This window comes from Burkholderia sp. WAC0059 (assembly GCF_002870125.1).
Taxonomy (GTDB): Bacteria; Pseudomonadota; Gammaproteobacteria; order Burkholderiales; family Burkholderiaceae; genus Paraburkholderia.
This window is the reverse complement of sequence record NZ_PNEO01000015.1, coordinates 1-110,010: the sequence shown is the minus strand read 5'-3', so window position 1 is coordinate 110,010 and position 110,010 is coordinate 1. Positions and strand designations below refer to the sequence as shown.

Annotated in this window: 118 protein-coding genes, 1 pseudogene and 1 riboswitch (1 of these 120 only partly in view); of the genes and pseudogenes, 24 read left to right on the top strand and 95 right to left on the bottom strand. The window is 66.4% G+C overall.

The window, feature by feature from the left end; translation table 11 throughout:
• The 7 genes from acpA to CY652_RS16365 all read left to right on the top strand — a co-directional run.
• Nucleotides 1–915, top strand: partial view of an acid phosphatase gene (acpA, locus tag CY652_RS16395; RefSeq protein WP_102131762.1) — the 3' portion only. 840 nt of this gene lie to the left of the window's left edge; 915 of the gene's 1,755 nt are visible here — the last part of the coding sequence; its start codon lies beyond the left edge, outside the window; it ends in the stop codon at nt 913–915.
• A 122-nt stretch (nt 916–1,037) separates the two neighbouring features.
• A complete protein-coding gene (locus tag CY652_RS16390) occupies nt 1,038–2,396 on the top strand; it encodes a metallophosphoesterase family protein (RefSeq protein WP_102131761.1) in 1,359 nt (452 codons plus the stop codon).
• A 302-nt stretch (nt 2,397–2,698) separates the two neighbouring features.
• On the top strand, nt 2,699–3,688 hold the full coding sequence (locus CY652_RS16385) for a LysR family transcriptional regulator (RefSeq protein WP_102131760.1): 990 nt from the start codon (nt 2,699–2,701) through the stop codon (nt 3,686–3,688).
• 328 nt (nt 3,689–4,016) lie between these two features.
• Nucleotides 4,017–4,616: a hypothetical protein gene (locus tag CY652_RS24535; RefSeq protein WP_102131759.1), complete on the top strand. Its 600-nt coding sequence runs from the start codon at nt 4,017–4,019 to the stop codon at nt 4,614–4,616.
• A gap of 223 nt (nt 4,617–4,839) precedes the next feature.
• Nucleotides 4,840–5,307: an HrpB1 family type III secretion system apparatus protein gene (locus tag CY652_RS16375; RefSeq protein WP_102131758.1), complete on the top strand. Its 468-nt coding sequence runs from the start codon at nt 4,840–4,842 to the stop codon at nt 5,305–5,307.
• 1,111 nt (nt 5,308–6,418) lie between these two features.
• Nucleotides 6,419–6,835: a CidA/LrgA family protein gene (locus tag CY652_RS16370; RefSeq protein ID WP_102131805.1), complete on the top strand. Its 417-nt coding sequence runs from the start codon at nt 6,419–6,421 to the stop codon at nt 6,833–6,835.
• The gene (locus tag CY652_RS16365; protein WP_102131757.1) at nt 6,832–7,551 is read left to right on the top strand and encodes an LrgB family protein; all 720 of its coding nucleotides are present in this window, start codon (nt 6,832–6,834) and stop codon (nt 7,549–7,551) included. Before CY652_RS16370 ends, CY652_RS16365 begins: the two co-directional genes overlap by 4 nt.
• Before the next feature lie 48 nt (nt 7,552–7,599).
• Here the strand turns inward: CY652_RS16365 and CY652_RS16360 are convergent, their stop codons facing one another.
• Nucleotides 7,600–8,655 carry an alpha/beta hydrolase gene (locus CY652_RS16360; protein WP_102131756.1) on the bottom strand — a complete coding sequence of 352 codons (1,056 nt, stop codon included), beginning with the start codon at nt 8,653–8,655 and terminating at the stop codon, nt 7,600–7,602.
• Between the two features lie 163 nt (nt 8,656–8,818).
• Here CY652_RS16360 and CY652_RS16355 point away from each other — a divergent pair, with 163 nt between their 5' ends.
• Nucleotides 8,819–9,394, top strand: a complete 576-nt coding sequence (locus tag CY652_RS16355) for a flavin reductase family protein (RefSeq protein WP_102131755.1) — start codon at nt 8,819–8,821, stop codon at nt 9,392–9,394.
• A 55-nt stretch (nt 9,395–9,449) separates the two neighbouring features.
• Here the strand turns inward: CY652_RS16355 and serC are convergent, their stop codons facing one another.
• The 3 genes from serC to CY652_RS16340 all read right to left on the bottom strand — a co-directional run bounded on the left by serC (nt 9,450) and on the right by CY652_RS16340 (nt 13,308).
• On the bottom strand, nt 9,450–10,544 hold the full coding sequence (gene serC / locus CY652_RS16350; protein WP_102131754.1) for a 3-phosphoserine/phosphohydroxythreonine transaminase: 1,095 nt from the start codon (nt 10,542–10,544) through the stop codon (nt 9,450–9,452).
• A gap of 10 nt (nt 10,545–10,554) precedes the next feature.
• Nucleotides 10,555–11,805, bottom strand: a complete 1,251-nt coding sequence (locus CY652_RS16345; protein WP_102131753.1) for an ATP-grasp domain-containing protein — start codon at nt 11,803–11,805, stop codon at nt 10,555–10,557.
• 576 nt (nt 11,806–12,381) lie between these two features.
• Nucleotides 12,382–13,308 carry a LysR substrate-binding domain-containing protein gene (locus tag CY652_RS16340; RefSeq protein WP_102131752.1) on the bottom strand — a complete coding sequence of 309 codons (927 nt, stop codon included), beginning with the start codon at nt 13,306–13,308 and terminating at the stop codon, nt 12,382–12,384.
• A 102-nt stretch (nt 13,309–13,410) separates the two neighbouring features.
• Here CY652_RS16340 and CY652_RS16335 point away from each other — a divergent pair, with 102 nt between their 5' ends.
• The 5 genes from CY652_RS16335 (at nt 13,411) to CY652_RS16315 (ending at nt 19,305) form a co-directional block, all read left to right on the top strand.
• Entirely contained in the window at nt 13,411–14,319 is a 909-nt protein-coding gene (locus tag CY652_RS16335; RefSeq protein WP_102131751.1) for an HpcH/HpaI aldolase/citrate lyase family protein, read from the top strand.
• Nucleotides 14,320–14,364: 45 nt separating this feature from the next.
• Nucleotides 14,365–15,570 carry a CaiB/BaiF CoA transferase family protein gene (locus CY652_RS16330; protein ID WP_102131750.1) on the top strand — a complete coding sequence of 402 codons (1,206 nt, stop codon included), beginning with the start codon at nt 14,365–14,367 and terminating at the stop codon, nt 15,568–15,570.
• Nucleotides 15,571–15,600: 30 nt separating this feature from the next.
• Nucleotides 15,601–16,440, top strand: a complete 840-nt coding sequence (locus CY652_RS16325) for an amidohydrolase family protein (RefSeq protein WP_102131749.1) — start codon at nt 15,601–15,603, stop codon at nt 16,438–16,440.
• 81 nt (nt 16,441–16,521) lie between these two features.
• Nucleotides 16,522–17,886 carry a short-chain fatty acid transporter gene (locus CY652_RS16320; RefSeq protein WP_102131748.1) on the top strand — a complete coding sequence of 455 codons (1,365 nt, stop codon included), beginning with the start codon at nt 16,522–16,524 and terminating at the stop codon, nt 17,884–17,886.
• 42 nt (nt 17,887–17,928) lie between these two features.
• Nucleotides 17,929–19,305 (top strand): 2-hydroxycarboxylate transporter family protein, encoded by a 1,377-nt coding sequence (locus tag CY652_RS16315; RefSeq protein ID WP_102131747.1) that lies wholly within the window; start codon nt 17,929–17,931, stop codon nt 19,303–19,305.
• Between the two features lie 110 nt (nt 19,306–19,415).
• Here the strand turns inward: CY652_RS16315 and dctA are convergent, their stop codons facing one another.
• Together dctA and CY652_RS16305 are read right to left on the bottom strand one after the other, a co-directional pair.
• Nucleotides 19,416–20,735 carry a C4-dicarboxylate transporter DctA gene (gene dctA, locus CY652_RS16310; RefSeq protein ID WP_258002337.1) on the bottom strand — a complete coding sequence of 440 codons (1,320 nt, stop codon included), beginning with the start codon at nt 20,733–20,735 and terminating at the stop codon, nt 19,416–19,418.
• Between the two features lie 122 nt (nt 20,736–20,857).
• The gene (locus tag CY652_RS16305) at nt 20,858–21,961 is read right to left on the bottom strand and encodes an Ldh family oxidoreductase (RefSeq protein WP_180970643.1); all 1,104 of its coding nucleotides are present in this window, start codon (nt 21,959–21,961) and stop codon (nt 20,858–20,860) included.
• A gap of 288 nt (nt 21,962–22,249) precedes the next feature.
• On the opposite strand from CY652_RS16305, the gene CY652_RS16300 reads away from it, so the two are divergent.
• Nucleotides 22,250–24,103 carry a sigma 54-interacting transcriptional regulator gene (locus CY652_RS16300; RefSeq protein WP_102131745.1) on the top strand — a complete coding sequence of 618 codons (1,854 nt, stop codon included), beginning with the start codon at nt 22,250–22,252 and terminating at the stop codon, nt 24,101–24,103.
• Nucleotides 24,104–24,321: 218 nt separating this feature from the next.
• Here the strand turns inward: CY652_RS16300 and CY652_RS16295 are convergent, their stop codons facing one another.
• The 5 genes from CY652_RS16295 to CY652_RS16275 all read right to left on the bottom strand — a co-directional run bounded on the left by CY652_RS16295 (nt 24,322) and on the right by CY652_RS16275 (nt 30,795).
• Complete coding sequence (locus CY652_RS16295) at nt 24,322–25,635, bottom strand: MFS transporter (protein ID WP_102131744.1); 1,314 nt, start codon at nt 25,633–25,635, stop codon at nt 24,322–24,324.
• A 248-nt stretch (nt 25,636–25,883) separates the two neighbouring features.
• On the bottom strand, nt 25,884–26,975 hold the full coding sequence (locus CY652_RS16290) for an isocitrate/isopropylmalate dehydrogenase family protein (protein ID WP_102131743.1): 1,092 nt from the start codon (nt 26,973–26,975) through the stop codon (nt 25,884–25,886).
• Between the two features lie 91 nt (nt 26,976–27,066).
• On the bottom strand, nt 27,067–28,515 hold the full coding sequence (locus tag CY652_RS16285) for an NAD-dependent succinate-semialdehyde dehydrogenase (RefSeq protein WP_102131742.1): 1,449 nt from the start codon (nt 28,513–28,515) through the stop codon (nt 27,067–27,069).
• A gap of 17 nt (nt 28,516–28,532) precedes the next feature.
• Nucleotides 28,533–29,756 carry an iron-containing alcohol dehydrogenase gene (locus CY652_RS16280; protein WP_102131741.1) on the bottom strand — a complete coding sequence of 408 codons (1,224 nt, stop codon included), beginning with the start codon at nt 29,754–29,756 and terminating at the stop codon, nt 28,533–28,535.
• Between the two features lies 1 nt (nt 29,757).
• Complete coding sequence (locus CY652_RS16275; protein ID WP_102131740.1) at nt 29,758–30,795, bottom strand: Ldh family oxidoreductase; 1,038 nt, start codon at nt 30,793–30,795, stop codon at nt 29,758–29,760.
• A gap of 84 nt (nt 30,796–30,879) precedes the next feature.
• On the opposite strand from CY652_RS16275, the gene CY652_RS16270 reads away from it, so the two are divergent.
• Both CY652_RS16270 and CY652_RS16265 read left to right on the top strand, forming a co-directional pair.
• Nucleotides 30,880–31,602 (top strand): GntR family transcriptional regulator, encoded by a 723-nt coding sequence (locus tag CY652_RS16270; RefSeq protein ID WP_102131739.1) that lies wholly within the window; start codon nt 30,880–30,882, stop codon nt 31,600–31,602.
• A gap of 781 nt (nt 31,603–32,383) precedes the next feature.
• Nucleotides 32,384–33,373 carry a zinc-dependent alcohol dehydrogenase family protein gene (locus CY652_RS16265; RefSeq protein WP_102131738.1) on the top strand — a complete coding sequence of 330 codons (990 nt, stop codon included), beginning with the start codon at nt 32,384–32,386 and terminating at the stop codon, nt 33,371–33,373.
• A gap of 262 nt (nt 33,374–33,635) precedes the next feature.
• On the opposite strand, the gene CY652_RS16255 is transcribed toward CY652_RS16265, so the two are convergent.
• From CY652_RS16255 to CY652_RS16230, 6 genes are all read right to left on the bottom strand, one after another.
• Nucleotides 33,636–34,127 carry a ClpXP protease specificity-enhancing factor gene (locus tag CY652_RS16255; protein ID WP_102131737.1) on the bottom strand — a complete coding sequence of 164 codons (492 nt, stop codon included), beginning with the start codon at nt 34,125–34,127 and terminating at the stop codon, nt 33,636–33,638.
• A gap of 76 nt (nt 34,128–34,203) precedes the next feature.
• Nucleotides 34,204–34,815, bottom strand: a complete 612-nt coding sequence (locus CY652_RS16250; RefSeq protein ID WP_006052302.1) for a glutathione S-transferase N-terminal domain-containing protein — start codon at nt 34,813–34,815, stop codon at nt 34,204–34,206.
• Between the two features lie 96 nt (nt 34,816–34,911).
• On the bottom strand, nt 34,912–35,682 hold the full coding sequence (locus CY652_RS16245) for a cytochrome c1 (protein WP_374703666.1): 771 nt from the start codon (nt 35,680–35,682) through the stop codon (nt 34,912–34,914).
• Nucleotides 35,679–37,097, bottom strand: a complete 1,419-nt coding sequence (locus tag CY652_RS16240; RefSeq protein WP_102131736.1) for a cytochrome b — start codon at nt 37,095–37,097, stop codon at nt 35,679–35,681. Before CY652_RS16240 ends, CY652_RS16245 begins: the two co-directional genes overlap by 4 nt.
• The gene (gene petA / locus CY652_RS16235; RefSeq protein ID WP_102131735.1) at nt 37,097–37,717 is read right to left on the bottom strand and encodes a ubiquinol-cytochrome c reductase iron-sulfur subunit; all 621 of its coding nucleotides are present in this window, start codon (nt 37,715–37,717) and stop codon (nt 37,097–37,099) included. The genes CY652_RS16240 and petA overlap by 1 nt, the downstream gene beginning before the upstream one ends.
• Before the next feature lie 228 nt (nt 37,718–37,945).
• Nucleotides 37,946–38,692 (bottom strand): Nif3-like dinuclear metal center hexameric protein, encoded by a 747-nt coding sequence (locus CY652_RS16230; RefSeq protein ID WP_102131734.1) that lies wholly within the window; start codon nt 38,690–38,692, stop codon nt 37,946–37,948.
• 19 nt (nt 38,693–38,711) lie between these two features.
• Here CY652_RS16230 and CY652_RS16225 point away from each other — a divergent pair, with 19 nt between their 5' ends.
• Nucleotides 38,712–39,932 (top strand): Do family serine endopeptidase, encoded by a 1,221-nt coding sequence (locus tag CY652_RS16225; RefSeq protein WP_102131733.1) that lies wholly within the window; start codon nt 38,712–38,714, stop codon nt 39,930–39,932.
• A gap of 103 nt (nt 39,933–40,035) precedes the next feature.
• On the opposite strand, the gene tatC is transcribed toward CY652_RS16225, so the two are convergent.
• From tatC to CY652_RS16085, 28 genes are all read right to left on the bottom strand, one after another.
• Nucleotides 40,036–40,821 carry a twin-arginine translocase subunit TatC gene (gene tatC / locus CY652_RS16220; RefSeq protein WP_102131732.1) on the bottom strand — a complete coding sequence of 262 codons (786 nt, stop codon included), beginning with the start codon at nt 40,819–40,821 and terminating at the stop codon, nt 40,036–40,038.
• 34 nt (nt 40,822–40,855) lie between these two features.
• A complete protein-coding gene (tatB, locus tag CY652_RS16215; protein WP_102131731.1) occupies nt 40,856–41,446 on the bottom strand; it encodes a Sec-independent protein translocase protein TatB in 591 nt (196 codons plus the stop codon).
• 44 nt (nt 41,447–41,490) lie between these two features.
• Nucleotides 41,491–41,733, bottom strand: coding sequence for a Sec-independent protein translocase subunit TatA (gene tatA, locus CY652_RS16210; RefSeq protein ID WP_102131730.1), 243 nt, complete (start codon nt 41,731–41,733; stop codon nt 41,491–41,493).
• A 156-nt stretch (nt 41,734–41,889) separates the two neighbouring features.
• Complete coding sequence (locus CY652_RS16205; protein WP_102131802.1) at nt 41,890–42,258, bottom strand: histidine triad nucleotide-binding protein; 369 nt, start codon at nt 42,256–42,258, stop codon at nt 41,890–41,892.
• Nucleotides 42,259–42,354: 96 nt separating this feature from the next.
• Nucleotides 42,355–42,741 carry a DUF4870 family protein gene (locus CY652_RS16200; protein WP_258002336.1) on the bottom strand — a complete coding sequence of 129 codons (387 nt, stop codon included), beginning with the start codon at nt 42,739–42,741 and terminating at the stop codon, nt 42,355–42,357.
• 67 nt (nt 42,742–42,808) lie between these two features.
• Entirely contained in the window at nt 42,809–43,183 is a 375-nt protein-coding gene (locus tag CY652_RS16195) for a phosphoribosyl-ATP diphosphatase (RefSeq protein WP_102131728.1), read from the bottom strand.
• Nucleotides 43,180–43,587 carry a phosphoribosyl-AMP cyclohydrolase gene (hisI, locus tag CY652_RS16190; protein WP_102131727.1) on the bottom strand — a complete coding sequence of 136 codons (408 nt, stop codon included), beginning with the start codon at nt 43,585–43,587 and terminating at the stop codon, nt 43,180–43,182. Before hisI ends, CY652_RS16195 begins: the two co-directional genes overlap by 4 nt.
• Before the next feature lies 1 nt (nt 43,588).
• A complete protein-coding gene (gene hisF / locus CY652_RS16185) occupies nt 43,589–44,368 on the bottom strand; it encodes an imidazole glycerol phosphate synthase subunit HisF (protein WP_102131801.1) in 780 nt (259 codons plus the stop codon).
• 140 nt (nt 44,369–44,508) lie between these two features.
• Nucleotides 44,509–45,261, bottom strand: a complete 753-nt coding sequence (gene hisA, locus CY652_RS16180; protein WP_102131726.1) for a 1-(5-phosphoribosyl)-5-[(5-phosphoribosylamino)methylideneamino]imidazole-4-carboxamide isomerase — start codon at nt 45,259–45,261, stop codon at nt 44,509–44,511.
• Nucleotides 45,262–45,453: 192 nt separating this feature from the next.
• Nucleotides 45,454–46,095, bottom strand: a complete 642-nt coding sequence (gene hisH, locus CY652_RS16175) for an imidazole glycerol phosphate synthase subunit HisH (protein ID WP_102131725.1) — start codon at nt 46,093–46,095, stop codon at nt 45,454–45,456.
• 282 nt (nt 46,096–46,377) lie between these two features.
• Nucleotides 46,378–46,965 carry an imidazoleglycerol-phosphate dehydratase HisB gene (gene hisB / locus CY652_RS16170; RefSeq protein WP_102131800.1) on the bottom strand — a complete coding sequence of 196 codons (588 nt, stop codon included), beginning with the start codon at nt 46,963–46,965 and terminating at the stop codon, nt 46,378–46,380.
• Between the two features lie 121 nt (nt 46,966–47,086).
• Nucleotides 47,087–48,157 carry a histidinol-phosphate transaminase gene (hisC, locus tag CY652_RS16165; RefSeq protein WP_102131724.1) on the bottom strand — a complete coding sequence of 357 codons (1,071 nt, stop codon included), beginning with the start codon at nt 48,155–48,157 and terminating at the stop codon, nt 47,087–47,089.
• A gap of 119 nt (nt 48,158–48,276) precedes the next feature.
• On the bottom strand, nt 48,277–49,596 hold the full coding sequence (gene hisD / locus CY652_RS16160) for a histidinol dehydrogenase (protein WP_102131799.1): 1,320 nt from the start codon (nt 49,594–49,596) through the stop codon (nt 48,277–48,279).
• A 105-nt stretch (nt 49,597–49,701) separates the two neighbouring features.
• Nucleotides 49,702–50,391, bottom strand: a complete 690-nt coding sequence (gene hisG, locus CY652_RS16155) for an ATP phosphoribosyltransferase (RefSeq protein WP_102131723.1) — start codon at nt 50,389–50,391, stop codon at nt 49,702–49,704.
• Nucleotides 50,388–51,650 carry a UDP-N-acetylglucosamine 1-carboxyvinyltransferase gene (murA, locus tag CY652_RS16150; protein ID WP_102131798.1) on the bottom strand — a complete coding sequence of 421 codons (1,263 nt, stop codon included), beginning with the start codon at nt 51,648–51,650 and terminating at the stop codon, nt 50,388–50,390. Before murA ends, hisG begins: the two co-directional genes overlap by 4 nt.
• 111 nt (nt 51,651–51,761) lie before the next feature.
• Nucleotides 51,762–52,001, bottom strand: coding sequence for a BolA family protein (locus CY652_RS16145; protein ID WP_102131722.1), 240 nt, complete (start codon nt 51,999–52,001; stop codon nt 51,762–51,764).
• Nucleotides 52,002–52,013: 12 nt separating this feature from the next.
• Nucleotides 52,014–52,769, bottom strand: coding sequence for an ABC transporter permease (locus CY652_RS16140; protein ID WP_102131721.1), 756 nt, complete (start codon nt 52,767–52,769; stop codon nt 52,014–52,016).
• Nucleotides 52,766–53,692, bottom strand: a complete 927-nt coding sequence (locus tag CY652_RS16135) for an ABC transporter ATP-binding protein (RefSeq protein WP_102131720.1) — start codon at nt 53,690–53,692, stop codon at nt 52,766–52,768. Before CY652_RS16135 ends, CY652_RS16140 begins: the two co-directional genes overlap by 4 nt.
• Before the next feature lie 211 nt (nt 53,693–53,903).
• Entirely contained in the window at nt 53,904–54,173 is a 270-nt protein-coding gene (locus CY652_RS16130; RefSeq protein WP_102131719.1) for an STAS domain-containing protein, read from the bottom strand.
• The gene (locus CY652_RS16125; protein ID WP_102131718.1) at nt 54,170–54,799 is read right to left on the bottom strand and encodes an MlaC/ttg2D family ABC transporter substrate-binding protein; all 630 of its coding nucleotides are present in this window, start codon (nt 54,797–54,799) and stop codon (nt 54,170–54,172) included. Before CY652_RS16125 ends, CY652_RS16130 begins: the two co-directional genes overlap by 4 nt.
• A gap of 148 nt (nt 54,800–54,947) precedes the next feature.
• Nucleotides 54,948–55,817 (bottom strand): MlaA family lipoprotein, encoded by an 870-nt coding sequence (locus CY652_RS16120; protein WP_102131717.1) that lies wholly within the window; start codon nt 55,815–55,817, stop codon nt 54,948–54,950.
• An 11-nt stretch (nt 55,818–55,828) separates the two neighbouring features.
• Nucleotides 55,829–56,341, bottom strand: coding sequence for an outer membrane lipid asymmetry maintenance protein MlaD (gene mlaD / locus CY652_RS16115; RefSeq protein ID WP_102131716.1), 513 nt, complete (start codon nt 56,339–56,341; stop codon nt 55,829–55,831).
• A 41-nt stretch (nt 56,342–56,382) separates the two neighbouring features.
• Nucleotides 56,383–57,150, bottom strand: coding sequence for a lipid asymmetry maintenance ABC transporter permease subunit MlaE (gene mlaE / locus CY652_RS16110; protein WP_102131797.1), 768 nt, complete (start codon nt 57,148–57,150; stop codon nt 56,383–56,385).
• Complete coding sequence (locus tag CY652_RS16105; RefSeq protein ID WP_102131715.1) at nt 57,150–57,971, bottom strand: ABC transporter ATP-binding protein; 822 nt, start codon at nt 57,969–57,971, stop codon at nt 57,150–57,152. The genes mlaE and CY652_RS16105 overlap by 1 nt, the downstream gene beginning before the upstream one ends.
• Nucleotides 57,972–58,166: 195 nt before the next feature.
• The gene (thiE, locus tag CY652_RS16100; protein WP_102131714.1) at nt 58,167–59,267 is read right to left on the bottom strand and encodes a thiamine phosphate synthase; all 1,101 of its coding nucleotides are present in this window, start codon (nt 59,265–59,267) and stop codon (nt 58,167–58,169) included.
• Nucleotides 59,264–60,079, bottom strand: a complete 816-nt coding sequence (locus CY652_RS16095) for a thiazole synthase (protein ID WP_102131713.1) — start codon at nt 60,077–60,079, stop codon at nt 59,264–59,266. The genes thiE and CY652_RS16095 overlap by 4 nt, the downstream gene beginning before the upstream one ends.
• A gap of 52 nt (nt 60,080–60,131) precedes the next feature.
• Entirely contained in the window at nt 60,132–60,329 is a 198-nt protein-coding gene (gene thiS, locus CY652_RS16090; protein WP_102131712.1) for a sulfur carrier protein ThiS, read from the bottom strand.
• 132 nt (nt 60,330–60,461) lie between these two features.
• A complete protein-coding gene (locus tag CY652_RS16085; protein WP_102131711.1) occupies nt 60,462–61,601 on the bottom strand; it encodes an FAD-dependent oxidoreductase in 1,140 nt (379 codons plus the stop codon).
• 218 nt (nt 61,602–61,819) lie between these two features.
• Nucleotides 61,820–61,929, bottom strand: a riboswitch (TPP riboswitch).
• Nucleotides 61,930–62,122: 193 nt separating this feature from the next.
• On the opposite strand from CY652_RS16085, the gene CY652_RS16080 reads away from it, so the two are divergent.
• Nucleotides 62,123–63,919: an ABC transporter ATP-binding protein/permease gene (locus CY652_RS16080; protein WP_102131710.1), complete on the top strand. Its 1,797-nt coding sequence runs from the start codon at nt 62,123–62,125 to the stop codon at nt 63,917–63,919.
• 37 nt (nt 63,920–63,956) lie between these two features.
• Here CY652_RS16080 and thpR read toward each other — a convergent pair whose 3' ends face one another.
• The 4 genes from thpR to CY652_RS16060 form a co-directional block, all read right to left on the bottom strand.
• Nucleotides 63,957–64,508, bottom strand: a complete 552-nt coding sequence (gene thpR, locus CY652_RS16075; protein ID WP_102131709.1) for an RNA 2',3'-cyclic phosphodiesterase — start codon at nt 64,506–64,508, stop codon at nt 63,957–63,959.
• Nucleotides 64,509–64,682: 174 nt separating this feature from the next.
• On the bottom strand, nt 64,683–66,149 hold the full coding sequence (locus tag CY652_RS16070) for a glutamate synthase subunit beta (protein WP_102131708.1): 1,467 nt from the start codon (nt 66,147–66,149) through the stop codon (nt 64,683–64,685).
• A gap of 100 nt (nt 66,150–66,249) precedes the next feature.
• Nucleotides 66,250–70,953: a glutamate synthase-related protein gene (locus CY652_RS16065; protein WP_102131707.1), complete on the bottom strand. Its 4,704-nt coding sequence runs from the start codon at nt 70,951–70,953 to the stop codon at nt 66,250–66,252.
• A gap of 314 nt (nt 70,954–71,267) precedes the next feature.
• A complete protein-coding gene (locus CY652_RS16060) occupies nt 71,268–72,008 on the bottom strand; it encodes a transposase (RefSeq protein ID WP_102131706.1) in 741 nt (246 codons plus the stop codon).
• 188 nt (nt 72,009–72,196) lie between these two features.
• On the opposite strand from CY652_RS16060, the gene CY652_RS16055 reads away from it, so the two are divergent.
• Together CY652_RS16055 and CY652_RS16050 are read left to right on the top strand one after the other, a co-directional pair.
• Complete coding sequence (locus tag CY652_RS16055; RefSeq protein ID WP_102131705.1) at nt 72,197–72,907, top strand: OmpW/AlkL family protein; 711 nt, start codon at nt 72,197–72,199, stop codon at nt 72,905–72,907.
• Between the two features lie 325 nt (nt 72,908–73,232).
• The gene (locus CY652_RS16050) at nt 73,233–73,610 is read left to right on the top strand and encodes a DUF883 family protein (protein ID WP_102131704.1); all 378 of its coding nucleotides are present in this window, start codon (nt 73,233–73,235) and stop codon (nt 73,608–73,610) included.
• Nucleotides 73,611–73,686: 76 nt separating this feature from the next.
• Here the strand turns inward: CY652_RS16050 and ugpQ are convergent, their stop codons facing one another.
• The 9 genes from ugpQ to cyaY form a co-directional block, all read right to left on the bottom strand.
• Nucleotides 73,687–74,433 carry a glycerophosphodiester phosphodiesterase gene (gene ugpQ, locus CY652_RS16045; RefSeq protein WP_102131703.1) on the bottom strand — a complete coding sequence of 249 codons (747 nt, stop codon included), beginning with the start codon at nt 74,431–74,433 and terminating at the stop codon, nt 73,687–73,689.
• A 64-nt stretch (nt 74,434–74,497) separates the two neighbouring features.
• Complete coding sequence (locus CY652_RS16040) at nt 74,498–75,706, bottom strand: deoxyguanosinetriphosphate triphosphohydrolase (RefSeq protein WP_102131702.1); 1,209 nt, start codon at nt 75,704–75,706, stop codon at nt 74,498–74,500.
• A gap of 78 nt (nt 75,707–75,784) precedes the next feature.
• Nucleotides 75,785–76,864 (bottom strand): 3-dehydroquinate synthase, encoded by a 1,080-nt coding sequence (aroB, locus tag CY652_RS16035; protein WP_102131701.1) that lies wholly within the window; start codon nt 76,862–76,864, stop codon nt 75,785–75,787.
• A gap of 25 nt (nt 76,865–76,889) precedes the next feature.
• Nucleotides 76,890–77,441: a shikimate kinase AroK gene (gene aroK, locus CY652_RS16030; RefSeq protein WP_102131700.1), complete on the bottom strand. Its 552-nt coding sequence runs from the start codon at nt 77,439–77,441 to the stop codon at nt 76,890–76,892.
• A gap of 126 nt (nt 77,442–77,567) precedes the next feature.
• Complete coding sequence (gene pilQ / locus CY652_RS16025) at nt 77,568–79,265, bottom strand: type IV pilus secretin PilQ (protein ID WP_102131699.1); 1,698 nt, start codon at nt 79,263–79,265, stop codon at nt 77,568–77,570.
• The gene (locus CY652_RS16020; protein WP_146010121.1) at nt 79,262–80,032 is read right to left on the bottom strand and encodes a hypothetical protein; all 771 of its coding nucleotides are present in this window, start codon (nt 80,030–80,032) and stop codon (nt 79,262–79,264) included. The genes pilQ and CY652_RS16020 overlap by 4 nt, the downstream gene beginning before the upstream one ends.
• A gap of 68 nt (nt 80,033–80,100) precedes the next feature.
• Entirely contained in the window at nt 80,101–80,700 is a 600-nt protein-coding gene (locus CY652_RS16015) for a type II secretion system protein M (RefSeq protein ID WP_146010120.1), read from the bottom strand.
• 56 nt (nt 80,701–80,756) lie between these two features.
• Complete coding sequence (gene pilM, locus CY652_RS16010; RefSeq protein ID WP_102131696.1) at nt 80,757–81,773, bottom strand: type IV pilus biogenesis protein PilM; 1,017 nt, start codon at nt 81,771–81,773, stop codon at nt 80,757–80,759.
• A gap of 282 nt (nt 81,774–82,055) precedes the next feature.
• The gene (gene cyaY, locus CY652_RS16005) at nt 82,056–82,373 is read right to left on the bottom strand and encodes an iron donor protein CyaY (RefSeq protein ID WP_102131796.1); all 318 of its coding nucleotides are present in this window, start codon (nt 82,371–82,373) and stop codon (nt 82,056–82,058) included.
• A gap of 35 nt (nt 82,374–82,408) precedes the next feature.
• Between cyaY and lptM the strand changes: the two genes are divergently transcribed.
• Nucleotides 82,409–82,762: an LPS translocon maturation chaperone LptM gene (gene lptM, locus CY652_RS16000; protein ID WP_102131695.1), complete on the top strand. Its 354-nt coding sequence runs from the start codon at nt 82,409–82,411 to the stop codon at nt 82,760–82,762.
• A gap of 9 nt (nt 82,763–82,771) precedes the next feature.
• On the top strand, nt 82,772–84,052 hold the full coding sequence (gene lysA, locus CY652_RS15995; protein ID WP_102131694.1) for a diaminopimelate decarboxylase: 1,281 nt from the start codon (nt 82,772–82,774) through the stop codon (nt 84,050–84,052).
• 10 nt (nt 84,053–84,062) lie between these two features.
• Here lysA and CY652_RS15990 read toward each other — a convergent pair whose 3' ends face one another.
• The 5 genes from CY652_RS15990 to CY652_RS15970 all read right to left on the bottom strand — a co-directional run bounded on the left by CY652_RS15990 (nt 84,063) and on the right by CY652_RS15970 (nt 90,284).
• Nucleotides 84,063–84,794 carry a protein-methionine-sulfoxide reductase heme-binding subunit MsrQ gene (locus CY652_RS15990; RefSeq protein ID WP_102131693.1) on the bottom strand — a complete coding sequence of 244 codons (732 nt, stop codon included), beginning with the start codon at nt 84,792–84,794 and terminating at the stop codon, nt 84,063–84,065.
• A 40-nt stretch (nt 84,795–84,834) separates the two neighbouring features.
• The gene (gene msrP / locus CY652_RS15985; protein ID WP_102131692.1) at nt 84,835–85,839 is read right to left on the bottom strand and encodes a protein-methionine-sulfoxide reductase catalytic subunit MsrP; all 1,005 of its coding nucleotides are present in this window, start codon (nt 85,837–85,839) and stop codon (nt 84,835–84,837) included.
• Nucleotides 85,840–86,038: 199 nt separating this feature from the next.
• On the bottom strand, nt 86,039–87,253 hold the full coding sequence (ccsB, locus tag CY652_RS15980) for a c-type cytochrome biogenesis protein CcsB (protein ID WP_102131691.1): 1,215 nt from the start codon (nt 87,251–87,253) through the stop codon (nt 86,039–86,041).
• Between the two features lie 4 nt (nt 87,254–87,257).
• Nucleotides 87,258–89,465 (bottom strand): cytochrome c biogenesis protein ResB, encoded by a 2,208-nt coding sequence (locus CY652_RS15975; RefSeq protein ID WP_102131690.1) that lies wholly within the window; start codon nt 89,463–89,465, stop codon nt 87,258–87,260.
• Nucleotides 89,466–89,597: 132 nt separating this feature from the next.
• Nucleotides 89,598–90,284 carry a c-type cytochrome gene (locus CY652_RS15970; RefSeq protein WP_102131689.1) on the bottom strand — a complete coding sequence of 229 codons (687 nt, stop codon included), beginning with the start codon at nt 90,282–90,284 and terminating at the stop codon, nt 89,598–89,600.
• Between the two features lie 297 nt (nt 90,285–90,581).
• Here CY652_RS15970 and yihA point away from each other — a divergent pair, with 297 nt between their 5' ends.
• Together yihA and hemB are read left to right on the top strand one after the other, a co-directional pair.
• Entirely contained in the window at nt 90,582–91,241 is a 660-nt protein-coding gene (gene yihA, locus CY652_RS15965) for a ribosome biogenesis GTP-binding protein YihA/YsxC (RefSeq protein WP_102131688.1), read from the top strand.
• 246 nt (nt 91,242–91,487) lie between these two features.
• Nucleotides 91,488–92,486 (top strand): porphobilinogen synthase, encoded by a 999-nt coding sequence (hemB, locus tag CY652_RS15960; protein ID WP_180970639.1) that lies wholly within the window; start codon nt 91,488–91,490, stop codon nt 92,484–92,486.
• Between the two features lie 82 nt (nt 92,487–92,568).
• On the opposite strand, the gene dsbD is transcribed toward hemB, so the two are convergent.
• From dsbD to CY652_RS15800, 32 genes and pseudogenes are all read right to left on the bottom strand, one after another.
• Nucleotides 92,569–94,485, bottom strand: coding sequence for a protein-disulfide reductase DsbD (gene dsbD / locus CY652_RS15955; RefSeq protein ID WP_102131795.1), 1,917 nt, complete (start codon nt 94,483–94,485; stop codon nt 92,569–92,571).
• The gene (gene cutA / locus CY652_RS15950; protein WP_374703668.1) at nt 94,478–94,789 is read right to left on the bottom strand and encodes a divalent-cation tolerance protein CutA; all 312 of its coding nucleotides are present in this window, start codon (nt 94,787–94,789) and stop codon (nt 94,478–94,480) included. Before cutA ends, dsbD begins: the two co-directional genes overlap by 8 nt.
• A 177-nt stretch (nt 94,790–94,966) precedes the next feature.
• Nucleotides 94,967–95,362, bottom strand: coding sequence for a 50S ribosomal protein L17 (gene rplQ / locus CY652_RS15945; RefSeq protein ID WP_102131685.1), 396 nt, complete (start codon nt 95,360–95,362; stop codon nt 94,967–94,969).
• Between the two features lie 149 nt (nt 95,363–95,511).
• Complete coding sequence (locus CY652_RS15940; RefSeq protein WP_102131684.1) at nt 95,512–96,489, bottom strand: DNA-directed RNA polymerase subunit alpha; 978 nt, start codon at nt 96,487–96,489, stop codon at nt 95,512–95,514.
• Nucleotides 96,490–96,613: 124 nt separating this feature from the next.
• On the bottom strand, nt 96,614–97,237 hold the full coding sequence (gene rpsD, locus CY652_RS15935; RefSeq protein WP_102131683.1) for a 30S ribosomal protein S4: 624 nt from the start codon (nt 97,235–97,237) through the stop codon (nt 96,614–96,616).
• Nucleotides 97,238–97,388: 151 nt separating this feature from the next.
• A complete protein-coding gene (gene rpsK / locus CY652_RS15930; RefSeq protein WP_006052224.1) occupies nt 97,389–97,793 on the bottom strand; it encodes a 30S ribosomal protein S11 in 405 nt (134 codons plus the stop codon).
• 28 nt (nt 97,794–97,821) lie between these two features.
• Complete coding sequence (gene rpsM, locus CY652_RS15925) at nt 97,822–98,187, bottom strand: 30S ribosomal protein S13 (protein WP_102131682.1); 366 nt, start codon at nt 98,185–98,187, stop codon at nt 97,822–97,824.
• 40 nt (nt 98,188–98,227) lie between these two features.
• Nucleotides 98,228–98,344 carry a 50S ribosomal protein L36 gene (rpmJ, locus tag CY652_RS15920; RefSeq protein ID WP_026121918.1) on the bottom strand — a complete coding sequence of 39 codons (117 nt, stop codon included), beginning with the start codon at nt 98,342–98,344 and terminating at the stop codon, nt 98,228–98,230.
• A 20-nt stretch (nt 98,345–98,364) separates the two neighbouring features.
• Nucleotides 98,365–98,583 carry a translation initiation factor IF-1 gene (gene infA, locus CY652_RS15915; RefSeq protein WP_004521905.1) on the bottom strand — a complete coding sequence of 73 codons (219 nt, stop codon included), beginning with the start codon at nt 98,581–98,583 and terminating at the stop codon, nt 98,365–98,367.
• 8 nt (nt 98,584–98,591) lie between these two features.
• Nucleotides 98,592–99,938, bottom strand: coding sequence for a preprotein translocase subunit SecY (gene secY, locus CY652_RS15910; RefSeq protein ID WP_102131681.1), 1,347 nt, complete (start codon nt 99,936–99,938; stop codon nt 98,592–98,594).
• 60 nt (nt 99,939–99,998) lie between these two features.
• Nucleotides 99,999–100,433, bottom strand: coding sequence for a 50S ribosomal protein L15 (rplO, locus tag CY652_RS15905; protein WP_102131680.1), 435 nt, complete (start codon nt 100,431–100,433; stop codon nt 99,999–100,001).
• Between the two features lie 31 nt (nt 100,434–100,464).
• On the bottom strand, nt 100,465–100,647 hold the full coding sequence (rpmD, locus tag CY652_RS15900) for a 50S ribosomal protein L30 (protein ID WP_006400644.1): 183 nt from the start codon (nt 100,645–100,647) through the stop codon (nt 100,465–100,467).
• An 11-nt stretch (nt 100,648–100,658) separates the two neighbouring features.
• The gene (gene rpsE, locus CY652_RS15895) at nt 100,659–101,177 is read right to left on the bottom strand and encodes a 30S ribosomal protein S5 (RefSeq protein WP_102131679.1); all 519 of its coding nucleotides are present in this window, start codon (nt 101,175–101,177) and stop codon (nt 100,659–100,661) included.
• Between the two features lie 14 nt (nt 101,178–101,191).
• The gene (gene rplR / locus CY652_RS15890; RefSeq protein ID WP_102131678.1) at nt 101,192–101,557 is read right to left on the bottom strand and encodes a 50S ribosomal protein L18; all 366 of its coding nucleotides are present in this window, start codon (nt 101,555–101,557) and stop codon (nt 101,192–101,194) included.
• A gap of 12 nt (nt 101,558–101,569) precedes the next feature.
• Nucleotides 101,570–102,100: a 50S ribosomal protein L6 gene (gene rplF / locus CY652_RS15885; RefSeq protein ID WP_102131677.1), complete on the bottom strand. Its 531-nt coding sequence runs from the start codon at nt 102,098–102,100 to the stop codon at nt 101,570–101,572.
• Nucleotides 102,101–102,118: 18 nt separating this feature from the next.
• Nucleotides 102,119–102,514, bottom strand: a complete 396-nt coding sequence (rpsH, locus tag CY652_RS15880; protein WP_102131676.1) for a 30S ribosomal protein S8 — start codon at nt 102,512–102,514, stop codon at nt 102,119–102,121.
• Between the two features lie 14 nt (nt 102,515–102,528).
• Nucleotides 102,529–102,834, bottom strand: coding sequence for a 30S ribosomal protein S14 (gene rpsN / locus CY652_RS15875; protein ID WP_102131675.1), 306 nt, complete (start codon nt 102,832–102,834; stop codon nt 102,529–102,531).
• Nucleotides 102,835–102,841: 7 nt separating this feature from the next.
• Nucleotides 102,842–103,381 carry a 50S ribosomal protein L5 gene (gene rplE / locus CY652_RS15870; RefSeq protein ID WP_102131674.1) on the bottom strand — a complete coding sequence of 180 codons (540 nt, stop codon included), beginning with the start codon at nt 103,379–103,381 and terminating at the stop codon, nt 102,842–102,844.
• Between the two features lie 16 nt (nt 103,382–103,397).
• Nucleotides 103,398–103,706, bottom strand: a complete 309-nt coding sequence (rplX, locus tag CY652_RS15865; protein WP_102131673.1) for a 50S ribosomal protein L24 — start codon at nt 103,704–103,706, stop codon at nt 103,398–103,400.
• Between the two features lie 9 nt (nt 103,707–103,715).
• Entirely contained in the window at nt 103,716–104,084 is a 369-nt protein-coding gene (gene rplN / locus CY652_RS15860) for a 50S ribosomal protein L14 (RefSeq protein ID WP_038714987.1), read from the bottom strand.
• 327 nt (nt 104,085–104,411) lie between these two features.
• A complete protein-coding gene (gene rpsQ / locus CY652_RS15855) occupies nt 104,412–104,684 on the bottom strand; it encodes a 30S ribosomal protein S17 (protein ID WP_102131672.1) in 273 nt (90 codons plus the stop codon).
• The gene (gene rpmC / locus CY652_RS15850) at nt 104,681–104,875 is read right to left on the bottom strand and encodes a 50S ribosomal protein L29 (protein WP_075159014.1); all 195 of its coding nucleotides are present in this window, start codon (nt 104,873–104,875) and stop codon (nt 104,681–104,683) included. The genes rpsQ and rpmC overlap by 4 nt, the downstream gene beginning before the upstream one ends.
• A gap of 10 nt (nt 104,876–104,885) precedes the next feature.
• Nucleotides 104,886–105,302, bottom strand: coding sequence for a 50S ribosomal protein L16 (gene rplP, locus CY652_RS15845; RefSeq protein ID WP_102131671.1), 417 nt, complete (start codon nt 105,300–105,302; stop codon nt 104,886–104,888).
• 2 nt (nt 105,303–105,304) lie between these two features.
• Nucleotides 105,305–106,090 carry a 30S ribosomal protein S3 gene (gene rpsC, locus CY652_RS15840; protein ID WP_102131670.1) on the bottom strand — a complete coding sequence of 262 codons (786 nt, stop codon included), beginning with the start codon at nt 106,088–106,090 and terminating at the stop codon, nt 105,305–105,307.
• A gap of 11 nt (nt 106,091–106,101) precedes the next feature.
• Nucleotides 106,102–106,431, bottom strand: a complete 330-nt coding sequence (gene rplV / locus CY652_RS15835) for a 50S ribosomal protein L22 (protein WP_102131669.1) — start codon at nt 106,429–106,431, stop codon at nt 106,102–106,104.
• Between the two features lie 12 nt (nt 106,432–106,443).
• Nucleotides 106,444–106,719 carry a 30S ribosomal protein S19 gene (rpsS, locus tag CY652_RS15830; protein ID WP_004199273.1) on the bottom strand — a complete coding sequence of 92 codons (276 nt, stop codon included), beginning with the start codon at nt 106,717–106,719 and terminating at the stop codon, nt 106,444–106,446.
• Between the two features lie 9 nt (nt 106,720–106,728).
• The gene (gene rplB / locus CY652_RS15825; protein WP_102131668.1) at nt 106,729–107,556 is read right to left on the bottom strand and encodes a 50S ribosomal protein L2; all 828 of its coding nucleotides are present in this window, start codon (nt 107,554–107,556) and stop codon (nt 106,729–106,731) included.
• Nucleotides 107,557–107,558: 2 nt separating this feature from the next.
• Nucleotides 107,559–107,873 (bottom strand): 50S ribosomal protein L23, encoded by a 315-nt coding sequence (gene rplW, locus CY652_RS15820; protein WP_102131667.1) that lies wholly within the window; start codon nt 107,871–107,873, stop codon nt 107,559–107,561.
• A complete protein-coding gene (gene rplD / locus CY652_RS15815) occupies nt 107,870–108,490 on the bottom strand; it encodes a 50S ribosomal protein L4 (protein ID WP_102131666.1) in 621 nt (206 codons plus the stop codon). The genes rplW and rplD overlap by 4 nt, the downstream gene beginning before the upstream one ends.
• Nucleotides 108,490–109,149 (bottom strand): 50S ribosomal protein L3, encoded by a 660-nt coding sequence (rplC, locus tag CY652_RS15810; RefSeq protein WP_102131794.1) that lies wholly within the window; start codon nt 109,147–109,149, stop codon nt 108,490–108,492. The genes rplD and rplC overlap by 1 nt, the downstream gene beginning before the upstream one ends.
• Before the next feature lie 234 nt (nt 109,150–109,383).
• Nucleotides 109,384–109,695, bottom strand: a complete 312-nt coding sequence (rpsJ, locus tag CY652_RS15805; protein ID WP_102131665.1) for a 30S ribosomal protein S10 — start codon at nt 109,693–109,695, stop codon at nt 109,384–109,386.
• Between the two features lie 172 nt (nt 109,696–109,867).
• Nucleotides 109,868–110,010, bottom strand: a pseudogene (locus CY652_RS15800) (elongation factor Tu); the annotation flags it as partial.

Here is a 110,010-nt window from a genome sequence, read left to right as displayed (position 1 = left end):
CTGAAGCCGCTCGAAACCTCGCCCGCGAGCGCGATGGACGGCATCCCCAGGTTCGGCCCGAGCGCGCTCACGCCGCCGGAAACGCTCGCCGACGGCACCGTGCTCAGCTACGGCGTGAACACGATGATGCCGCCCTACGCGCCCACCCCGCTCAAACTCGGCGCCAACGGCGAAGTCGACTTCAGCCTGTCGGAAAACGCCATGGCGCTGGTGCCGCAAACGCACGAGCACATCGGCGACAAGCTCGACCGGCGCGGCATCGACTGGGCCTGGTACGCGGGCGCGTTCCAGGAGACGCTCGACAAGCACGGCGCGAACCTTTCGAACGGCACGCCGGTCATCCCGAACTTCCAGTATCACCACCAGCCGTTCAACTACTTCCGCAACCTCGGCCCCGGCACCGAGGCGCGCGCGAAGCGGCTGCGCGACGGCGGCCTCGGCGACGACGAGAGCACCAACCGCTTTCTCGCCGACGCGCGTGCGGGCAAGCTGCCCGCCGTCACGTTCTACAAGCCGCAGGGCAACCTGAACATGCACGCCGGCTACGCCGACGTCGCCTCGGGCGACCGCCACATCGTGCACGCGGTCAAGGCGCTGCGCGCGAGCCCGCAATGGGAAAACATGGTCGTGATCGTCACCGTCGACGAGAACGGCGGCTGGTGGGATCACGTCGCGCCGCCCAGGGGCGACCGCTGGGGTCCGGGCACGCGCATCCCGACGATGGTCGTCTCGCCGTTCGCGAAGCGGGGCTACGTCGATCACACCGTCTACGACACCGGCTCGATCCTGCGGCTCATCACGCGCGTCTTCCAGCTCGACACGCTCGACGGCCTCAGGCACCGCGACGCGGCCATGGCCTCCCGCGGCCAGACGCCGATGGGCGACCTGACCCACACGCTGAACTTCGGGGCCTGACGTCCCGAGCCGGCCCCAACTGGCCAGCAACCGCAACGAACCGCCCCGAACCGCCCGGCCCGTCCGCGCCGGGCGGCGCGCTGCCGCCTTTCCTTCCCCACCTTGATTGACAAGGAGCCGCCATGGTCACGAAGCGCAAGCGCCCCGAACACGTCCCCGAAGGCCCGTCCGACGGACGCGTGCTCGCCCGCCCCGTGTTCTCGCAACCCCAGCCGACGCCGGACCCTCAGACGTTCGTGATAAAACACGCGTCCGACGCGGCGGCCTACCGGAAAATCGACGAGCTGAACCGCGAGCACAAGATCAAGCCGCTGCCGTTCCCGGCGCCGCGCGGCGGCGCCGAGCCGCGCCTCACGCTGACCGAAGTGATCGGCAACAACGCCGGCCTGATCCAGCAGATCGAGCGCAACGGCCAGATGGTGTTCCACTCCACCGGCGACTGCGGCAGTACGAAGGGGCCGAAGACGCAGAACGAAGTCTCCGACAAGATGGAGAGCGACTTCGACGAACAGGACAGCCGCGAGATCCCGCAGTTCAACTTCCTGCTCGGCGACATCGTCTACAGCTTCGGCGAAAGCCAGTACTACTACGACCAGTTCTACGAGCCCTACCGCGACTACCACGCGCCCATTCTGGCCGTGGCCGGCAACCACGACGGCATGGTCTCGCCGCTGCACCACGAGAAGAGCCTGCAGGCGTTCCTGCGCAACTTCTGCGCCGACTGCTTCGAGGTGTCGCCCGACGCAGGCAACCTCTCGCGCACCGCGCAAATCCAGCCGGGCGTGTTCTTCACGTTCGAGGCGCCGTTCGTGCGCATCATCGCGCTCTACAGCAATACGCTCGAAGACCCGGGCGTGATCGCCGACAAGCAGATCGGCACGAGCCAGCTCGACTTCCTGCGCGCGGCGCTCAAGCGCGTAAAGAAAGAGCGCTACGCCGGCGCGCTGCTGTTCGCGCATCATCACCCGCCCTACGTCGCGCGCGGCCGGCACGGCTGGAGCGTCGAGATGCAGCGGCAGATCGACGAGATCTGCGCGGAGGTCGGCGTGTGGCCGCACGCGGACCTCGCCGGGCACGCGCACAACTACCAGCGCTTCACGCGCGCGCGGCCCGACGGCTCGCAGATTCCGTACATCGTCTGCGGCAACGGCGGACACGCCGTGCAACGCCTGACGCACGGCGGCGAGCCGCCGCTGCGCGCGCCGCAGGTCATCCAGGCCGCCTCGGGCAACGCCGACGAAATCACGCTGGAAAACTACGACGACCAGAACTTCGGATACCTGCGCATCATCGTCAACGACCGGCAACTGCGGATCGAATATCACCCGGCGATCGACGGTTCGCAGACCAAGGCGCCCGACGACTCCGTGACGGTGGACCTGAAGAGCCGCAAGCTCGCGCAGTTCGTCGCGCGCGACACGGGCATGGCCGCGCGCGTCGCCGAGGTCCGCAAGCTCGCGCGCAAGCAGCGCAAGGGCTAGGCGCCGGGGTTGTCGCCGGGGTGTCGCCGGGGTGTCGCCGGGGTGTCGCCGGGGTGTCGCCGGGATCGTCGTCCGGTTCGCATGGTTCGTACGGTTCGCCGCGCCGCGAGCCCCGCGGGTCGGCGGCAAGCCGCAACGCCCGGTCTTCGCCGGGCCGGGCCCGGCGACCCGTCGCCGGATATTCGTTGCCTTATCATAGCCATCGCGTGCGGAACGACCGTCGTTGCGCACGCGATGCCCCGCCTCGTCCTGCCGCCGGCCCGGCCGGCGACGACGTGGGAACGCGACCGATCCGACGACTCATGGACTACTTTGCAGCAGTACGCGCCTTCCTGAGCGCGGCGGAGCTCCAGAGCTTCAGCAAGACCGCCCATCAGATGGCCGTCAAGACGTCGACCGTCTCGCGCTACGTGAGCGAGCTCGAGCGCGATCTCGGCATCGCGCTCTTCAACCGCTCCACGCGCGGCCTCGTGCTGACCGAAGGCGGCCGGGTGTTCCGCGAACACGCGCTGCTCGCGCTGGAGGCGCTCGAAGACGCGCGCCAGGTCACGTCCTCGCTGAACCGCACGCCGCAGGGGCTCCTGCGCGTCACGACGCCGTCCGCGTTCGGCCGCCTCCACGTCGTGCCGCATCTGCCGTGCTTCATGGAACGGTATCCGGACATCGACATCGAGCTCGTGGCGACCGACGAAACGCTCAACCTCATCGACGCGCGCATCGACCTCGCCATCCGCATCGGCGTGCTGCCCGACTCGTCGCTGATGGCGAGGCGGCTCGCGCCGCACCGGCGCATCGTCTGCGGCAGCCCCGACTATTTCCGCCGCCACGGCACGCCGTCGGTGCCGGCCGACCTGGCCGGGCACGCGTCGCTGCGCCTCGCCCTGCTGCCCGACGACCGCTGGCTCCTCGCCCCCGTCGCCCCCGCGGCGGACGGCGCGGCGAACCGCGCGAGCGACGACAACGCGGCCGCCGGGCCGACGCTCGTCGAACTGAAGGGCCGCTTTCGCGGCAACGATTCCGAGGCCGTGCTCGAACTCGCGCTGGCCGGCTGCGGCATCGCGCTCCTGCCGACCTGGCTCGTGGACCCGATGCTGCGCGACGGCCGGCTGGTCCACGTCCTGCCCGGCTGGGAGGCTCGCACGGGCCAGGCCGAACCGGCCATCTGGGCCGTCTATCCGCCCAAGAAGATCGTGTCGTCGAAGGTGCGGGCATTCGTCGATTTCTACGCGGAACGCATCGGTGAGCCGCCGCGCCAGGACGGCGGCCCGACCGCGGACGCGACGACGCCCTGATCGATCCCGCGCGTCGGATCGGCGCAATCCCATCAATACGGACCACGCGCCCGGAGCGCCGGCCCCCGCAACGCGCCTGACCGGCGTGCCCGGAGGTCGACCTGCGCGAGGCGCGCGCCACGCGGCGCTACCCCTAACGGAACGGCGCGAGCCTTCTTCCTCCGCGTTCCCAAGCCTCTCCCGCGCCTCATGAACAGGCCGCTTCGCAATTCGACTTATCGCTTCGGTTTTGCGTCCAGGTCAAGCAAGCCAGCAACTAAAGTAATCATCGTTGTGCCCCGCTTACTCAACCTGTTACTCAACCATCGTCTTTCACGGAGATTTCATCATGGGCGGCATCACGATCAACATCGACAACGGCGGCGCTTCCACGCTGGGCGGTTCGGACTCGATCGGCTCGAGCGATTCGTCGTCGAACAACAACGTCAACGAGGAGATCCAGGAAATCGAGGAGCTCCTGCAGCAACTGATGGCCAGCGAGGGCTCCCCCTCGAGCAGCGCGGGTTCGAGCCCGACGAGCAGCCTCGGTTCGACGCCTGCCTCCTCCCTCGGTTCGACGCCAACCTCCTCGCTCGGTTCGACGCCGGCCGCCTCGTCGGTTCCGGGTTCGACCGATCTCGCGGCGGACGGCCAGTCGCTGTCGTCGAGCAACATCTCGAGCGCCATGTCGCAATTCGCGCAACAGGATCCCTCGGGCTTCCAGGCGTTCCAGAACGCCATGTCGAGCGGCAACGGCAACGAAGCGGCCGGCATCCTCTCCGACGCAGTCCAAAGCGGCAAACTCAGCCAGTCGGTTGCCGGGACGCTCGCGCCGGAAATCCAGACCACGGCGAAGGAAAACGGCGGCGGCACGCTCAATGCCCAGGCTCAACTGCAAGTGGACCAGTTGAGCGGACAGCCGCCGCAGGGCTTGCTCATCTCCGCGTAATAGAACGCCCATTTCTTCGCTGTCTTCATGCACCGTCACGTTCTGCTCGCGTCGACCGCGTGGTTACCGGTCGACGGCGGGCGAACCGGACGGGCTTGGGCTTGCCGGCGGGAATATCGGCCTGGCGGACATACGCCCCGCATGAATGCATGCACGTACGCCCGCTGGGCGGAAAGGGTAGAAGCTGGACATTCCAGACGCGGTACATCACGGACAATCCGCCATGTGGTACACCCAATGCGACGAGGGCATCGTCAAGGCGTTGACCCGGATCCTCTCCCGCTCGCTGTCGAAAGCCGGGCAGTCGGAGGTGGAGGACCTGCTGGAGGCGTTGCATGTATTGCGCCCCGATAGAGTCGAACTCGATTTCTTCGACGTGCAACTGCAGATCCGTCGCGCGGACTGGACGAGCGCACTGCATCTGCTGAGACAAATACAGGCGAAAAGGGGCGATCTCGCGCTCTGCCTGGCCTTTCAGGGCTGGTGCCTGTACCGGCTGCGCGACCCGGAGTGGCGCCTTCACGTGTCGTCGTTGCTCAGCAGCAAAGCGGACCTGGCAGCCGTCTCGGTCGTCGGCCGTTTTCTGAAATTGCCGCAACTGTCGGCGAACGCCGAGTCGAAAGAGGAGAAGCTCAACGCGCTGCGCGCCGGCATCTCCGAGGTGCTCAGTCAGGACACCGTCTTCGAATAGCCGGCGCGGAGCGATGACGATAACGATGCCGCGGTTTCGGCATCGCTTTTTGTCGTGCACGCCCACGTCCCGCGACTAGCACGCGAACCGGATGTCGAGCGTGCGTCGCCACGTCCGCGGCCCGACGTCCTGGACGGGGATCACCGGGGTGTTCCCGTCCATCTCGTTGAAGTTGAAGGGCGCATGCCGGCGGCGGGCAGCATCACGAACGCCATGCCTGCGGTTCCCTAATCGACGCGAAATCGACGCGAGCCCGGATTCACGATCTCGCCGTCGTCGCCCCATTCCGTACCGACCGGCGTATGGCGGCCCAGCCGGGCGGCCCGGCTTGTCGCCCGCGATGAAGCCGGGCGCGATGGGCAGGCGGCGACGCGCCCCCCACGGATAGCGGACCGGCACGCCTCCGGACGCGTTCCCAACGGCGGGAATCCGCGACGATCCGCAGAAGCGCCCGACGACGACATCACGCTGGCTCCACGTGGCGCGGTCCCGAGGCATGACCCGGCGCGCAAAACTGACTTCCCGGCCGGGCACTTCTGCTTGCCGGTCCCAACCCCTATCGTGTGATCACGCGCTACCGCGGTCGTCCTCTTCGGGACGGCACGCGGCAGGCGCGGCCCCTCGTCCGCCGGAGCGCAACGTGTCTTCCGCCCTGCCCAGTATCCCGCCGTCCTCCCCGCTATCGCCGCGCATCGGCAGCGTCGGGCGGCGGCTCGCGGCAAGCGCATGGGCGCAACACCGGCCCGATCGCGCGGCGACGCCGTTCGTCACGAGGCGCCCCGCGTACGCGATTCATCGCCGCGCCGCATTTGCAAATCCCCTTGCCGCAAAAGTCATTTGCCGCGAAGGGCATTCTGAAAAAAACGGGCGGCGCTTAGAGTGTGCGCCGCCTCGCGCGCGCGGGATGGCGAAAAACGGCGTTCGCACTCCGAGGGCGCCCGACACGCCGTGCGCCCTCGACCGCGTGTCCCCGGGTCCGGGCCGACGTCCTTACTACCGCCCCGCGAGCACCGGAGCCGACGGAAGTCGGCTGTCCGCGCGCCCTGTCTTCGCGCCCGACGAACGCCTGTCCGTCAGATTCGCCGGGCCTATCCAACCCTGAGTGTCGATCATGCCATTCGCGTTTGCCGTTCTCGTCGTTGCCGAACTCGTCGGCGAAGTGCTGCGCCGCCTGCTGCACCTGCCGCTGCCCGGTCCCGTCATCGGGATGTTCCTGCTCGCGCTCCTGCTCGTGACGCGGGCCGGCCGCTGGATTCATGCCGCCGAGGGCGCCGAACCGCCGCCGCTCGCGAAGACGTCCAGCGCGCTGATCTCGAACATGGGGCTGCTCTTCGTGCCCGCCGGCGTCGGCATCATCGCGGAGCTGGGCGTGCTGCGCGAGGAATGGCTGCCGATCCTCGCGGGCCTGCTGGTCTCGACGGTGCTGGGCCTCATCGTCACGGGCGTCATCATGCACCGCGTGACGCGGTTGGCCGAACGCGCGGGCAAGACCGCCGGCGAAGCGGCCATCACGGAGCGACTGCAATGATCCTGCGTACGCTCTGGACCCCGCTCGCGCTCACGCCGCTGCTCTGGCTCGCCGTCACGCTGGTCGCCTTCGCGATCGGCCAGCGTATCCACCGCCTCTGCCGCAACTCGCCGGTGGCCAATCCCGTGCTGATCGCGATCGTCCTCATGGTCGTCGTGCTAAAGCTGACGAACACGCCCTACGCCACCTACTTCGCCGGCGCGCAGTTCATCAATTTCCTGCTCGGCCCGGCCACGGTGGCGCTCGCGGTTCCGCTCGCGCTGAACCTCTCGCACATCCGCCGCAGCCTCAACGGGCTCGGCATCGCGCTGCTGGCGGGCTCGATCACCTCGATGGTCAGCGGCATCGCCGTGGTCTGGCTGCTCGGCGGCGGACGCACCGTGGCGTTCTCGATGGCGCCGAAGGCCGTCACAACGCCGATCGCCATCGCGGTCTCGCAGGAAGTGGGCGGCGTGCCGGCGCTGACGGCCGCGCTCGCCATCGGCGGCGGCATCGTGGCCGCGGTGATCGGCCAGACCGTGCTGCGCTGGTTCCGCGTCGACGACTGGCGCGCGCACGGCCTCGCGGCGGGCGTCGCGGGCAGCGGCGTCGCCGCCGCCCAGATCGCGCCGCTAAGCGGCCTCGCCGCCGCCTTCGCGGCCATCGGCATCGGGCTCAACGGGCTCGTCACGGCGCTGATCGTACCGGCCATCGCGTTGCTGTGGCATGTGAAATGAGGAGGACGGAGCGCGGAACGAGCCCCGCCGCCCCAAGCCTCAAAGGCCTCAACGCGGTCCCGGTTCCTCGAGGAAGTTCTGCACGGCATTGAACAGTTGCAACCGGTTCTTCTCCATCAGGACCGTGTGCGTCCCCTCGCCGATCAGGTCGTACTGCTTCCACGGCGCGCCGGTCAGCAACGGAAACAGGGCCTGCGACATGTAAGGCGGCGTGTCCTGATCCCATTGCGCCTGAATCATCAGCGTCGGCGCGGCGATCCTGCCGGGATCGTAAGTCGCGTTGCCGGACATGTAGTAGCCGCGAATGTCCTCGGTCACGCCGTTGGGCGCGCGCAGAACCGGCGGATTCGCGGACGCGGCTTTCGGATCGGTCGCCCACGTCGCCTGCTGCCACCTGTCGAACCAGCCCGGCGGAATCAGGTCGGCCTGCTTGTCCTCGGGCACGCCCTTGTACCAGCGCGCCCTCGCCGACTCGATCGTCACCGTGCGGTACGCGCCGAGCTTCGCGGCATCGCCCGTCGGCGGCGTCTCGTGCGAGAGCCAGACCGGCGCGTAGAGCACGAGACGATTCACCTTCTCGGGGTAAGCCGCCGCGAATCCGCCGGCGATCGTCGTCCCCCACGACCATCCCATGACGTCGAGCTTCTTCAGGTGCCGGCGCGCCAGCACCCAGTCGACGACGGCCGCATAGTCCTGTACCGCCTGCGCCGTCGTTTCGACGGGCTGCCCCGCGTCGGCGGGACCGTCCATCGCGGCGGGACGCGTCGAACGTCCGTAGCCGGGCAGATCGAGCAAATAGACGTCGAAGCCGCGTCTCGCGATGTAATCCATCCACGACAGGCCGCCCAGTTCGAGATCGAACGACGTGCTCGCGGGATAGGTCGCGCCGTGGACGAACACCAGCGTATGAGCGGCGTCGAAATGCGTCTGGTTGGCCGGACGCTTGTTGCGAACGTAGATCTGGATGCCGGGTTGCGACGAGGCCACCATCGTCTCCTCGGTGACCAGTTTGACGGGCGTGGCGGCGTGAGCGGACGTCGGCCCGACGACGCAGGCAACAAACGCGGGAAGGGTTAATGACGCAAGCAATCGGGGGATGTTCATCGCATGTCTCCGTATGCCGTTTATCGGCGTTTTTTTAGATGGAGACACCACTCTAGCAAGAGCCGCAAGCCGGCGTCGGCATCCTGGCCCGATCCGCCGGCACCCGGGGCGGGTGCGGTGGTAACCTGTCCCTTCCGTCGCTCACTGCCCTGGAGGCCCCCGCATGTCCCGCCTCGAACCCGTCGCGCTCGAACACGCGAGCCGCCTCGTCAATCATGGCCCGACCGTGCTCGTGACGAGCGCGTCGGGCAGTCGCCGCGACGTGATGGCGGCGGCGTGGTCGATGCCCGTCGAATTCACGCCGCCGCGCATCGCCGTCGTCATCGACAAGCGCACCTTCACGCGCGAACTCATCGCCGAAAGCGGCGTGTTCGGCATCTGCATTCCGGGGGCGGAGCTGATCGACCTCACCTACACGGTCGGCACAACGAGCGGGCGCGATCTCGACAAGTTCGCACGGTACGGCATCGAAACCGTGCGCGGGCCGGCACTCGGCCTTCCGCTCATCGAGAACGGCTGCGCGGCGTGGCTGGAATGCCGGCTGATCAGCGAGCCCCACGCCGAGGACGCCTACGACACCTGCTTCGGCGAGGTGCTGTCGGCCGCCGCCGATCGGCGCGTGTTCGAGAACGGACACTGGAAGTTCGACGCGACGAATGCGCCGCTGCACACCCTTCACCATCTGGGCGCGGGGCACTTCGTGGTGGCGTCGAACACGCGGTCGGCAAAGCCGCTGTGATGCCGCCCGTCCGGCCTTCGGACCCGGAAGGCCGGACGCGGTGGTTTTCAGCAGGTCAAACCCGCGCCTGGCTGAATTCGCGGATGGACTCGCACAACGCCGCGACGGCCTCTTCCGTGACCGCGTTGTACAGCGAGGCGCGCAGACCGCCGATCGAGCGGTGCCCCTCGAGGCCCATCATGCCGCGCTCCTTCGTCTCGGCCAGGAACCCGGCGTCGAGCCTCGGATCGCCGAACGTGAACGCGACGTTCATCTTCGAGCGCCACGGCTTTTCCGCATGGATCTTCACCGCATCGCCGAGCTCGTCCAGCGTCTCGTAGAGGCGGCTCGCCTTGCGCTCGTTGATCTCCTGCATCTGCGCGAGTCCGCCGATGCAATACCGGAGCCAGCGCGAGACGAGCGTGAGGACGTAGATCGCGAAAACGGGCGGCGTGTTGTAGTTCGAGCCGTGCTCGACGTGGGTGCGAAAGTCGAGAATGGCCGGCAATCCGGCCGGGATGCGTTCGAGCAGGGCCCGGTTCACGATCGCGACGGTCACGCCGGACGGCCCGAGATTTTTCTGCGCGTGCGCGTAGATCATCGAATATCGGCCGGCCTGAATCGGCATCGACAGGAAGTCGGACGACATGTCCGCGATCAGCGGAGCCGGCGTCGACTGGTCCAGCACCGGGAACTGCAGTCCTTCCACGGTCTCGTTGGACACGTAGTGGAGATAGGCGGCCGACGGGTCGACGTCGAGGCCGTTCAGGTCCGGCAGCCGCCGATAGCCCGTGGCGGCGCCGTCCCACGCAATCCGGTGTCCGTGTATTTTCGCGGCCTCGGCCGTCGCCTTGGCGCTCCAGTAGCCCGACGTGACGTACTCGGGCGGCGCAAAACCCTTGCCGGTGAAATTCATCGGGATCATCGCGAACTGCAGGCTGCTGCCGCCCTGCAGGAAGGTGATCGCGTATTCGTCCGACAGCCCGAGCAACTGGCGCAGATTCTGCTCGGCCTCGTCGAGCAGGTCGCGAAACCAGGCGGAGCGATGGCTCATGCCGAGAACGGAAACGCCGGTTTCCGGCAGCGCCTCGATGGCCTGCCGCGCCTGTTCGAGCGCGATTTCGGGAAGCGCGCCGGGGCCGCCGGAAAAGTTCAACGTGTTCGGGTTCATGTCTTTTCGCCTATTGGGATGGATTCGCTGCTGGGCGCGCCGCGCGCTGGAGCATGTCGCAAAACGCACTGAATACGCGCTTCATCTGCGCAAGCTTGTACGGAAACGGGCCCGGGTCGTCCATGTCGTGAACGATCATGGCCGTGGCGACCTCGAAAATCAGCAGCCGGCCGTCGTTCGTCTCGGCGCAGTCGAAGCCGATGTAGTCGAGGCCCGTGAGATCCGCGATGCTTCGCAGCGCATCGCGATGGCGCACGGCGAATTTGGTGTCGAAGCTCGCCATGAAGCGCGCTTCCTCCTCGCGCCGCTCCGGATGCTCCAGCATCTCCGGATACGGGTAATGAACCATCCAGTGGCGCGAAATGCCCATGTGGCACACGTACGGCTTGCCGTCGATGAGCACGATCCGGTACTTGCGGAACAGGCCGTCCGCGCCGCTGTAGTCGATGAACGGCGCCACGTAGAATTCGGCGGCCTCCGCCTGATCCACGTACGCCTTCAGCGCTTCCCGGTCGGCCAGCCGCTCGAGGCCGCGGCCCGCGTGCGAGCCCACCGGCCGGACGATGAACGGAAAATCGCTGCCGACGGCGTCCGCGAGACTCCACTCGCCCGCCGCCGCGGCAAGCAGGCGCGCGCGCCCGACGCGCACCGTATGGGCCATGCAGATGCCGGGCACGTGTCCGAGGAGTGCCCAGGCCGCCTCCCGCGTCGTCTTCGCAATGCCCCGCGGATGGTTCAGCACGCGGCGCGACGTGCCTTCGAGGAGCCGGTCGATCCGCGCCAGCGCCTCGACGTTGGCGTCCAGCGCGCACGGCGTGACGAGCACGACGTCGTGGTCCGGCAAGGCGGTGGGTTCGGGCAGGCGGCCGTCGACGTAAAGCGCTTCCACCTGGAAATCGGACTGCTCGACGAGGCACTCGAACGGCGTGTTCGTCATGAGATCCCCGGGCGCCTTCAGCGCCAGCACCCGGACCGGAGGCGTCGAGGTCTGGGCGGCTTTCAGCCGATAGTGCCGGCAGGTGCGGATCGCCAGCTCCTGGACCGCGAGGGCCGAGGCCTTTTCGTACTTGAGTTCCAGCACGAGGGCGAGGTCGAGCAACACCTGGGGATTGCCATGCGTTTTGCTGTAATCGAGCAGTTGCTCGCCGACAGGCGTGAGATCGGAGCCGGCTGCGGCCTGCCGCAACAGCGTGGCCAGCCCGAGCGGCCGATAGGCGATCGGCTCCTGGCCGCGGGCGACGTCGGCGTGGGGTGTGTTCATCGATGATCCGTTGCTTCGGGTAATGCGCCGTGCTCGAAGAAGCCGGGGGAAAACGCCGACGCGACCGGGATGCTCGCGCGCGGCGTCGGGTCCGGCCCCGCGCCGCCGGCCACGGACCTGAGCGTGGCGGGCGAACGGTTTCGCGTCGGTTTTCGCATACAGATTCCTTACTTTTCCATTCCCCGCCGAAAGACAGCGCGAGCCATGCAAGAAACGCCGGCTCCGGCGGCAGGAGCGGCAAGATACCCAAAGGTAACCGCGAACCCCGGGGCGCAATTTCGCAAACAGAACGGGGAATTGGCACAAGATTGACCTTATCGGACCGGGCGTACGGCCGGCGGACGGCGCGGGGCGGCGGTCCCGTTTCCGCGCGCCGGGTCGGCGCCAGGCCAGTGCCGACCGGCCCGCCCGATTCCGGCCGATTTGCGCGAGTCGTGCCGGGTCGGCGCGTGAGGACGCGACCGTCTCGCCGTCGCGCGCGGTGAAACGACCCGGCCTCGCTAAAGTCCATTGCAACGATGACTTCGCCTGGCGGCGCCCGGCCTCTCCGAAATCCGCTCGCGCCGCACCGCCGGCCTACCGGCGTCCTTTCGATCGCCTCCCGCTCTTTCTCCCGTCGACCTCGACATTCGCATTGCCGAGCACGAGATCGGCGCATTGCTGAAATCCCCGGATCAAGCGCCCGCGCGGCGACGTCTTGTGCCAGAGCAGGCCGAAGCGTCGCGGCTCGGTCGGCCTCGGCAGCGCGAGCTTCGCCACCTCGAGCCGCTCCGTCAACGGCGAGACGATGTTCGGAACCAGCGACACGCCCAGCCCCCGGTCGACCATCATCGCAATGGCCATCAGCGAGTTCAGCTCGAACAGTTCGTGCGGAACGATGCGCTCGGCCCGCAGGTACCGGTCCGCCTGCTTCCCGCCGCCGAGCGAGCGGTCGTAGCGGATGAACGGTTCGCGACGCAGCAGTTCGTGCGGGTCCTCGCCCGCCAGCCGCGCCGGCGCGAGCACGACGATCGGCTCTTCCCGGAGCAGGTGCCAGTCGTACGCCTTGGACAACGCGAACGCGGGATGCAGGCAGACGGCCAGGTCCAGTTCCCCGCGCTGCAGACTCTCGTACAGCTCCATCGACGTGCCCGCGCGTATCAGCACCTTGGCCTGCGGAAAGGCGCGCGAGAATGCCGCCATCACGTCGGGCAGCAGACTGAGCAGGGCCGTCGTGATGGTGCCGATATGCAGCTCGCCCGCCACTTCTTCCTCAAGCGCGAATGCCTTCAGGTCGGTGAATTCGCGCACGAGGCTTCGCGCGCGGGCAATCACGCGATGCCCGGCTTCCGTCGGAATCACGGTGCGTCCGGCCCGGACGAGCAGGGAAACCCCCAATTCGCGCTCGAGCGCCTGCACCTGCTGCGCGATCGCCGCCGGAGTCACGCCGACGCGCCGCGCGGCCTCGGCCATCGAGCCGGTATCGACGACCAGCAGCAGATTGCCCAGGAATGCGATGTCCATAACGATAGATTTACTACTCTCTAAATATAGTTATAGATAGTTTATCTAAAACCTATCTCTGCGTAGACTGGTCATCGACAAATACGACACGGAAATGGAGACATGAGAAGCAAGCTGTTCGTGCCGGCATCGCGCCCGGAGCTGTTCGCCAAGGCGCTGGCCAGCGCCGCCGACGCCCTCTCGTTCGATCTCGAAGACGCCGTTGCGCCCGAGCGCAAGCCCGAGGCCCGTGCGGCGCTGCGCGACCTGCTGCGCGACGAGACCATCCGGAGTCGCGGGAAGGTGATCATCGTGCGCGTGAACGCGCTCGAAACGCCCTTTTTCGCGGACGACGTCGACGCCGTCGTGCAACCCGGACTCGACTTCATCAATCTCCCGAAGCCCGCAAGCGCGGATGACGTGCGCGCCGCCGCGACCGCCATAGAGAAGGCCGAGCGGGCAAACGGCGTAGCCGTACCCGTGAAGCTGCTGCTCAATATCGAGTCGCCGGGCGCCTTGCGGCATGCGGCGGAACTCGCCGCCGCGCATCCGCGCGTCGCCGGGCTGCAACTCGGGCTCGGCGATCTGTTCGAGCCGCTCGGCATCGCGCGTCGCGAGCCGGCGGCGGTCCAGCAGGCGATGTTCGCGCTGCGCATCGCGGCCGGCGAAGCCGGCGTCTTCGCCTACGACGCGGCGTTCGCCAACATCAAGGACGAAGCCGGCTTCCGGGCCGAAGCGCAGCTTGCCCACGCATTGGGCTTTCTCGGCAAGAGCTGCATCCATCCGAGCCAGGTCGCACTGGCCAACGACGTGTTCCGCCCTTCCGACGCGGACATCGCCCATGCGGTCCGCGTCGTCGAAGCGGCCCGCGACGCGGAGCGCAAGGGGCTCGGCGCTTATGTCGTCGACGGCAGGATGATCGATCCGCCCTTCGTCGAACGCGCCCGCGTGCTCGTGCGCGAGGCGACGCGCCTCGACCTGCTGACCGGCGAACAGCGCGCAGCGCTCGACGACACGGCCTCCGCAGGCTGAAACACGCGATCGGCACGCGCACATCGAATACAGCCGGAGACCATGATGGAATCTTCTTCCCCTTCGTCGCGGGCGGTCCGGCAGGGACCGCTCGCGGACCTGCGGGTGCTCGACCTGAGCGCCTATATCGCCGGACCTTACGGCTGCACGCTGCTGGCGGACCAGGGCGCCGAGGTCATCAAGATCGAACCGCCGTCGGGCGACAACCTGCGCAAATATCCTTCGACGCTCGAAGCCGAGAGCCGCGCGTTTCTCGGCGTGAATCGCGGCAAGCGCGGCCTCGCGCTGGACCTGAAGCAGCCCGAGGCGCTCGACGTCCTGATGCGGCTCGTCAAGACCGCCGACGTCCTCGTGCACAACTTCCGGCCGAGCGTACCGGCGCGGCTGGGCATCGCCTACGAGCAACTGCGCGAAGTGAATCCGCGGCTCATCTATTGCGCCGTGACGGGATACGGCGAAACCGGGCCGTACCGGGACAAGGCCGGCTACGACCAGGTTCTCCAGACCATGACCGGCATGTGCAAGACGCAGGGGCCGCCGGACGGCCCGCCCGAAATTCTCTACGGCTCGGTGGTCGACTACTATGCGGCCGCGCTGGTCGCGGCGGGCGTGTCGTCGGCCCTGTTCGAGCGCGAGCGCAGCGGCGTCGGACAGTACGTCGGCGTGTCGCTGCTGCGCAGCGCGCTGACGATGCAGTCGGCCCGCATGATCTGGGCCGACGGCGAGCCGAGAGAGATCGGGCGCGACATGCGTTCGGGCGGCATCACCGGCATCCATCCGACCCGCGAAGGCTATCTGTACATTTCCGCGAACACGCCGCATTTCTGGCAGGCGCTATGCGAGAAAACCGGCCTGCACGCGCTCGCGAACGACGACCGCTACGACAGCGTGCGCAAGCGCGCCGCGCGCCGCGACGAGATCGTGCCGCAATTGCACGCTGCATTGCAGGCGCGCACGGCGCTCGAATGGGAGGCGCTGTTCGGCGATGCCGTGCCCTGCGCGGCCGCGCGCGGCATCGAAGACATGTTCGACGATCCGCAGGTACAGGCCGAGGGCATGGTGTCGGATTTCGAGTACCCGGGCGTCGGCCGGTATCGCGGCTTCCGGCATCCGGTCCGGTTCGGCTCGACGCCGCTGCCGGATCCGTCCGCGGCACCGACGTTCGGCGAGCACTCCGACGCGGTGCTGCGCGAGGCCGGATGGTCCGACGAGGAAATCAGACATCTTCGCGAGAAGCGGGCCGTGCTGTAGCGGCCGGCGCCAGCGCGGAAGGAGACACGCATGGGCACGCAACGACACGCAGGAGACGCTGTCCCGGCCGGGGCATGCGACTCGCACATCCATATTTTTAGCCGGGATTTCATGCCGCGCGACGGTTTCGTGGAAGACGCGGACGTCGCCGCGTACCGCCGCGTGCAGGCAAGTATCGGCACGCAGCGCGCGGTCGTCGTCACGCCCCGCGTCCACGGCACGGACAACGCGGTGACGCTCGATGCCATTCGCCGGTTCGGCATCGCGAACGCGCGCGGCATCGCCGTCGTGCGCCCCGACGTCACCGATGCCGAACTCGCGACGCTGCACGAGGGCGGCATTCGCGGCATCCGCTTCACGCTCTATACGCCGAAGAACGCCGTCGTCGGCTTCGACATGGTCGAACCGCTTGCGCGGCGCGTGGCCGAACTCGGCTGGCACGTCCAGTTGCACTGGACCGCCGCGCAGATCGTCGAGCATGCGGCCCTGCTCGAACGCCTGCCGTCGACCATCGTCTTCGATCACCGCGCGCGCCTTCCGCTCCCCGACGGCGCGACGCACGCGGCGTTCGCGACGGTGCGCCGGCTCGCCGAAAGCGGGCGCGCATGGATCAAGCTGTCGGGCCCGTACCTCGATTCGGCGCAGGGGCCCGGCGCGCGCTATGCCGACGTTGCGCCGACCGCCCGCGCCTGGGTTGCGGCGGTGCCCGACCGGCTGGTGTGGGGCAGCGACTGGCCGCACGTGACCGAGACGCACAAGCCCGAGGACCCGATGCTGATGGATCTGCTCGACGAATGGACGCAGGACGCGGCCGTGCGCCGTCGCATCCTGGTCGAAAACGCGGCAAGGCTGTACGGATTCGACGGCTAGGCCGGAAACGCCATCGCACCGGCTCGACGCAGGGCCCCGACGCGCACAGGACGCGTGGAAAAACTCAATCGGAGACAGGTCATGAAATCCACGGTCGCGTCCGCTTCCGGGCGCCGGACACGTTTCACGGAGGCGACAATCAGCCTCTTCGAGCGGACCATTCCCGACCCGTTCGTTCTGGCGATACTGATTACGGCGGTCGTCGCGGCGCTGTCGGCGATGTTCGCGCCGCACGCCACGCTCGGCGGACTGGTCGGCGGCTGGTACAAGGGCTTCTTCGACATTCTCACGTTCGCCGTCCAGATCACGCTCGTGCTCGTGACGGGCCATGCGTTCGCGCACGCGCCCGTCGTGCAGCGCGCGTTCAAGGCGCTGGTGTCGATCGCCCGCACGCCGGTGCAGGCCGCCACGCTGACGTTCGTGCTGGTCGCCGTGGCCTCGTTCTGCAACTGGGGGCTGGGGCTCGTCGTCAGCGCGCTGCTCGCGCGCGAGGTCGCGAAGCACATGCGCGTCGATTTCGCGTGGATCGTCGCCGCCGGCTTCTCGGGATGGGTCGTGTGGGCGGGCGGCATCTCCGGTTCGATCGCGCTCGCCCAGGCAACGCCCGGCAGCGCCATGAACGTGGTGCAGAAGATCACGGGCCAGGTGCTGCCGCTCAGCGCGACCGTGTTCACCCGTTTCAACCTGGTGCCGACGCTCGCGATGCTGCTCGTCATGCCGTTCGTCCTCGCCTGGCTCAAGCCGCGCGACGAGGATGCCGTCGTCCTCGACACGCAGAAGCACCCCGATGCGCCGCCCCGCGACAAGCCGACGGGCAAGCCGGGCTTCGCGCGCTGGATCGAGCATTCGTGGCTGGGCACGGCCTTCATCGGCGCCGCCGGCGTTGCGTTCCTGATCCTCGCGAAGCGGCAGCACGTCGAATTTTCGGGCGTCGATGCCGTGATCTTCGTGATGTTCGTCGCGGGCCTCGTCCTGCACGGCTACCCGCTCGCCTATGCCGACGCCGTGAAGAACGCCTCGAGACAAACGGGCTCGATGCTGCTGCAGTATCCGCTGTACGGCGGGATCATGGGCATGATGGACGCCGTGGGCCTGCCCCGCGTCATCGCCCACTTCTTCATCGCCATTTCCAATGCGCACACGCTGCCGTTCTGGAGTTACGTCTGCTCGCTCGTCGTGACGTTCTTCATTCCGAGCGGCGGCGGCCACTGGGCCGTGCAGGGCCCGTTCGTCGTGCCCGCGGCGGTCGCGCTGCAGGCCTCGGTGCCGGCCACGACGATGGCCGTCGCGATGGGCGAGCAGGTGTCGAACATGATGCAGCCGTTCTGGGCCGCGCCCGTCGTCGCGATGGCGGGCATCGGCGTGCAGCGCGTGCTCGGCTTCACCATGACAACTTTCGTCGTGGGCGCGCTCGTCTACGGCGCGGCCTTGCTGTTTCTCGTCTGAAGACCCGGTCAGTCAAAAGTCAGCCCAAAGTCAGTCAAAACAATGAACAGAGACAATCCCCTGAATTCGCCGGCGCAAGCCGCATTGCACACGCGGCCGGACCCGGCCGCGCAGACGTCCCGCGCGCTCCGCGAGCGCTGGTGGCGCATCTTCGACATACGCATCGGCGCGCTGCCGCTGCCGGTCTACGTGCTGCTGGTGGGGGTGCTCGCCGCGATGGCGGCACGAGGCAAGCTCGCGGCGGACCTTCCGACGGGCATCGCGCTCGTCGCCGTGGGCGGCTTTACCTGCGCCGAACTCGCCCGGCGCATTCCGTGGATTCGCCACATCGGCGCGACCTCGATATTCGCCGCCTTCCTGCCGTCGATGCTGATCTACTACGGGTGGATGCCCGCGCCCATCGTCAAGGCGGTGACGCTTTACACGAACACGTCGAATTTCCTTTACCTGTTCATCGCCGCCATCATCGTCGGCAGCGTGCTCAGCATGGACCGCCAGACGCTGGTCAAGGGATTCGTGCGCATCTTCATTCCGCTCGCGAGCGGTTCCGTCGCGGCGGCGATCGTCGGGACGACGGTCGGCATGGCGCTGGGGCTCGACGCCCGGCACGCGCTCTTCATGGTCGTCGTGCCGATCATGGCCGGCGGCGTCGGAGAAGGCGCGCTGCCGTTGTCGGCGGGCTACGCGCAGATTCTCGGCGCCGCGCAGGGGCCGATCTTCGCGCAACTGCTCTCCGCGGTGATGCTCGGGAACATCGCGGCCATCTGCTGCGCCGGCCTGCTGAGCTATCTGGGAACGCGTCGTCCTGCGTGGACGGGCCACGGCCGCCTGACGCGAACCGCGGACAACGACGAGGCCGTCGTGGCCGGAGAGGCTCCGTCGCCCGAACCGGACGTCGGCTCGGTCGCGGCCGCCGGCGCTACGGCGATCGCGCTCTATCTGCTGGGCGTGCTGAGCCAGCAGCTATTCGGCTGGCCCGCGCCCGTCGTGATGCTCGTGCTGGTCGTCGCCGCGCAGTTGTTCCACCTCGTGTCGCCGCGCGTGCGAGGCGGCGCGCGCTTCATGTACGGCTTTTTCTCGACGGCCGTGACCTATCCGCTGATGTTCGCCATCAGCGTGGCGATGACCCCGTGGGGCCAAATCGTGGCGGCCTTCCATTGGGTCAACATCGTCACCGTCGTCTCGACCGTGCTGGCCATGACCGCCACGGGCTTCTTCGTGGGCCGGCTCGTGGGGATGTACCCGGTCGAAACCGCCATCGTCAACGCGACCCACAGCGGGCTCGGCGGAACCGGCGACGTGGCCATCCTGACCGCGGCGAACCGCATGGAATTGATGCCCTTCGCGCAGATCGCCACGCGCATCGGCGGGGCCTGCACCGTGCTGGTGGCGCTGACGGTGCTGGCGTACTGGAAGTAACGTCCGGCGCGGGCCCGGCATGCCGGGCAGGGCCCACGAACCCCACTCCGCTCGCCGCCGAATGAAGCAGGTAAAAGGATCGCCCGAGCCGCCGCATGGCGCCCGCGCGTTCAAACCTCCTTCAAACTCGGCGCCGGCGCCTCCTTGATCCTCGCCGCCCCATCGAGTTTCTTTCTGAACTGGTTCATGTCGAGCACGTGCTCCCAGCGCGCGACGACCACCGCCGCCACGCCGTTACCCACGGCGTTGACCACCGCGCCGCCCACCGAGACGAACTGGTAGATGCCGAGAATCGTCGCGACGCCGGCAACCGGTATGTAGTTCGTGCTCGCCAGCGTGGCCGTCAGGACCACGAGCGAGCCGCCCGTCACGGCCGCCGTCCCCTTCGAGGTCAGCAGCAATACGGCCAGCAACGCCAGTTGTCCGCCCAGCGACAGGTGCGTGTTCGTGGCCTGCGCGACGAAGATGGCGAGGACGGTCAGGTTGAGGCAGGTGCCGTCCTGGTTGAAGGTATAGCCCGTCGGCACCACGAGCCCGACCACGCTCTCGGGAACACCGAGCTTTTCGAGCTTGGCCATCAGCCCCGGCAGGGCCGCCTCCGACGACGACGTGCCGACGATGACCAGGATTTCGTCCTTGAGGAAGCGGACGAGCTTGAAGAGGTTGAAGCCGGCAAGCCACGCCACGCCGCCGAGGCAGACGACCAGGAAAAAGATCGCGATGATGTAATAAACGGCGACGAGCCAGGCGAGCGAGCCCAGCGAGGCCGCGCCGTACCGGCCCACCGTGAAGGCCATGGCGCCGAAGGCGCCGATGGGCGCGACTTTCATCACGTAGTTGATGGCGCCGAAAAAGCACTGCGCGGCCAGATCGATGACGTGCAGCAGCGGCTTGCCCTTCTCGCCGAGCGCGTGAAGCGCGAACGCGAAAAGCAGCGCGAGAAAGAGGACCTGCAGGACCTGCCCCTCGGCGAACGCGCCCACGAACGTATCCGGGATGATGTGCAGAAAGTAGTCGGCCGCGCCGCCGGCGTGACTGACGCTGCCCGAGATCGACTTCAACGACGCCGTATCGATGGTCGAAACGTCGACGTTCATGCCGACGCCGGGCCGGAAAACGGCCATCCCGACCATGCCGAGGACGAGCGCTATCGTCGTGAGAACCTCGAAGTAGACGAGCGCCTTGACGCCCACGCGGCCGACCTGGCGGATGCTGCCGATGCTCGCGATGCCGTGCACGACAAGGCAGAAGACGATCGGCGCGATCAGCATCTTGACGAGCTTGATGAAGCCGAAGCCGAGCGGCCGCATGGCCTCGCCCCATGCCGGCTGCAGATGCCCGAGCAACGCGCCGATCAAGATCGCCGCAAATAGCTGGAAACCCAGACTGCGGTAAAGCGGACGCCGTTTTCTCGCGGCGACGACATCCATGGACGAGCGTGTTCCCGTCTCCATATCTCCTCCCATCTCTCTATTAGTCATTCGGTCTTGTGTGATCGCGCCGGCGTCGCGCGGCTATTGCGCCGTCGCGACCCGCGGCTCGCCCGCGCGTCTCACGCGTCGGCCAGCGCCGGCAGCGTGCCGTCGCGCGGAAGCGGAATATCGACGCCCAGGTTCTCGCTGGCCTTCACGAGTTCGTTCACGACTTCGGCGGGCAGAGCGATGCCCTGCGCCATCTGGCGGCGGTAATTTCTTGCCTCGATCTCGCCGGGAACGAATATCTCGTCGACGCCCGCGGCCTTTTTCGCCTGCTTGATGTAATCGATCTGCACGTCCATGTCCGATTTGAACCGGGTCGCGTCGATCAGGTAATCGAGGCGGATGGCAAAGAACGAGTGGCCGATGTTCAACGGCTCGAAGTCCTCGTACACGTCCTTGAGCGTCGGGCCGATGGCGGCGCCGGCCACCATCGACGAGATCATGCCGATGACGATGGACAGGGCCGAGCCCTTGTAGTCGCCCATGGTCCTCAGGAAGCCGAGCGTGGCGGCGGCCGGGTCGGTCGTCGGCGTGCCGGTCGAATCGAGCGCCCATTCCTGCGGAATCTTCGAATGGGTCTTCGCCGCCATCACGATCTTGCCCTTCGCGACGACGCTCTGGGCCATGTCGAGCACGACCGCGTCGCGCTTCAGCGCGGGCAATGCCACGCTGAACGGATTGTTGCCGATCCGCCGTTGCGCGCCGCCGTACGGCGCCATGAGGTTGCCGCCGCCGATCGACGTGCACAGGCCGATCATGTCCTTTTGCAGCGCCATCATCGAGTAATACGCGAGCGCGCCGTTGTGATTGCTGTTGCGGGCGGTGACGAACGAAATGCCGTGGCTGTCGGCCAGTTCGATCGCCTTGTCCATCGCGTAGCGCGAGACGACCTGCCCGGAGCCGTTGTGACCGTCCACGAGCGCCAGCGCGCCTTTCCCGGTCACGATCGACGGTTGCGCGACCGGGTCGACGCTGTGCTTTTCGATCCGCTTCAGGTAGAGCGGCACCCGAAGGCAGCCGTGCGAATAGACGCCCCGCGCGTCGGCGACGACGAGCGTATCGGCGATCAGTGCCGCGTCGCCGCGCGCGACGCCCGCCGCCTGAAAGATGTCGCCCACCCAGTTGCGCAGCACGTCGGCGCCGACGACGACCGTGTCGTTGAAAAAATAGTGTTTCAAGAGTCCTCTCCAGTTTCTCCGCGGCCGCTTTTTCCCGGGCCGCTGGCCTCCTTTATCGCAAGGGCTATGCCAGCACGCGGACGCCCGTGCGGCCGCGCTCCCGCAGGCATCCGTTGCATCGAGGCGGCGGCAGACGTTGCACATCGTTGTATGATGTTGCAAATCGTTGCGACGCCGGACTCGGTGCACGAGCCACGCGACGTCGCACGGACACAATAAACAGAAACTCCGTTGCCCTGACCATCCGTCGCCGGACGAAACACGGGCACCGGAATCCGGAGACAAGGCATGAAAGGCACGATAGGGTTCATCGTCCCGACCGACGAGATGCGATCGTTCGTGCGGCAAACGCTCGTCGATCACGAAGACGTCACGGTCCGCGTGGGCATCATCACGGACGCGCATCGCCTGGCCCAGGAACTGGTCGCCGACGGCGCCCAGGTCATCATCGCCCGGGCGGAAACCGCGCGGGCCCTCAAGGATCTTCGCCAGCTCGTGCCGGTCGTCGAAGTGCCGATCACGCTCTCGGACCTCGTGCAGGCCGTCACCGCGGTCAAGCCGTACGGCGCGAAAATCGCCGTCGTGTGCTTTCCCGACATGGCCTACGACCTCGACTGGCTCGGACAGATACTGGACGTCTCGTTCCGGAAATACCTCATCACGACGGTGGCCGACGTGGAAAGCGCCATGGATTCGGCCCGCCTCGCCGGCTGCGACAGCGTCATAGGCGGCGGCGTGACGGTCCGCTGCGCGACGGCCCGGCATTTCCGGGCAAGCGTCATTCCGATGGGCAAGGATGCCGTTCTGCTCGCCGCCCGGCAGGCGCTCCAGATCAAGACCGCGATCGACGCCGCGACGGAGCGAAATACCGTCATCACGACGCTGCTCGAACAGGCCTATGAGGGAATCCTGACCATCGACGCCGCCGGCATCGTGCAGACGTTCAATCCCACCGCCGAAAAACTGACGAAAATTCCGCGTTCGCGTGCGCTGGGCGCGAGAATAGCCGACCTCTGGCCCGAACTCGAACTCGAGGCAGCCCTGACGAACGGCCCGCAACGCGTGGATCAGCTCGTCGTGCTGCCGGACGCGCAACTGGTCTGCAACAAGGCGCCGATCGTGGTCGACCGGCGCGTGCTCGGGGCCGTCGCGACGTTCCAGGAGGCGCGCCGCATCGAAAAGATGGAAGCCGCGATCCGGCAGAAGGTGCACGCGCGCGGGCATGTGGCGAAGTTCCGCTTCGCGGACATCGTCGGCCAAAGCCCGGCGATTCGCGAGGCGATCGGAACCGCGAAGGATTACGCCGACTCGCGGTTCAGCGTGCTGATCCAGGGAGAAACCGGCACCGGCAAGGAAGTGTTCGCGCAAAGCATCCACAATCACGCGTCCCGTTCGGACGGCCCGTTCGTGGCCATCAATTGCGCGGCGCTGCCCGGGCAGATTCTCGAAAGCGAGCTGTTCGGATACGTAGGCGGCGCGTTCACGGGCGCCAGCCGCGAAGGCAAGCCCGGGCTTTTCGAGGTCGCCCACAACGGCACGGTGTTCCTCGACGAAATCGGCGAGATGGACTACGCGAACCAGGGCCGGCTGCTGCGCTTCCTGCAGGAACGCACCGTCAGACGGCTCGGCAGCGACAGGAACATTCCCGTGGACGTCCGGATCATCGCGGCCACGAACAAGGATCTGCAAGCGCTCGTCGAACAGAAAGCGTTCCGCGAAGACCTGTTTTTCCGGCTGAACGTCCTGTCGTTGACGCTGCCGCCGCTGCGCGACCGAGCCGACGACATCGAGCGCTTCGTCGAACAGTTCCTGCTTCGATACTCAGCCGAAAACGGCAAGTCGGTCGTCTTCGAGCGCAAGGCGTTGTCCCGGCTGAAGGACGCTCCGTGGCGAGGCAACGTCCGCGAACTCGAGCACTTCGTCGCGCGCATCGTCATCACGGCGAAGACGCAGCGCATCGGCGTCGGACAGGTGGCGGCCGCGCTCGCCCCCGGGCGCCCCGACCTCGCCGCCCAGGAACGGATCAACGCCGTCAGGCGCGCCCTCGCCGAAGCGCGGGGCAAGCATGCCGAGGCGGCCGCCATCCTGGGCGTCGACCGGTCGACGCTCTGGCGCTGGCTGAAAAGACATCCGGTTGTCTGAGCTGACGGTCGTCCGACGCCGATTGCCGCCGACCGCCGGAGCGCAGCGCCCGCTGCCCGCGCCGCCCGCCCGTCGATGAACGGAATGGTCTGCGCTCGCTGCCGCCGTCGCTACGCGCGTGTGCCCGATGCTCGCGGCGAACTCGCGGTTTCGTCGTCCGCTTCCCGACGCCGGACGGCCTGGCAGGGGCGCGGGCGCGGCGGAGCGTCGGCGACCCGTTATTTATTCACGAGCTCGCGCGGAAAGCAGAGCGTCAGCGCCGCGCCGACGACGAGAACGCCGGCCAGCACGAACATGCCGCTGTCGGTGCTCGACGTGAGGTCGGTCAGCCAGCCGACGAGATAGGGGCTGATGAATCCCGCGATGTTGCCGACGGCGTTGATCAGCGCGATGCCCGCGGCGGCCGCGACGCCGCCCAGAAACGCCGTCGGCAAGCTCCAGAAGAGCGGCTGCGCGGCGATGATGCCGAGCGTCGCGACGGACAGCGCGGCCAGCGCAATCGGTATATCGCGGCCGAACAGCGTGCTCACGACGAGACCGCCGGCCCCGAGCAATAGCGGAATCGCGACGTGCCAGCGCCGCTCGCGCCGACGGTCCGCGCTGTACGCGAACAGCACCATGCCGACGATCGTCACCGCGTAAGGAATCACGCTCAGCAGCCCGATGTCGAGCGGACTGCGAATACCGGCCTCCCTGATGAGGGTCGGCAGCCAGAAGCTGATGCCGTACAGGCCCATCACGAGCGTCAGATACACGGCCGCTGCCAGCCATACGAGCGCGTTCGCGAACATGCTGCCGAGCGACGCCGTTGCCGCGGGCGGCGCATCGGCGTCGAGCTCGGCCTGCAGCAGCGCCTTCTCGTCGCCGCTGAGCCACGGCGCGTCCTGGATGCCGTCGCGCAGGAAAAGAATCACGATCACGCCGAGCACGATGGACGGCAGCCCTTCGAGCAGGAACATCCACTGCCATCCCGCGAGCCCGTGAACGCCCGCGAGATTCTGCAGGATCCAGCCGGACAGCGGCCCGCCGATGATCCCGGAAACCGGGATGCCGGCCATGAAAATCGTCGTCATCCTGCCGCGGCGAACGGACGGATACCAGTACGTCAGGTAGAGGATGACGCCGGGAAAGAAGCCGGCCTCCGCGACGCCGAGCAGAAATCGCAGCGCGTAGAACGTCGGCTCGGTGTGCACGAGAACCATGCCCGCGGAAATGAAGCCCCAGACGACGAGAATGCAGCCGATCCACAGGCGCGCGCCCAGGCGGTACAGGATGATGTTGCTCGGCATCTGGAAGAGCGCGTAGCCGACAAAGAACACGCCCGCGCCGAAACCGTAGGCGGTCTCGCTGAACCGCAGGTCGCCGAGCATCTGCAGCTTCGCGAAGCCGACGTTGACGCGGTCGAAATACGCGCTGAAATAGCACAGCAACAGCAGCGGCAGGATGCGCCAGGTGACCTTCGAGTAGGTCTCCCGCGCGCCGGGCGGCGCCGGCAAGGCGGAAACGCTCCGCAGGTTGGCATCGTAATTCATCGTGCTCCTCCAGTTCCTTGCGCGTCGCCGCGAAAGCGGATGTCGTATTGGTATGAATGTCGGGCAGACCGCGCCGCCGGATCGCGGCACATTCCGCGGTCCGTGAATGCGCCGCGATCCGGCGTGCCGGCCGTGGGGTCGCCGGACCGGCAGTCGCCCAGATTCGCCCGCGAGCGCCGGCGACAACCGGCGTGCGGGACGACGCAGCGCGCGCCGGCTTCCGCCCCCCGGGCGGGCTCTTCAGCGCCCTAGCGGCCCAGCGCGCGGCGCACGGCCTCGGTCACGGCCGTACAGGACGCGTTGCCGCCCAGATCGCGAGGCACCACTTCGCGTTCGGCCAGCACGCGGCTGACCGCCGCGTCGATACGGCCGCCCGCCTCGCGCAACGACGCGTCGTCGTGCCGCTCGCCGAGCCAGTCGAGCATCAGGGCCGCGGAGAGAATGGTCGCGAGCGGGCTCGCCGCGTTTTGTCCCGCGATGTCCGGCGCCGAACCGTGCGCCCCCTGGAAGAGACCGTGCGTATCGCCGAGCTCCGCCGAAGGCGACAGCCCCATCCCGCCGATCGTCGCGGCGCCGAGGTCCGAGATGACGTCGCCGAACATGTTCTCGGCGACGATCACGTCGTAGAAATCGGGACGCTTCACGAGATGAACCGTCATCGCGTCGGCATAGGAGAAGTCGAGCTCGACGTCCGGAAAAGCGCTCGCCGTCTCCGTGCAGACCGCGCGAAAGAACGCATAGCTGCGCAGGATGTTCGCCTTGTCGCAAACGGTCAGGCGGCGTTTACCGTCGCGCGGTGCGCCGTTGCGCCGGCGCGAGAGCTCGAGCGCGAACTTCGCGACGCGCGCGGTCCCTTCTCGCGTGATGACGATCGTGTCCGTCGCGACGCTGTCGCGCAACACGATGCCGCCACCGCGACTCGCGTACAGCCCCTCGGTGTTCTCGCGCACGATCACGTAGTCGATTTCGCCGCCCTTGCGTCCGGCAAGCGGCGAGACGACGCCCGGATGCAGCTTCACGGGCCGCATGTTCGCGAACAGGTCCAGCCGGAAGCGCAGCCGCAGATGCAGATCGTTGCCGACTTCGGTGCCGTCCGGATAGGTGACGCCGGGCAGGCCCGCCGCGCCATGCAGCATCGCGTCCGCGCGCCGGCACGCGTCGAACGTGTCTTCGGGCAGCACTTCGCCGGACTTCTGATAATGCGCGGCGCCGCCGTCGAGCGCGATCAGGTTCAGACGGCTGTCGCCGCACGCCTCCTTCAGCACGGCGACCGCCGCCTGGCAGACTTCGGGACCGATGCCATCCCCGTCGATCACTGCAATGTCGTATTTTTTACTCATTGATCCGTGCCTCCTCCGATGAAATCCGTCCGTCGCCTGGGCACCGGGCTCATACCACGACAGCGCCCCGTGCCCGAACGCGGACTACCCGCTACCAGTTGGTCGAGATGTACTTCGCCTCCGAAAATTCGAGCACGCCGTGATGGCCGCCCTCGCGCCCGAGACCGCTTTGCTTGACGCCGCCGAACGGCGCGGCCGGATCGGACACGATGCCCCGATTCAGCGCGACCATGCCCGCCTCGATGCGCTCGGACACGCGCAGCCCGCGCGCGAGGTCGCGCGTGTAGACATAGGCGACCAGCCCGTACTCGGTGGCATTCGCGAGCGAGATCGCGCCCGCTTCGTCGTCGAACGCGACAATCGGCGCGACCGGGCCGAAGATTTCCTCGTTGAGCAGATCGGCGTTCGCGGGGACGTTCGCGAGCACGGTCGGCAAATAGAAATGCCCCGGTCGCGCGGGCGTGCTGCCGCCGGCGAGCAGTTCCGCCCCCTTGGCGCGCGCGTCGTCGACGAGCGCCGCGACCTTCTGCACGGCCGCGCGATTGACGAGCGGGCCGCATTGCGTGTGCGGCTTCGCTCCGTCGTCGACGACGAGTTCGCGCATCCTGTCCGCGAGCCGCCGGCTGAACGCCGGCAGAATGCCGCGCTGCACGTAGAAACGGTTCGCGGCCGTGCAGGCCTCGCCGCCGTTGCGCATCTTGGCGAGCATCGCGCCTTCCACGGCCGCGTCGAGGTCGGCATCGTCGAACACGACGAAAGGCGCATTGCCGCCCAGCTCCATCGAACAGTTCACGATGGCGTCGGCGGCCTTGCGCAGCAGGACGCGCCCGACTTCCGTCGAGCCCGTGAACGAGAGCTTGCGCACGCGCGGGTCGTCGAGCATCGCGTTCACGAGCTTGCCCGACGTCGAGGTGGTCAGCACGTTGACGACGCCGCCCGGCACGCCCGCCTCGGCCAGCAGCTTCGCCACGGCATAGGCGGTAAGCGGCGTTTCGGTGGCCGGCTTCAGAATGCACGTGCAGCCGGCCGCGAGCGCCGGCGCGATCTTGCGCGTCGCCATCGCCGCCGGAAAATTCCAGGGCGTGACGAGCACCGAAACGCCGATCGGCTGGTACTGCACGATCGTGCGCGCCGCGCCGTTCGGCGCGATGCTGATCTCGCCGTTCAGACGCACCGCCTCCTCGGCGAACCAGCGGAAGAACTCGGCCGCATACGCGACTTCGCCGCGCGCGTCGGCAAGCGCCTTGCCGTTTTCGAGCGAGATGAGTTCGGCCAGGAAATCGGCGTGACGCGTCATCAGCTCGAACGTGCGCAGCAGAATCTCGCTTCGTCTGCGGGGCGGCGTCGCGGCCCACGCGGGCGCGGCGGCGCTCGCCGCATCGACGGCGGCCCGCGCATCCTCCAGCGACGCGTCCGCGACGCTCGCGATGACCGTTTCCGTCGACGGGTCGGCCACGTCGATGCGCGTGCGCGTCGACGAGGGCCGCCATTGGCCGCCGATGAAGAGATCGGTCTGCAGTTCGTTCGTGTTGATAGTCATGATTTCCTCACATCCGGTTACGCTGCGCTGAACGACAGGCTGCCGCGATACGCGCCGTCGACGATCTCGCGAATGGCCGCCACGCTCAGCTTGCGGGGGTTGTTGTTGACGAGCCGCGACGCCAGCATCGACTGCTCCGCGACCCAGTCGAGCCGGTCGGCGGCCAGCCCGAGATCGGCCAGCGTGCGCGGAATGCCGATGGCCGCGCACAGGCCGCGAATCCGCTCGATCGCGCCGGCCGCGGCCGCCTCGGGCGTGGTCGCGTCGATACCGATCGCCTGCGCGATCTGCGCGAGTTCGTCGCCGCACGCGCTCGCGTTGTAGGCCATCACGTAGGGCAGCAGCGTCGCCACGCCGAGCCCGTGCGCGGTGTGCGTCAGCGCGCCGACCGGGTACTGGATCGCATGCGCAGCCGCCGTGCCTGCTACGCCGAACGCCAGGCCCGCCGACACCGCGCCGTACATCAGCATGCTGCGCGCGTGCAGGTCCGCGCCGTTTTCGACCGCGCGCGGCAGGTGCCCGACGATCGCGCGGATCGCCGCGAGCGCGTGCTGGTCGCTGAACAGATTCTTGCCGACGAATACGCGCTGCTGCGCGAGCTCGGGCGTCGCCGGATGGCGGACAGCGGTGAACGCCTCGACCGCGTGCGTCAGTGCGTCGGCGCCGGACAGCGCGGTGAGCCCGGGCGGGCACGTGAGCGTCAGCTCGGCATCGCAGATGGCGGTGTGGGGAATCAGGTAGGGGCTCGAAATCCCGACCTTCAGGTCGCGTGCCTGGTCGGCAAGCACGGCGACCGGCGTCACTTCCGATCCGGTGCCGGCCGTCGTCGTGACGGCGACGACGGGCGTGACCGGCCCGGGCACCTTGAACTCGCCGTAATAGCGGTCGAGCGGGCCGCCGTGCGCGAGCAGCAGCGCCGTCAGCTTCGCGAGGTCCATGCAACTGCCGCCGCCGATGCCGATCACGAGATCGGGCCTGAAGTCGCCGCAGAACGCGACGCATGCGTGAACGTTGTCGGCGGGCAATTCCGCCTGCGTCCCGTCGAACACCTTCGCGGTCACACCGCTCGCGCGCAGATGCCCTAGCGCGTCGTTCATGTCCCGCGATGCCGCGAAGCGCGGGTCGGTGCAGACGAGCGCCCGCGAACCGATGGCCGCCGCCACCTGCCCGAGCGCGTGGCGCTGACCGTTGCCGAACAGCACGGCGCGCGGCGCGCGCAGGATGCCGAAGAAGTCGCTCATGTCAAATCCCTTCCTGATCGTGAGATAGCCCGGCGAGCGAGCGAATCCGGTCCCACACCTGGGCGGCAATCAACATGCCTTCGTCGATGCTGCGCGCGCGGCAGCGCAGCGCCCGGTCGCCGGGCACCGCGACCGGAACGTCGGGGTCGGCGCTCGCGCACGAGCGGATCGCGTCGAGATAGGCGGAGATTGCGTCGCCGACACCGCCCGGCGCGGGCTCCATCACGATGAACACGTCGCCCTTGTTGCAGGCCAGCGTGGAATCGAGCGTGCCCTGAACCTGCGTGCCGAGCGCCGATGCCGTGAGGCTCGCGATCATCACTTCGAACGCAAGCCCGAGCGCATAGCCCTTCGCGCCGCCGAACGGCGCGATCGCGCCGTGTTTCGCGCGCGCGGCGTCGGTCGTCGGGTCGCCGAGCTCATCGAGCGCCCAGCCCGGCGGCAGCGGACGCTGCCGGTGCGCGTGATCGTGAATCTGGCCCATCGACACGAGGCTCGTTGCCATATCGAGTACGAAGGGCACAGGCGATGCCGGCACGCCGATCGCGACCGGATTCGTGCCGAGCATCGCCCGGCGGCCGCCCCACGGGTGCACGAGCGCCTCGCTCGTCGTCATCGCGAGCAGCACCTGGCCTTGTTCCGCGATCCGCTCGGCGTACAGCGCGAGCATTCCCAGATGGTTGTTGTGATGAATGGCCGCGGCCGCCACGCCGGTGCGGCGAGCGCGTTCCGCAATCTGGTCGAGCGCGGCGAACGCGACGACGGGGCCAAGGCCGCGCTCGCCGTCGACGCAGAGAAGCGCGTCGCCACGCCAGGTTGCCGCGCCGCGCGTCCGCGGGTCGGCCACACCGTTGCGAATGCGCTCGACCACCCTCGGCAGGCGCAACAGTCCATGCGACGACCGTCCGCGCGCTTCGGCCTCGACGAGCAGATCCGCCTGAATGCGGGCGTGCGCGGGCGGCGCGCCGGCACGCTCGAGCACGCGCGTCGCCGTCTCCATGGCTTCGCGCCATCCAATCCGGTATTCCGGAGTCTCCATTATTAAATCCGATCGGATATACGATTTTCGGAGATCATACGCACCGGGTATGATTGCGTCAAGCTATGAGGAACCTGTCCGTCCATGAACGCGAGAACCCGCCCCACGTCCGCCGCAACGCCAAACGAGGCGCCCGAGCCGCTGCCCGACCTGACGCCGCGCCCGTCGCTCGGCGACCGTGTCTACGAGACGCTGCTGGCGCGGCTCATTTCGGTGAAGATCGCGCCGGGCAGCCGCATTCCGGTGGACGCGCTGGTGAGAGAGCTAAACGTGTCGCAAACGCCGATCCGCGCGGCGCTGATCCGGCTGGAAACGGAAGGGCTGGTCGTGAAGACGCACAACGTCGGCTACAGCGCCGCGCCCATGCCGACGCGAAGCCGGTTCGAGCAGATCTACGACATGCGGCGATTGCTCGAGCCGTATCTCGCGGCGCGCGCGACGCAGAACCTGTCGGACGCCGCGCGCGACGAACTCGCCACGCTGGCGACGTCGATGGCGCGACCGACCAGCGACGACGAGAAACTCGCGTACGGCAAGTTCGCGCTTCAAGACGCGGATTTCCATCTGTGGATCGCACAACATAGCGGCAACGATCTGGCGGCCGAGGCGCTCACGCGCCTGCATGCCCATACGCATCTATTCAGGCTGCGGTTTCATTCGCACGTGACGACCGAGGCCATCAAGGAACACGCAGAGATCGTGTCCGCGATGCTGGACGGCAACCACGAGGCCGCCTATACGGCGATGGAAGAGCACGTCATGCGCTCGCGGGCCCGGATGGCGCCGTTTTTTGAGGTGCTGGATTGAGGGGGATTCGCGAGTGTGACAACAAAAAACCCCGCAGAATCAGGGACTCTAGCGGGGTTTTCGGGCGGCTGCAGGACTCGAACCTGCCACCTGACGATGACAAATATGTACCAGAACGATGTTGCGTTTCCGGCCTCCGTCTGGCCGTCCCGTCCGTGGCGTTGCTTACCTTTGGCAACGGCGTTGCGATTGCTGTATAGCCTGGTGCCGAGTGTCTGACTCGAACAGACGACCTACCGCTTACCTTACCACTACGACTTTCGCCGCCTGACGTTTGTGGTCTGGACTATCCCTTAGCCATAGCGAACGACGCCTTAGGCTCCCCCCGTCTAGTCTCTACACCTTCTTGCCTCGGCAAGCTTGGCTCGGGATTGGCATAGCCCATGAAGGCCTTAGCTTTCCCCGAATTTGAGGGGTTCTACTCCCATCGTTTCCGACAGGGCACTCGTATATCTTCAAGGCGGTTGCTCTACCAACTGAGCTAACCCGGCAAAGCAGAAAATTATACCTCATAGATTAGCGAGAGATTCCTCGCGGAAGATCCCGCATATCCGGGTCCAGGCGAGATCGAGGCCGCATCGAGAGGCCCCGGGTAACACGAGGATCGAGCGAGGATTTAACGGGCACCGGGACTCGAGCGGAGACGCTTTAGCGACGGTGAGGCGACAATCCGGACTTTGAGCGGGCTTTCCTGCCGAAGAACGCGCCTGCATGCTTCCGGCAACTCCGGCACAATGGCGCCATCGACGGTCCCCATGACATCTTCAGCGAGGCCTTTTCCATGGCACGAGTCGTTCGCTTTCATCAGACCGGTGGCCCCGAGGTTCTGCAAGTCGAGCAAATCGAAGTCCCGCCGCCCGGCAAGGGCGAGGTTCAGATCGCGGTCAAGGCGGTCGGGCTCAACCGGGCCGAATCCATGTTCCGCAGCGGACAGTACCTCGAAGATCCCAAACTCCCCGCGCGTCTGGGGTACGAGGCGGCGGGTACCGTAGCCGCAGTCGGGCCGGATGTCTCCGGCATCGCGGTCGGCGACGCCGTCAGCGTCGTTCCGGCATTCAGCCTGAACGCTTACGGCATGTACGCGGACACGGTCAACGCCCCGGCCCATGCCGTGGTCCACCATCCCGTTTCGCTCACCTGGGAGGAAGCGGCAGCGGTGTGGATGCAATACGTGACCGCCTATGGCGCATTGATCGACATCGCCAGGCTTGGCCGGGGCGATGCGCTTGTCGTCCCGGCGGCGTCCAGCAGTGTCGGCCTTGCCGCCATCCAGATCGCGAACCGGGTCGGCGCCGTTCCCATTGCGCTCACAAGGGGACGCTCAAAGCGCCAGGCGTTGCTCGATGCGGGCGCGGCTCACGTCATTGCCTCCGACGAACAGGATCTCGTGAAGGAAATCCTCGATATCACGGCCGGAAAAGGGGCACGCGTCGTGTTCGACCCCGTCGGCGGCCCGACGTTGGCGAAGCTGACCCAGGCGACCGCGGTGCGCGGCATGATCTTCCTGTACGGGGCACTCAGTACGGAGGCCACGCCGCTCCCGTTGTTCGACGTGCTGGGCAAGTGGATGACGATTCGCGGCTACGTGATGATGGAAATCACTCAAGATCCGCAGCGCCTGGAACAGGCCACATCGTTCATCAACGGCGGGCTGGCCGACGGCAGTCTCAAGCCGGTCATTGCCAGGACGTTCCCGCTGGAGCAGATTGTCGACGCACATAGATACCTGGAATCGAACCAGCAGATCGGCAAGGTTGTCGTCACAACTTGACGAAGCCGGAAGCAGTCAGAAGCGAATAGCCACTTCGAATAGTTTCGCTTGATGGCCGATCCGGGCAGGAGAAGTCCGAACTCGTGGCTGCCCGGCCCGGCATACCATCGACTGAAAAAAGGAGATTTAACCGCGACGTCCGTTACGTCGCGGTTTGCGTGATCAGCGAGTGCCATGAGCACATCGACCGCGGGAGGCTCCCGCCACCGCTAATGCAGCGATACCGCCGGACGAGCCAAGCCGGCGCGCCCGCGGTTCTACTTCATTTCACGATCTTGAGGTGCCCGCGGCCGCCCTTCGCGCCGTCGTCTCCCGAAGCGGGGCCGGCCTCGCCGGCGGCGTCGGAAGCGCCGTCCGGGCCGGCGACCGTCCCGTCGTCCAGCCGCCCATGCTCGTCCGGCTCCGGCGGAAGCGCCTCAGTCTCTTCGCCCGCGCCCGCCTCGGCCTCGACCGGGAATGCCATGCCCTGGCCGTTCTCGCGCGCGTAAATCGCCAGCACGTTCGCTATCGGCACCTCGATCTTGTGCGACTTGCCGGAAAAGCGCGCGTGAAACTCGATCAGCTCGTTGCCCATCTGGAGCTGGCTCGTCGCCTCGAAGCTGATGTTGAGCACGATCTCGCCGTTGCGCACGAACTGGTGAGGCACCCGCGTGCGGTTGTCGACCCGCACGGCGATGTGCGGCGTGTAGCCGTTGTCCGTGCACCACTCGTAGAGCGCGCGCAACAGATACGGCTTGGTGGAAGTCTCTTGCATCGACGGTCCTTTGCCGGAGCGGCCCGCGACGCGAAACACGTCGCGGGCCGTCCCAACGCCCGCAGGCTTGTTGCATTTAACGGCGCATGACCTTTTCCGAAGGCGTCAGCGCTTCGATATAGGCCGGCCGGCTGAAGATTCGTTCCGCGTATTTCATCAGCGGCGCGGCGTTCTTCGACAGCTCGATGCCGTAATGATCCAGACGCCACAAAAGCGGCGCGATGGCGACGTCGAGCATCGAGAACTCTTCGCCGAGCATGTACTTGTTTTTCAGGAAGATCGGCGCGAGCTGCGTGAGGCGATCGCGAATCGCAAGGCGCGCCTTTTCGTGGTTCTTCTCGGCGGCCTTGCCCTTTTCGTTTTCGAGCGTGCCGACGTGCACGAACAGCTCCTTCTCGAAGTTGAGCAGGAACAGGCGCGCGCGGGCGCGCTGCACCGGATCGGCCGGCATCAGTTGCGGATGCGGAAAGCGCTCGTCGATGTACTCGTTGATGATGTTCGATTCGTAGAGGATCAGATCGCGTTCGACCAGAATCGGCACCTGGCCGTAGGGATTCATCACGGCGATGTCTTCCGGTTTGTTGAACAGGTCGACGTCGCGAATTTCGAAGTCCATGCCTTTTTCGAACAACACCAGCCGGCAACGCTGGGAGAACGGGCAGGTAGTGCCGGAGTACAAAACCATCATGATTTACGTTTCCTCAAAAAACCCAAAGGCCAGCGCGCGCAGCAAACCGCTTGTCCGGTTTCCCGTTGCGCCGGCCCCACGTCGGTCAGGACGTGCCTATTTGATATCTTTCCAGTAAGCGGCGTTGAGCCGCCATGCAAAAAAACTCAGGATGCCAAGGAACAGCAACACCCATACGCCGATCTGTCGCCGGGTATTTCTCTCCGGCTCGGCCATCCACGACATGTACGCCACCAGGTCGGCCACGGCAGCATCATAATCCACCGGCGACATCGTCCCTGCGCTCACCTGCCGGAACCCCACGAATCGGCGCACCGTTTTCCCGGTGCGCCCGTCGACGACGTCCTCGAACTTCGCCGTGCGCACGCCCTGCAACTGCCACAGCACGTGAGGCATGCTCACGTTCTCGAACACGAGGTTGTTCCAGCCGGTCGGGCGCGTATCGTCCCGATAGAAGCTGCGCAGATACGTATACAGCCAGTCGCGGCCGCGCACGCGCGCCTCGAGGGAAAGGTCCGGCGGCACCACGCCGAACCACGCTTTCGCGTCGTCGGGGCGCATCGCAACGGACATCGTGCCGTCCACCCTGTCGGCCGGGATCAGCAGATTCGTCTCGAGGGACTGCCGCGAAATGCCGAGATCCTCCAGCCGGCTATAGCGCATCAGATTCGCGCTATGGCAACTCAGGCAATAGTTTACAAACAATTGTGCCCCGTGTTGCAGAGAGGCAAGATTTTCGCTGTTATCGGGGGCGTGGTCGAGCGGAATATTGCCGTCGGCAGAGGCGGGCCCGACCGCCAGCGCGCAGGCGAGAGCCAGCAGACACGCCGCACCGCGCCGGACGAAGACCGAAAACCGCCTTTTCACGGTTGATTTCTCCTCGCCCGCCGCGAATGGGACCGGTAATCAATGCGTTCGGGCGGCTGCCGGAATGTGCCGAGGCCCGTCCAGAACGGCATGCCGAGGAAGAACGCCAGATAGATAAGGGCACAGCACTGGGCAATCGACGTGGCCGCCGGCGAAGGCGGCCGCGTACCGAGGAAACCCAGGGTCAGGAAAGCGGCGGCGAAGATGCCGAGAAAGACCTTATGGAAAAAGGGCCGATACCGAATCGACTTGACGGGCGAGCGGTCGAGCCACGGCAGAAAAAACAGGACCAGAACGGCCGTCCCCATCACGACGATGCCCCATAACTTCGCGTCGGTGAAAAACATGGCGACGACGGCCAGCGCCGCGAGCGCGGGCAGCGCGACGCGCCGGCGCCCGCGCGCGCGGACGAGCGCGAGCAGGCCGAGCAACGCGACGACGATCATCAGCACGATCTTGAAGGAATCGGTGACCGCGCGCAGCATCGCGTAAAACGCGGTGAAGTACCAGACGGGCGAGATTTCGGACGGCGTCTGCAGCGGGTTGGCCGGTGCGAAATTGTTGGCTTCGAGGAAATAGCCGCCCATCTCCGGCGCGAAAAACACGATCGCGGCGAATATCGCGAGGAAAATGCAGGCGCCGAAAAAATCGCGCACCGAGTAGTACGGATGGAACGGCACGCCGTCGAGCGGGATGCCGTTTTCGTCCGTCCGGTCCTTGATCTCGACGCCGTCCGGATTGTTCGAGCCGACCTCGCGCAGCGCGACGACGTGTGCGACCACGAGCCCGACCAGCACGAGCGGAATCGCGATCACGTGGAAGGCGAAGAAGCGGTTCAGCGTGACGTCGGAGACGACGTAGTCGCCCCGTATCCACAGCGCGAGATCGGAGCCTACGAACGGAATGGCCGAAAAGAGATTCACGATCACCTGCGCGCCCCAGTACGACACCTGCCCCCACGGCAGCAGGTAGCCGAAGAACGCCTCGGCCATGAGGCACAGGAAGATCAGGCAGCCGGAAATCCACACGAGTTCGCGCGGCTCGCGATACGAACCGTACAGCAGCCCGCGGAACATGTGCAGATAGATGACGACGAAGAACAGCGAGGCGCCCGTCGAGTGCAGATAGCGGATCAGCCAGCCCCACGGCACGTCGCGCATGATGTGCTCGACCGACGCGAACGCAAGCGTCGCGTCGGGCTTGTAGCTCATCGTGAGAAAGATGCCGGTGACGATCTGGTTCACGAGCACGAGCAGCGAGAGCGAACCGAAGAAGTACCAGAAGTTCAGGTTCTTCGGTACGTAGTACTCCGACATGTAGGCGCGCCAAAGCGCCGCCAACGGAAAGCGGCGATCGATCCAGCCGGCGAGGCCGGCCGGCCGGACCTCGTTTCCCGATTCGGGGCCCGTGGCCATCACGCTTCCCCTTTCTCGTCCTGGCCGATCAGAAGCCGCGTCGGCGAGGCGAACATGTAGCGCGGGACGTCGAGATTCTGCGGCGCGGGCTGGTTCTTGAACACGCGGCCGGCCAGGTCGTAGGTTGAGCCGTGGCAGGGGCAAAGGAAGCCGCCGGGCCAGTCGTCGGGCAGATTGGGCTGCGGACCCTCCTGGAAACGCGGCGTCGGCATGCAGCCCAGATGCGTGCAGATGGCGACGACCACAAGGATGTTCCGGTGCTCGACCCGCGAACGGTATTCGTTCAGGCAATAGTCCGGCATCGGCATCGAGTACGGATTCAGGGAGTGCGGGTCGACGAGGTCCGGATCGGCCTTCCTGACGTCGGCCAGCATGCGCCCGGTCCGGTTCAGCACCCAGACGGGCTTGCCGCGCCAGGCCACGGTGACCATGCTGCCGGGCGCGAGGCCTCCGATGTCGACTTCGACCGGCGCGCCGGCCGCCCGGGCCTCTTCGGACGGAGCGAACGAGGCGACGAACGGCACGACGGAGGCCACGCCCCCCACACTACCCGCCACCGACGTCGCGATCAGCCAGGTGCGACGGCTGTTGTCGACGCCGTCGTTGTCCTTGTCTCGCATTACCCCGCCCCAATTCCGAACTGAATTTTTCCGCTCCGCCGCGCCGAGCGAGGTCGCCAGTTTGCGCGATCAGGGTTGCCAATTACAAGGGGCGCGTCTCCCAAAACGCCATAAGCCATTGATATATCGTAATTTTCACGCGCCACCAGGAAACAGGAAATGAAACCGTTTCGTAAGATTTTTGCGGCTTCCCCGTTTCCCTTCCCGATTTTCGCCATTCCCGACGATTTAAATCGGGTTATGAATGTCGATGAAGAGATGCTCGACGTCGAACGACTCCGACAGGTGCGCGCCCAGCGCCTGCACACCGAAGCGTTCGGTCGCGTGATGCCCGGCCGCGAGGAACGCCACGCCGCTTTCGGCCGACGTGTGCATGGTCTGCTCGGACACCTCGCCCGTCAGGAACACGTCGGCGCCGGCCTCGATGGCCGCGTCGAAATAGCCCTGCGCCGCGCCCGTGCACCACGCGACCCGGCGCAGTTCCCAGTCGGGATCGCCGAACACGAGCGGCGCGCGGCCGAGCGTCTGCTCGACTTCGGCCGTGAAGTGCGCGAGCGTGATCGACATCGGCAGCGTCGCCAGCCAGCCGAGGTCCTGGTCGCCGAAACGCGCGTCGCCGATCCAGCCGAACTTCGCACCGATCTGCGCGTTATTGCCGAACTCGGGGTGATCGTCGAGCGGCAGGTGATAGGCGAACAGGTTCAGGTCGTTGGCGAGCAGCAACCTGAGCCGCCGGTACTTGCGGCCCGTGACCTGCGGCGCCTCGTTGCGCCAGAAGTAGCCGTGATGGACGAGCACGGCGTCCGCACCCCATTCCAGCGCAGCCTCGAGAAACGCCAGCGAGGCCGTGACGCCGGTCGCGATCTTCTCGACGCGGCGGCGCCCCTCGACTTGCAGACCGTTGGGGCAATAGTCCCTGAAGCGCGAGATTCCGAGAAGATTGTTCAGATACAATTCCAGTTCGATCCGATCCATATAAACCCCTTGTCTTCAGATGCTTAGACGCTTTTGGCTGTTCTTCGCCCAGGCGGTGACGGTCCTGCTGGCACTGATGTTCATCGTCGTGACGCTCAAGCCGCAGTGGCTGCAGCATCAGGGGGAGCTCGGACAGCAGTTGGCCGAGCCGATCGTCGCGCTGCGGGAAGTGGCGCCCGGCCTCGCAGGCGGCCGTGCGGCGGACTCCTACGCCGACGCGGCGCAAAAGGCCATGCCCGCGGTCGTCAACATTTTCTCCAGCAAGGACGGGTCGCTGCCGCCCGACCCGCGCCGGAACGATCCGCTCTTCCGCTACTTCTTCGGCAATCGCAACCACGGCCGCCAGCAGCAGGAACAACCCGCGACCAACCTCGGTTCGGGTGTCATCGTAAGCCCGGAAGGCTACATTCTAACGAACCAGCATGTCATCGACGGCGCGGACGAAATCGAAATCGCCCTGTCCGATGGCCGCACGACCACCGCGAAAGTCATCGGCGCCGATCCGGAAACCGATCTCGCCGTGCTGAAGATCAACCTGCCGAACCTGCCCGCCATCACGCTGGGCCGGATGGACCGGGTGCGCGTCGGTGACGTCGTGCTCGCCATCGGCAACCCGTTCGGCGTCGGCCAGACGGTGACGATGGGCATCGTCAGCGCGCTCGGCCGCAACCACCTCGGCATCAACACGTTCGAGAACTTCATCCAGACCGACGCGCCGATCAACCCCGGCAATTCGGGCGGCGCGCTCGTCGATGTCTACGGCAACCTGCTCGGCATCAATACCGCGATCTACTCGCGCTCGGGCGGCTCGCTCGGCATCGGCTTCGCCATTCCCGTGTCGACCGCGCGCAGCGTGCTCGAGAGCATCATCACGACGGGCACCGTCACGCGCGGCTGGATCGGCGTCGAGCCGCAGGACGTCACGCCCGAAATCGCCGAATCGTTCGGCCTGAACCAGAATTCGGGCGCCATCGTCGCGGGCGTGCTGCAGGGCGGGCCGGCCGACAAGGCGGGCATCAAGCCGGGCGACGTCCTCTTGAGCGTCAACGGCGCGGACATCACCGACACGACGCGTCTTCTGAACGTCATCGCTCAGATCAAGCCGGGAACCGACGCGAAGGTCCATCTCGTGCGCCGGAAACAGGATCTCGACATCGACGTGATCATCGGCAAGCGCCCGCCGCCGCCGAAACAGACCGACGAGGACGAAGGCGACGAGGATGACGGCGGCGGAGGTTAGCCGTCGATGCACGGGGAAGAATGAAAAAAGCCGCGCATTGCGCGGCCTTTTCCTTGGACCCCGGCTCCGAACCCGGTCCTGAACCCGCCGCCCGGCCCGCGGCTCAGCCGGCCGCCTCGCTGTGATCGGCGGCGTCCACTTTCTCGCCCTTGCCGACGAAAATCCGCGCCGCGATGATCCCGGCCTCGTAGAGCACGATGAGCGGCAACGCGAGGATCAGTTGGGAAAACACGTCGGGCGGCGTAACGACGGCCGCGACGATGAACGCGCCGACAACCACGTAGGGCCGGATCTGCCTGAGCTTCTTCACGCTCAGAATGCCCATGCGGACGAGCAGCACGACGACGATCGGCACCTCGAACGTCACGCCGAACGCCATGAACATCGTCAGCACGAAGCTCAGGTAGTTGTTGATGTCGGTCGTCATCTGCGCGCCGAGCGGCGCGTTGTAGTGCGCCATCACGCGAAAGATGGTCGGAAACACGACGAAGTACGCGAACGCCATCCCGCACAGGAACAGCGCGTAGCTGCTGCCGACGAGCGGCGCGACGAGCCGCTTCTCGTGCTGGTAAAGGCCCGGCGCGACGAATGCCCAGATCTGGTAGAGCACGACCGGCAGCGCGATCACGAACGCGACGAGCATCGTCACTTTCATCGGCACGAAGAACGAGCCGGTCACGTCGGTGACGATCATCTTGCCGCCTTGCGGCAAGTTCTGCATCAGCGGCCGCGCGAGCAGCCGGAAGATGTCCGGCGCCCAGTAGACGAGCGCGACGAACACGACGATCACCGACGCGCCGGCCCGGATAATCCGTTCACGCAACTCGACGAGGTGGGAAATGAAGGTCTCTTCGGTGCCTTCGTTCTGGTTTTGCTGGGGGTCGCTCACACCGGCCCTCGGTTGAATGTGATCGTGCGCGGCATCAGAAGAAACGCACCGGACGACGCAGGCTCGCCGGCGTATGCTGCGCGACGCGCGCGGCGCCCGACTGCACGCGCGTACGGCGCAGCGTCGCGCGCTTGTACCAGGTCGGCGTGGCCGTCTGCTTCACGCGCCAGTTCCGGCGCGTGGCCCGAGTCGTCGCGGCCGCGCCGCTGCCGCTCCCGTTGACGTTCCCGCCCGCGCGCCACGACGCCACCGGTTCCGCGACGCCCGGGCCGGCGAGCGCATCGGGATACGCCGGCATCAGGTTGCCCGGCGTCCCCGGCATGCCCGGCGAAATCGACGTGCCCGCGTTCCACGCTTCGTTCAGTTCCGTCTCCTGCTTGCGCAGGTTGTCGTGGACCGTGTTCTCGACGTTGTGCGCCGCCTGCTCGAATTCGGTCTTCATGCGACGCAGCTCGTCCATTTCGATTTCGCGCGTCACTTCCGCCTTGACGTCGTTGATGTAGCGCTGCGCGCGGCCAAACAGTGCGCCGGCCGTGCGCGCCACGCGCGGCAGCCGCTCCGGCCCGAGTACGACCAGCGCGACCACGCCGATCAACGCCATCTTGGTGAGACCCAGATCCAGCATGAATGGGAGTTTCCGTCAGCTCGCGATAGGGGGAGAAAACCGGCTCAGTGCGCGTCGTTGGTATGCGCGTCCTTTTCCTTCGCGTCGACGTCCACCGCGTCGGCATTCGCCGCCAGTTCGCGCTTTTGCGCCGACGTATCGGCCGCCTCGCTGTCGCGCATGCCTTCCTTGAAACCCTTGACCGCACCGCCCAGATCGCTGCCGATGTTGCGCAGCTTCCTCGTGCCGAACACGAGCGCCACGATCAACAGAACGATCAGCCAATGCCAAATGCTAAACGAACCCATGATCAACAATCTCCATTAACCCCGCCGCCCTGCTGCCCTGCGGCAAAAAACGTGTCCGCCCTGCGTCCGGCCCCGGACGCGGCGTTTTTCGTGCCCGTGCGCTCCGCCGCGTCTCGCGGAAATGCAACGGGCCGTCAATTCCGTGCGCTTCGCGCGTCAGCCCATCCGCTGCCACGGACGCGGCCCGGCCAGCAGATGCGCGTGCAGGTGATAAACCTCCTGTCCGCCGCCCGGGCCCGTGTTCACGACCGTGCGAAAGCCGGTATCGCCGCCCGTGTACGCCACGCCGAGCTCTTTGGCAAGGCGCGCCACCAGCACGAGCATTCTACCAAGCAGCGGCGCTTCGCTTTCGCCGCAGTCGGAGAGCGTGGCGATGTGCTGGCGCGGAATGACGAGCACGTGGGTTTCGGCCGCCGGGCGGATGTCGCGGAACGCGACGAATTCGTCGTCCTCGTAGACCCGGGTAGCCGGAATGTCGCCGTCGGCGATCTTGCAGAAAAGACAGGTGCTGCGGTCGTGGCTCATGGTACTCATCGTGCTCCTCGCACGCGAGGCGTGCAACGGGACTCGGACGCGCGGAAAACCGTGAAGGAGCGAGTCTCGAAGCGGTGAAAAGCGGCTTCAAAACCACCCGCGCGGGTTCGGCAGCGGCTTGCTGTCGTACAGATACAGCCAGCCCTTGATGATACGGTACAACGTCCAGATCGCGACAGCCCACAGGATGGGAATGCCGATCACCACGAAAAACAGCGCGACGCCGATCAGGTGGCCGGCAAGGCCCAGCCAGAACGTGCGGATCTGCCAGGCGAAGTGGGCCTCGTACGGCGTGCCGGCCACGTCGGCGCGCTTCACGTAGTTGACGATGATGGCCACCAGCACCGACAGGCCGCCCGTCAGCCAGTACACGGCGTAGAGCGCATAGAGGACGTGGGTGAGCGTGCGCAGGCCGCGTTGCCGGTCGGCCTCGGCGGCATCCGGGTACGGAGGGGGCGTGAATCTGCCGGACATGGACATGCGTGCATCTCCCGATCGGGGCGACCGGCGCACGGAACCGCCCGGCCGGGCGGCGCACGCGTCAGTCGCCGTTCTGCTCGCGCTCGCGGCGCTTGCGCAAGGCCTTTTCCTCGAGCCCCGAAAGTCCCTCGCGGCGCTCGAGTTCGGCCAGCACGTCGGCCGGGCTCAGGCCGAAGTGCGAAAGCGCCACGAGACAGTGGAACCAGAGATCCGCCATCTCGCCGACGAGGCTCGACGGCGCGCCGCCCTGGCGCACGTCCTTCGCCGCCAGCACGACTTCCGTGGCTTCCTCGCCGATCTTCTTCAGCACCGCGTCGTCGCCCTTGTGAAAGAGGCGCGCGACGTACGAAGCGTCGGGATCGCCGCCCCGGCGGCTGTCGATCACCGCGGCGAGGCGCTGCAGCGTATCGTGGAGAGGCTCAGTCGATTGCGTCATTTGTAGATGTGTTCGGGGTCTTTCAGCACGGGATCGACGGCAACCCATTCGCCGTCGTCGGCCGTGCCTTCGAATTTCTGGAAGAAGCACGAGTGGCGGCCCGTATGGCACGCGATGCCGGACACCTGCTCGACCTTGAGCAGCACGACGTCCTCGTCGCAGTCGAGCCGGATTTCATGCACGTGCTGCACGTGGCCGGACTCTTCGCCCTTGAACCAGAGCCGCTTGCGCGAGCGCGAGAAATACACGGCGCGGCCGGTTTCGACCGTCTTCGCGAGCGCCTCGCGGTTCATCCACGCGAACATCAGCACGTCGCCCGAAGCCGCTTCCTGCGCGATGACGGGCACGAGCCCGTTCGCGTCCCAGTTGACCCGGTCGAGCCAGGTTCCTGCCGTATCCGTCACGTCACAACCTCACCGAAATGCCCTGTTGGGCCATGAAGCGCTTGGCCTCGCCGACCGTGTGCTCGCCGTAGTGGAAGATGCTCGCCGCCAGCACCGCATCGGCATGGCCTTCCACGATGCCGTCGGCCAGATGCTGGAGCGAGCCGACGCCGCCCGACGCGATGACGGGCACCGGCACGGCGTCCGACACGGCGCGCGTGAGCGCGAGATCGAAGCCGCTCTTCGTGCCGTCGCGATCCATGCTCGTGAGCAGGATCTCGCCCGCGCCGAGTTCGGCCATGCGACGCGCCCACTGCACGGCATCGAGCCCGGTCGCCTTGCGGCCGCCGTGCGTGAAGACTTCCCAGCGCGGCGCGCCGTTCTCGCCGTCGTCCGCCGCGCGTTTCGCGTCGATCGCGACGACGATGCACTGCGAGCCGTACTTGTCGGCCGCGTCGCGCACGAGCTGCGGATTCGCGACCGCCGACGAATTCATGCTGATCTTGTCCGCGCCGGCATTGAGCAGGCGCCGGACGTCCTCGACCGCACGCACGCCGCCGCCGACCGTGAGCGGAATGAACACCTGGGAGGCGACCGACTCGATGATCGGCAGGATCAGGTCGCGCTGGTCGGAGGTCGCGGTGATGTCGAGAAAGGTCAGTTCGTCGGCGCCCTGCTCGTCGTAGCGCCGCGCGATCTCCACGGGGTCGCCGGCGTCGCGCAGTTCGACGAAGTTGACGCCCTTGACGACCCGCCCCGCGGTCACGTCGAGGCAGGGGATGATGCGTTTAGCCAGAGCCATGATGTTGCCAGTAGTAGCCGGCGCCGTATTGCGGCGGCCGTTCCAGTTTTCGCGCGCCCACCGCGGCATGACGCACCGTCTGCGTCGCGCCCGGCGCAGGATGCCCCGGCGGCAACCGGCGCCGGCGCGCAGCGTTGTTTTCAGGCGTCGTCGGACTCGCGCAGGCTGTCCGCGCGGGTCTGCGCCGCGGAAAAGTCGAGGTCGCCCGAATAGATCGCGCGGCCGCAAATCACGCCCTCGATGCCTTCGTCCTCGACCTCGCAGAGCGCGTCGATATCGGCCAGATTCGAGAGCCCGCCGCTCGCGATCACCGGAATCTTCACGGCGCGCGCGAGGCGCACCGTGGCCTCGATGTTGATGCCCTTGAGCATGCCGTCGCGACCGATGTCGGTGTAGATGACCGACTCGACGCCGTAGTCCTCGAACTTGCGCGCGAGGTCGACGACCTCGTGGCCCGTCAGCTTGCTCCAGCCGTCCGTGGCCACCTTGCCGTCCTTCGCGTCGAGCCCGACGATGATGTGCCCGCCGAACGCCGTGCAGGCCTCCTGGAGGAAACCCGGGTTCTTCACCGCCGCCGTGCCGATGATCACGTACGAAAGCCCGTCGTCGAGGTAGCGCTCGATCGTGTCCAGATCGCGGATGCCGCCGCCCAACTGGATCGGAATTTCGTCGCCGACTTCCGCGATGATCTCGCGAATCGCCTCTTCGTTCCTCGGCTTGCCTGCGAACGCGCCGTTCAGGTCCACCAGATGCAGACGCCGCGCCCCGCGCTCGACCCAGTGTCGGGCCATGGCCGCCGGTTCCTCGGAGAAAATCGTCGCCTGGTCCATATCGCCCTGTTTGAGGCGCACGCAGTGACCGTCTTTGAGATCGATGGCCGGAATCAGCAGCATAGCAATCGGGTGTTGTCTGGGAGGGTTGGTTTCGGACGGCCGCACGGGAAAAAGAGCCCGATCCGCTGCCGTTTCGCTAGTTTAGTACAACTCTTTCGGCGCTCTTGCGCGCACAAATCGGGTCCGGATGGCCGAGGCCGCAAGGCGAAACGCGCCGCGCGACCGTCGCCGACCCGGCGCGATTCGGGAATGTCAGGGGTTCCAGTGCACGAAGTTGCGATAGACGCGCAACCCTGTCGCGGCGCTCTTTTCCGGGTGGAATTGGGTGGCGAAGATGTTATCCCGCGCCACCGCCGAGGTAAAGAACGCGCCGTACGGGGTTTCTCCCACCGTGTGCGCGGCCTCGTCGGGCACCACGTAATAGCTGTGCACGAAATAGAAGTGGCTGCCGTCCGGCACGCCCTCCCAGAGCGCGTGCGGCCGCGTCTGGCGCACCGCGTTCCAGCCCATCTGCGGCACCTTGAAACGCGAGCCGTCGTCCTGGAGCCGGCCGTCCAGCTCGAAGCGGACCACCTTGCCGGGCAAGAGGCCCAGCCCGCGCGTGTCGCCCTCGGCGCTCCAGTCGAACAGCATCTGCTCGCCCACGCAGACGCCCATCAGCGGCTTGCTGCGCGAGGCCTCGACCACGGCGTCCTGCAGGCCCGATTCGGCAAGGCTGCGCATGCAGTCGGGCATCGCACCCTGGCCGGGCAGCACGACGCGGTCGGCCGCGCGAATCGCCTCGGGCCGGTCGACGATCGCCACGTCCGCCTCCGGCTCGGCATGCCGAAGCGCCTGGGCCACCGAGCGCAGGTTGCCCATCCCGTAATCCACAATCGCAATTGAAGTCTTCATTTCGAATCGGGCCCAAAGGCCCCGCCGTTGCTGGTCCGCCGGCACTGTCGCGTACCGTGGACCGTCCACTCGTATCCGTTTACCGTTCCGTCGCCTGGCCTCGCGGCCGGGCATCGGGCGTATCCGCCGCCGCGGGACGAAGCCCCAACTCCGCCTGTCGGGCGCCGGATACGTCCCGGCGCGCCCCGCGCCGCCGCAGGGTCCGCGACAAAATGTCCGCGCGGCCATCCGCGAGCGTTCCTTCGATCCGGCGTCGTTTCGGTCCGGCGCGATCCCCTCGGGTTACAGGCTGCCTTTCGTCGACGGAATCTGCCCCGCGGCCCGCCCGTCGAGCTCGACCGCCATCCGCAGCGCCCGGCCGAACGCCTTGAACACAGTCTCCATCTGGTGATGGGCATTCAGGCCGCGCAGGTTGTCGATATGCAGCGTGACGCCCGCGTGGTTCACGAAACCGCGGAAAAACTCGATCGACAGGTCCACGTCGAACGAGCCGATGCGCGCGCGCGTGAACGGCACGTGGAATTCGAGGCCGGGGCGGCCCGAGAAGTCGACGACGACGCGCGAGAGCGCCTCGTCGAGCGGCACGTAGGCGTGCCCGTAGCGGCGGATGCCCTTCTTGTCGCCGACGGCCTGCGCCACGGCCTGGCCGAGCGTGATGCCGACGTCCTCGACCGTGTGATGGTCGTCGATATGCAGGTCGCCATGCGCCTCGATGTCCAGATCGATCAGACCATGTCGCGCGATCTGGTCGAGCATGTGGTCGAAGAACGGCACGCCGGTCGCGAGCTTCTGCTCGCCGGTGCCGTCCAGATTGATCTTCACGCGGATTTGCGTTTCGCTGGTGTTGCGAACGACTTGCGCGACGCGCATGGCAAATTCCTTCAACCGGGCCGATAGCGCCCGTCGTTAATTCCCGTCGTACGTCGTAACAGGGTTTGAGTGGGGAGAAAACCGCCGGCAGCGCATTCGCCGCCGGCATGGCGATCCGGATTCAGTGCAGCACGAGCCGGAGCGCCGCCAGCAATTGCCCGTTTTCGTCGGGCGCGCCTACCGTCAGACGCACGCAATTGGCCAGCAATGGGTGCATTTTACTCACGTTTTTGATCAGCACCCGGGCCGACAGGAGCGTCTCGAACACCGCCGACGCATCGGGCACGCGCACGAGCAGGAAATTGCCGGCGCTCGCGAACACCTGCGCGCCCGGCAACTGCGCGACCGCCGCCGCGAGCCGCTCGCGCTCCTCGCGCAGCAGCGCCGCCTGGGCGTCGAGCACGTCGAGGTGGTCGAGCAGAAAATCGGCCGCGGCCTGAGTCAGCACGTTCACGTTGTACGGCGGGCGCACCTTGTCGAACTCGTTGAGCCAGGCGGGCCGCCCGGCGAGATAACCGAGGCGGATGCCGGCGAGCCCGAGCTTGGACATCGTGCGCATCACGACGACGTTGTCGAAGTCGTCCACGCGCGCCATCCAGCTTTGCCCCGCAAACGGCTGGTACGCCTCGTCGATCACGACGAGGCTGTGCGACGCCGCCGCGACGATGCGCTCGATCGCGCCGTCATCGAACAGCGTGCCGGTCGGGTTGTTCGGATACGCGAGCCAGATCACGGCGGGCCGATGCTCGGCAATGGCGGCCAGCATCGCGTCGACGTCGAGCGTGAAATCGGCGGCCAGCGGCACGCCGACGAAGCCGGCCTGCGCGAACTTCGCCGCCATCTGGTAGATCACGAACGTGGGCACGGGCGCGAGCACGGTGGCGCCCGGCTTCGCGCACGCGACCGTGATCATGTTGATGATCTCGTCGGAGCCGTTGCCGAGCAGCAGGTCGCAGCCGGGCGGCACGCCCATCGCGTGCCGGAGCTTCGCGATCAGCGCCTCCGGACGCGGCGCCGGATAGCGGTTCAGCGCCACGCCGGCCAAACGCTCGCCGAGCCGCGCGGCCAGCTCGGGCGGCAGCGGGAACGGGTTCTCCATCGCGTCGAGTTTGACGAAGCCGGTCGCGTCGGGCACCGGGTAGCCCGTCATCGCGAGCACTTCGCGACGAATGATGTCTTGTGGGGTTGTCATGGCGGGCCGATCCGGCTCGGCGGCTTCGGGATCGCGGGTTGTCGTTGCGGTGTGGTGTGGCTGGGCGGTTTCGTCGAGATGCGCGCGCCGGCAACGGAACCGGCGCGCGCGAACTCGCGTCAGACCGGCTTCATCCGGTATTCGGCGCTGCGCGCGTGGGCCTGCAGGCCTTCGCCGTAAGCGAGTTCCGCCGCGATTTCGCCGAGCGTCTGCGCGCCTTCCGCGCTGACTTCGATCAGGCTCGAGCGCTTGAGGAAATCATAGACGCCGAGCGGCGAGGAGAAACGTGCGGTACGGGACGTAGGCAACACGTGGTTGGGCCCCGCGCAGTAGTCGCCGAGGCTCTCGCTCGTGTAGCGGCCGAGGAAGATCGCGCCCGCGTGGCGGATTTCGTTCGCCCACTGCTGCGGCTCGAGCGCCGAGATTTCGAGGTGCTCGGGCGCGATGTCGTTGGCGATCGCGCACGCCTCGGCCATGTCGCGCACCTTGACGAGCGCGCCGCGATTGACGAGCGACGTGCCGATCACCGCGGCGCGCGGCAGCGTGGGCAGCAGCTCGTCGATGGCCGCCTCGACGCGGTCGATGAACGCCGCGTCCGGGCACAGCAGGATCGACTGCGCGAGCTCGTCGTGCTCGGCCTGCGAGAACAGGTCCATCGCGACCCAGCGCGGGTCGGTGGTGCCGTCGCAGATCACGAGGATTTCGGACGGCCCGGCGATCATGTCGATGCCGACCGTGCCGAACACGCGGCGCTTGGCCGAGGCGACGTAGGCATTGCCCGGCCCGCAGATTTTATCGACGGCCGGAATCGTTGCGGTGCCGTAAGCGAGCGCGCCGACGGCCTGGGCGCCGCCGATCGTGAACACGCGATCGACGCCGCCGAGCAGCGCGGCCGCGAGCACGAGCGGGTTCTTCACGCCGTCGGGCGTCGGCACGACCATGACGATCTCGCGCACGCCGGCCACGCGTGCCGGAATCGCGTTCATCAGCACCGACGACGGGTAGGCGGCCTTGCCGCCCGGCACGTAGAGGCCGACGCGGTCGAGCGGCGTCACCTTCTGGCCGAGCACGGTGCCGTCCGCCTCGGTGTACTGCCAGCTATGGCTGCCGCACTCGATGCGCTGCTTCTCGTGGTAGCCGCGCACGCGCGCCGCCGCCGCCTCGAGCGCCGCGCGCCGCTTGGGCTCGAGCCCTTCGAGCGCCGCCTCGAGCTCGGCCTGCGGCAACTCCAGCGCCGCGACCGCCGTCGCGTCGAGCCGGTCGAAGCGGTTCGTGTACTCGAGTACGGCCGCGTCGCCGCGCGCCTTCACGTCGGCCAGAATCTGCGCGACCGAACGCTCGATCGCCTCGTCCTCGCTCGCCTCGAACGCGAGCACGGCGTTAAGCGCCCGCCTGAATCCTTCGGCGCCCGAATCGAGTTTGCGAATCCTGATGCCCATGTCGATATCCATCCGTTTCAGTCATGCGGCCGGCGCGGGACCGGCGCGGCGGCGGGCGCGAACCCGCCGGTTTCGCGATGCGCGGCGCACCGCCCCCGCTTTCCGTCAGCGCGCCTCGCGCCGCGAAGCGCGCTCGAACGCGTCGAGCAGCGGCCGCAGCGCGGCGCGCTTGAGCTTGAGCGCCGCCTGATTCACGACGAGACGCGAGGAAATCTGCATGATCTCCTCGACCTCGACCAGATCGTTCGCGCGCAGCGTGCCGCCCGAGCTGACGAGGTCGACGATCGCGTCGGCGAGGCCCACGAGCGGCGCGAGTTCCATCGAGCCGTACAGCTTGATCAGATCGACGTGCACGCCCTTGGCGGCGAAGTGCTCGCGCGCCGTCGCCACGTACTTGGTCGCCACGCGCAGCCGCGCGCCCTGGCGCACGGCGCTCGTGTAGTCGAAGCCGGCCGCAACCGCGACCGACATCCGGCAGCGCGCGATGTCGAGGTCGATCGGCTGGTACAGGCCGCTGCCGCCGTGTTCGAGCAGCACGTCCTTGCCCGCGACGCCGAAGTCGGCCGCGCCGTACTCGACGTAGGTCGGCACGTCGGTCGCGCGCACGATGATGACGCGCAGGTTCGGGTCGGTCGTCGGCAGGATCAGCTTGCGCGAGGTTTCCGGGTCCTCGGTCACCTGCACGCCGGCGGCGGCGAGGAGCGGCAGCGTTTCCTCGAAGATACGCCCTTTCGAGAGCGCCAGCGTCAGCGGCGCGGGCGAAGCGTTCGCCGGAATCGGCGCCACGAAGCTCATGCCGCGCTCCCCTTGATGCGCGTGACGGCCGCGCCGACGCCCGTCAGCTTGGCCTCCATGCGGTCGTAGCCGCGATCGAGGTGGTAGATGCGGTCGATCAGCGTCTCGCCCTCGGCGCACAGCCCGGCGATCACGAGGCTTGCCGACGCGCGCAGGTCGGTGGCCATGACCTTCGCGCCCGAGAGCTGCGCGACGCCGGCCACGAGCGCCGTGTTGCCGTCGATCGTGATACTCGCGCCGAGCCGGTTCAGCTCCTGGACGTGCATGAAGCGGTTCTCGAAGATCGTCTCGACGACCTGCGAGGTGCCGTCCGCCAGCGCGTTGAGCGCCATGAACTGCGCCTGCATGTCGGTCGGGAACGCCGGGTATTCGGAGGTTCGCACGTTGACGGCGCGCGGGCGCTGGTGCATCCGCACGCGCAGCCAGTCGTCGCCTTCCTCGATGCTCGCGCCCGCCTCGCGCAGCTTGTCGATCACGGCGTCGAGCAGACGCGCGTTCACGCGGCGCAGCGTGACGTCGCCGCCGGCGGCCGCGACCGCGCAGAGAAACGTGCCGGCCTCGATACGGTCGGGCACGACCCGGTGGCGCGCGCCGTGGAGCCGGTCGACGCCCTGCACCACGAGCCGGTCGGTACCGATGCCCTCGATCTTCGCGCCCATCGAAACGAGCAGGTTCGCGAGGTCGCCGACCTCCGGCTCGCGCGCGGCGTTCTCGATCACCGTCTCGCCGTCGGCCAGCACGGCGGCCATCAGCAGGTTCTCGGTGCCGGTCACGGTGATCATGTCGGTGACGATGCGCGCGCCCTTCAACCGCTTCGCGCGCACCTCGATGAAGCCGTGCTCGATGCTGATTTCGGCCCCCATCGCCTGCAGGCCCTTGATGTGCTGGTCGACGGGCCGCGCGCCGATCGCGCAGCCGCCGGGCAGCGACACCTTCGCCTCGCCGAAGCGCGCGACGAGCGGCCCGAGCACGAGGATCGAGGCCCGCATCGTCTTGACGAGCTCGTAGGGCGCAACGAGGTTGTCGACCTTCGAGGCATCGAGCTGCACACGGTCGCCGGCGTGCTCGGCGCGCACGCCCATCTGGCCGAGCAGCTTGAGCGTCGTGCGCACGTCCTGCAGGTTGGGCACGTTCTCCAGATAAACCGGCTCGGCAGTGAGCAGCCCCGCGCAAAGGATCGGCAGCGCGGCGTTCTTCGCGCCGGACACGACGACTTCCCCCGCGAGCCTGCGCCCGCCGACGATGACGAGTTTATCCATGCCTGTGGTGTCCTGGTCGGTGCGGCCGGCAAGCGGCGCCGCATGTTTTGCGTTGGCGGCGCCGCTCGCGGCGGCGGCGTTATCCTGGGTCGTTCGCACTGAGGTTCCAGATTATGCGTTTTGCCATTCGGCGGGAGTCAGGGTTTTCATGCTGAGCGCGTGGATTTCCTCGCGCATGCGATCGCCGAGCGCCGCGTAGACGAGCTGATGCCGCTGGATCAGGCGCTTGCCCTCGAAACCCGGCGACACGATCGTCGCGAAGAAATGCTGTCCGTCGCCCTCGACCTCGAGATGCTCGCACGGAAGCCCCGCCGAGATGTACTGCTTGACCTGTTCCGGAGTCGGCAACATGGAATCCCCCTCTCAGTGACGCAGCTTGTAGCCGGTCGCGAGCATGCGCATCGCGAGCGCGGCGAGCACGACGAAAAACCCGCCGACGATCGCGAGGCTCGCGAGCGGATCGATGTCCGACAGGCCGAAGAAGCCGTAGCGAAAGCCGTCGATCATGTAGAAGAACGGGTTGAGCCTCGACACTTCGCGCCACACGGGCGGCAGCGTGTGCGTCGAATAGAACACGCCCGAAAGGAACGTGAGCGGCATGATGAGGAAGTTCTGGAATGCGGCGAGCTGGTCGAACTTATCGGCCCAGATGCCGGCGATGAGGCCGAGCGTGCCCAGGATCGCGGAACCGAGAACCGCGAACGCGACGATGTAGAGCGGCGCGACGAAGCCGAGCGGGATGAACCAGACCGTCACGACGAGCACGCCGAGCCCGACCGCGAGGCCGCGCACGACCGAGCCGAGCACGTAGGCGCCGAACATGTCCAGGGCCGAGAGCGGCGGCAGCAGCATGAACACGAGGTTGCCCGTGATCTTCGACTGGATCAGCGACGACGAGCTGTTCGCGAACGCGTTCTGCAGCACGCTCATCATCACGAGGCCGGGAATCAGGAAGCTCGTGTACTCGACGCCCGGATACACCTCTACGCGGCCGCGCAGCGCGTGACCGAAGATCGTCAGGTACAGCAGCGCCGTGATGACGGGCGCGAGCACGGTCTGAAACGCTACCTTCCAGAAACGCAGCACTTCCTTGTAGAACAGCGTGCGGAATCCGCTCATGCCAGCCCCTCGACCAGTTCGGGCCCGCTCATCACTTGCAGGAAGACGTCCTCCAGATCCGCCTTGCGCACTTCGATTTCGTCGAACCGGCAGCCGGCCACGCGGCATTGCGAGAGGATGCGCTCGACCTCGTCGTAGCCCGAAAGCCGCAGCAGATGCTGACGGCCGCCCGCGTTGGTCGGGTCCACCTCGAGCGCGCGCAGCTCGACCGGCAGCACGCCCTCGGAAAAACGCAGGAAGAGCTGCGTACCGGCGAAACGCTGCAGCAGCGCGCTCGTGCGCTCGAGCGCCACGACCTCGCCGCGCCGCAGCATCGCGATGCGGTCGCAGAGCGACTCGGCCTCTTCGAGGTAGTGCGTCGTCAGGACGATCGTGTGGCCCTCGCGGTTCAGGCGCGAGATGAACTTCCAGAGCGTCTGCCGCAGCTCGACGTCCACGCCGGCCGTCGGCTCGTCGAGCACGATGACGGGCGGACGGTGCACGAGCGCCTGGGCGACGAGCACGCGCCGCTTCATGCCGCCGGAGAGCGCCCGCATGTTGACGTCGGCCTTCTCGGTGAGATCGAGGTTGGCCATCACCTCGTCGATCCACGCGTCGTTGTTGTGCAGGCCGAAGTAGCCGGACTGGATGCGCAGCGTCTCGCGCACCGTGAAGAACGGGTCGAACACGAGCTCCTGGGGCACGACGCCGAGCGCACGGCGCGCGGCGCGAAAATCGCCGACGACGTCGTGGCCGCGCACGGCCACCCGTCCTTCGTCGGCCCGCGCGAGCCCCGCAAGAATGCTGATGAGCGTCGTCTTGCCCGCGCCGTTCGGGCCGAGCAGCCCGAAAAACTCGCCCTCTTCGACCGTAAAGCTGACGCCCTTGAGCGCCTGTAGCTGTTTGTAGCGCTTTTTGACGTTGCTGATTTCTATGGCTGGCATGACTTCCGCGCCGCCTGTTTTGAACGGCGGCGCCTGCTGGATACGTGGAGTGCTGCGGGGAACGGGATCGGGGGGCAGATTGCCCTGCCTGGAAACCCCAAATCGAAGTCCCAAAAAACGGTTGATTATAGGGCAAAGTCGGATCGCCCGACCTGGCGGAGAAGGCAGCGGGAAGAAGGACGGCCCGGGGCCCGGCAGGGGGCCGCCCGCGTCAATGTCGCGCAGCGAGCAGCGTATCGACGCCGTAGGCGCGCGCGAGGCTCGCGAGCGCGGAAGGCAGGTTGACGACCTGGAGCACGCTGCCGCGCGCGTGCGCGGCACGCTGCCAGGCGAGCAGCACGGCAAGGGCCGACGAGTCGAATTGCGTGAGCGACGTGCAATCGACTTCGCTCGCGCCCGCGGCAATCCGCTCGAGTCCCGCCGCGAGCGCGGCCTTCGCGCTCGCGTGAGTCAGCGTGGCGCCGGTTTCGAAGCGGCTCACGACGCCTTGCCCGCCGCCAGTTGCTGGTTGCGCTGGGTCAGGAACTGGATCAGGCCGTCGACGCCGCTCTGCTGGATCTTTTCCTGGAACTGCTGCTGGTAGGCCTGAATCAGCCACGCGCCGAGCACGTTGATGTCGTAGACGCGCCAGCCCTGCGGCGTCTTGTAGAGGCGGTAGTCGAGCTCGACCGGCGAGCCGTTGTTCATCACGGTCGTGCGCACGACGACGTCGGTGTCGCCGGGGTCCGCCCGGAACGGCAGGTACTGGATCTGCTGGTTGTGCACCTGGGCGAGCGCGCCCGAATAAGTCCGGATCAGGAGCATTTCGAACTGATCGACCACCTGCGTCTGCTGCTGGGGCGTGGCGGTGCGCCAGTAACGGCCCATCGCGAGCTGCGTGGTGCGGCGGAAATCGGTGTACGGCAGGATCTGCTCGTTGACGAGCTTCGTGATCTCCGAGATGTCGCCCTGCTGGACCGACTTGTCGTTCTGGATCGAATTCATCACCTGCTGGATGATGGCCTTGACCATACCGTCCGGAGAACTCGTGTCGATGGACTGGGCCGAAGCCGTGCCGACGAACGCAAAAAATGCGGCAAAAAGCGGGATCAGAAAGAATTTTTTCATGATAAATCCTGCATGCAGGGAAATTTACTGCCTAATGACCCTTTCGGAGCCATTTTGGACTAACGAGCGGTCAACGATATCACACGCGTCCGACACGCATCCGCGCCGCCCGCCGCGCGGCAGGCGAGCGCGAGCCGTACAGTCCGGGTCAGCGCAGCCGCATGCCCGGGGTGCCGAAGCGCGCCGGCGGCACGGTCTGGTCGGCCGGAGCCCCGGCGGCGCCCGAGGCCGGCTGCGGAACGGCCGGCGCCGATGCGCCTCCGGGCGCGGCAGCACCCGCCGCGCCATCGTCGACGTCGTAATTCGGCAACGGCGTGCCCTGCCCGCCCGTCGAGGAATCCGCCGAGCTCAGATAGCGTCGCCGCTGCAGATAGGTATTGCGCATGAACGAGTACTGGTCGATCGCCGCGCCCTGAAGCAGATCGCTCGCGCCCAGCAGGTTCGCGCGCGTGCTCAGGACGTTCACGGCGTAAATGCCCCAGCTCGCCGAATCCGGCTCGACGTAGGTGAGCGGATTGATGAAGTAATTGACGACCCAGCCCGTCGAGTCGCGCACCGTGCTCGGGCCGAGCAGCGGCAGCACGAGGTACGGTCCCGGCGGCACGCCGTAATGGGCGAGCGTCAGGCCGAAGTCCTGGTCGTGCTTGGGCAGCTTCGCGAGCGTCGCGACGTCGAACAGGCCGCCGACCCCGAAGACCGAGTTGATGACGAGCCGCATGATGTCCTCGACGCCATCGGTGACCTTGAGCTGCAGCAGATCGTTCGCGGCGTTGTAGACGTCGCCGATGTTCGAGAAGAAGTTCGTCACGCTGTCGCGCACCGGCTTCGGCGTGACCTTCACATACCCCTGCGCGGCCGGCCTCAGCGCGTACTGGTCGACCTTGTCGTTGAACTTGAAGATCGTCCGGTTGAACCCTTCGAACGGATCGTCCTTCGACGGCGTCTGCACCGTCGAACACCCTGCGAGAGCTAACGCCATCGCCGCGAACGCGACCTTGCGCATTCCGCTCGTCTTCATTCTTGTTCTCCTTACTGGCTCGCGCCCGAAGCGGGCGACGCGCCCGCCGGTTTGGCCGCGCCCGAGTCCGCGGCCTTGCTGTAGAGAAGCTGCCCGATCAGATTCTCGAGCACGATGGCCGACTGCGTCATCGTGATCGTGTCGCCATTCTTGAGCATGTCCGTGTCACCCCCGGGTTCAAGGCCGATGTACTGCTCGCCGAGCAGGCCAGCGGTCAGAATCTTCGCCGACGAATCCCTCGGAAACAGGTACTGCCTGTCGATGTCGATCGTCACGAGCGCCTGGTAGGTGTTCGTGTCGAAACCGATCGAATCGACGCGACCCACCGTCACGCCCGCGCTCTTCACGGGCGCGCGCGGCTTGAGTCCGCCGATGTTGTCGAACCTGAGCTTCACCGCGTAGGTGGGCTGGAACGACAGCGAGCTCATGTTGCCGGCCTTGAGCGCGAGAAACAGCAGCGCCAGCACGCCCAGCACCACGAACAGGCCGACCCAGAAGTCGAGAGCAGTCTTTTTCATCGTCATCCCAATCAGAAACCGTTGCGACGGCGGCGCCGTCCGCGCCGTCAGCTAAACATCAGTGCGGTCAGCAGGAAGTCGAGGCCGAGCACCGCGAGCGACGCGTACACCACCGTCTTCGTCGTCGCGCGCGAGACGCCCTCCGGCGTCGGCTTGGCCTCGTAGCCCTGGTAGAGCGCGACGAACGTGACGGCGAAACCGAACACGATACTCTTCATGACGCCGTTGCCCACGTCGGTCCAGACGTCCACGCCGGCCTGCATCTGCGACCAGAACGCGCCGGCATCGACGCCGATCAGCACCACGCCGACCACGTAGCCGCCGAGAATGCCGACCGCGCTGAAGATCGCGGCGAGTATCGGCATGGCGATCACGCCCGCCCACATGCGCGGCGCGATCACGATGCGCAGCGGGTCGACCGCCATCATCTCCATCGCGGTCAACTGCTCGCCCGCCTTCATGAGGCCGATCTCGGCCGTGAGCGACGTGCCGGCGCGGCCGGCGAACAGCAACGCCGTGACGACGGGCCCGAGTTCGCGCACGAGCGAGAGCGCGACGAGCAGGCCGAGCGCCTGGTCGGAGCCGTAGCGGTTCAGCGTGTAATACCCCTGCAGGCCGAGCACGAAACCGACGAAGAGCCCCGACACCGCAATGATGAGCAGCGAATAATTACCGACGAAGTGGATCTGCTTCGTGACAAGACGCGGACGGCGCAGGAGCGGAAAGAACTCGAGCACGAGCCGCACGAAGAAACGCGCCGCGTAGCCCGCACGCGCGAACGCGTCGATGACGCCGCGGCCGATCAGGCTGATGATCATGAACGCCCTCCGCCAATGCCGAAGTCCGCCTCGAGCGAGGCGTTGGCCGGGTAATGGAACCGGAACGGACCGTCCGGCGCGCCGTCGATGAACTGCCGCACGCTCGGGTCCGTCGAGGCGCGCAGCTCGTCCGGCGTCCCTTGAGCGAGCACGCCGCCGTTGGCGAGGAAATAGACGTAATCGGCAATCGCGAACGATTCGGGCACGTCGTGCGAGACGAGGATCGAGGTCGCGCCGAGCGCGTCGTTGAGCGTGCGGATCAGGTTCGCCGTGATGCCGAGCGAAATCGGGTCGAGCCCGGCGAACGGCTCGTCGTACATCATCAGCTCGGGGTCGAGCGCGATGGCGCGGGCGAGCGCCACGCGCCGCGCCATGCCGCCCGACACCTCCGACGGCGCGAGGTCGCGCGCGCCGCGCAGGCCGACCGCGTTGAGCTTCATCAGCACGAGGTCGCGAATCAGGGCTTCGGGCAGATCGGTGTGTTCGCGCAGCGCGAACGCGACGTTGTCGAACACCGACATGTCGGTGAAAAGCGCGCCGAACTGGAACAGCATGCCCATCTTGCGGCGCAGCGCGTAAAGGCCTTCGCGCGTCTGCGCGCCGATGTCCTCGCCGTGAAACAGCACCTGGCCGCGCCGTGCCTGCACGAGACCGCCGATGAGCCGCAGGACCGTCGTCTTGCCGCAGCCCGATCCGCCCATGACCGCCACCACCTGACCGCGCGCGAAGCGCAGGTTCAGGCCGGAGAGGACGAGTCGGTCGTTGTAGCCGAAATCGACGTCGCGAAGCTCGAGAAGAGTCTCTGAAGGAAGAGGCACGTGAGCTGACAATCCTTTTACACGGAGGCGAAATTATAGGGCCATCGTGAAATTGCTGCCGGATACGCCCGGGCGTGAAACCGAAGCCCCTGCTGCCCAGCCGGCGCGGCCCGCCGGCCCGGGATTCCTTGCCAGGAGCGGCTATCGCCGGATCGTGCCGTCCTCGCGGTCCGTCCTCGTCGTGCTGGCTGACAATTATTGCGTAAACGCGCGTTGCAATGCAGCAACGGCTGCAGCCGGGTCGGCGGCCTCGGTCACGGCGCGCACGACGGCCGCGCTGCCCACGCCGGTGGCGAGCACCCCGGGCAGCGCGAGGCCGTCGATGCCGCCGATCGCCACGAGCGGCACGACGCCGTCGAACAGCTTCACGTAACGGGCGAGCCGCGCGAGCCCTTGCGGCGCGGTCGGCATCGCCTTCGTGGTGGTCGCGAACACGGCGCCGAGCGCGACGTAGCTCGGACGGAAGTGCAGCGCGGTCAGCATCTCGTAGTAGCCGTGCGTCGACAGCCCGAGCCGCAGCCCCGCGGCGGCCAGCGCTGACAGGTCGGCCTCGCGCAGATCCTCCTGCCCCAGATGCACGCCGTAGGCGCCGGCGGCCAGCGCCTCCCGCCAGTGGTCGTTGATGAAGACGCGCGCGTCGTGGCGGCGCCCCGCCTCGACGCAGCGCGCGATCTCGCGCTCGAGCGCCGCGGACTTCGGCTGCTTGCTGCGCAACTGGACCGTCTTCACGCCGCAATCGAGCACGCGCTCGACCCAGTCGGCCGTCGGCAGGACCGGATAGAGGCCGAGCCGCGCGGGACAGGGCGCGAACGGCCGCGCGGGCGCGTCGGGCAGACCCGCGACGCGCGGAAAGCGCGCGAAGTCCACCGGCCAGGCATCGGCCGTGCTGCGCTCGTCGCCGTCGCGCCAGGCCAGCGCGAGCACCAGCGCGTCGTGAGGCGCGAAACCGCAGTCGAGAAACGCCGCGAGCGCCGGAATCCAGTCTTCGGACAATGCGCCGTCGAGCGCGTGGCGCTCGCCGCCCAGATGCAGCGTAAGGCCGCCCGAGCGCGCCTCGACGACGGCCGCGCCGCGCACGAGCCACTGCGCGAAATGCGCGCGGTGCGCGTCCCCGTCCGCCGCGATGATCAGGTCGCCGCCGTTCGGCTCGCCCGGCGGCGTCAGGCAGATGCGCCACGGCGCGTGCGTGGCGGGCCAGTCGCCGAGGCGCGCGCGAATCCGCTCGGCCGCTTCGTTCAGTTCGTCGGCGGGCGGCCAGAACAGCTCGCGGCCCGCAAAGCGCAGCGTATCGGTCATGTCTTGCTCCCATCCTGATGCCAGAACGGCATGCCGACGACCGGCGTGCTCGCCTCGGCGGTGTCGCGCTCGGCCATCGGGCCGGCCAGATACGCCGCCCGCCCCGCCTCCACGCCCTGCGCGAACGCGCGCGCCATTACCTCGGGGTGCGAGGCCTGCGAGACGGCCGTGTTCAGCAGCACGCCGTCGAAACCCCATTCCATCACCTGACAGGCGTGCGACGGCACGCCGAGCCCCGCATCGACGATCAGCGGCACGTCCGGCAGCCGCTCGCGCAGCACCCTGAGCCCGTACGGATTGACCACGCCCTTGCCGGTGCCGATCGGCGCACCCCACGGCATGAGCGCCTCGCAGCCCGCGTCGAGCAGGCGGCGCCCGACGACGAGATCCTCGGTGCAGTACGGCAGCACCCGGAAGCCGTCCTTGACGAGGCGCGCCGCCGCCTCGATCAGGCCGACCGGGTCCGGCTGCAGCGTGTAGTCGTCGCCGATCAGCTCGAGCTTGATCCAGTCCGTCTCGAAGATTTCGCGCGCCATGTGCGCGGTCGTCACGGCCTCGCTGACGCTCTGGCAGCCGGCCGTGTTCGGCAGGAGCGGCACGCCGCGGCGCTTGAGCAGATCGAAGAAGCCGGCCCCGGCTGCGCCGTCGTTCATCTGCCGGCGCAGCGCGACGGTAATCATGCCGGGGCGGCCCGCGTCGATCGAATCGGACAGCGACTGCAGCGACGGATAGCGCGACGTGCCGAGCAGCACGCGGCTGGCGAAAGTTTGGCCGTACAGCGTGAGCGCGTCGGCTGAAGGAGTGGGGGCCATGGCAGAAGATCCTTGCGTCTGACGGGAGGCGAACGGGCGGCCGTTTCGTTGATTAGCCGCCGGCGACGGGGCTCACGACGTCGAGCCGGTCGCCCGCCTGCAGGACGCGCCCGGCATGCTGCGCGCGCGCGACAAAATCGCCGTTCAGCGCGACCGCGTAGGGCGGCCGCGCGCCGTATGCGGTCAGCGCATCGGCGACGGTCGCGCCGTCGGGCAACGACAGCGGCTTTTGATTGATGTGAATGTCCATGATGACTGCTGGTTGGCTGTCCCTATCCCTGATTCTGCTGGCGACGACTACCCGATACACCGAAAACATGCCGCGCCGGCGAACCGGCGCATGTGCGGCACGCGGCATGCCGCGTGCCTGCCGAGGGCACGCTCAAGCCGTCTCCCGCGAATGTCCGTCGTGCAGCAGCGCGCCCCACCGGGCGTTGCGACGCCAGTCGCCGAACGTGTCCGCGTTCGCGATACGACCGTCGAAGAGCGCCCCGGCCGTGCGCACGACTTCGTCGACCACCTCGGGCACGATCATGTAGCCGTGCCGGTACAAGCCGTTCACGCGCAGCGTCGACGCGCCGTCCCAGACCACGGCGGGCCGATGGTCGGGCAGCGTCGGCCTGCACTGTGAATTGAACTCGAGGATGCGCGCCTCGCCGAAGGCCGGATGCACGGCAAACGCCGCGCTCAATAACTCCAGTGCCGAGCGTACGCTGACGGGCGACATGTCCTCGCCCTCGATCTCGGTCGCGCCGATCACGTAGACATCGTCCTGTTTCGGCGCGACGTAGAGCGGATAGCGCGGATGCAGCAGACGCACCGGCCGCGAGAGCCCGATACCCGGCGCATGGATGCGCGCGACCTCGCCGCGGATGCCGCGTAGCGCGGGCCACACCGGCTTCGCGCCGAGCCCGCGGCAGTCGATCGTCACGCGCGCGCGCGGCAGATCGGCTTCGTCGACGGCCGTGTTCCAGTGCGTTTCGACGCCGCGTTCGGCAAGCCCCGCGGCCAGCGCGCGCAGCACCTGGCGATTGTCGAGCTGGCCCTCGCCGGCCAGCAGCCAGCCGCGCGGAAACCGGCCGGCCAGCGCCGGCTCGGCTTCGTCGAGACGCTCGCCCTCGAGCGCGACGAAACCGGCGTCGGCCAGCGCGCGCGGCGCGCTCGCGCGCACGCGGCGCTCGAAAAGCGGCGCTTCGGTGCGATCGGCATGGTGCCAGACGACCAGCGTGCCGTTGCGCTGGAAAAACACCGGCTCGGGCAATTCGGCCAGCACGCGCGGCCAGGCGTCGAGCGAGGCGACGCCCAGCTCGACGATCAACGTCTCGGCCACGGCGGCCTCGGCGAGCGGCGCGAGCATCGCCGCGGCGACCCAGGCCGCCGCCTGCGAGCCGTCGGCATCGCCGCGCTCGTAGAGCGCGACGCGATGCCCCGCGCCGGCCAGCCGCCAGGCGACGAGACGGCCGCACAGGCCACCGCCGAGCACGGCGAAATCGGGCTGACGACCCGAACCGGATGCGCTCATGACGACCTCCCGACACGCGCGACGGCGCGAACGCGGGAAGCGAAAAGCAATGAACTGACTGAGAAGGGTGAGAAACGGGCGGTCATCGAATCCTTTCCGTACGACAAACGACAGGCGTACCCAAGGACGAAACCGGCTGGCGAAGCCGGCCGCGCATGCGTGCTGCAAAAGTGACGGACGAGTCACACTGCGCGGCGGGACGCTGGAGACAATTCCAGCAAGACTTTCCGGAAACTTCCCGCGCCGGTATTACCCGGATCGGGTGCGAAGGGTCTCTCTCAGCCTCGCCGCGGCTCGAAAACCGCGCGAAGCACCCCTGTTTCGTCAGCGGCCATTAGACCACAAAAGGCGCGGACGCGGCAAACGGAGGAAACGTTCCCCGCGTGCGCGCTCTGGCACAATGGAACCGCCCGTACCGCTTCGCCGCGCACCGTCGAACGCGTGTGGATTAAGCGCCGTTTAAGCCCAGCCTGCGACAATGATTACGCAGTTGCCCGTGGCAAATCGCGATCAGGAAGCCCATGACCCAACCGTCCGTCTCCCACGCTCCGCTCCCGTCAAGCAGCAAGATCTCCGCCTGGTCGCTGATCAAACCATACTGGATATCCGAAGAATGGAAGAAAGCGTGGCTGATGCTGGTCGCGATCCTCGCGATGGAGCTCAGCAGCGTCTGGCTCAGCGTCAAGTTCAACGACTGGTACGGCTCGTTCATCAACGTATTGCAGGCGAAGAACGCAAAAAGTTTCCCGCTGCTCATGCTCGAGTACGGCGGCATTCTATTTGCGTCGACCGTGCTCTTCGTCTATAGCCGCTATCTGCGCCAAATGCTCGGCTTCCGCTGGCGCCAGTGGCTTACCACTCGTTTTATGAACGAGTGGCTCGACGGCCGCGCGTTCTACCGAATCGAGCGAGACCGGTCGACCGACAACCCTGACCAGCGGATTAGCGACGACCTGCAGGATCTCGCGAGCACCACGCTTTCGCTGACCATCGATCTGCTGTCGACGCTGGTTTCGCTCGTGTCCTTCACCGTGATTCTCTGGACGCTCGCCGGGCCGCTGACCATGACGCTCTCGGGCATGCAACTGACGATTCCCGGCTACATGGTGTGGGCTGCGGCGATCTATGCGCTCGTCGGCTCGTATGTGATGCATCGCTTCGGGCACCAGCTCGTCGCGATCAACTACCAGCAGCAGCACGTCGAAGCGGATTTCCGCTTCGGCCTGATTCGCGTACGCGAGAACGCCGAGCAGATCGCCTTCTACAACGGGATGGACGCCGAGAAGGCCAGTGCGCAGACGCTGTTCGAGCGCATCCGCGAGAACTGGTGGCGCGTGATGAAATACACCAAGAATCTGAACTTCGTTCTCAACTTCTACAGCCAGCTGGCAATGATTTTCCCGTTCGTCGTCGCAGCCCCCCGCTACTTCGCCGGCGTATTTTCGTTTGGAGCGCTGATGCAGATCGCGCGCGCATTTGGCAACGTCAGCGATTCGTTCTCGTGGTTCGTGAATAGCTACGGTACGCTCGCCGCATGGCGCGCCACGGTCAACCGTCTCCGGGAATTCCATAAAGCCGTGCTCGCACCGGCGGCAAACGACGATGCGGTGCCCGCGCAGCTTCAATCCGGAGCACACGCAAACGGCCGAGCGATCTCATTCAGACACGGCATCCATCTGAATGCGGCCAACGGACTGACCACGATCGCGACCGAGAACCTCACGCTCGCCCTCCCCGACGGCTCGCCGCTCGCCGCCGTGCGCGACATCGAGGTCAAGCCGGGCGCGCGCTGGCTCGTGCGCGGACCGTCGGGCTCCGGCAAGAGCACCCTGATGCGCGCGCTCGCCGGCCTCTGGCCGTTCGGCGACGGCGTAATCGAGGTGCCGGTCGACGCGCGCACGATGTTCGTTCCGCAGCAAAGCTACCTGCCGATCGGCACGCTGAAGGCCGCGCTCGCCTACCCGTCGCCGGCCGATACGTTCGACGACGAGACCTGCGCCGACGCGCTACGCGCCTGCCATCTCGAAGATTATGCGCAGCGGCTTTCCGAGTCGGGCCACTGGACACGCATCCTCTCGCCCGGCGAGCAGCAGCGCCTCGCCGCCGCGCGCGTGCTGCTGCACAAGCCCGACTTCCTGTTCCTCGACGAAGCGACGAGCGCGCTCGATCCGGAAAACGAGGCGCGACTTTACCGCCTCTTCGTCGAGCGGCTGCCGCAAACGGCCATCGTCAGCATCGCGCATCGGGAATCGCTGGCGGCGTTCCACGGCGAAACGCTCGACATCGAGCGCGTGACGCAGGAGAGCATCGCCGCCTGAGCACGGGCGTTCGGACGGCTCTCGCGAAAACGGCCGCTCAGCCGAGCGGCACGCTCGCGAGCGCCTCGTAACGCGCGCCCCGCCGCGCGAGCGTGCTCGAATACAGCACGAGCGACTCGAACCGCACCGAAGGCAATGCGCCCGCCTCGCCCGAAAGCCCGACGGCCTCGGTACGGCGGCCAAAGCGCGCGAGCGTGATGTGCGGCCGCAGCGCCCGCCCGTCGATGCCGAGCCCCAGCCCGATCATCGACGAACGCACCCGGGCGTCGAGTTCGACGAACGCCGCCGACATGGCGAACGCCGCCACCATCAAACGCGGATGCTCGCGATCCGGCCAGCACTCGATGCGCTCGACGCCCGCCGGCGGGAACGCGCAGACCGAGGCGCCCAGCCGACGGATCAGCGCCTCGCCCTGCCCCGCCGACAACACGCCGATGAACGCCACGGTCAGATGCAGTTGCGCATGCAACACGCGGCGCGCGGACGGCGGAACCGCGAGCGCCGAGAGCGCATCGCGCGTAGCCGCATCGGGTGCGAGCGCAAGAAAGCAGCGTTGCCAGACATCGGGCGGTGAAGGAAGGTTCAGCATGGGCCGGACGAGTTGGGATGCCGACCCGCCAGCCTTCATGGCTGCCCCCGCCGGCTCGCGCCATGTTAGCGCGCCCGTCCGGCACGCGACGGCGTGACGGCATCCATTCGCCGGGCCATGAAAAAACGGGCACCTTCGAAGGTGCCCGTTTTCACGTCCGGCTTGCGGTCCGACTCAGCGCGGCAGCTCCGAACTGCCCATCAGGTAGGCGTCCACCGACCGTGCGCACTGCCGCCCTTCGCGAATCGCCCAGACGACGAGCGACTGGCCGCGGCGCATGTCGCCGGCGGCGAACACCTTGTCCACGGACGTGCGATAGGCGCCGTCGCCGTCGGTCGAAGCGCGGACGTTGCCGCGCGCATCGCGCTCGACGCCGAATGCCTCGAGCACCGGCGACGCCGGCTGCGTAAAGCCCATCGCGAGCAGCACGAGGTCGGCCTTCATGTCAAACTCGGAGCCCGGCACTTCCTGCATCTTGCCGTCCTTCCATTCGACGCGCACGGCCACGAGCTTCTCGACCTTGCCGTTCTTGCCCTCGAAGCGCTTCGTCGCGATCGACCAGTCACGCTCGCAGCCTTCTTCGTGCGACGACGAGGTCCGCAGCTTGATCGGCCAGTACGGCCAGACGAGCGGCTTGTTCTCCGTCTCGGGCGGCTGCGGCAGCAACTCGAACTGCGTGACGCTCTTCGCGCCGTGCCGGTTCGAGGTGCCCACGCAGTCCGAGCCCGTGTCGCCGCCGCCGATCACGACGACGTGCTTGCCCTTCGCGAGCAGTTGATTCGACAACTTGTCGCCGGCGTTGATGCGGTTCTGCTGCGGCAGGAACTCCATCGCGTAGTGGATGCCGGCCAGCTCGCGGCCCGGCACCGGCAGGTCGCGCGGCGTTTCCGAGCCGCCCGAGATCACGACCGCGTCGAACTGTTCCTTCAGTTCGTCGGGCGAGATGGTTTCCTTCGACGCATTGCCGATATACGGCGGCAGCTCGCCCTTGCCGACGAACACGCTCGTGCGGAACGTCACGCCTTCGGCCTCCATCTGGCGCATGCGGCGGTCGATCAGCCACTTTTCGAGCTTGAAGTCGGGGATGCCGTAACGCAGCAGGCCGCCGACGCGGTCGTTCTTCTCGAACACTGTCACGTCGTGGCCCGCGCGCGCGAGCTGCTGGGCGGCGGCCAGGCCCGACGGCCCCGAGCCGACGACGGCGACCTTCTTGCCGGTCCGGTGCTTCGAGGGCTGCGGCGCGACCCAGCCTTCGGCCCACGCCTTGTCGATGATCGCGTGCTCGATCGACTTGATGCCGACCGGATCGTTGTTGATGCCGAGCGTGCACGCCGTCTCGCACGGCGCCGGGCAGATACGGCCCGTGAACTCGGGGAAGTTGTTGGTCGAGTGCAGCACCTCGATCGCGGCTTGCCAGTCCTGGCGGTACACCAGGTCGTTGAAGTCCGGGATCACGTTGTTCACCGGGCAGCCGTTGTTGCAAAACGGAATGCCGCAGTCCATGCAGCGCGCGCCCTGGATCTTCGCGTCGTCGTCGGAGAGCGCCGCGACGAATTCCTTGTAGTGCTTGATCCGCGCGAGCGGAGCCTCGTACGCCTCGTGGCGGCGTTCGTACTCGAGAAAACCCGTTGCCTTACCCATGTGGCTCTCGTCTATTCCGTGTATTCGATGGGGAATCGGCGTGCGCCGCGCGTCATGCGCGGCGCACGCACTCGTCTATGTGCTGCGTCGGTCCGGGCGCTTACGCGGCCAGCACTTCCTGGCCCGCCTTCTTCGCACCGAGTTCGGCCAGCGCGCGCCGGTATTCCGTCGGGAACACCTTCACGAACTGCCGGCGCGCGGCGTCCCAGTTCTCCAGCAGCGCCTTCGCGCGCGGCGAGCCCGTGAACTGGAAGTGGCGCTCGACGATACCCTTCAGCAGTGCCTCGTCGGTTGCGCCCGCGTGCCACAGCGCGCGGTCCACCGTGTGTTCCTGTTCGGCCTGCGGCAGGACCGGCTCGAGCGTGACCATCGCCTTGTTGCACTTCGCGGCGAACGTGTTGTCCGGATCGTAGACGAACGAGACGCCGCCCGACATGCCGGCCGCGAAGTTGCGGCCCGTCTCGCCGAGCACGACGACTGTGCCGCCCGTCATGTACTCGCAGCCGTGGTCGCCCGTGCCCTCGACGACCGCCGTCGCGCCCGAGTTGCGCACGCAGAAGCGCTCGCCGGCCACGCCGCGGAAGAAGGCCTCGCCCTCGACGGCGCCGTACATCACCGTGTTGCCGCAGATGATGTTCTCTTCCGACTTGCCGCGGAAATCGTTGGTCGGACGAATGATGATCCGGCCGCCCGAGAGACCCTTGCCGACGTAATCGTTGCCGTCGCCGACGAGGTCGAGCGTCACGCCCTTCGCGAGGAATGCACCGAAACTCTGGCCCGCCGTACCCTTTAGCTGGATGTGGATCGTGTCGTCGGGCAGGCCCTCGTGGCCGTACTTCCTAGCGACCACGCCCGAGAGCATCGCACCGACCGTCCGGTTCACGTTGCGCACCGGCTGGATGAACGACACGTGCTCGCGGTTCTCGATCGCGGCCTTCGCCTTCTCGATCAGCGTGTGGTCGAGCGCGCGCTCGAGACCGTGGTCCTGCGACTCGACGTGCCGGCGCGCGACGTCCGCCTCGACCTTCGGCAGATAGAACACGCGCGAGAAGTCGAGCCCCTTCGCCTTCCAGTGCTCGACGCCCTTGCGCATGTCGAGCAGATCCGCGCGGCCGATCAGGTCGTCGAACTTGCGGATGCCGAGCTGGGCCATGATTTCGCGCACTTCCTCGGCGATGAAGAAGAAGAAGTTCACGACGTGCTCGGGCTGGCCCGAGAACTTCGCGCGCAGCACCGGGTCCTGCGTCGCGACGCCGACCGGGCAGGTGTTCAGGTGGCACTTGCGCATCATGATGCAGCCCTGCACGACGAGCGGCGCCGTCGCGAAGCCGAATTCGTCGGCGCCGAGCAGCGCGCCGATCACGACGTCGCGGCCCGTCTTCATCTGGCCGTCGGCCTGCACGCGAATGCGTCCGCGCAGCTTGTTGAGCACGAGGGTCTGCTGCGTCTCGGCGAGACCCAGTTCCCACGGCGAGCCCGCGTGCTTGAGCGACGAGAGCGGCGACGCGCCGGTGCCGCCGTCGTGGCCCGCGATCACGACGTGATCGGCCTTGGCCTTCGCGACGCCGGCCGCGACCGTGCCAACGCCGACTTCGGAGACGAGCTTCACCGAGATCGACGACGGCGGGTTCACGTTCTTCAGATCGTGAATCAGTTGCGCCAGGTCTTCGATCGAGTAGATGTCGTGGTGCGGCGGCGGCGAGATGAGGCCCACGCCCGGCACCGAGTAACGCAGCTTGCCGATGTAGTCGGACACCTTGTGGCCCGGCAACTGGCCGCCCTCGCCCGGCTTCGCGCCCTGCGCCATCTTGATCTGGATCTGGTCCGCCGACGACAGATACTCGGCCGTCACGCCGAAGCGGCCCGACGCGACCTGCTTGATCTTCGAGCGCAGCGAATCGCCGTCCTTGAGCGGAATGTCGCGCACGACCTCCGGGCCGATCACCGAGGCGAGCGTGTCGCCATTCTTGACCGGAATGCCGCGCAGCTCGTTGCGATAGCGGTTGTGATCCTCGCCGCCCTCGCCCGTGTTCGACTTGCCGCCGATGCGGTTCATCGCGATCGCGAGCGTCGTGTGCGCCTCGGTGCTGATCGAGCCGAGCGACATCGCGCCAGTCGCGAAGCGCTTGACGATTTCCTTCGCCGGCTCGACGTCGTCGATCGGAATCGCGCGCGACGGGTCGAGGCGGAATTCGAAGAGACCGCGGAACGTCATGTGGCGCTTCGTCTGATCGTTGATCAGATGCGCGTATTCCTTGTAGGTCTGGTAGGAATTGCTGCGCGCCGAGTGCTGGAGCTTGGCGATCGCGTCGGGCGTCCACATGTGGTCTTCGCCGCGGATGCGGAACGCGTACTCGCCGCCCGCGTCGAGCATGTTCGCGAGCACCGGGTTGTCGCCGAACGCGTCGCGGTGCAGGCGAATCGCCTCCTCGGCCACCTCGAAAAGGCCGATGCCGCCGACCTTCGACGCCGTGCCCTTGAAGTACTTGCCGACGAGCTCGCCCGACAGACCCACGGCCTCGAAAATCTGCGCGCCCGTGTAGGACATGTAGGTCGAAATGCCCATCTTCGACATGACCTTCTGCAGGCCCTTGCCGACCGCCTTCGTGAAGTTGTAGACCGCCTTTTCCGCCGACAGGTCGCCCTTGAGGCCCTGCGCCATCTGCGCGAGCGTTTCCATCGCGAGGTACGGGTGCACGGCTTCGGCGCCGTAGCCCGCGAGCAGCGCGAAGTGATGCGTCTCGCGCGCGGAGCCCGTCTCGACGACGAGGCCCGTGCTCGTGCGCAGGCCCTGCTCGACGAGGTGCGTATGGATGGCCGAGGTAGCCAGCAGCGCGGGAATCGCGACGTTGTCGCGGTCCGCGCGGCGATCCGAGACGATCAGGATGTTGTAGCCGGACCTCACCGCGTCGACGGCCTCGGCGCACAGCGAGGCGAGACGCGCCTCGATGCCTTCCTTGCCCCAGGCCACCGGATAGCAGATGTTCAGCTCGTAGGAGCTGAACTTGCCGCCCGTGTACTGCTCGATGGCGCGGATCTTCGCGATGTCCTTGAAGTCGAGCACCGGTTGCGACACTTCGAGCCGCATCGGCGGGTTGATGTTGTTGGTGTCGAGCAGGTTCGGCTTCGGGCCGATGAACGACACGAGCGACATCACCATGTTCTCGCGGATCGGGTCGATCGGCGGGTTCGTCACCTGCGCGAAAAGCTGCTTGAAGTAGTGGTAGAGCGTCTTGTTCTTGTTCGACATCACCGCGAGCGGCGAGTCGTTGCCCATCGAACCGACGGCTTCCTCGCCCGAGAGCGCCATCGGCGCCATCAGGAACTTGAGGTCCTCCTGCGTGTAGCCGAACGCCTGCTGGCGGTCGAGCAGCGAGGCCGGCTCGCGGCGCTCGCTCACGGCGTCCTCGGCCGTCGTCTCGATCTCGTCGAGCTTGATGCGCACGGCGTCGATCCAGCTCTTGTAGGGCTTCGCGTTCGCGAGGTTGTCCTTCAGCTCCTTGTCGTCGATGATGCGGCCATGCTCCATGTCGATCAGGAACATCTTGCCCGGCTGCAGGCGCCACTTCTTGACGATCTTCGATTCGGGAACCGGCAGCACGCCCGCTTCCGACGCCATGATGACGAGGTCGTCCTCGGTGATCAGATAGCGCGCCGGGCGCAGGCCGTTACGGTCGAGCGTCGCGCCGATCTGGCGGCCGTCCGTGAACGCGATCGCGGCGGGGCCGTCCCACGGCTCCATCATCGCGGCGTGGTACTCGTAGAACGCGCGTCGGTTGTCGTCCATCAGCGTGTGCTGTTCCCACGCTTCGGGAATCATCATCATGACCGCATGGACGAGCGGATAGCCCGCCATCACGAGCAGCTCGAGACAGTTGTCGAACGACGCCGTGTCCGACTGACCCGGATAGATGAGCGGCCAGAGCTTCGGCAGGTCGTCGCCGAGCACGTGCGAGGCGATCGCGCCGGTGCGCGCGTTCAGCCAGTTCACGTTGCCCTTCACGGTGTTGATCTCGCCGTTGTGCGCGATCATCCGGTACGGGTGCGCGAGCTCCCAGGCCGGGAACGTGTTGGTCGAAAAGCGCTGGTGCACGAGCGCGAGTGCCGACACGACGCGCTCGTCCTGCAGGTCGCGGTAGTACACGCCGACCTGGCCCGCGAGCAGCAAGCCCTTGTAGACGACCGTGCGCGCCGACATCGACGGCACGAAGTATTCCTTGCCGTGCTTGAGCTTGAGCGCCTGGATGCGGTGGCTCGCGGTCTTGCGGATGACGTACAGCTTGCGCTCGAGCGCATCGGTCACCATCACGTCCTTGCCGCGGCCGATGAAGATCTGGCGGATCACCGGCTCGCTCGCCTTGACCGTGGGCGAGATCGGCATGGTGTGGTCCGCGGGCACGTCGCGCCAGCCGAGCACGACCTGGCCTTCGGCGCGCACGGTGCGCTCGAGTTCCTGCTCGCAGGCGAGCCGCGACGCGTGTTCCTTCGGCAGGAAGATCATGCCGACCCCGTACTCGCCGGCGGGCGGCAGCACGACGCCCTGGCGGGCCATTTCCTCGCGATAGAAGCCGTCCGGAATCTGGATCAGGATGCCCGCGCCGTCGCCCATGAGCGGATCGGCGCCCACGGCGCCCCGGTGGTCGAGGTTTTCGAGAATCTTCAGCCCTTGCTGGATGATCTCGTGGCTTTTCTTGCCCTTGATGTGGGCGACGAAGCCGACGCCGCAGGCGTCGTGTTCGTTTTGCGGGTCGTACAGACCTTGCGCGGCGGGAACCGTGGCGCGCGGGTGCTGGTGATCGTTCATGGGGACACCCTTCTGGGAGAAGCCGAAGCGGCCGTTTTAACTATCTTCTTCCTGTTTCCCGCCGTTTGCGTGACCGGGGTAAGGCGCGCGCCAGGCGATGCGGGCTGGTTCCGCGTCGTGCGCCGCAGAGAGCCGAAAGGCGAATATACGCGACGAATCAATGGAATAGCAAATAAAACGTGATGATTGATCCCCTATTTAATAATCCGATCAATATCGCATCGTTTAATTGGTTCCATATCAATAAGGGAGAAAAAAGACGGCATCTCGCGGATGCCGTCCTTATCGCCGACCCATTGAGTCGCAACGTTTTGTCAGGGCGAGCCCGTCTCCGGCTTGCCGATGTCGTGAGCGGGCGCCGGCGTCTCGCGGACCTTGCGCGGCCGGCCGCGCGGCAGCGGCGAAACGCGCCTGTTCGCAGTACGCGACGCCCATTCGCGGTACGAGTCGCTACCGAGCACCCAGCCCTTTAAAGTGGCCTGCATGAGCTGGCTCGTCTCCCGTTCGTCGAGCGGCTGCTCGCACAACTCGCGGTAGGCGCGCTGCCGCTCGAACGGCGTGTTGCCGAGCGCCCAGTACAGGGCATGGTCGGTGATGAGGCTGTCGACGGTCAGGCCGATGTGATGCCGGTAGCTCGACCAGCGGTAGTCCTCGGGCGTCTGCGCGAGCCGGTTGCGCACCGGCGCGAGCTCGACCATGCGGCTTGCGAGCAGGAAGTAGCGTTCGCTCTCGATGACGGTCGCGCGGTAGCGGCCCTCCCAGAGCGTGCCCCGCCGCGAATAGCGGCGGTTGAAGTGGGCCACGTAGCGCCGGCCGACCGCCTGCATCGCCTTGGGCAGGCTGGTTTCGTCGGACGGGCTGGCAAGTAGCTGGACCGCGCCGGGCATGAGAACCCACGCGTGAACCGCCAGATGGTGATCGCGCGCCGCCGCCTTCAGGCAATCAATGAACAGGTCGTAATCCTGTTCGTCGACAAACGCGGGCTGCTGGTCGAGCCCGCGCAGGATCACGTGCTGGGGCTGACCGGGAACATAAAGACGTGCAAGCCGTGCCATGCTCGATTTTCCGTTGTCCGTTGGTGAATACCCGCAGACCTGCCGGGCCGCATCGCCGCTGCGTTCGCAGCGACAAGGCTCGCGCAGGCATTCCGCGGCGCTTGGGGAAACTGCTCTAACGGTTTCGTATGGTTTGCCGGAAACGTTCTGCCCATAATGAATCGGCCATCATGGAGGGGATTACAAAAATGAGATCAAGACGGACACTTGCAGGGCTCGCCGCGTTCGCCTGCCTGTCGACGGCGCACGCGCAGTCGGCCAACACAATTTACGTCACGACGGGGTGGTTCCATTTCATGCCCCAGGGCAGCAGCGACCCGCTGAAGGTGGACAGCGTCGACGGTTATCCCATCAACACGAGTGTTCCCGGCTCCGGCACCGACATCGGCTCGTCCGACACCGCCGGCTTCAGCATCGGCTACTTCATCACCGACCACATCGCCGCGGAAGCCGAGATGGGCATTCCGCCGAAATTCGATCTCGACGGCGAAGGCTCCCTCGGCCAGTTCGGCAAGCTCGGCTCGGCACGACTCTGGAGTCCGGCCCTTCTGCTCAAGTACTACTTCAATCAACCCACGACGAAATTTCGCCCTTACGTCGGCATCGGCGTGACGCGCGTCTGGTTCACCGATGCCCAGCTCACCAACCCCGAATTCACGCAGGGGGTGTTACAGGGTCCGACCAGCGTTTCGACAGATCGTTCCTGGGCGCCGGTATTGAATGCGGGTTTTAATTACGCATTCACGAAACACTGGTTCGCGGGCTTCTCGCTGTCGTTCATCCCGGTCGACGTGACCGCGACGCTCAACACCAACAGCCCGGTGTTCAGCCAGCGCTCCGAAGCGAAGATACACCTCAATCCGCTGGTCTCTTATCTGAAGGTCGGCTACGCGTTCTGATGCCGCAGGACCGCCGCTGCCGCCCGCGTGCTGACCGGGCGGAGCGGTCCTGCGGGTAGCCGGTGCGGCATAAGGCATATCGTCAACCCGATTCTATGCTCATGCACGAAACCGTGCTGTCCCCGTAATCACCAGGCCGTCGCTTCCGGTCGACACTCCCCGCCGGACGGTTTTCCGGCAAGGCGTGCCGCCCGGCCGGCGAAGGCGCGCGGCACGCATCGGGCACGCCGGGCACCGAAATTGCACAATTACCCCTATCGGCATCCTGTCGTACCGGACAGGAACGTCGTCCTTTCCCGACCTGACTGAGAACGATGGAGAAATCATGAGCGCATTTCCGAACACGCGGGAAGCCGTTGGGGAATCCTGGACCAAAACGGGCCGGCACGCGAAGCGCATCGCCCGGCATAGCCGGCGTGCCGCCGAGGACATCGCCGACGAACTGCGGTCGCTACTCTCGGAGCTCGAGGCCACGCTCGGCGACGGCACACAGGCCGATGCCGCTGTGCTGCGCGAGGAATTGCGCAAGCGGCTCGACGCCGCGCGCGAACGCCTCGACAAGACGCGCTCGACCGCCCGCGAATACGCCGGCGACGCGCTGGCCGGCGCAGACCAGTACGTGCGCGGCAACCCGTGGCAAGCCATCGCGATTGCCGGCGGTCTGGCGCTGCTGGCCGGTGCGCTGCTGACGCGCCGGAGCTGACCGGCGCTATCCGGGACGCGTCGTTTGCTCGGGCCAGCGCGGCGGATGCCCTCCAGGGCGGGCGCAAGCGACGAAACTAGCCGTCGAGCGCATGCGGACCGATCAAGTCGATCCGGTCGGTACAGACCGTGTCCACGCCCCATTTCACCAGCAGCCGGGCACGCTCGGGATCGTTGACCGTGTAGGCCAGCACGTACAGCCCCGTGGACTTGATCCGCGCGACCAGCGCCTCGTCCAGCCGCTCATGATGGGCGTGCAGCGACACGCAGCCGAGCGCGGCCGTCTGCTCGCGCCAGTCCGCCGGCACGCGCCCGAACAGCAGCCCGCGCGGCAGCGCGGGTTCGGCCCGGCTTGCCGCGACGAGCGCCGCGAACGAAAACGACGACAAAAGCGGCGCCACCGGGGCCGCCGCCCAGGCGCGCGCGGCTTCCTCCGCGACGAGCCGGCCCGTTTCTTCGTCCCGCCCCGGACAGGGCTTGATCTCGACGTTCGCGGCCACCCCAAGCGCCCGGCACCGCGCCGCCGCCGCCGCGAGCGTCGGCATCGGCTCGCCGGCGAACCGGGCGTCGCGCCAGCTACCCGCGTCGAGTTTGGCCAGTTCGTCGTAACGCATTTGGGCGGCGGCGCCCCGGCCGTTCGAGGTCCGCTCGACCGTGTCGTCGTGCAGCAGGAACACGACATCGTCGGCCGAGAGCTTTGCGTCGAACTCGGCCATCGCGTGGCCGTAACGCGCGCCGGTCTCGATGCCGGCCAGCGTGTTCTCGGGCGCGAGCGTGCCGCCGCCCCGGTGAGCGGCCACGCGCGGATACGGCCATGGCTTCATGGTGCGGACTCCTACTTCTCGCCAGGGGGAAGATCGGGACGCTTCGACACAGGCTAAACCGCTCTCAACTATCGCTGATGACGAACAGCCGCTGATACTCCTTGAGCGCGTAACGATCGGTCATGCCGGCGATGTAATGCGCGATCAGACGCGGCTGTACCGCCGGATCCGGAGACTGATACCCGGGCGGCAGCAACCGCGGGTCGTCGCTGAACGCCTCGAACAGCCCCCTGACGACGCGCCGCGCCTTGTGTGCCATGCGCATCACCCGATAGTGGCGATACAGGTTTTTGTACAGAAAGCGCTTGAGCACCAGCGCCTGCACGGCGATTCGCTCGCTATGCGCGACGAGCGGCGGTGCCGCGCGCACGTCGTCGAGCGACGCCGGCGCGTGCTCGGCGAGATGGCGGGTCGTGGTCTCGATCAGGTCGACGATCAGCGTGTTGATGATGCGCCGCACGGTCTCGTGGATCAGCCGCCGGCCGTCGATCCGGGGAAATTCGCCGCGCGCCGAATCGTAGTGCGTCTGCCAGAGCTCGACCTCGGCCAATTGGCCGATCGTCAGGAGACCGGAGCGCAGGCCGTCGTCGACGTCGTGATTGTTGTAGGCGATTTCGTCGGCGATGTTCGCGATCTGCGCCTCGATCGAGGGTTGTCGCCCGAGCAGAAAACGCTCGCCCAATTCGCCGAGCTGCCGCGCGTGCTCGCGCGAGCAGTGCTTGAGAATGCCTTCGCGCGTCTCGAAGCAGAGGTTCAGGCCGTCGAACGCGCCGTAGTGCTCCTCGAGCTCGTCCACCACGGCGAGGCTCTGCAGATTGTGCTCAAAGCCGCCGTGCTCGCGCATGCACTCGTTCAGCGCGTCCTGGCCGGCATGACCGAACGGCGTATGGCCGAGATCGTGCGCGAGCGAGATCGCCTCGACGAGATCCTCGTTGACACGCAGGTTGCGCGCCACCGACCGCGCGATCTGGGCGACTTCGAGACTATGCGTGAGCCGCGTGCGAAACAGGTCGCCCTCGTGGTTCACGAACACTTGCGTCTTGTATTCGAGACGCCGGAACGCGGTGGAATGAACGATGCGGTCGCGGTCGCGCTGAAACTCGGTACGTGCGGTCGGCGGCGGCTCCGGGTGACGCCGGCCGCGTGAGCGCGACGCATGCGCGGCATAGGGTGCCAGCGCCGTTTCTGTCAGCCAGGCGGCCGAAGAAGCGGCCGGCCCCGTTCCGCCGTCTTGATGTCGATGTGCTGGAATGTCGTCACGCCCTTCGCTCACCGTTTCCCTCCTGTACGCGGCGGCCTGAAGCGGCCCTTAACGACTCCAGGCGGCTTCAGGCCGCCTCGAGAATGCGACTCAGGTCGCCGTCGCGGCGAGCGTCGCCTGCACCGCCTCGTCCGGCGCGCGCGTGATCAGCGTGTCGCCGAAGCGCTTGAGCAGAATGAACTTGATCGCGCCGCCCTCGGCCTTCTTGTCGACCTGCATCAGCTCGACGTAACGGCCTGCGCCCAGCGCGGGCGCGCGCACCGGCAGCTTCGCGGCGGCCACGACGTCGACGAGGCGACGTCGCGACGCTTCGTCGAGATGGCTGAGCCGTACCGACAGATCGGCCGCCATCACCATCCCGCAGCCGACCGCCTCGCCGTGCAGCCACTCGCCGTAACCGAGACCGGCTTCGATGGCATGGCCGAACGTATGGCCGAAGTTGAGAATGGCGCGCAATCCGCCTTCGCGTTCGTCGGCGGCCACGACGGCCGCCTTGATCTCGCACGAGCGCTTGACGGCATGCGCCAAGGCCTCGGGATCGCAGCGGTTCAGCGCCTCGACGTTGGCCTCGATCCAGTCGAAGAACGCCGCGTCGGCGATCGCGCCCGTCTTGATCACCTCGGCGATGCCCGCTGCCAGTTCCCGCGCAGGCAGCGTGCTCAGCGCGCCGATGTCGGCGATCACCGCCTGCGGCTGATAGAACGCACCGATCATGTTCTTGCCGAGCGGATGGTTGATACCCGTTTTTCCGCCTACCGACGAATCGACCTGCGCGAGCAGCGTGGTCGGCACCTGGATGAACGGCACGCCGCGCATGTAGCAGGCGGCGGCAAACCCCGTCATGTCGCCCGTCACGCCGCCGCCGAGCGCGATCAGCGTGGTCTTGCGGTCCGCGCGCGCGGCGAGCAGCGCATCGAAAACCCGGTTGAGCGTGGCCCAGTCCTTGTGCGCCTCGCCGTCGGGCAGCACAACCGTCGTCACGGACTTGCCGAGCGGTGCGAGCGCGCTGCGCAGCGCCTCGCCGTACAGCGGCTCGACGACGGTATTGGTGACGACGGTCACCGACTGGCCGGCGATGTGCGGCGCGAACAGCGCCGTCTGGCCGACGAGGCCCGTGCCGATGTGGATGGGATAGGCGCGATCGCCCAGTTCGACGTTAACGGTAATCATGGCTGCCATTATGACTGACGCGCGCTCATCGCGCGCCGGCCCCCGCGACGCCGGCCATGTCGAGCTGCATCAGCACCATGTTGACGAGCCCATTGACCGAGGGACGCCCCGTTTCGACCACGAAATCGGCGATTTCCCGATAGAGCGGATCGCGGACGTCGTACAGCGCCTCGAGGCGCGCCTTCGGGTCTTCGGTTTGCAAAAGCGGCCGATTCTTATCGCGCCGCGTGCGCAGCCAGAGATCGTGCGGATTGGCGCGCAGATAGACGACGAGCCCGCGTTTGGCCAGCGCCTCGCGGTTTTCGGGCCGCAGCACGGCGCCCCCGCCGGTGGCGAGAACGATGCCCTCGCGGCCGGTCAGGTCGGCGATGACCTGCGCTTCGCGATCACGAAAGCCCGCTTCGCCTTCGAGCTCGAAGATCACCGGGATCCGGGCGCCGGTACGCGCCTCGATTTCATGGTCCGAATCGAAGAACGGTCGTTCCAGACGGCGCGCCACCGCCCGGCCCACGGTCGTCTTGCCGGCCCCCATGAGCCCGATGAAAAATACATTGGCGTTTGCGTCCCGCAATTGCAACGGTTTTCCCTCTGATCAGCGTGGTTCGTGCGCAGCTTACTGGCAAAGCGGCCGCCTTGTCGAGCCTGCCGCCCGCGGCCGGGCCGCCCGGCGGCCTGTCCCCGGCGACGGGCGACCATGCCGGGGTCAATTCGCATGCACGATTCTCGGCGTGATGAACACGACGAGTTCACTGCGCTGCCGGCGATGCATGCGACGCGAAAACAGCGCGCCCAGGAGCGGTATTCGGCCGAGGAGCGGCACGCGGGCCATGTCGTCGCGATCGTCGGTCGCGTCGATGCCGCCGATGGACACCGTTCCGCCGTCCTCGATTTCCACCCGCGTCTGGACATGCTTGGTGTTGATCGCGGGACCGTTGGCGGTCTGCTCGCCGACGCTGTCCTTCGCGACGTCGAGATCGAGAACGACCCGCCCGCCCGGCGTGATCTGCGGCTCGACTTCGAGCTTCAGACTGGCCCGGCGGAACTGGACGCCGGACACGCCCTGGCTCACCTTGGCCTGATACGGCAACTCCGTGCCCTGCTCGACGATCGCCCGCATATGGTCGGCCGTTACCACGCGCGGGCTCGACACGACGCGACCGCGCCCCTCGGCCTCCAGCGCGCTCAACTCCACGTCGAGCAGCCGGGTGGCGCGCGCGGCGAGCAGCGAAAGGCCGATCTGCGCGGCATCGAACCCCGAGAGCGGACCCGCCGCGAAATCGTACACGGTGCCGTTCCCAGCGCCCTGCAAGCCGCGCGCCGGTCCGCCGTCGCCGCCGTTCACGGCCATGGCGAGCCGCACGCCGAGATTGCGCGAAAGCCCCTGGTCGCCTTCGACGATACGCGCTTCGATCTGCACCTGGCGGGCGGGCCGGTCGAGCTTCGCGACGAGGTCCGCGATCTGCTCCAGCCGCGCGGCCAGATCGGTGACGAACAGCAGGTTCGTGCGCGCGTCGGCAACGGCGCTGCCACGTTTCGACAGAGCCCGCTGGTTGCCCGAGCCGGTCAGGAGCCGCCGCAGATCCTCGGCGTGAGCGTAGTGCAGCTCGAATGCGCGACTGGCGAGCGGTTCCAGCTCCGCGGCCTTCGCATGCGCCTCGAAGCGCTGCTTCTCGCGCGCCGCCATCTCGGCGGCAGGCGTCACCCAGATCACCTTGCCGAACCGCTCCATCGCGAGCCCGTTGGCCTCGAGCAGCAGGTCGAACGCCGTGCGCCAGGGCACCCGGTCGAGCCGCAGCGTCACCTGGCCGTGCACGCGCTCGTTCGCGACGATATTGAGGCGGGTGAAGTCCGCGAACGCGTGCAGTACCGCCGGGATGTCCGCGTGCTCGAAATTCAGCGAGATCGGCCTGTCGGGTGGCAATTCGTCCGCGCGCACCGAATCGCTGAGCCGCCGGACCGCGGACATCGGCGTCGGCGGCCCTTCCAGCGGCTCGTCCGTCGTCGCTGCGGCTCTTCCGGCAGGCATCGCGGCATCTTCGGCTCCGACCGGTGTGGCCGGCGGAGCACTTCCGGTAGCCGGAAGTTCTGCTGACGAATCGGAGCTGTCCCAGATCGATGCCGCATCGGCTTCGATCGGCGACTCGCTCGCGCGAGCATCCCGGCCTGTATCGGTAACGACTGCGTCGACCGGGCCGCGCCCCTGACCGCCGGACGCAGTCATAGCCGAGGCAACCGTCGCCGGAATCACGCCTCTGGCCGGCAACGGAGGCGCATTGTGCGGGACGGTCGCCGTAGCAGGCGCGGACCAAACCGGAAGCGGCGTCACGCCTACGTCTGCAATTGCAACGACCGGGAAGAAGCAGAGGCCAAGCAATACAACCGTCCTGCCGACCGACGTCATTGCCCGCCCTCCCCGAGCGCAAGCGCGCGCAATGCGCCGCCACGCATCAGCGTCACGCCGGGCAACCCGATGCGCGTCACGCGCCCGCCCGCGAGCAGTTGGCCTGGCATTACCGTCGCCGTGCCAGCCGGCGTCTCCACGAGCGCAACACCGCGCGTGCGATCCGCGATCACGCCGGCAAGACGCAGCGAACCGCCACCCGGCAGGCCATTCGCATGAAGATCAAACGGGTCGGCAGGCGAAACGTCGTCGTCCGCCTTCGTCGTGCCGGACTCGGGCGCGATCGGTGGGCGCAACGTATCGAATACCTTGAGCGTCGCGGAGAGCGACAGAACGCTTGCGTCGCGCTTCACGACGGCATCGGCCGGCACGACCAGCGCCGGCAATGCCCGCAACCCCTGGAGAAAAGCCAGCAAACGGGCAAAGTCTCCGCGCGCGACCAGTTTCAGCGAACGGGAAACGGTGTCGCCGTCGGCCGCTGCATCGGGCTCCAGAGAGACCAGCTCCACGCCGCTGCCGGCGGCGAGCCGCGAGATGTAGCGCATGTCGTCCGCGGTACTGCCGATGTGTTCGGTCGCACCGCCTTGTTGCCGTATCGCCGCCTCGCGCCGTAATTCCGGTAATGCCTGCAGCGACTGGCGAGCCTCGTCGAGGCGGTGCCGCGCCTCGGCAAGTGCCGCCTCGCTCTGGCGAAGGCCGGCCAGGTCGACGTCGATCCCGACCGCGACGGCCAGCCAGCCCACCGCTACGACGATGGCCCCGGCCACGATTAACCGCCGTCTGCCGCTCCACGCGTGGAGCGGCGGCCAGTGCCTCATCCCCGCCGTGACCGCGCTCATGGCCGCGTCCGGGCATTACCGCGTCCCGCGGTGGGCGGCTTTCCAGCCACGGCAACCGACGACGGATCGGTCCAGAAAACGCGGGCCGCCAATTGCAGCGACACACCGCGTCGATCGGCTCCGGCGGGCCCGCGTTTCAGCTCGATCAGGGCGGCGCCGCGCGCCGTGCGAACCGTGCGCAGCCGCGCGAGCCACGTTGCCACGGAATCCTCGCTGTCGGCCACAGCCTGCACCCTGATTTCCTCGCGGCGCGACACCACCTGCTGCAGCACGACGCCGTCGTCGCGCATGCGCCCCATGGCGTCGAAGAAATCGAGCAAATGGAAAAGCGACCTTGATTCGAGCACGGCGGACTCGGCTCGCACGCGATGCTCGTGGGCCTCGCGCGCCAGGCCGTGCAGTTCGGCCAGCGGCGAGCGCAGGTCGGCGAGCGAGCGCTCGACGGCCTCGCGCGCCTCGTCGAGATGCCGCCGCTGCCATGCCTGCCCGCCGATCGGCACAGCAGCGCAACCGCATCCCAACACGATAGCGGTCAGCCATTCGAGCAGACGAAGCCGGATTGCCCGCCGCACGGCGCGTCTGCGCCACGGCAGCAAATTGAACCCGCCAGCCGAAGCGAGGCCTGCGAAGTCCCGCGAAAGAAACGCCCGGGTCATTCGCTCACCCCGCGCAGCGCCAGCCCGAACGCGACCGCGCAGGCGGGGTCGTGCAGCAACGGCGACGACGGCTGCCGCGTCGTGGCGTCGAGCGTCGCGCATTCGAACGGAAGGACGAGACATCCCAGCACGCGACCGAGGTCGGCCAGCGAAACGTGCGCGGCTTCGAGCATCCCGATGTCGCCGGAAATCAGTGCGCAACGAACCGGACTGCCATCGGGGAGATCGCGCAGCGCCTCGACCAGGTCGGCGTGTTCGAGCGCCGGATAGCGCATCTCGCGCACGACCGAGCTGCCCCTCAAATACCAGCCGTATACGCCGTCCGCCCCTAGCCACAGGGCAACGCAGGGCTCGCGGGGCGAAAGCTCGAGCGCGGCCGCATAGCGCATTGCGCGCAATGCGGCATGGGGCTCGCCGTCCATGGCGTAGAGCCCTACGCCGGCCGCCGCCGCACATTCGAGGCGCGCTTCGAGATGCTGCCTCGGCGCGGCCGTGATCGTGACGCGACGTTCGCGAAGATCATCGCCATGGGTCGGGGAAAGGGACGAAACGTCGGCAACGGCTGCGTCGACACGCCAGTCGACAACCAGTTCGTGCCGCTCGACGCCGGCCGCCCGCTCGGCCTCGGCCAGCACCATGGGTTCCAGCCCGGCGAGTATCGCGTCGTCGTCCCCGGCCGGTCGCGCGTAGGCGAACTGCGCGAGCGGCACCGAGGTCGCGAGCGTCGCCGAAGCGGGCAGCGCCATCGCGCAACGATGCGCGGCTTTCGCGCACTCCCGGGGCAAACCATCGAACACCGCGCGCAGCGCGCCGGCCACGGCGTCGCGATCGACGATCTGCGCCCCCGCCATGGCCCCGTGCGCGAGCGGGACGGCGGCGAGCCATTCGATCCGCGCGGGTCCGCCGCCATGCCAGCGGCGGCTCAGCACCACGGCCGTCACGCCCGCCGCATTGACGTCGAGACCGGCCGCCAACCGGCGCCGCCCCCATCCCATCGCATTTCCGGAACCCATGCCCGCCTCCCTTGCGCATGCGCCGAACCATTCAGGCTCGGCGACAGGAGGCCATTGTGCGAAGCAGGCCCGCTCAAGCCCATTCGGCCGGACGGCCAATCCCGGATGCAACGACGAGATTCAGGTGAAGCGGGGAAAACGCGGCGCCTGCCTTACCCGAGGCTCAATCAGGGCAGACCGGCTTGCAGAAAAAGGGAGGAAAGACTTCGGAGCTTCGCGAAAATCGTTCCGGGACGGCGCAGAAAACAGGGGTCCCGGGGACAAGGAAAAGCGCGCCGCCGCTTACGGCGCGAAGCGGACCGGCTCGCCCGCCTGCGCGGTGGCGTAATCGGAAAGTGCCGCGAAGAATTCGGTGCCGCCGCGCGTGTCGCGCCAGGCGCCGTCCGTATAGCGATAGTGAAAGCCGCCGGCCTTCGCCGCGATCCAGATCTCCTGCATCGGCGGCTGCAGATTGACGATGATCTTCGAACCGTTCTCGAATTCGAGCGTCAGCACGTTGCCGCTGCGCTCCAGTTCGACGTCCGCATCGGTCTCGTCGATGGCGCGCTCCACGGCCTCCAGCACGGCCTCGGCGCGGCTCAGGTAGTCACTGTCGGTCATGCTAAACTCCATCGGTTAATCATTCAGGGACAATCATGCGAGTCGACTTCGGGATGAGCGCGATTGTAGCGGCTTTGGCGATTCTCGCCGGCAGCACACTCGCCGGCTGCGGCCAGAGCGGTCCGCTCTACATGCCCGTCGTGCCGCCGATGCCGCCCAAGCCCAATTTTCAGACCCAGCCGCCCGGCGACAACGTAAGGCCGGCGCCGGATACGGCCTCGACGGCCGCATCGGCGTCGGATGCCTCCGGCGCGACGGCGAACCCGCTGCCCGATGCGACCGGCACGCCGTTGTCGCTGTCGCCGGACGACGAGCTCGACACGACGCCCCACGCAACGACGATGCCCGCCGCGCCGCAGCCGGCTTCCGGAACGGCTTCGCCCCAGTAATCCATCCGCATGACCCAGTCCGCCCAATCCGTCTTTCATCGCATCGACGGCGTGCTGCACGCCGAAGGCGTGTCCGCCGTCGCGCTCGCCGAACAGTTCGGCACGCCGCTCTACGTGTACTCCCGCGCGGCGCTCACGACCGCCTGGCACGCCTACGCCGATGCCTGCGCCGGCCGCCGCGCGGCGGTGCACGTGGCCGTCAAGGCCAACAGCAACCTCGCCGTGCTGAACCTGTTCGCGCGCCTCGGTGCGGGCTTCGACATCGTCTCGGGCGGCGAGCTCGCGCGCGTGCTGGCGGCGGGCGGCAAGGCGGAAAACATCGTGTTCTCCGGCGTCGGCAAGCGCGCCGACGAAATGCGCGTCGCGCTCGAAGCGGGCGTGAAGTGCTTCAACGTCGAGTCGATTCCCGAGCTCGACCGGCTCAACGCCGTGGCAGGCGCACTGGGCAAGCGCGCGCCCGTCTCGCTGCGCGTGAATCCCGACGTCGACGCGAAGACGCATCCGTACATCTCGACCGGCCTGAAGGCGAACAAGTTCGGCGTCGCGTTCGACGAGGCGCGCGCCGCCTATCGTGCCGCCGCGGCCATGCCGAACCTCGCGGTAACGGGCATCGACTGCCACATTGGCTCGCAGATCACCGAGGTCGCGCCGTATCTCGACGCCATCGACAAGGTGCTCGAGCTCGTCGAGCAGATCGAGGCGGACGGCATCGCGATCCATCACGTCGACGTCGGCGGCGGCCTCGGCATCCGCTACGACGACGAGACGCCGCCCGACATCGGCGAGTTCGTGCGCACGGTGCTCGACCGGATCGAAGCGCGCGGCCACGGCCATCGCGAAGTGTTCTTCGAGCCGGGCCGCTCGCTCGTCGGCAATGCCGGCATTCTGCTCACGCGCGTCGAGTTCCTGAAGCCGGGCGAGGAGAAGAACTTCGCAATTGTCGATGCGGCCATGAACGACCTGGCCCGCCCGGCGATGTACGACGCTTATCACGCCATCGAGCCCGTCGTCGCGCGCAATCCGCACGAAACGCCGCCCGAGGTCTACGACGTCGTGGGGCCCGTCTGCGAAAGCGGCGACTGGCTGGGCCGCGCGCGCAAGCTCGCGGTTGCGCCGGGCGATCTGCTCGCGATCCGCTCGGCGGGTGCCTACGGTTTCGCGATGAGCTCGAACTACAACACGCGGGGACGGGCCGCCGAGGTCATGGTGGACGGAACGCGCGTCCATCTCGTGCGCGAGCGCGAAGACGTCACGCAGCTCTTCGCGGGCGAGCGGGTACTGCCGGACTGACCGGCATTCGTCACGGGGACGATGCGCCGGCCGGCGTGCCGCCCTTGCTGCCGTTGCCGCCGCGCCCCGATCGTCCGAGCAGCCACGCGCCGACGCGCCAGCCGAGCAGCACCACCATGATCGCGGCATACAACTTGGGCAGCGCGAGGTTGTGCTTGCTCGCCATCATCCACCAGAAGTGCAGGATCGCGAGCACGCCGATCGCATAGACCGCGCGATGCAGTATCCGCCAGCGCCGCCCGAGCCGTCGCACCATCGCCTGAGGCGACGTGGCCGCGAGCACCGCCAGCAGCACGAACGCGGCGAAGCCGACCATGATGAACGGGCGCTTGACGATGTCCTCGAGCACGTCGGCCAGATCGAACCACATGTCGAACCAGATGTAGCTGAGGAAATGCAGCGTCGCGTAGAAGAACGCGTAGAGCCCCAGCATGCGCCGCACGCGCACGAGCGCGTTCAGTCCGGTGAGCCGTCGCAGCGGCGTGATCGCGAGCGTGATGCAGACGAACACGAGCGTCCAGAGGCCGGTCGAGCGCGTGACGAACTCGACCGGATTGACGCCGAGTCCGTCCGGAAGAAACCCGAGTACCACGAGGCGCGCGAGCGGATACAGCGACGCGACGAACACGGCGGGCTTCACCCACGCCGGCCACTTGCCCGCGGCTGGCACGGCACGGCCGCGAGCCGCGCCGGCGGCATCCGGAGCCGGCCGGCCCGCCGGAGAAGAAGAAGCTCGTCGCATGGCATCGCTCCGTAAAAACAGACGGTGAAGGCGGTCCCGCTCAAAAATACTTGCGCAGATCCATGCCGCGATACATCGGGGCCACCAGATCGCCATAGCCGTTGAACATCAGCGTCTTGCGCTTCGGCGCGAAGAAGCCGTCCTCGCCGATGCGCCGCTCGGTCGCCTGGCTCCAGCGCGGGTGGTCGACGTTCGGGTTCACGTTCGAATAGAAACCATACTCGTTCGGCGCGTACGTGTTCCAGCTCGTCGGCGGCTGCTGTTCGACGAAGCGGATCCTGACGAGCGACTTCGCACTCTTGAAACCGTATTTCCACGGGATGACGACGCGCACGGGCGCGCCGTTCTGGTTCGGCAGCACCTGGCCGTAGAGGCCCACCGTGAGGAGCGTCAGCGGGTTCATCGCCTCGTCCATGCGCAATCCCTCCGAGTAGGGCCAGTCGAGCACGCCGTCGGACAGCGACGGCATCTGCGAGGGATCGGCGAGCGTGATGAACTGCACATATTTCGCGTTGCCGGTCGGCTGCGCCTCGCGGATCAGCGCGGAGAGCGGCATGCCGATCCACGGAATCACCATCGACCAGGCCTCGACACAACGGTGCCGGTACACGCGCTCCTCGAGCGGCGCGAAGCGCAGGATGTCGTCGATGTCGTAGACCTTCGGGTTGTGAACCTCGCCCTCCACGCTCACGCGCCACGGATGCGTGCGCATCGTGTGCGCGTTCTCGGCCGGGTCGCCCTTGTCGGTGCCGAACTCGTAGAAATTGTTGTAGGTAGTCACGTCCTTGTACGGCGTGACCTTGTCCGGCACCGTGAACTTCGGATCGTTCCGCGCGGCGAGCTTTTGCGCATGCGGGTCCGGCGACGCATATTCGGCAAACGCCGCGCGGCTCGGGCCGAACACCCCGGCCACGCCGCCCAGCGCCGCCGCGCCGGCCATCTGAAGCACCCGCCGGCGCTGCTCGAAATAGTGCCGCGGCGTGATCTCGCTGCGCGGGATGTCGTCGCCGTTCAGCCGGACCCTGTCGCTTCGCCTGACCCACATGTCGCCGCTCCTTGCTGGCTCGTCGCGCCGTTCAAATCGCAACGCGACGGATCGGACGGATTTCCGGCCCGCCGGATGCGAGCCCTATTCCCTCCTGTTCCTGTTAACGCGGCGCGTGCGCAAAACTTCCGGCGAAAGGAAAAAAAACGGCGCGGGCCCGCGTTTCCGACACCTCTCCGACGGAAAGCCGACGGAGCGCCTACAGCCTGCCGTAGCTATGGAGCCCCGACAGGAACATGTTGACGCCGAGGAACGCGAAGGTCGTGATGAGGAGCCCCGTCAGCGCCCACCAGGCGGCAATGGTGCCGCGCAGCCCCTTCATGAGCCGCATGTGCAGCCAGGCCGCGTAGTTGAGCCAGACGATGAGCGCCCAGGTTTCCTTCGGGTCCCAGCTCCAGTAGCCGCCCCAAGCCTGCGCGGCCCAGAGCGCGCCCAGTATCGTCGCGATCGTGAAGAACGCGAAGCCGACCGCGATCGACTTGTACATCAGGTCGTCGAGCACCTCGCGCTCGGGCAGGCGGTCCGCCAGCACGCCGCGATCCTTCGCCAGATACGCGACGCCGACCATCGCCGAAAGCGCGAAGCTGCCGTAGCCGATGAAGTTGGCCGGCACGTGGAGCTTCATCCACCAGCTCTGCAGCGCGGGCACGAGCGGCTGGATCTGCTGGGCGTCGCGCGAAATCGAGTACCACATCAGGAAGCCGACCGCCGCGCTGATGACGAGCAGCACGAACGCGCCGAGCGCGCGCGTGCCGTAATGCTGCTCGTAGTAGAGGTACAGGAGCGCGGTCACGAGACTGAACAGCACGAACACTTCGTAGAGGTTCGAGATCGGAATGTGGCCGACGTCGGGGCCGATCAGATAGGACTCGTACCAGCGCGCCATCATGCCGACGAAGCCCATCAGCACGGCGGCCCAGGCGAGCTTCGAGCCGATCGCGCCGTTCGACGGCGAGCGCGCGAGCATGCCGATCCAGTAGAACAGCGTGGCCAGCACGAAAAACGCGCTCATCCACAGAATCGCCGACTGGCTCGAGAGGAAGTACTTGAGGAAGAATTCGCTGTCGGCGCGCGCGAGGTCGCCCTGATAGAGCCGGATGGCGAACAGCGACAGCACGGCGATGGCGGCGACGAGCAGACGCACCGGCTTCCAGCGCCAGCCAAGCACGGCGAGCGCGGGCACGGTGCCGATCAGCACGAGCTCGTCGTAGTAGCTCATGTCGGCGCGGTAGCGCGAAAGCGCGAAACCGGCGCCCGCCGCGAGCGCAAGCGCGAACAGCCAGTCGAGGATGCCGGGACGCAGCAGGAAAGGCCGCTCCGCGGGCAGCATGTCGGGCAACGCGCCGAATTGGCTGCCCGTCGTCGGGCTCGCCGGCATCGACTTTGCGGGAGAGGAAGCCTGAGTCAAATCCATGTTCTCACCGGTCCGTGTCCTGGGTGCTCCCCGCGCGCGGCACGGTGGCCGCGTCCGGCGCGCCGGCATCGACGGGCGCGGCGCCCAGCGCCTTGCCGACGGCTTCGCGCGTGCGGACGAACTCGTTCTCGAAGTCGAGCGTCCGGCGCGCCGTCGACATGGCCATCAGCACGTTCGTTCCGCTATCCGAGCCCTTCACCCGGAACCACAGGCGACGCTCGCGGACGTAGAACATCGAGAGTATGCCGAGCACGAGCAACAGGCTGCCAAGATACACGACTTTGCGGCCCGGCGCCCGCGTCAACTGGAAGACCGAAGCCTGCACCTGCCTGAAGCCGTCGAGCTGCAGATAGACGGGCGCGCCATACAGAAAACTGTCGGATACGGCATTGATCGAATCCTGCACGAACCGGGCCGCCTGTGCGTTTGCCGTCGTGTCCGGCTCGCCCGCCTGTTCGCGCGCCAGTTGCCAGAGATCCCAGGTCGCGCCTTCGAGCATCCGCATCAGCAGGTTCGCCGCCGTCTCCTGCTGGTCCTTCGGCACGGACTGGTCGATGAACGCGGCGATCGCCTGGAAACCGCCGGCCGGCAGTCCGCCCGGCGTTCGGGCCGCGGCGCCCGAGTCGGCCCCGGCGAAGAGTGTCATCACCCGCAGCGCGCTTTCCTCCAGGTGCAGCCGCAAATCGGGATTCGCTTCGGAAACCGAACGAATGGCGAAGCGATGGGCCGCCTCGGCACGCAGCGCCGGATCCTCGAACGCCGCGCGCAACCGCATCCAGTCGGCCGGCGTGCCCGCGCTGTCGGCCGGGATGCGCAGATAGCGGAACGCATCGCCGGGATTCTCGCGCACGCCGGCGAGGAACATCGACGCGCCGTCGACGTCGATCGGCAGCATATAGTTGTTGTACTCGCGCGCCTGGCCGTCCTTGTCGCGCACCTTGTATTGCACCGACGGACCGACGTTGCGCAGGTCGAGCGGATGTTCACTTTTCGCGCCGGAGCCGAGCCGCGCGTCGAGCGCAGCCTCGAACGACTCGTGCGGCCGATGCGCGGCGCCGGTCGCGCCGTCGTCGCTCGACAGGTCCTCGACGTTGATCGGACGGAAATCGACGAACTCGACGCTCTGCCCGTCCGCGCCCGGCACGCCCGGCGAGAGCGGCACCGCGCTGCCGATCGTGCCGCCGAACGGGGAGCCCGTCGCGCGCGCGCCCGTCATCGGCCAGAGCGTCATGCGCATCTGCGAGCCGCCGTCCTGGAAGCTCGACTGGTAGATCGACACGCCGTCGTACTCGAACGGCTTGTTGACCTCGACGCGAGCCGGAATCCGCGCGCCGGTCCGATGGTCGATCACGACGATGTCGCTCGCGAAGAGCCGCGGCATGCCGGTCGAGTAGTAGTCGACGATGAATCGCTTTAGCTGGATCGAGAACGGCAGGTCCTGGACCAGCGAGCCGTCGGGCTCGTTCAGAATCGCGGTGGACACGGACTGCCCCTCGGGCACCCACGCGTAACCGCGAAACGTCGGATTCGAGACGGGCAGCCGGTGCTGCGGCGCGATGCTGCTGATCGACGCGTTGTCGGTAATCGGCGTCTTGTCGAAAAGCCACATCTGCAGCTTGACGGGCAGATTGCTGTCGACGAGGCTGCCGAGGCAGATCACGACGACGGCGAGGTGCGTGAAGATATAGCCGAGCCTCGCCAGCGCGCCGCGCTTGGCGGCGATCAGCACGCCGCCGTCCGTCTCGCGCACGACGAACCGGTAGCCGAGCCGGGCGGCGAGTTTCGCCAGCACGTCGGCGGTCTGCGCCGGCGCGGCCGCCGCGACGAACTCGCCGCGATGATGGAACGCGCGCAGGCTGCCCTCGCGCACCCGGTCCTTCCAGCTACGGACGTCGGCCACGATCTTCGGCGCGTGGCGGATCACGCACAGCAAGACCGACACCATCAGAAAGCCCAGGATCAGCATGAACCACCACGAGCCGTACACGGTGTAGAGCCCGAGCGAGCGGAAAATGTCGGCCCAGAACGGACCGAACTGATTGACGTAGTTCGGATAGGGATCGCCCTGCGTGAGCACCGTGCCGATGATGCTCGCGATGGCGAGGACGACGAGCAGCGCGATGGCGAAACGCATCGAGCTGAGCAGCTCGACGGCGTTCTTCGCCGCGCGCCGGCGGACGTTCGACTGCAAACCCGAAGTGGTGACGCTCATTCACGCTCCAGCCAGACAGCAAAAAAGGGTGCAGGATCGCCGCGGCCGGCGACGCCCTCACCCTTTCGTCGTTTGTCGTTGGTTTGTCGTTATGTGCCGGCCATCCCGCCGATCGGGACGGCCGCGGCGGAATCAATGCAGGCCGGCGACGTAGCCGGCGACGGCCTTGATCTCGTCGTCCGAGAGCCGTTGCGCGATGTCGCGCATCGGCTCGCTATTGTCGCGCGTGCCCTGCTGGAAGTCCTTCAGTTGCGCGACCACATAGTCGGCCCATTGCCCTGCAAGCCGCGGATATTGGACCGGAATGCCCTGCCCCGTCGGTCCGTGACAGGCCGCGCAAGCCGGCACGCCGCGCCCGGCGACACCGAAGCGCCAGATCGTCTGGCCGGAGGTCGTCGCCGCCGCGCCGGCGGCATCGCCGGACTTGAGCGGCTGCGATGCGAACCAGGCGGCGACGTCGACCATGTCCTGCCCGGATAGCGCCGAGGCAAACCCCGCCATGATCGCACTGTTGCGCGCCGGCGGCTTGCCGCCCGGTTGCGGCCGGAAGTCCTTGAGCTGCTTGACGAGATAGTCGGCATGCTGGCCGGCGAGCTTCGGATAGACGCTGACGGGACTGTTGCCGTCCGCCCCGTGACACAGCGCGCAGACCTGCGTGGCAACGACCTTCCCCCGCTCGAGGTCCGGCGCGCCCGGATTCGCGCCCGGCGCTTGCGGCACCCGCGCGACCTGCGCCCATGCCGCCGAAAGACCGGCGACGAAACTTGCCGCCGCTACCGCCGCCCGAAGCACCGCCAGGCGTTTGCACAGTCGATTCATTCGCATACCCTGCTTCCGTCTTGCGCGACGAGGTTCGGCAAGGCAGAGACGGCAGCGCCCGCCTCCGGAGGCCTGCGTGCCGCGCCCTTCCAGCCTCTGTCGGAGGCCCCGTATTGTACAATGGCGCGTTATACGCAACCGGCGGCGACCCCGTCGGCCAGGTCTTTCACGGCGGGGGCTTCCCCGTCTTTTCCGGCACCGCACGCGCCGTCTTCCGGTCTAGTCCCCAACCGCGGCGCGGGCGTTGCGGCTTCTTCCGGGGCAACCCGGCCGCACGCTCCACATTCCGGTTTCTCCATGGCCTTCCTGCTCCATCAAGCGCGCTTCTTCACGACGGTCAACCATCTGCGCGATCTGCCCGGCACGGCCCAGCCGGAAGTGGCGTTCGCGGGCCGCTCGAACGCGGGCAAGTCCACGGCGATCAACGTGCTGTGCAACCAGAAGCGCCTCGCGTTCGCCTCGAAAACGCCGGGCCGCACGCAGCACATCAACTATTTCTCGGTCGGCCCGGTCGACGGCCCCGTCGCCCATCTCGTCGATCTGCCGGGATACGGCTACGCCGAAGTCCCCGAGGCCTCGAAAGCGCACTGGGAAGCGCTGCTGTCGAGCTATCTGCAAACGCGCGCGCAACTGTGCGGGCTGATCCTGATGATGGACGCGCGCCGCCCGCTGACCGAACTCGACCGGCGGATGATCGAGTGGTTCGCGCCGACCGGCAAGCCGATCCACGCGCTGCTCACGAAATGCGACAAATTGACACGCCAGGAAGGCACGCAGGCGCTGCGCGCGACGCAAAAGGCATTCGACGAGTACCGCCAGCAGGGCTACGACGGCGCATTGAGCGCACAACTCTTCTCGGCGCTCAAGCGAACGGGGCTCGACGAAGCGCATGTGCTGATCGAAGGCTGGGTGTCGCCCGTCGCGGCGGACGCCGCGGGGGAACGCGACGCGTCGTAGCGCATGGCAGAGCCGCTCCACGCGCGGGACGCCACGGGCGGCACGCCTATTTCCGGACATAAAAAAACCCGCCGCGATTGCCGGCGGGTTGAACAGCCTTATCGAAAAACGACAGGCGCCCGCTCAGGGAGGAGAAGCGGGGAGTCCGGCGCAGCGCGCCTCGCTCGGTGGGTATGATATACCATTGTCTCTAAAATTTTCCGGCCCTCCGGAAACGTCGCCGCTCTCCCTACCCTGTTCGCTGCCATGAGCCTCTATCCGCACCATCGTCCGCGCCGCATGCGCCGGGACGACTTCTCGCGCCGCCTGATGCGCGAAAACATTCTCACCACCAACGACCTGATCTACCCGGTATTCGTCGTAGAAGGCCAGAACCTGCGCCAGGCCGTGCCGTCGATGCCGGGCGTCGAGCGCGTCTCGGTGGATCTGCTGATGGGCGTGGCCGAGCAGTGCGTCGAACTGGGCGTGCCGGTCCTCTCGCTGTTCCCCGCCATCGAGCCCTCGCTGAAAACGCCGGACGGCATCGAGGCGACCAACTCCGAAGGCCTGATCCCGCGCGCGGTGCGCGAGCTGAAGAAGCGCTTCCCCGAACTGGGCGTGCTCACCGACGTCGCGCTCGATCCGTACACGAGCCACGGCCAGGACGGCGTGCTCGACGAGGACGGCTACGTCATCAACGAAGCCACGATCGACATTCTCGTTCGCCAGGCGTGCGCCCAGGCCGAGGCCGGCGTCGACATCGTCGCGCCGTCGGACATGATGGACGGCCGCATCGGCGCGATCCGCGAGATGCTCGAGGACGAAGGCCACATCCATACGCGCATCATGGCCTACTCGGCCAAGTACGCGTCCGCGTTCTACGGGCCGTTTCGCGACGCGGTCGGCTCGGCATCGAATCTGGGCAAGGGCAACAAGATGACCTACCAGATGGACCCGGCCAACACCGACGAGGCGCTGCGCGAAGTGCAGCTCGACATCGACGAAGGCGCGGACATGGTGATGGTGAAGCCCGGCATGCCGTACCTCGACATCCTGCGGCGCGTGAAGGACGAGTTCCGCTTTCCGACCTACGTGTACCAGGTGAGCGGCGAATACGCGATGCTGAAGGCCGCCGCGCTCAACGGCTGGCTCGACCACGACAAGGTGGTGATGGAATCGCTGCTCGCGTTCAAGCGCGCCGGTGCGGACGGCATCCTCACCTATTTCGCGCTCGACGCGGCGCGTTTGCTGCGCGCGCAGAAGTAACGTCCGGTTCGGAATTCGTTAACGAAAAAGGCGCACCGCGTTAATCGCGGTGCGCCTTTTCATTTGGAGGCTTCGACACCGCTCAGGACTGCGGTGGTGACGCCGCCGGCTGCGCGTCCAGCCGGTTCAACCGCTCCAGAAAGCGATCGCCCGATTCGTAGCCGACTACGCGCAGCACTTCGTGCCCGTTACCGTCGAAGAAGATGATGCCGGGCGGCCCGAACAGTTCGAAGCGCTTCAGCAACGCCGCCTCGCCGGTCGTGTTGGCCGTCACGTCGGCGCGCAGCAGATCGAGCTGGCGCAGACGCGCACGCACGCGGGGGTCGGTGAACGTGAACTTCTCCATCTCCCGGCAGCTCACGCACCAGTCCGCGTAAAAATCGAGCATGGCGGGCTTGCCCGCCGTGCCGAGCGCCGAATCGAGCTGTGCCGGAGAGCTGACCGATTCGAACGACAGGTCGTCCGCCGGCGTGGACGCCGTCGCCGCGACGGACGCGGCATCCCCCCGACTGGCCAGTACGGCGAGCGGCTGCAGCGGATCGGACGACCCCGCCGACAGTCCGACGAGCAGCGTCGCGGCCCAGATCGCCAGGGCGGCACCGACGCCGCGTCCGAGCCGCCGCCAGACGCCCGGCGAGCCCGCGTTCGGCGTGAACAGCCCGAGCGCGGCGGCGGCGAGCAGCAGCCACAGCGCGGCGAGCAACATCCGCGCCGCAGCGCCGAGCGCCGGCCAGACGATCCACAAGGCCGCCGCCAGCAGCACGACGCCGAAGAACACCTTGACGCCGTCCATCCACGCGCCGGCGCGCGGCAGCAGCGTGCCGGCCCCGACGCCGATGACGATCAACGGCACGCCGAGGCCGAGCCCCATGGCGAAGAGCGCCGCGCCGCCCAGCGCGGCATTGCCCGTGTGCGCGACGAACGCGAGCACCGCGAAAAGCGGGGCCGTCATGCACGCGCCGACCACGAGTGCGGACAGCGCCCCCATGATCGCGACGGCGACGAACTTGCCGCCGGCCCGCCCGCCCGAGGCGCGCGACACGGCGTCCTGCCAGCGCCGGGGCAGCGCGATGTCGACGCCGGCGATCAGCGTGACGGCGAACGCCGTCAGCAGCAAAGCGAAAACGCCGAGCACCCAGGGGTTCTGCAGCCAGGCGCCGAGCGTCTGCCCGACGAGAGCCGCCGCGATGCCGAGCACGGTGTAGACGAGCGCCATGCCGAGCACGTAGACGAACGACAACGCGAAGCCGCGCATGCGCGTCACCCGCGCGCCCTCGCCGATGACGATGGCCGACAGGATGGGAATCATCGGATACGAGCACGGCAGCAGGCTCAGCAGCATGCCCGCGACGAAATACAGGCCGATGACGGCAAAGAAGCCGCTACCCTGCAGCAGCGACTGCGCATAGTCGGCGCTCGTCACGCGTTCGTACCACGGCATCGGCGGCGTCGCGGCCGCGACCGGAGGCGTCGCGAGGACGGGCGCGGCCGTCGGTGCCGGCGTGACGTCGGGCGTAGCCGCCGCGGCCTGCAACGCGGCGCCGCTCACGTGATAGACGCGCTCCATCGGCGGATAACAGATGCCGGCGTCGGCGCACCCCTGCGACGTCACGGCAAGATCGAACGGCCCCGCCGCCTGCTTGACCGGGATGCGGATCGTCAGTTGGCCGCGATAGGTTTCCTCGTTCTTCTGGAACGTCGGATCGAATTTCACCTGGCCCGGCGGGATGACCGGTGTGCCCAGCACCGCGTTGCCGTTGCGCCCGGCAAAGGCGAAGCGCTCGCGGTACATGTAGTAGCCGTCGGCGATCTGGTAATGGACGTCGACTTCTCCCGGCCGCTCGGTCGCGCTGAAGTGGAATGCCGCGTCGGGCGGCAGGAAGTTGTCGTCGGCATACGCCGCACCGCTGCCAGCGAACACCAGCAGCAACACGGCGCAGACCAACGCGAGCAGCAAACGTAGCGCGGCGCACATGCGCCGGTTCGAACCGTTAAACATGGACAGGCCGTTGCGTTTCCGCATTCACCCATTGCCCGTACGAAGCCGACGCCGAAACCTGCCACGACAGCAACTCGGGCGTTTCGTAGGGGTGGTGCGTTTCGATGAAGCGTTCGAGCTCGGCCGCGCGTGCCGCGCTCGTCTTGAAGAGCAACTGGATCTCGTCGGCCGCCTCGACCGTGCCCTTCCAGTGGTATTGCGAATGAACCGAACCCAATTGCGTGACGCAGGCGGCCACACGCGCCGCGAGCGCCGCCGACGCCAGCTTGTCCGCGGTATCGGCGTCCGGCACAGTGGTCAGCATCAAAATGACAGGGAAAGTCACGGCCCGCTCCGGCAACTCGGAAAATATGCGGATAATCGTACCATTTACGCGCGCTCCGCTTCGGGGGGCGGCGGCCTGAGCGGCGTCGCTCATTTCCTGGATGCGGAAATAAAAAAGCCAGGCGAAATGCCTGGCTTTTTTTTCGTTGCGGTCGCGTTATTCCGCTTCCTGCACGCTGTCCGTATCCGGCGTTTCCGGACGGTCGAGCAGTTCGACGAGCGCCATCGGCGCGTTGTCGCCGACCCGGAAGCCGAACTTCAGGATGCGCAGATAGCCGCCCGGACGGTTCGCGAAACGCGGACCAAGCACGTCGAACAGCTTCGTGACCGAATCGCGGTCGCGCAGACGGTTGAATGCCAGACGGCGATTCGCGAGCGACGGCTTCTTGCCGAGCGTGATCAACGGCTCGACGACCTTGCGGAGTTCCTTCGCCTTCGGTAGCGTCGTCTTGATGACTTCGTGCTCGATCAGCGAGTTGGACATGTTACGGAGCATTGCCAGACGGTGGCTGCTCGTGCGGTTCAGTTTCCGCAGACCATGACGGTGACGCATTTCAATTTCCTTGAATCAAAGTTTTAGTCCAGCTCTTCTATCGCTCTCGAGACGCGAAGCCTCGGGCACGGGCCGGTATGATGAAAAGGCAGAACGCGGAATTCCGGAGGAAAATCCGCGTCCGTGCCGACTTCGGGACGAATCCCGTCTTACTTGTCGAGACCGGCCGGCGGCCAGTTCTCGAGCTTCATGCCGAGCGTGAGACCGCGCGAGGCAAGCACTTCCTTGATCTCGTTGAGCGACTTGCGACCCAGGTTCGGGGTCTTGAGCAGCTCGTTCTCGGTGCGCTGGATCAGATCGCCGATGTAGTAGATGTTCTCGGCCTTCAGGCAGTTCGCCGAACGCACCGTCAGTTCGAGATCGTCCACCGGACGCAGCAGGATCGGATCGATCTGCGGCGCGCGCGACGGCGTTTCCGCAGCCGCTTCCGTGCCTTCCAGCGCCGCGAACACCGAGAGCTGGTCGACGAGGATGCGCGCCGATTGGCGGATCGCCTCTTCCGGCGAGATCACGCCGTTCGTCTCGATGTTCATCACGAGCTTGTCGAGGTCGGTACGCTGCTCGACGCGAGCGCTTTCCACGGCATAGCTCACGCGGCTAACCGGCGAGAACGACGCGTCGAGCACGATGCGGCCGATGATCTTCGCTGCCTCGTCGCCGTAGCGGCGCACGTTACCCGGCACGTAGCCGCGGCCCTTCTCGACCTTGATCTGCACGTCGAGCTTGCCGCCCTTCGACAGATACGCGATCACGTGATCAGGATTGATCACTTCGCAGTCGTGCGCGAGCTCGATGTCGCCTGCCTTCACCACGCCTTCGCCATCCTTGCGCAGCGTGACCGTGACTTCGTCGCGGTTGTGCAGCTTGAACACCACGCCCTTCAGGTTCAGCAACAGGTTGACCACGTCCTCCTGCACACCATCGAGCGTCGAGTATTCGTGCACGACGCCTGCGATCGTCACTTCGGTCGGCGCGTAGCCCACCATCGACGACAGCAGCACGCGCCGAAGCGCGTTACCCAAGGTGTGGCCGTAACCGCGTTCGAACGGCTCCATGACCACTTTCGCGTGGTTCTCGCCAAGCGATTCCACAGCGATAATCTTGGGCTTCAACAAACTGGTTTGCATAGGTTTTCCTTTTCAATACCCTCGGCTCGTTACACCGATAAGGCTGACCGGTAACAACCTGAAAATAAACAGCCGAGGCGCCCGCTTGCGTCGCGCAATCGGGATACCCCGGCCGTCAATCCGTTTAACGCGAATACAATTCGACGATCAGGCTTTCGTTGATATCGCCGGCGATATCGCTGCGCTCCGGCATGCCCTTGAACGTGCCTTCGAACTTCTTGGCGTCGACCGACACCCAGCCCGGCAGGCCGCCCTGCTCGGCGAGCGAGAGCGCTTCGAGGATGCGCGCCTGCTTCTTCGCCTGTTCGCGCACGGCCACGACGTCGCCGGCCTTCACCTGCAGCGACGGAATGTTCGCGACCTGACCGTTCACGGTGATCGCCTTGTGGCTCACCAGTTGACGCGCTTCCGCGCGGGTCGAGCCGAAGCCCATGCGATACACGACGTTGTCGAGGCGCGATTCGAGCAGTTGCAGCAGGGTTTCACCCGTGTTGCCCTTGCGGCGGTCCGCTTCGGCGAAGTAGCGGCGGAACTGGCGCTCGAGCACGCCGTAGATGCGCTTCACTTTTTGCTTTTCGCGCAGTTGCGTGCCGTAGTCGGACGTACGCGCGCCCGAGATGCGGCCGTGCTGACCCGGCTTGCTGTCGAGCTTGCACTTGTCGGCGAGCGAGCGGCGGGCGCTCTTCAGGAAAAGGTCGGTGCCTTCACGGCGGGCCAGCTTGGCCTTGGGGCCGGTATAACGTGCCACGTTGCATTCCTTCTATGTTCATCACGCGGATGCTCTCGCACTCGCGCTAGTTCGTGCCCTTTGGGCCGAACGGTGGGCTTAAGTTTTCAGTCGGCGCCTACGGCCCGTCTTGCCGTACGACCGGCAGACGGGCTCGCGGCAAAAACAGCGCTTAGATGCGGCGGCGCTTCGGCGGACGGCAGCCGTTGTGCGGAACCGGCGTCACGTCGGAAATCGCGGTGATCTTGATGCCAAGACCGTGCAGCGCGCGAACCGCGGACTCGCGACCCGGGCCCGGGCCCTTGATCCGAACTTCGAGGTTCTTCACGCCGTATTCCATCGCCACGCGACCGGCCGATTCGGCCGCGACCTGGGCTGCGAACGGGGTCGACTTGCGCGAGCCCTTGAAGCCCTGACCGCCCGAGGTCGCCCACGCGAGCGCGTTGCCCTGACGATCGGTGATCGTGATGATGGTGTTGTTGAACGACGCGTGAACGTGAACCACGCCCTCGGCGACGTTCTTCTTGACCTTCTTGCGAACGCGTTGCGCCGCGGAGTTGTTCGAAGCCTTAGCCATTACGTTTTCCTGTAACTGTCAGTCCCGCTTACTTCTTCAGCGATTGCGCAGCGCGGCGCGGACCCTTGCGCGTGCGCGCATTCGTGCGCGTGCGCTGGCCACGCAGGGGCAGGCCCTTGCGATGACGCACGCCGCGGTAGCAGCCGAGGTCCATCAGGCGCTTGATGCTCATCGTCACTTCGCGACGCAGATCGCCCTCGACGATAAACTTGCCCACTTCCTCGCGCAGCTTTTCCAGATCCGCGTCGTTCAGGTCCTTGACCTTCTTGTCAAACGGCACACCGGCCGAGGCGCAAATATTGCGCGAACGCGTGCGGCCGATACCGTAGATCGCCGTCAGGCCGATTTCGGTGTGCTGGTGGTTCGGGATGTTAACCCCTGCGATACGAGCCATTGTTTTTCCTCAAACAAAAAGCGCAAGCAAAGCGCACTGGTCAGCCTTGACGCTGCTTGTGGCGCGGGTCCGAGCTGCAAATCACGCGAACGACGCCGTTGCGCTTGATGATCTTGCAATTGCGGCACATGCGCTTAACCGATGCCATCACTTTCATGATATTACCCTTTTTTCAAATCACTTCGCCCGGAACACGATCCGCGCACGCGACAGATCGTAAGGCGTCAACTCAACCGTCACCTTGTCGCCCGGAAGAATGCGGATGTAGTGCATCCGCATCTTTCCGGAAATATGTCCCAATACGACATGGCCGTTTTCCAGTTTCACCCGAAAGGTAGCGTTGGGGAGGTTTTCGATCACCTCACCCTGCATCTGGATTACATCGTCTTTGGCCATAGGTCCTTTCAACGCATCGGGACGCCGCCGCCCTTGAAGTTGGCCTTCTTGAGCAGCGATTCATATTGTTGCGACATCACGTACGACTGCACCTGTGCCATGAAGTCCATTGTGACGACGACAATGATCAACAGCGACGTTCCGCCAAAATAAAACGGCACGTTCCAGCGCAGCACCAAAAATTCCGGCAGCAGGCAGACGAACACGATATAGATCGCACCGGCCAGCGTCAGACGCGTGAGGATGCGGTCGATATAGCGCGCCGTCTGTTCGCCCGGACGAATGCCCGGCACGAACGCGCCGCTCTTCTTCAGGTTGTCGGCCGTCTCTCTGCTGTTGAACACCAGCGCGGTGTAGAAAAAGCAGAAGAACACGATCGCCAACGCGTACAGCAACACGTACACGGGCTGGCCAGGACGCAGCGCATCGGCCACGTTGTGCAGCGTGCTGGCGAACCCGCTCGTGCGCGACCCCGAGCTGAACCAGTTCAGGATCGTTGCCGGGAACAGGATGATCGACGATGCGAAGATCGGCGGAATCACGCCCGACATGTTCAACTTCAGCGGCAAGTGGGACGACTGCCCGCCGTAAATCTTGTTGCCGACCTGACGCTTCGCGTAATTCACGAGAATCTTGCGCTGGCCGCGTTCGATGAACACCACCAGATACGTCACGGCCGCGATCAGCGCCACGATGAAGATCGCCGACACCGGCCCCATCGACCCCGTGCGCACGAGCTCGAACAGCCCGCCGATCGCGTTCGGGAAACCGGCCGCGATCCCGCCGAAGATGATGATCGAGATGCCGTTGCCGAGCCCGCGCTCCGTGATCTGCTCGCCGAGCCACATCAGGAACATCGTGCCCGTCACGAGCGTCACGACCGTCGTCAGGCGAAACACCATACCCGGATCGAGCACGAGTCCCTGCTGGTTCTCCAGCGCGACAGCGATACCGAATGCCTGAAACGTCGCCAGCACCACCGTGAAGACCCGCGTGTACTGCGTGATCTTGCGCTGACCGGCCTGCCCTTCCTTCTTCAACGCCTCGAGTTGCGGCGAGACGATCGCCATCAACTGCAGGATGATCGACGCCGAAATATACGGCATGACCCCCAGCGCGAAGATCGTGAAGCGCGACAGCGCGCCGCCCGAGAACATGTTGAACATGCCCAGGATGCCGCCTGCCTGGCTCTGGAACAGCTTGGCCAGTTGATCCGGGTCGATCCCCGGCACCGGAATGTGCGCACCGATCCGGTAGACAAGCAGTGCCAGCAGCAAAAACACTGCCCGACGACGCAGATCCCCGAACTTCGGAGCGCTGCGACCACTTTTTGCGAGACTCGGGCTGTTAGCCAACTAACTTCTCCGATGCAAACGCGGGTGACGGCAGGCCAGCCTGCGCGTTACCCGGCAAACTTACTCGGCAAAAGAACCGCCCGCCGCTTCGATTGCAGCGCGCGCGTTCTTCGTCGCACCCAGACCCTTCACCACGATTTTGCGCGAAAGCGTGCCGGTCGCGATGATCTTCGCGCTCCGCGTCAGCTCGCCGACGAGACCGGCCTGCTTCAGCGCCAGCAGATCGATTTCGTCGACCGGCAGCTTTTCGAGGTCGGCAAGGCGCACTTCGCCGACGAATTCCTTCGTCAGCGAGGTAAAGCCGCGCTTCGGCAGACGGCGTTGCAGCGGCATCTGACCGCCTTCGAAGCCGACCTTGTGGAAGCCGCCCGAACGCGACTTCTGACCCTTGTGACCGCGACCGGCGGTCTTGCCGAGGCCCGAACCGATACCGCGGCCGACGCGACGCTTCGCATGCTTCGAACCAGCCGCCGGCTTCAGGTTATTCAATTCCATTCTCAACTCCTTATCGGACACCCGGGACGCCCTAGGCGATGACCTTGACGAGGTACGAGACCTTGTTGATCATGCCGCGCACGGCCGGCGTATCCTGCAGCTCGGAGACCGAGTTCAGGCGGCGCAGGCCCAGACCGCGCACGGTGGCGCGATGCGATTCACGGGTCCCAATCAGGCTCTTGACGAGCTGAACCTTGACAGTTTTTTCAGACATGGTGGCCACCCTTAGCCCAGAATTTCTTCGACGGACTTGCCACGCTTCGCGGCGATGTCAGCCGGCGTGGACTGCTTGCGCAGGCCGTCGAGCGTCGCACGAACGAGGTTGTAGGGATTCGTCGAACCGTGGCTCTTCGCCACGACGTTCTGCACGCCCATCACGTCGAACACCGCGCGCATCGGGCCGCCGGCGATCACGCCCGTACCGTCCTTCGCCGGCGCGAGCATCACCACCGAGGCGCCGTGCTTGCCGTGCACTTCATGCTGCAGCGTACCGTTCTTCAGCGGCACCTTGAACATGTTGCGGCGGGCCTGCTCCATCGCCTTCTGGACGGCAACCGGCACTTCCTTCGCCTTGCCCTTGCCCATGCCGACGCGGCCGTCGCCATCGCCCACCACGGTCAGCGCGGCGAAACCGAGAATCCGGCCGCCCTTCACCACCTTGGTCACGCGATTGACCGAAATCATCTTTTCGCGAAGGCCGTCGTCGCGCTCGTCAGCCTGAACTTTCGCTTGCATCTTTGCCATGACGAATTCCTTCCTTAGAACTTGAGCCCGGCTTCGCGCGCCGCGTCAGCCAGCGCTTTCACGCGGCCGTGGTAGCGAAAACCCGAGCGGTCGAAGGCGACGGATTCGATGCCGGCGGCCTTGGCCTTTTCTGCGATGCGCTTGCCGATCAGCGTGGCAGCGGCGACGTTGCCGCCCTTGCCTGTCTTGTCGGCCAGTTGCGCGCGCACTTCGGCTTCGAGCGTCGATGCGCTGGCGAGCACCTTCGTGCCACACGGCGAGAACACCTGCGCATAAATGTGCGTGTTCGTGCGGTGCACGGCGAGACGCGCGACCTGCAGCTCAGCGATCTTGAGACGCGTCTGACGAGCGCGGCGCAGGCGAGATTGAGTCTTATCCATGATTGCGCACCCTTACTTCTTCTTCGTTTCCTTGAGGATCACGACTTCGTCGGCATAGCGCACGCCCTTGCCCTTGTAGGGCTCGGGCGGACGGTAACCGCGCACTTCCGCGGCAACTTGGCCGACCTGCTGCTTGTCGATCCCCTTGATCACGATTTCGGTTTGAGACGGGGTTTCGGCCTTCACGCCTTGCGGCATCTGGTGCACCACCGGGTGCGAGAAACCCAGCGACAGATTCAGCTTGTCGCCCTGCGCCTGCGCACGGTAGCCGACGCCAACCAGCGTCAGCTTGCGCTCGAAACCCTTCGTCACGCCTTGCACCATGTTCGCGACGAGCGCGCGCATCGTGCCCGACATCGCATTTGCTTCCCGGCTCTCGTCGACGGGCTCGAACTTCAGCACGCCGCTGTCGTTCACCACCTTCACGAGACGGTTCAACGCCTGCGAAATCGTACCCAGCGGGCCCTTGACAGTGATGCTTGCGTCGCTCAGGGCCACCTCGGCGCCTTGCAGCGCGATCGGGCTTTTACCTACTCGAGACATCTTTCCTCTCCTTCGGCCTTAGGCGACGTAGCAGATGACTTCACCGCCCACGCCAGTCGCGCGCGCCTTGCGGTCCGTCATCACACCCTTGGGCGTCGAAACGATCGCCACACCGAGGCCGTTCATGACCTGCGGAATGTCGTTGCGACCGCGGTACACGCGCAGACCCGGCTTCGAGACGCGCTCAAGGCGCTCGATGACGGGGCGACCGGCGTAGTACTTCAACGCGATGTTCAATTCCGACTTCGCGCCTTCGGTCTTCACCGCGAAATCTTCGATATAGCCTTCGTCCTTCAGGACCTGCGCGATCGCGACCTTGACCTTCGACGAGGGCATCGTAACCGTAACTTTCTCGACCATCTGCGCATTGCGGATGCGAGTCAGCATATCGGCGATAGGATCACTCATGCTCATTTACGCTTCTCCTATTACCAGCTCGCCTTGGTGACGCCGGGGATTTCGCCGCGGAACGCGATTTCGCGAATCTTGTTGCGCGCGAGTCCGAATTTGCGGAACGTGCCGCGCGGACGACCCGTGATCGCGCAGCGATTACGCTTGCGGGTCGGGTTCGCATTACGCGGCAATTGTTGCAGCTCGAGGCGAGCTGCGTAGCGCTCTTCTTCCGACTTGCTTTGGTCGTCGATGACCGCCTTCAGCGCGGCGCGCTTCGGCGCGTACTTCGCTGCCAGACGGGCGCGCTTCTTTTCACGTTCGATCAGTGCCAGTTTAGCCACGGTAACCTCAGTTTCTGAACGGGAACTTGAAGCTGGCGAGCAGGGCCTTGGCTTCGTCGTCGGTCTTCGCGGTCGTCGTGATGCTGATGTTCAGCCCACGCAGCGCGTCGATCTTGTCGTAGTCGATTTCGGGGAAAATGATCTGCTCTTTCACGCCGATGTTGTAGTTGCCACGACCGTCGAACGCACGACCCGACACACCGCGGAAGTCGCGCACGCGAGGCAGCGCGACCGTCACGAAACGGTCGAGAAATTCGTACATCCGGTTGCCGCGCAGCGTCACCATCGCGCCGATCGGGTAGCCCTGGCGGATCTTGAAGCCGGCGATGGCCTTGCGGGCCTTCGTCACGACGGGCTTCTGGCCCGCGATCTTCGTCAGGTCGCCCACGGCGTTCTCGATCACCTTCTTGTCGGCGACGGCTTCGCCAAGACCCATATTCAGGGTGATCTTGGTGATGCGCGGCACTTCCATGACCGACTTGTAACCGAACTTCTCGATCAGGCCGGGAACGACCTTCTCTTTGTAAAATTCTTGCAAACGTGCCATTTTTTACTCCGCAGCGTCAGGCGCCAACGACGGCACCGGTCGTCTTCAGGAAGCGCACCTTCTTGCCCCCTTCGACCTTGATGCCGACACGCGACGGCTTGCCGTTCGCGTCGACCAGCGCGACGTTCGAGATATGCAGCGGCATCGTCTTCGCTTCCACGCCGCCCGTCGTACCCTTCATCGGGTTCGGCTTCACGTGCTTCTTCGCGATGTTGATGCCCTCGACGGTCACACGCTCTTCGCCAACGGCCAGCACAACACCGCGCTTGCCCTTGTCCTTGCCGGTCGTGACGATGACTTCGTCACCCTTGCGAATCTTGTTCATCGCGACTCCTTACAGCACTTCCGGCGCGAGCGAGACGATCTTCATGAACCGTTCGCTGCGCAGCTCACGCGTCACCGGCCCGAAGATGCGGGTGCCGATAGGCTCGAGCTTGTTATTCAAAAGCACGGCGGCGTTGCCATCGAACTTGATCAGCGAGCCGTCCTGGCGGCGCACGCCCTTGGCGGTGCGAACCACCACGGCGTTGTAGATTTCGCCCTTCTTCACGCGCCCACGCGGCGTTGCCTCTTTGACGCTCACCTTGATGATGTCGCCGATGCTGGCATAACGACGCTTCGAGCCGCCGAGCACCTTGATGCACATGACTTCACGCGCACCCGTGTTGTCGGCCACTTCAAGCCGAGTTTCGGTCTGGATCATGGTTTACATTTCCCAACTTAATCCGGTCGCACCACCATGGCGCACCCGGTCAGTCTTGGTCCCGTCAGCCGCGCCGCCTTTTGAACGACTGCTCAGCCGCTTGGGTTAGAACAGCAGCGACAGCAAACGAAACCGGCCATCGCCTTCCGGTGAATCCTGACGGCCGCGGGCAGGCGCCCGAACCGCGCTCCCCCTCCACCGGGCTGATCCGCCGTGTTGCCAGCGGCAGGCCCACAAAGAGGGAAGACCGGGATTATAGCAGAGAATCCCGGTCTTGCAAGCATGCATCTACTGCAATTTCAACAACTTCTACCGCCGGGACAACCCTCAGATCACGCGGGCTGCTTCGACGAGACGCGACACCGCCCAGGCCTTCGTCTTCGAAACCGGACGCGTTTCCTGGATTTCGACGAGATCACCCTCGTTGTAGGTGTTCGTTTCGTCGTGCGCGTGATACTTCTTCGACTGCACGACGTACTTGCCGTAGATCGGGTGCTTCACGCGGCGCTCGACGAGCACGGTGACGGTCTTGTCCATCTTGTTGCTGACGACCTTGCCGACCAGCGTCCGCTTGAGCGAGGTTTTCACGCTATCGTTCATTTCTGGTTCGCCTTCTCAGTCAGGACGGTCCGCACACGTGCGATGTCGCGACGAACCTTCTTCAGCTGGCTCGTGTTCGTGAGCTGCTGGGTCGCGAGCTGCATGCGCAGGCCGAATTGCGCCTTCAAAAGGTCCGACAGCTCTTTGTTCAGCGCGGCCTTGTCTTTCTGGTGAAGTTCGGAAGCCTTCATCATCTACTCCTTAGGCGCCGAGCTGGCGAACCATGAAGACCGTCTTCAGCGGCAGCTTCGCTGCAGCCAGACGGAACGCTTCACGGGCCAGTTCTTCGGTCACGCCATCCATTTCATACAGCATCTTGCCCGGTTGGATCTCGGCGACGTAGTACTCGGGGTTACCCTTACCGTTACCCATCCGCACTTCGGCCGGCTTCTGCGAAATCGGCTTGTCCGGGAAAATGCGAATCCAGATACGGCCGCCGCGCTTGATGTGACGCGTCATGGCACGACGCGCCGCCTCGATCTGGCGCGCGGTCAGACGGCCGCGACCGATCGCCTTCAGGCCGAATTCACCGAACGAGACGGCATTGCCGCGCGTCGCGACGCCGGTGTTGCGGCCTTTCTGCTCTTTGCGATACTTCCTGCGTTTCGGTTGCAGCATCGTTATTCTCCAGTCTTGCCATCGCCGGCACCGCCGCGACGCGGAGCGCCGCGACGGGCGCCCGGAGCAGCATCGCCACGACCGCGACGCTCGCCCGGACGGGCATTGCGGCGCGGACGCTTTTCTTCGGCGACTTCTTCCACCACCGGGGCGTCGTTGCGGCCGAGCGTATCGCCCTTGTAGACCCACACCTTGACACCGATGATGCCGTACGTCGTCTTCGCTTCCGAGGTCGCGTAGTCGATGTCCGCGCGCAGCGTATGCAGCGGCACGCGGCCTTCGCGGTACCACTCGGTACGGGCGATTTCGATGCCGTTCAGACGGCCCGCGCTCATGATCTTGATGCCCTGGGCACCCAGACGCATCGCGTTCTGCATCGCGCGCTTCATCGCGCGACGGAACATGATCCGGCGCTCGAGTTGCTGCGTGATCGAATCGGCGATCAGTTGCGCATCGGTTTCCGGCTTGCGGATTTCCTCGATGTTGACGTGGACCGGCACGCCCATGCGGCGTTGCAGTTCCAGCTTCAACAGTTCGATGTCCTCGCCCTTCTTGCCGATCACGACGCCCGGACGCGAGCTGTAAATCGTGATGCGCGCGTTCTTGGCCGGACGCTCGATCACGACGCGACCCACCGAAGCGTTCTTCAGCTTCTTCTTCAGGTACTCGCGAACGCCGATGTCTTCCTTCAGCATCGCCGCGAAATTGTTGTTGTTCGCGTACCAGCGCGAAGCCCAATTGCGGCTGACGGCCAGACGGAAGCCGGTCGGGTGAATTTTCTGTCCCATCGTAGGCTCCCTTAGTTACCGACCGTCACGGTGATGTGACAGGATTGTTTCTCGATGCGGTTGCCACGGCCCTTCGCACGCGCGGTGAACCGCTTGAGCGATGCAGCCTTGTCGACGAAGATGCTCTTGATCCTGAGCTCGTCGATGTCGGCGCCCTCGTTGTGCTCGGCATTCGCGATCGCCGAGAGCACAACCTTCTTCACGATGCCAGCCGCCTTCTTCGGCGAGAACGTCAGAACGTTCAGCGCCTTGTCGACCGGCAAACCGCGAATCTGGTCAGCCACAAGGCGCGTCTTCTGCGCCGAGATGCGGGCACCGCGATGAATTGCTTTCACTTCCATCTTGATTGCCCCTTATTTCTTGGCCTTCTTGTCGGCCGCGTGACCCTTGAACGTACGGGTCAGTGCGAACTCGCCAAGCTTGTGGCCGACCATGTTTTCCGAGATATACACCGGAACGTGTTGACGGCCGTTGTGCACGGCGATCGTCAGGCCGATGAAGTCCGGCAGGATCGTCGAACGACGCGACCAGGTCTTGATCGGTTTCTTGTCACGCGATGCTGCAGCCGCCTCGACCTTCTTCAGCAAATGGGCGTCGCAGAACGGACCTTTTTTAACAGAACGTGCCATTGCTGCTCCTTAACGCTTGTGACGGCGCTGGACGATCATGCTCGTCGTGCGCTTGTTGCTGCGGGTGCGGTAGCCCTTCGTCGGCGTGCCCCACGGGCTCACCGGATCGCGGCCTGCAGCGGTCTTGCCTTCGCCGCCACCGTGCGGGTGGTCGACCGGGTTCATCGCCACGCCACGCACGGTCGGACGAATGCCGCGCCAGCGGTTCGCGCCGGCCTTGCCGATCTGGCGCAGGCTGTGCTCTTCGTTGCCCACTTCACCGATCGTCGCGCGGCACTCGACGTGCACGCGGCGGATTTCGCCCGAACGCAGACGCACCTGAGCGTACGTGCCTTCGCGCGCCAGCAGCATCGCCGACGTACCGGCCGAACGCGCCATTTGCGCGCCCTTGCCCGGCAGCATCTCGATACAGTGAATCGTCGTGCCGACCGGAATGTTGCGAATCGGCAGCGCATTACCCACGCGGATCGGCGCCTCCGAACCCGACAGCAGTTGCTGGCCCACCGTCACGCCCTTCGGCGCGATGATGTAGCGGCGCTCGCCATCGGCGTAAAGCACGAGCGCGATGTTCGCGCTGCGGTTCGGGTCGTACTCGAGACGCTCGACCTTCGCCGGAATGCCGTCCTTCGTGCGACGGAAATCGATCACGCGGTAGTGCTGCTTGTGACCGCCACCCTTGTGACGCGTCGTGATGTGGCCGTTGTTGTTACGGCCGGCGGTCGAACTCTGCTTAGAAACGAGCGGCGCGAACGGCTTGCCCTTGTGCAGTTCCTTGTTGACCACCTTGACCATCGCGCGGCGACCCGGCGAAGTCGGCTTAACTTTCACGATTGCCATGATTACTTGGCCTCCGCTTCAAAGTTGATTTCCTGGCCGGGCTTCAGGCTGACGTACGCCTTCTTCACGTCCTTGCGGCGACCCATGAAGCGGCCGAAGCGCTTGCTCTTGCCCTTCGTGACCAGAATGTTCACGGACTTCACTTCGACCTTGAACAGCAGCTCGACGGCGGCCTTGACCTCCGGCTTGGTCGCGTCCGGCGCGACCTCGAACACGACCTGTTCGTTCTTGTCCGCCACCAGCGTCGCTTTTTCGGAGATCACCGGCGCGAGCAGAACCTGCATCAAACGATGATCGTTCTTGAGAATTCCGCTCATGACAGCAACTCCTCGATCTGGGCGACCGCGGCCTTCGTGATCAGAATCTTCTTGAAGTAGATCAGCGAGAGCGGGTCGGCGTAACGCGGCTCGACAACCGCCACGTGGGCGAGGTTGCGCGACGCGAGGTACAGGTTCTCGTCGACCGTGTCGGTAATGACCAGCACGGAATCGAGACCCATGGCCTTGAATTTCTCGGCCAGCAGCTTCGTCTTCGGCGCTTCGAGCGTCAACTCGTCGACCACCGAGATGCGGCCTTCGCGGGCCAGTTGCGAGAAGATCGAGCAGAGGCCTGCGCGATGCATCTTCCTGTTGACCTTGTGCGCGAAATTTTCTTCCGGCGAATTCGGGAAGATACGGCCGCCGCCGCGCCACAGCGGGCTCGACGACATACCGGCGCGGGCGCGGCCCGTGCCCTTCTGGCGCCACGGCTTCTTGGTCGTGTGCTTGACCTGCTCGCGATCCTTCTGCGCGCGGTTGCCGCTGCGGGCGTTCGCCTGATAGGCGACGACGATCTGATGGATCAGCGCTTCGTTGTAATCGCGGCCGAACACGACGTCCGACGCGTTGACGGCAGCGCCTTCCTGGCCATTGGCATTGAGGAGCTTAAGTTCCATTATTCGGCTCCTTTCTTCGCGCGGGCCTTCACGGCCGGCGTCACGAACACCTTGCCGCCCTTCGCGCCCGGCACGGCACCCTTGACGAGCAGCAGCTTGCGCTCCGCGTCGATACGGGCGATCTCGAGGTTTTGCACGGTGACGGTGTCGTCACCCATGTGACCCGTCATGCGCTTGCCGGGAAACACGCGACCCGGATCCTGCGCCATACCGATCGAACCCGGCACGTTGTGCGACTTCGAGTTACCGTGCGAGGCACGACCCGAGCTGAAGTTGTAGCGCTTGATGGTACCGGCGTAGCCCTTACCGATCGACACGCCTTGCACGTCGACCTTCTGGCCCACCTCGAAGAGATCCACGTCGACCACGGTGCCCGCGGCGAGCGCGGCCGCCTTTTCGGCGTCGATCCGGAATTCCTTGAGGATTTCGCCAGCCTGAACACCGGCTTTGGCGAGATGACCTGCGAGCGGCTTCGTCACGCGTGAAGCGCGGCGCGTGCCGAAGGCAACCTGAACGGCCGTGTAGCCGTCGGTTTCAACAGTCTTGATCTGCGTCACGCGGTTGTCGGACACGTCCAGCACGGTGACAGGGATCGAATCCCCTTCCGCCGTGAAGATACGGGTCATGCCAACCTTGCGACCTACGAGTCCAAGGCTCATCGTATTCTCCATTCCCGACTGCGATTGGTCGGGGCTGATTTACAAAATGCCGGTGCGCCGCGTCGCCGAAACGACCGCCAGGAAAGGCCCGAAATTGAAACGAAACGGGCCCGATCCGCACCGGCTTTTTTGCGCAAATGCGCGAAAAGACTGCAAGTATAGCGAGCCTTTTCGTTTTCCGCAAGCAATCAAAGACTTAGCGGCACCCGGGAAGCCCGGAATCGCCGCAAAGCCTTATTGCAGCTTGATTTCGACGTCCACGCCGGCCGGCAGATCGAGCTTCATCAGCGCGTCGACGGTCTTGTCCGTCGGGTCGACGATGTCCATCAGGCGCAGGTGGGTACGGATTTCGAGCTGATCGCGCGACGTCTTGTTGACGTGCGGCGAACGCAGGATGTCGAAACGCTGGATGCGCGTCGGCAGCGGCACCGGGCCGCGGACGATCGCGCCGGTCCGCTTCGCCGTTTCGACGATTTCAGCCGCCGACTGGTCGATCAGGCGGTAGTCGAAGGCCTTCAGGCGAATACGGATTTTCTGGTTCGGCATGACAATTCCTTGGAAAGAGCGAGGCGGCATTGCGCCGCCGGACTAGTAAAAGAGCGTAGGGCCGGACATGGGACAGGAGTAAGCGCTAAAGCGCCGCCCCCCCCAACACGCTGACTGGGAGCGCGTGCCCGGCCCCGGGCACATCGGTTACTGCAACAGCAAACCAGCGATTTTACTCGATGATTTTGGCGACGACACCGGCGCCGACGGTACGACCGCCTTCGCGGATCGCGAAGCGCAGGCCCTCTTCCATCGCGATCGGCGCAATCAGCTTCACCGTGATCGACACGTTGTCGCCCGGCATCACCATTTCCT

Excerpts from the sequence above, each read along its gene's own strand:
- CY652_RS16390 (WP_102131761.1), top strand. The coding sequence starts at position 1,038 with ATGGTCACGAAGCGCAAGCGCCCCGAACACGTCCCCGAAGGCCCGTCC.
- CY652_RS16385 (WP_102131760.1), top strand. The coding sequence starts at position 2,699 with ATGGACTACTTTGCAGCAGTACGCGCCTTCCTGAGCGCGGCGGAGCTC.
- CY652_RS24535 (WP_102131759.1), top strand. The coding sequence starts at position 4,017 with ATGGGCGGCATCACGATCAACATCGACAACGGCGGCGCTTCCACGCTG.
- CY652_RS16375 (WP_102131758.1), top strand. The coding sequence starts at position 4,840 with ATGTGGTACACCCAATGCGACGAGGGCATCGTCAAGGCGTTGACCCGG.
- CY652_RS16370 (WP_102131805.1), top strand. The coding sequence starts at position 6,419 with ATGCCATTCGCGTTTGCCGTTCTCGTCGTTGCCGAACTCGTCGGCGAA.
- CY652_RS16365 (WP_102131757.1), top strand. The coding sequence starts at position 6,832 with ATGATCCTGCGTACGCTCTGGACCCCGCTCGCGCTCACGCCGCTGCTC.
- CY652_RS16360 (WP_102131756.1), bottom strand. The coding sequence starts at position 8,655 with ATGAACATCCCCCGATTGCTTGCGTCATTAACCCTTCCCGCGTTTGTT.
- CY652_RS16355 (WP_102131755.1), top strand. The coding sequence starts at position 8,819 with ATGTCCCGCCTCGAACCCGTCGCGCTCGAACACGCGAGCCGCCTCGTC.
- serC (WP_102131754.1), bottom strand. The coding sequence starts at position 10,544 with ATGAACCCGAACACGTTGAACTTTTCCGGCGGCCCCGGCGCGCTTCCC.
- CY652_RS16345 (WP_102131753.1), bottom strand. The coding sequence starts at position 11,805 with ATGAACACACCCCACGCCGACGTCGCCCGCGGCCAGGAGCCGATCGCC.
- CY652_RS16340 (WP_102131752.1), bottom strand. The coding sequence starts at position 13,308 with ATGGACATCGCATTCCTGGGCAATCTGCTGCTGGTCGTCGATACCGGC.
- CY652_RS16335 (WP_102131751.1), top strand. The coding sequence starts at position 13,411 with ATGAGAAGCAAGCTGTTCGTGCCGGCATCGCGCCCGGAGCTGTTCGCC.
- CY652_RS16330 (WP_102131750.1), top strand. The coding sequence starts at position 14,365 with ATGGAATCTTCTTCCCCTTCGTCGCGGGCGGTCCGGCAGGGACCGCTC.
- CY652_RS16325 (WP_102131749.1), top strand. The coding sequence starts at position 15,601 with ATGGGCACGCAACGACACGCAGGAGACGCTGTCCCGGCCGGGGCATGC.
- CY652_RS16320 (WP_102131748.1), top strand. The coding sequence starts at position 16,522 with ATGAAATCCACGGTCGCGTCCGCTTCCGGGCGCCGGACACGTTTCACG.
- CY652_RS16315 (WP_102131747.1), top strand. The coding sequence starts at position 17,929 with ATGAACAGAGACAATCCCCTGAATTCGCCGGCGCAAGCCGCATTGCAC.
- dctA (WP_258002337.1), bottom strand. The coding sequence starts at position 20,735 with ATGGATGTCGTCGCCGCGAGAAAACGGCGTCCGCTTTACCGCAGTCTG.
- CY652_RS16300 (WP_102131745.1), top strand. The coding sequence starts at position 22,250 with ATGAAAGGCACGATAGGGTTCATCGTCCCGACCGACGAGATGCGATCG.
- CY652_RS16295 (WP_102131744.1), bottom strand. The coding sequence starts at position 25,635 with ATGAATTACGATGCCAACCTGCGGAGCGTTTCCGCCTTGCCGGCGCCG.
- CY652_RS16290 (WP_102131743.1), bottom strand. The coding sequence starts at position 26,975 with ATGAGTAAAAAATACGACATTGCAGTGATCGACGGGGATGGCATCGGT.
- CY652_RS16285 (WP_102131742.1), bottom strand. The coding sequence starts at position 28,515 with ATGACTATCAACACGAACGAACTGCAGACCGATCTCTTCATCGGCGGC.
- CY652_RS16280 (WP_102131741.1), bottom strand. The coding sequence starts at position 29,756 with ATGAGCGACTTCTTCGGCATCCTGCGCGCGCCGCGCGCCGTGCTGTTC.
- CY652_RS16275 (WP_102131740.1), bottom strand. The coding sequence starts at position 30,795 with ATGGAGACTCCGGAATACCGGATTGGATGGCGCGAAGCCATGGAGACG.
- CY652_RS16270 (WP_102131739.1), top strand. The coding sequence starts at position 30,880 with ATGAACGCGAGAACCCGCCCCACGTCCGCCGCAACGCCAAACGAGGCG.
- CY652_RS16265 (WP_102131738.1), top strand. The coding sequence starts at position 32,384 with ATGGCACGAGTCGTTCGCTTTCATCAGACCGGTGGCCCCGAGGTTCTG.
- CY652_RS16255 (WP_102131737.1), bottom strand. The coding sequence starts at position 34,127 with ATGCAAGAGACTTCCACCAAGCCGTATCTGTTGCGCGCGCTCTACGAG.
- CY652_RS16250 (WP_006052302.1), bottom strand. The coding sequence starts at position 34,815 with ATGATGGTTTTGTACTCCGGCACTACCTGCCCGTTCTCCCAGCGTTGC.
- CY652_RS16240 (WP_102131736.1), bottom strand. The coding sequence starts at position 37,097 with ATGGCCACGGGCCCCGAATCGGGAAACGAGGTCCGGCCGGCCGGCCTC.
- petA (WP_102131735.1), bottom strand. The coding sequence starts at position 37,717 with ATGCGAGACAAGGACAACGACGGCGTCGACAACAGCCGTCGCACCTGG.
- CY652_RS16230 (WP_102131734.1), bottom strand. The coding sequence starts at position 38,692 with ATGGATCGGATCGAACTGGAATTGTATCTGAACAATCTTCTCGGAATC.
- CY652_RS16225 (WP_102131733.1), top strand. The coding sequence starts at position 38,712 with ATGCTTAGACGCTTTTGGCTGTTCTTCGCCCAGGCGGTGACGGTCCTG.
- tatB (WP_102131731.1), bottom strand. The coding sequence starts at position 41,446 with ATGCTGGATCTGGGTCTCACCAAGATGGCGTTGATCGGCGTGGTCGCG.
- tatA (WP_102131730.1), bottom strand. The coding sequence starts at position 41,733 with ATGGGTTCGTTTAGCATTTGGCATTGGCTGATCGTTCTGTTGATCGTG.
- CY652_RS16205 (WP_102131802.1), bottom strand. The coding sequence starts at position 42,258 with ATGAGCCACGACCGCAGCACCTGTCTTTTCTGCAAGATCGCCGACGGC.
- CY652_RS16200 (WP_258002336.1), bottom strand. The coding sequence starts at position 42,741 with ATGTCCGGCAGATTCACGCCCCCTCCGTACCCGGATGCCGCCGAGGCC.
- CY652_RS16195 (WP_102131728.1), bottom strand. The coding sequence starts at position 43,183 with ATGACGCAATCGACTGAGCCTCTCCACGATACGCTGCAGCGCCTCGCC.
- hisF (WP_102131801.1), bottom strand. The coding sequence starts at position 44,368 with ATGGCTCTGGCTAAACGCATCATCCCCTGCCTCGACGTGACCGCGGGG.
- hisA (WP_102131726.1), bottom strand. The coding sequence starts at position 45,261 with ATGCTGCTGATTCCGGCCATCGATCTCAAAGACGGTCACTGCGTGCGC.
- hisH (WP_102131725.1), bottom strand. The coding sequence starts at position 46,095 with ATGAAGACTTCAATTGCGATTGTGGATTACGGGATGGGCAACCTGCGC.
- hisB (WP_102131800.1), bottom strand. The coding sequence starts at position 46,965 with ATGCGCGTCGCGCAAGTCGTTCGCAACACCAGCGAAACGCAAATCCGC.
- hisC (WP_102131724.1), bottom strand. The coding sequence starts at position 48,157 with ATGACAACCCCACAAGACATCATTCGTCGCGAAGTGCTCGCGATGACG.
- hisD (WP_102131799.1), bottom strand. The coding sequence starts at position 49,596 with ATGGGCATCAGGATTCGCAAACTCGATTCGGGCGCCGAAGGATTCAGG.
- hisG (WP_102131723.1), bottom strand. The coding sequence starts at position 50,391 with ATGAGCTTCGTGGCGCCGATTCCGGCGAACGCTTCGCCCGCGCCGCTG.
- murA (WP_102131798.1), bottom strand. The coding sequence starts at position 51,650 with ATGGATAAACTCGTCATCGTCGGCGGGCGCAGGCTCGCGGGGGAAGTC.
- CY652_RS16145 (WP_102131722.1), bottom strand. The coding sequence starts at position 52,001 with ATGTTGCCGACTCCGGAACAGGTCAAGCAGTACATCTCGGCGGGGCTT.
- CY652_RS16140 (WP_102131721.1), bottom strand. The coding sequence starts at position 52,769 with ATGAGCGGATTCCGCACGCTGTTCTACAAGGAAGTGCTGCGTTTCTGG.
- CY652_RS16135 (WP_102131720.1), bottom strand. The coding sequence starts at position 53,692 with ATGCCAGCCATAGAAATCAGCAACGTCAAAAAGCGCTACAAACAGCTA.
- CY652_RS16125 (WP_102131718.1), bottom strand. The coding sequence starts at position 54,799 with ATGAAAAAATTCTTTCTGATCCCGCTTTTTGCCGCATTTTTTGCGTTC.
- CY652_RS16120 (WP_102131717.1), bottom strand. The coding sequence starts at position 55,817 with ATGAAGACGAGCGGAATGCGCAAGGTCGCGTTCGCGGCGATGGCGTTA.
- mlaD (WP_102131716.1), bottom strand. The coding sequence starts at position 56,341 with ATGACGATGAAAAAGACTGCTCTCGACTTCTGGGTCGGCCTGTTCGTG.
- thiE (WP_102131714.1), bottom strand. The coding sequence starts at position 59,267 with ATGACCGATACGCTGCGCTTTGCGGGCCGCGAGCTGTTCTGGCCGCCC.
- CY652_RS16095 (WP_102131713.1), bottom strand. The coding sequence starts at position 60,079 with ATGGCCCCCACTCCTTCAGCCGACGCGCTCACGCTGTACGGCCAAACT.
- thiS (WP_102131712.1), bottom strand. The coding sequence starts at position 60,329 with ATGGACATTCACATCAATCAAAAGCCGCTGTCGTTGCCCGACGGCGCG.
- CY652_RS16085 (WP_102131711.1), bottom strand. The coding sequence starts at position 61,601 with ATGAGCGCATCCGGTTCGGGTCGTCAGCCCGATTTCGCCGTGCTCGGC.
- CY652_RS16080 (WP_102131710.1), top strand. The coding sequence starts at position 62,123 with ATGACCCAACCGTCCGTCTCCCACGCTCCGCTCCCGTCAAGCAGCAAG.
- thpR (WP_102131709.1), bottom strand. The coding sequence starts at position 64,508 with ATGCTGAACCTTCCTTCACCGCCCGATGTCTGGCAACGCTGCTTTCTT.
- CY652_RS16070 (WP_102131708.1), bottom strand. The coding sequence starts at position 66,149 with ATGGGTAAGGCAACGGGTTTTCTCGAGTACGAACGCCGCCACGAGGCG.
- CY652_RS16065 (WP_102131707.1), bottom strand. The coding sequence starts at position 70,953 with ATGAACGATCACCAGCACCCGCGCGCCACGGTTCCCGCCGCGCAAGGT.
- CY652_RS16060 (WP_102131706.1), bottom strand. The coding sequence starts at position 72,008 with ATGGCACGGCTTGCACGTCTTTATGTTCCCGGTCAGCCCCAGCACGTG.
- CY652_RS16055 (WP_102131705.1), top strand. The coding sequence starts at position 72,197 with ATGAGATCAAGACGGACACTTGCAGGGCTCGCCGCGTTCGCCTGCCTG.
- CY652_RS16050 (WP_102131704.1), top strand. The coding sequence starts at position 73,233 with ATGAGCGCATTTCCGAACACGCGGGAAGCCGTTGGGGAATCCTGGACC.
- ugpQ (WP_102131703.1), bottom strand. The coding sequence starts at position 74,433 with ATGAAGCCATGGCCGTATCCGCGCGTGGCCGCTCACCGGGGCGGCGGC.
- aroB (WP_102131701.1), bottom strand. The coding sequence starts at position 76,864 with ATGATTACCGTTAACGTCGAACTGGGCGATCGCGCCTATCCCATCCAC.
- pilQ (WP_102131699.1), bottom strand. The coding sequence starts at position 79,265 with ATGACGTCGGTCGGCAGGACGGTTGTATTGCTTGGCCTCTGCTTCTTC.
- pilM (WP_102131696.1), bottom strand. The coding sequence starts at position 81,773 with ATGGGTTCCGGAAATGCGATGGGATGGGGGCGGCGCCGGTTGGCGGCC.
- cyaY (WP_102131796.1), bottom strand. The coding sequence starts at position 82,373 with ATGACCGACAGTGACTACCTGAGCCGCGCCGAGGCCGTGCTGGAGGCC.
- lptM (WP_102131695.1), top strand. The coding sequence starts at position 82,409 with ATGCGAGTCGACTTCGGGATGAGCGCGATTGTAGCGGCTTTGGCGATT.
- lysA (WP_102131694.1), top strand. The coding sequence starts at position 82,772 with ATGACCCAGTCCGCCCAATCCGTCTTTCATCGCATCGACGGCGTGCTG.
- CY652_RS15990 (WP_102131693.1), bottom strand. The coding sequence starts at position 84,794 with ATGCGACGAGCTTCTTCTTCTCCGGCGGGCCGGCCGGCTCCGGATGCC.
- msrP (WP_102131692.1), bottom strand. The coding sequence starts at position 85,839 with ATGTGGGTCAGGCGAAGCGACAGGGTCCGGCTGAACGGCGACGACATC.
- ccsB (WP_102131691.1), bottom strand. The coding sequence starts at position 87,253 with ATGGATTTGACTCAGGCTTCCTCTCCCGCAAAGTCGATGCCGGCGAGC.
- CY652_RS15975 (WP_102131690.1), bottom strand. The coding sequence starts at position 89,465 with ATGAGCGTCACCACTTCGGGTTTGCAGTCGAACGTCCGCCGGCGCGCG.
- CY652_RS15970 (WP_102131689.1), bottom strand. The coding sequence starts at position 90,284 with ATGAATCGACTGTGCAAACGCCTGGCGGTGCTTCGGGCGGCGGTAGCG.
- yihA (WP_102131688.1), top strand. The coding sequence starts at position 90,582 with ATGGCCTTCCTGCTCCATCAAGCGCGCTTCTTCACGACGGTCAACCAT.
- hemB (WP_180970639.1), top strand. The coding sequence starts at position 91,488 with ATGAGCCTCTATCCGCACCATCGTCCGCGCCGCATGCGCCGGGACGAC.
- dsbD (WP_102131795.1), bottom strand. The coding sequence starts at position 94,485 with ATGTTTAACGGTTCGAACCGGCGCATGTGCGCCGCGCTACGTTTGCTG.
- cutA (WP_374703668.1), bottom strand. The coding sequence starts at position 94,789 with ATGCTGACCACTGTGCCGGACGCCGATACCGCGGACAAGCTGGCGTCG.
- rplQ (WP_102131685.1), bottom strand. The coding sequence starts at position 95,362 with ATGCGTCACCGTCATGGTCTGCGGAAACTGAACCGCACGAGCAGCCAC.
- CY652_RS15940 (WP_102131684.1), bottom strand. The coding sequence starts at position 96,489 with ATGCAAACCAGTTTGTTGAAGCCCAAGATTATCGCTGTGGAATCGCTT.
- rpsK (WP_006052224.1), bottom strand. The coding sequence starts at position 97,793 with ATGGCTAAGGCTTCGAACAACTCCGCGGCGCAACGCGTTCGCAAGAAG.
- rpsM (WP_102131682.1), bottom strand. The coding sequence starts at position 98,187 with ATGGCTCGTATCGCAGGGGTTAACATCCCGAACCACCAGCACACCGAA.
- rpmJ (WP_026121918.1), bottom strand. The coding sequence starts at position 98,344 with ATGAAAGTGATGGCATCGGTTAAGCGCATGTGCCGCAATTGCAAGATC.
- infA (WP_004521905.1), bottom strand. The coding sequence starts at position 98,583 with ATGGCCAAAGACGATGTAATCCAGATGCAGGGTGAGGTGATCGAAAAC.
- rplO (WP_102131680.1), bottom strand. The coding sequence starts at position 100,433 with ATGGAATTGAATAACCTGAAGCCGGCGGCTGGTTCGAAGCATGCGAAG.
- rpmD (WP_006400644.1), bottom strand. The coding sequence starts at position 100,647 with ATGTCTGAAAAAACTGTCAAGGTTCAGCTCGTCAAGAGCCTGATTGGG.
- rpsE (WP_102131679.1), bottom strand. The coding sequence starts at position 101,177 with ATGGCAAAGATGCAAGCGAAAGTTCAGGCTGACGAGCGCGACGACGGC.
- rplR (WP_102131678.1), bottom strand. The coding sequence starts at position 101,557 with ATGGATAAGACTCAATCTCGCCTGCGCCGCGCTCGTCAGACGCGTCTC.
- rplF (WP_102131677.1), bottom strand. The coding sequence starts at position 102,100 with ATGTCTCGAGTAGGTAAAAGCCCGATCGCGCTGCAAGGCGCCGAGGTG.
- rpsH (WP_102131676.1), bottom strand. The coding sequence starts at position 102,514 with ATGAGCATGAGTGATCCTATCGCCGATATGCTGACTCGCATCCGCAAT.
- rplE (WP_102131674.1), bottom strand. The coding sequence starts at position 103,381 with ATGGCACGTTTGCAAGAATTTTACAAAGAGAAGGTCGTTCCCGGCCTG.
- rplX (WP_102131673.1), bottom strand. The coding sequence starts at position 103,706 with ATGAACAAGATTCGCAAGGGTGACGAAGTCATCGTCACGACCGGCAAG.
- rplN (WP_038714987.1), bottom strand. The coding sequence starts at position 104,084 with ATGATCCAGACCGAAACTCGGCTTGAAGTGGCCGACAACACGGGTGCG.
- rpsQ (WP_102131672.1), bottom strand. The coding sequence starts at position 104,684 with ATGAACGATAGCGTGAAAACCTCGCTCAAGCGGACGCTGGTCGGCAAG.
- rpmC (WP_075159014.1), bottom strand. The coding sequence starts at position 104,875 with ATGAAGGCTTCCGAACTTCACCAGAAAGACAAGGCCGCGCTGAACAAA.
- rplP (WP_102131671.1), bottom strand. The coding sequence starts at position 105,302 with ATGCTGCAACCGAAACGCAGGAAGTATCGCAAAGAGCAGAAAGGCCGC.
- rpsC (WP_102131670.1), bottom strand. The coding sequence starts at position 106,090 with ATGGGACAGAAAATTCACCCGACCGGCTTCCGTCTGGCCGTCAGCCGC.
- rplV (WP_102131669.1), bottom strand. The coding sequence starts at position 106,431 with ATGGAAGTGAAAGCAATTCATCGCGGTGCCCGCATCTCGGCGCAGAAG.
- rpsS (WP_004199273.1), bottom strand. The coding sequence starts at position 106,719 with ATGGCACGTTCTGTTAAAAAAGGTCCGTTCTGCGACGCCCATTTGCTG.
- rplB (WP_102131668.1), bottom strand. The coding sequence starts at position 107,556 with ATGGCAATCGTGAAAGTTAAGCCGACTTCGCCGGGTCGCCGCGCGATG.
- rplW (WP_102131667.1), bottom strand. The coding sequence starts at position 107,873 with ATGAGCGGAATTCTCAAGAACGATCATCGTTTGATGCAGGTTCTGCTC.
- rplD (WP_102131666.1), bottom strand. The coding sequence starts at position 108,490 with ATGGAACTTAAGCTCCTCAATGCCAATGGCCAGGAAGGCGCTGCCGTC.
- rplC (WP_102131794.1), bottom strand. The coding sequence starts at position 109,149 with ATGAGCCTTGGACTCGTAGGTCGCAAGGTTGGCATGACCCGTATCTTC.
- rpsJ (WP_102131665.1), bottom strand. The coding sequence starts at position 109,695 with ATGCCGAACCAGAAAATCCGTATTCGCCTGAAGGCCTTCGACTACCGC.